Consider the following 113,122-nt stretch of genomic DNA (forward strand, 5'->3'; position numbering starts at 1 on the left):
CCTGGACACCAGTGGTGAGGCCGATATCGGCGCGCTGCTGTATTTCAACTACCCCTCTACCTGGAACCACCTGCTCGGCGACCATGCCTTGAGTTTCCGCGTGCTGCCGATCGGCCCCAACGAGACGCTGGTGACGACCAAATGGCTGGTGCCGGCCTCAGCGGTCGAAGGCGTGGACTATGACCTTGAGCGGCTGACCAAGGTATGGATCGCCACCAATGATCAAGACCGCCAGCTCGTGGAAGGCACACAGGCGGGCGTGAATTCACCGTCCTACGAGCCGGGGCCGTTTTCGGAGGTGGCGGAGAATGGGGTGTGCCAGTTCGATGATTGGTATTGCGCAACCCTGCTCGACCGCCTGCGTGGGCCAATGCCACTAAAATCGGTTGGGTAAGCACGGCAAAGGGCAGCATCGCGGTGCGAGAGGGGGGCGAAAGCCCCCTTCTATCGCCCAGCCAAAAAACCACCGGTAGCGTGCTTTGGCGGCGGAGGGGCCTCCCGGGCGCCACCCCGGTCCGGCGGCCTGGTACCGAAAGCTTTCCAAGCCTGGCCTGCATATGCGTAAATCCGCATATTCAGTTATTCACAGGCTACCCGCCCGCCATGTCGCTTTCTCCTGCCGCTGTCTTCAAATGCCTGGGTGATGAAACCCGCGCACGGATCATGCTGATGCTGTTCGCCGAAGGTGAGCTGTGCGTGTGCGAACTGATCTGGGCGCTCGATGACAACCAGTCCAAGGTATCCCGGCATCTGGCCCAGCTGCGGGCCTGCGGGCTGCTGGAAGATCGCCGCCAGGGCCAGTGGGTCTACTACCGCCTTCACCCCGCGCTTCCCGAATGGATCAAAGGCGTCCTCCAGCTAACGCTTCAGGCCCACCCGGCCTGGGCCGATGACACCCAAGGCCGCCTGGCTTCGATGGAAGGCCGCCCCGTCCGCCAGGCTTCCTGCTGCTGAGATTTGCCAATGCTCACCGCTGCTCTGATCTTCGCTTTCACACTCACGCTGGTCATCTGGCAACCCAAGGGGCTGGGCGTTGGCTGGAGCGCCGCTGCAGGCGCGCTCCTGGCACTGCTCACTGGCGTAGTCAGCCTCGATGATGTTCCAACCGTATGGCACATCGTCTGGAACGCCACGGCTACCTTCATTGCGGTGATCATCATCAGCCTGCTGCTCGATGAGGCCGGCTTCTTTGAATGGGCCGCCTTGCACATGGCGCGCTGGGGCCGAGGCAAAGGCAAACGCCTGTTCGCACTAATGGTGCTGCTGGGCGCGGCGGTGTCGGCACTGTTCGCCAACGATGGCGCGGCGCTGATCCTCACCCCCATCGTGATTGCGATGCTCACGGCCTTGCGCTTTGGCCCCGCCTCCACCCTCGCCTTCGTCATGGCGGCAGGGTTCATCGCCGACACCGCGAGCCTGCCAATGGTGGTGTCCAACCTGGTCAACATCGTGTCTGCCGACTTCGTCGGCGTCGGCTTCGGCGAGTACGCTTCAGTGATGTGGCCGGTGAACCTGATGAGCGTGGCCATTACGCTGCTGATGCTCTGGCTGTTCTACCGCAAGGACATCCCAGCCCAGTACGCCCCCGAGCAGCTGAACGCACCGGATCAGGCCATTCGGGACCGCGCCACCTTCGTCGCCGGCTGGTGGGTGCTCGGCCTTTTGCTGGCCGGCCTGTTCGCACTGGAGCCGCTGGGCATTCCCATCAGCGTGGTGGCGGCCCTGTGTGCGGTTATCCTCCTGGGCATCGCCGGCCGCGGCCAGGTTATCTCGACACGCAAGGTCATCCGGCATGCACCGTGGCAAGTGGTGGTGTTCTCGCTGGGGATGTACCTGGTGATCTACGGGTTGCGAAACGCAGGGCTCACCGATGCTCTGGCCACCGTCTTCAGCCACCTGGCCGGCCAAGGGCTTTGGGCCGCTACGTTGGGCACGGGCGTCTTGGCAGCGGTACTGTCTTCGCTGATGAACAACATGCCCAGCGTGCTGATCGGCGCCCTTTCCATACAGGGCAGCGGGGCCACGGGCCTGGTTCACGACGCGATGGTCTATGCCAACGTGATCGGCTGCGACCTTGGCCCGAAGATCACCCCGATTGGCAGCCTCGCTACGTTGCTATGGCTGCATGTGCTGGCGCAGAAGAACATCCGCATCACCTGGGTTTACTACTTCAAGGTGGGCACGCTTCTCACTGTCCCTATTCTGCTCGTGACCCTGGCCGCCTTGGCCCTGCGGCTGAGCCTTCATGCCTAGGAGCACGCCATGAAAGTGCTATTTATGTGTACCGCCAACAGCTGCCGCAGCGTGCTGTCTGAAGGCTTGTTCAACCACTTGGCCCCCGAGGGAATGACGGCGGTGAGCTCCGGCAGCTTTCCCAGTGGCCGCCTGAACCCTCGCGCGGTCAGTACGCTCGATAGCCTGGGCGTCGAGACGGCCGGGCTGTACAGCAAAGGCTCCGACACCTTTGAGACCAACCCTCCAGACATTGTGATCACCGTGTGCGACAAAGCCGGCAATGAACCGTGCCCGGCGTATTTCGGGCCGGCCGTGAAGAGCCACTGGGGCCTTCGCGACCCCTCGCAGGTGCACGGCAGCGATGAACAGGTACAAGCGGCATTCGACGAAACCGTGCGCCATATCCGCAAGCGTTTCGACGCTTTCTTCGCCCTCGAACACCGCGCACTCAGCCCCCTGGCGCTCAAACAGGCACTAGACCGGATCGGAGCGCTCTGATGGCTGAATTCACCTCGGACACACCCCAGGATTTCCCCAACCTCGACCTGGAACTGTTCGACGTTCCGACCTTGGGCAATCTTAACCAGCCGCCCCCTCCGGCTCACAAGCCGCGCATCCTGCTGCTTTACGGATCGACGCGGGAGCGGTCATTCAGCCGCTTGCTGACTCAGGAGGCGGCCCGCCTGCTGGAGCTGATGGGGGCCGAGACGGCCATCTTCGACCCCTCCGGCCTGCCGCTGCCCGACGATGCACCCGCAGACCACCCGAAAGTGCAGCAACTGCGTGACCTGGTGCTGTGGTCGGAGGGCCAGGTGTGGTGCTCACCCGAACGCCACGGTTCGATGTCGGCGGTGTTCAAAGCCCAGATCGACTGGATACCCCTGGCGCTGGGCGCCGTGCGGCCCTCCCAAGGCAAAACCCTGGCGGTGATGCAGGTGTGCGGTGGCTCGCAGTCGTTCAACACGGTCAACCAGCTACGCGTGCTGGGCCGCTGGATGCGGATGCTCACCATCCCAAACCAGTCATCGGTGCCCAAGGCGTTTCTCGAGTTCGGCGAAGACGGGCGCATGAAGCCGTCGCCTTACTACGACCGGGTGGTCGATGTGATGGAGGAGCTGATGAAGTTCACGCTGCTGGTGCGGGGCCGGGAGGGGTATCTGGTGGATCGCTATTCGGAACGTCGGGAGAGCGCTGAGGCGCTTTCGAGGCGGGTGAGTCAGGGGGAGGTTTAGGAGGGGTTGGTGCCGGAGATAGGAATCGAACCTACGACCTTCGCGTTACGAGTGCGCTGCTCTACCAACTGAGCTACACCGGCTTTCGAGGGGCAGTAAGCTACCACTTCATATGTCTTGCGGCAAGCACATCAAAGGCAACGAGTTTTAGCTGCCACGGCAACTTGTTGGTGCATACAAGTCAAGAACCGTCGTAACGCACGACCAGCTGCTATCGGCTGTACGGGTCAAGATCACGCTTTTGCCCGCCACCTGAGAAGGCCCTCCGGAAATAATACAAGATAAGCTTCCGGTTCCATCTACAGCATTTCCCGAAACAGTAATTTGGCTGCAGTTGGCAGTGGTAGTGGGCATGCCAATGTCCGCTGGATTGCCGATGTCGTTTCCATCATCAAGCTTGAGCTGAAATGGAGATTTCAAAGCTGACACTTCACTGACCGCAGAAACAACCTTTGCGCGTGCGAGATAGCCTAAATAGGCCGGCACCGCCAACGCTGCCAACATACCAACGATAGCGACCACTACCATCAGCTCGATCAATGAAAAGCCGCGTGAGTCATCCATGTTGCTATACCAATAGCGGAAAGGCCTCCCGCAGGAAGCCTTTCTCTAGAGCTAGGGAATCAGCAGCCTTTTGGCTTGTAGTCCGTTCCAATGCTGGTGTTGGTCGAGCAGGCCCACCCAGTGCTAGCGTTGCGGGTAAGCGTAATAACACCGCCGCTAACCGGCGCAGGCGCGTTTTTCAAAGTGCAGATCAACGTTCCAGTCTGACCGGTAGTATAGGTAATATCACAGTTTGCTGTTGGGGTGACACCGCCGATATCGCTGAGTGCAGTTATGGTTGTGCCAGAATTCAGGGCATCTTCGAAGTTTGTTTTAAGCGCGGAGATTTCGGCCAGCCCCGCCGATACTTTCGCACGCGCTTGATATTTAGAATATGCAGGAATTGCAATGGCGGCAAGGATGCCAATGATCGCAACCACAATCATCAATTCAATAAGCGTAAAACCTTTCTGATTCTTCATTTGCTGCTCTCCTGATGAGGAACACTACTGCTGTAAATTCACAGACCCCAAAGCAAGAGCCATGCCAGCGCATGATTTATGTTAGAACGCGCGGGCCTGCCACGAATCCTCAATCACAGGTCACGACCAACCTCCGAACGCTACCAAGAGAGACAATATCTGACGCTTTTTGTCACTTTGGCACCTGGGTTTGGCAGCACAGCAAGGTCTAGGCTATAAGAGGCTAGCAAAGGAGCCCAACCATGAACGATGTCGCCCTGACTGGCCTAGCAAAACAGCTGGTCGTCTCTCAACTGCTTGACGAAAAGACCGCCCAGCAGGCCTTTCAGCAGGCGCAGCGTACCCGCGTTTCGCTTGTCCATTACCTGGTTCATAATGGCTTGGTGAACGGGCGCGTCATGGCTGAAGTGGCGTCTGATCAGTTCGGGGTTGCGTTATTCGATCTAACCAGCCTTGATCGGGCTTCACAGCCGAAGGCCGCGGTTTCAGAGAAGCTCGTCCGACAACATAGAGCGCTTCCTCTCTGGCGTCGTGGCAATAAGTTGTTCGTCGCTCTCGCTGATCCTACAAATCATCAGGCCATTACTGATATCCAGTTCAGCACAGGCCTGAACGCTGACGCAATTCTCGTCGAAGACGACAAGCTGACCGAAGCCATAGAGCGTTATTTCGACCAGAGTGGAACGGGGCTTGAAGATCTGGCGGATGTGGACTTGGACGGTCTGGATGTGGAGGCTGCGAACGAGGACCATGACGCCCCTATCACTCAGGATGCCGACGACGCCCCTGTTGTGCGATTCGTTAATAAAATGCTGCTGGACGCGATACGAGGCGGGTCTTCCGACTTGCACTTCGAGCCTTATGAAAAGGCCTACCGAGTTCGATTTCGTACCGATGGAATGTTAAGAGAAATAGCCCGACCTCCTGTCACCCTCGCCAGCCGTATAGCTGCACGGCTCAAAGTCATGGCCAGCTTAGACATTTCAGAGCGTCGTAAGCCCCAGGATGGGCGCATTAAAATGCGCATTTCCAAAAACAAGGCAATCGACTTTCGAGTCAATACACTCCCTACATTATGGGGAGAAAAGATAGTAATGCGGATTCTAGACCCTTCAAGTGCGCAGATGGGCATCGACGCTCTCGGCTACGAGCCCGTGCAGAAAGAGCTTTACCTCAATGCGTTGAAACAACCTCAGGGGATGATTCTAGTAACGGGCCCCACCGGTTCTGGCAAAACGGTCTCCCTCTACACCGGTTTGAACATCCTAAATACCGTAGACATCAATATCTCAACCGCCGAAGACCCCGTTGAGATCAATATGGAAGGCATCAATCAAGTCAACGTCAATCCGCGGCAAGGCTTGGATTTCGCCTCAGCGCTACGCTCCTTCCTACGCCAGGACCCTGATGTCATCATGGTGGGGGAGATCCGGGACCTGGAAACTGCTGAAATCGCTATCAAGGCCGCCCAAACGGGTCACATGGTGCTGTCAACCCTCCATACCAATAGCGCCGCAGAAACGCTTACCCGATTGCTGAATATGGGGGTGGCCAGCTTCAACATTGCTACTTCAGTTAACCTCATTATTGCGCAACGCCTGGCTCGCAAGCTCTGCACACACTGCAAAAAAGAAATCCAGATACCAGATGAAGCCCTCAGAGACGAAGGTTTCCCTTCTGATATGATCGGGAAATTCAAGGTATATGAAGCCGTAGGGTGCGCACAGTGCAATAGCGGTTATAAAGGTCGCCAAGGCATCTATGAGGTGGTCAAGATAACCTCCGCCTTGCAGCGCTTGATCATGGAGGGCGGAAATGCCATCGACATTTCAGATCAGATGCGCAAAGAGGGCTTTAACGACTTGCGCATGTCCGGCCTGGCTAAGGTCATGCAGGGTGTCACTAGCCTAGAAGAAGTAAACCGCGTGACTAAGGATTAAGCAATGGCTGTCAAAGCGCCCAAACAGATTGTCTTTGCCTGGGACGGCCTGGATCGCAAAGGCACTAAAGTAAACGGGGAAATGAACAGCTCAAGCGTTGCGCTGGTCAAGGCCCAGCTTCGCAAACAAGGCATTTCACCGGGCAAGGTCAAGAAAAAGTCGGCTTCTCTGTTTGGTCAAGGTAAGGCTATCAAGCCGTTGGCGATCGCATTTTTCACCAGGCAAATGGCAACGATGATGAAGGCGGGGGTGCCACTGCTTCAGGCATTCGACATTATTGCCGAGGGCGCTGACAACCCCCGGCTGCGCACCCTGCTTCTCGACTTACGGAACGAAGTCTCTTCCGGGAATACATTTGCGCATGCGCTAAGGCAGCATCCAAAGTACTTTGATGATCTTTACTGTAATCTCGTGGATGCGGGCGAACAAGCCGGGGCACTTGAGACACTTCTGGACCGAGTGGCCACTTACAAGGAAAAAACGGAAGCGCTGAAATCCAAGATAAAAAAAGCGATGACTTACCCGATCGCAGTGCTGATCGTCGCATTTATTGTATCTGGCATCCTGCTCATCAAGGTGGTGCCTCAATTCCAGACCGTTTTTCAAGGCTTCGGCGCTGAACTTCCATCATTTACCCAAGCAGTCATCAGTCTGTCGGAGGTCGTTCAGGCGTGGTGGTACATCATACTACTCGGCTTGATCGGTGCTGGCTTTGCTTTCAACCAAGCCCGAAAGAAGAGCGAAAAATTCCGAGACTTTCTGGATCGCCTGTACCTGAAAATACCTATTGTCGGCGGTATTCTCTACAAGTCTTCCGTAGCCCGTTTCGGCAGAACGTTGTCCACGACATTCGCCGCTGGCGTTCCGCTCGTTGAAGCCCTGGACTCGGTGGCGGGAGCCACAGGAAATGTAGTCTTCCGTCGAGGCGTTCTTCAGGTCAAGCAGGATGTATCCACCGGCACGCCCCTTAATGCCTCGATGAGAGCGGCCACTATCTTTCCTAATCTTGCCATTCAAATGACGGCCATTGGAGAAGAGTCGGGAGCACTAGACAATATGTTGGATAAAGTCGCCAGCTATTACGAGGAAGAAGTGGACAACGCTGTAAGCAACCTTACTACACTCATGGAGCCTTTGATCATGGCCGTACTGGGTGTATTAGTAGGCGGTTTGGTAGTCGCCATGTACCTCCCCATCTTCCAACTCGGTTCCGTCGTCTAACCCATGCCCGCCTTCGACCTACTGGCCAGCTCCCCGCTGGCCCTGACCTTCTGCACCTTCCTCCTCGGCCTGCTCGTCGGCAGTTTCCTCAACGTGGTGGTCCATCGCCTGCCCATCACCCTCGACCGCCAATGGCGTGCCCAGGCGCTGGATTACCTGAAACTCCCCGAGGAGCCCCAGCCTGAGCGGTACAACTTGCTTACCCCCCGCTCCTGCTGCCCAAACTGCCAGCGCCCGATCCGTGCCCACGAGAACATTCCGCTGCTGAGCTACCTACTGCTCAGGGGGCGCTGCGCGGGTTGCCAGGCACGTATCAGCCTGCGTTACCCGCTGGTGGAGCTGGCCAGTGGCGTGCTCAGCGGGTTCATCGCCTGGCACTTTGGTGCCACCTGGCAGCTGCCTGCGATGCTGGTGCTGACGTGGGGGCTGCTGGCGCTGAGCCTGATCGACATCGACCGCCAGTGGCTGCCGGATGTGATTGTGCTGCCGTTGCTATGGCTGGGCCTGATCCTCAACACGCAAGGGGTGTTCGCACCGCTGGCCGATGCGGTATGGGGCGCGGTGTTTGGCTATGGTGCGCTATGGCTGGTGTTTCAGCTGTTCCGCCTGGTCACCGGCAAGGAAGGCATGGGCTATGGCGACTTCAAGCTGCTGGCCATGTTCGGTGCCTGGGGTGGCTGGCAGTTGCTGCCGTTGACGCTGCTGCTGTCGTCGGTGGTCGGCGCGGTGCTCGGGGTGATTCTGCTGCGCGCTCGGGGTGCGAGCACCAGTACGCCGATCCCGTTCGGGCCTTACATTGCACTGGCGGGGTGGATCGCTTTGCTCTGGGGTGATCAAATAACCACCCTGTACCTGCAATTCGCTGGATTTAGATGACCCACACACCCTGGATTCTTGCCCTCACCGGCGGCATCGGCAGCGGCAAGACTGCCGCGGCCGAGCGCTTCATGGCCCATGGCATCGAGGTGGTGGACGCCGACCACGCCTCTCGCTGGGTGGTCGAGCCTGGCCAGCCTGCGCTGACGCAGCTGGTGGCGCATTTCGGCGAGCGCGTGCTCAATGCCGATGGCACCCTGAACCGCGCGGCACTGCGCGAGCTGATCTTTGCCGACCCTGCCGAACGGCAATGGGTCGAAGCGCTGCTTCACCCGTTGATCGGTGCAGCCATCGAAGCACGTTTGGCGCGCGCCACCTCGCCCTATGCGATCTACATGGCGCCCCTGGTGGTCGAAACCGGCAACCGCCGTGGCGCGCGCCGGGTGCTGGTGGTCGATGTGCCAAGCCCATTGCAGGTGCAACGCACGCTGGCCCGTGATCACACCTCCGAGGCGCAGGTGCGGGCCATTCTGCAGGCTCAGGCCAGCCGCGAGCAGCGCTTGGCGTGGGCCGACGACGTGATCGTCAACGATCGAGACCTCGCTTGGCTGCACGCCGAGGTCGACCGCCTGCATTCGTTTTACCTGACTTTACCTGGAGCACCCGCATGAGCCCGACCATCGTTCACTGCCCTACCTGCAACGCCCCCGTCGAATGGGGCCCGGCGTCGGAGCAGCGGCCGTTCTGCTCAGAGCGCTGCAAGCTGATCGACCTGGGCGCCTGGGCATCTGAGGAGCACAAGATCCCGGTGGCTCCCGATGCCGAGGATGAGCTGTTTTCCGAAGAGTTGATGCCCCGCCAGCATTGACGGCTGCCATCACCGCTTCATGGTTCAGCTGCTAGCCTCAAGTGACCGAACTGAGTGAAGTTCCCACGCCGAGGCCGGCCTTATGGACGACACCGACTACCTGCGCCTGCTCACCGACCAGGCTGAACAGGCCAATGCGTTTCTTTCCAATGCACGCAAGTGGGAGCGTGAGCGCTGGGTGTGCCAGCGCCTGCTGCAAGGGCTGAACCTGAGCTATCGCGCTGAGGAATTCATGCCCGCGGGGCAAGAGCCGCCAGACGTGTTGTTTCGAGAAGCGCGCTTTGAAGTGTTCTTCGTGCTCGACCACGGTCGGCGCCTGAACGATGAATGGCGCGAGGAGCTCACCCGGCGGCGCAGCGCGCTGTCGCTTAGCCAGTTGGTGAGGCGCCAGGCCCGGCCCCGGCGCATCCGGGCCAAGGATTTGCTGCAACGCCTTGGGCCGACGCTGCGCAAAAAGGCGGCCAGCTACCATGAGCGGGGGATCGACCTCTCCGAGCTGGACCTGGTCGCCTTTGCCAGCTTGAAGCGGGAGGTGCTGGACCTGAACAGCCACTTTCCGGCGCCAACCGAGTACCTGCGGCAGGGTTGGCGGTCGTTGTCGCTGGTAGGGCCGACGTTTGTGAGGGTGCTGTATGCGCACCCGGATGCACCGGATTTCCTGCGGGCCAATCTGGGGCGCAGCCTGATTTTCGATGTAGGGATCACGCTGTAGCTCAACGTGCCCGGCGTACCGCCCATGGCCCGGCAAGCCGGCGCCCCAGGGCGCGAACCGTAGCCGCCTGTCGCGGCGGATATATTTCTGGGCGGGCAATTGATCCCGGTCAGTGAACCCTGTAGCTTTTCCTGCATCTGAAGCTCCATCGTTTCCGCTCGCGGTCACCTGAAAAGATGCCAACTGTGCCTACCCTCCCCCGCATGCGCCGCGCGATTGCTCGGCCGGGCAGGTTTCGGCCGCGTGCTTCCCGACTTTCTGCCCCCTTGCCCTGCTCGAGCTGCCTGGCGCTCGCGGCAATGGCGGCTGCCCGCTTTCCCAACCTTATGAGATATCTCCATGACACATCGCATCGTGATCGTTGGCGGCGGCGCCGGCGGCCTGGAACTGGCGACCCGCCTGGGCAAGAGCGTCGGTAAACAGGGCAAGGCCAAGGTCACCTTGGTCGACGCGAACCTCACCCACATCTGGAAACCTCTGCTGCACGAGGTGGCCGCCGGCTCGCTGAACTCTTACGCCGACGAGCTGAACTACGTCGCGCAGGCGAAGTGGAACCATTTCGAGTTCCAGCTGGGGCGCATGCGTGCGCTCGACCGTGAGGCCCGCACCATCATTCTGGAGCCCACCTTCGATGAGCAAGGCGCTGAGCTGGTGCCCGAGCGCAGCATTGCCTACGACACACTGGTGATCTCGGTGGGCAGCACCACCAACGATTTCGGCACCCAGGGCGCGGCCGAGCATTGCCTGTTCCTCGATACCCGCAAGCAGGCGGAGCGTTTTCACCAGCAACTGCTCAACGCTTACCTGCGCGCCCACGCCGAGCCCGAAGCCCACGAGGGTGAAATCAACGTGGCAATCGTCGGCGCAGGTGCCACCGGTGTTGAGCTCGCCGCCGAGCTGCACAACGCCGCCCACGAGCTGGCCGCCTACGGCCTGGGCCGAATCAAGCCCGAGAACCTGCGCATCACGGTGATCGAGGCAGGCCCGCGGGTGTTGCCGGCGTTGCCGGAGCGCATCGGCACGCCGGTGCACCGCACGCTGGAAAAACTCGGCGTAACGGTGATGCTCGGCGCGGCGGTGAGCGAGGTGACCGCCGACTACCTCAAGACCCAGGACGGCACGGTCATTCCGGCGGTGATGAAGGTGTGGGCCGCCGGCATTCGCGCGCCGGGCTTCTTGCAGGACATCGCCGGGCTTGAGACCAACCGCATCAACCAACTGGTGGTGCGGCCGACGCTGCAAACTACCCGTGATGACGATATCTTCGCCTTCGGCGACTGCGCCGCCTGCCCGCAACCCGGCACCGACCGTAACGTGCCACCCCGGGCCCAGGCGGCGCACCAGCAGGCCTCGCTGCTGGTCAAAACCCTCAAGGCACGCCTGGCCGGCAGCACCACGGCCCTGCCGGAGTATCGCTACAAGGATTACGGCTCGCTGGTGTCGCTGTCGCGCTTCTCGGCGGTGGGCAACCTGATGGGCAACCTGACCGGTAGCGTGATGCTGGAAGGCTGGCTGGCGCGGATGTTCTATGTGTCGCTGTACCGCATGCACCAGATGGCGCTCTATGGGCCGTTCCGCACGCTGATGGGCATGCTCGGCAGCCGCCTGGGCCGGGGCACCGAGCCACGCCTGAAGCTGCACTGAGCCAAAACCAAGCGCCCGGCCGTGCAATGCGGCCGGCGCCGCTTCCAGAGGTGCGCCGATGATCAACTTTGCGCGCAAAGCCTCGGACAAATCCGCAGAAATCATTATTATCACCGGGTGAACTTCGGTGGCCGCACTCATTGGCGGCTGCCACCAGCATCCGAGGGCGTCATGGGCAACGAAAGCATCAATTGGGACACACTGGGTTTCGACTACATCAAAACCGACCTGCGCTACCTGGCCTACTGGCGTGATGGCGCCTGGCAGCCAGGGGTGCTGACCGAAGACAACCGGCTGCACATCGCCGAAGGCTCCACCGCCCTGCACTACGGCCAGCAATGCTTCGAAGGCCTGAAGGCCTACCGGGCCAAGGACGGTTCGATCAACCTGTTCCGCCCTGACCAGAACGCCCTGCGCATGGCGCGCAGCTGCGGCCGCCTGCTGATGCCCCAGGTGCCCACCGAGATGTTCATCGACGCCTGCAAGCAGGTGGTCAAGGCCAACGAGCGCTTCATCCCACCGTACGGCAAGGGCGGCGCGCTGTACCTGCGCCCCTTCGTGATCGGCGTAGGCGACAACATCGGCGTGCGTACCGCGCCGGAGTTCATCTTCTCGGTGTTCTGCGTGCCGGTCGGCCCTTACTTCAAGGGCGGCATGAAACCGCACAACTTCTCGATCTCCGGCTACGACCGCGCCGCGCCCAACGGCACCGGCGCCGCCAAGGTCGGTGGCAACTACGCTGCCAGCCTGATGCCGGGTGCCGAAGCCAAGCAGGCGCACTTCGCCGACTGCATCTACCTGGACCCAGCCACCCACAGCAAGATCGAAGAAGTCGGCTCAGCCAACTTCTTCGGTATCACGGCCAACAATGAATTCGTCACGCCCAAATCGGCCTCTGTGCTGCCGGGCATCACCCGCCTGTCACTGATGGAGCTGGCGCAGAGCCGCCTGGGCCTTACGGTGATCGAAGATGACGTGCATATCGACAAGCTCGACCGCTTCGTCGAAGCCGGGGCCTGTGGTACTGCGGCGGTGATCTCACCGATCGGCGGCATCCAGCACAACGGCAAGCTGCACGTGTTCTACAGCGAAACCGAAGTCGGCCCGGTTACCCAGAAGCTCTACAAGGAGCTGACCGGCATCCAGTTCGGTGAGGTCGAAGGCCCGGCGGGTTGGGTTGTGAAGGTTTAACCGGCCCCATAAAAAACCGCGCCCAGGCCAAATGCCTGGGCGCGGTTTTTTTACGTCCGGTTCAGCCCATCACTTCGGCGAATGCTTCGATCACCTGGCTCAGGTTGGAAGCGTTCAGGCCCGCGATGCAGATGCGGCCGGTTTCCACCGCATACACGCCGTGGGTGGCCTTGAGCCGGCGGACCTGCTCGGCGCTCAGCCCGGTGTAGGCGAACATGCCCTGCTGATGGGCGAGGAAATCGAAGTCGCGGCCCGGTAGCCGGGCTTTGAGGCCTTCGACCAGCGCGGCGCGCATGGCGGTGATGCGCTCGCGCATCTCGGCCAGCTCGCCTTGCCACTGGGCATTGAGGCGCGCATCGCCCAGCACCTTGGCCACCAGGGTGGCGCCGAACATGGGCGGGCTGGAGTAGTTGCGGCGCACGTTCAACTTCATCTGGCCGAACACGCGGTCAACATCGGCCTTGACGGTGTGCAGGCTCAGTGCCCCCACGCGCTCGCCGTAGAGCGAGAAGGTCTTGGAGAACGAGCTGGACACCAGGAACTGCATACCGCGGCGGGCGCATTCACGCACCAGCCAGGCGTCGTCGTCCAGGCCATCGCCGAAGCCTTGGTAGGCGATATCGAGGAAGGCGATGGCGTCACGGGCCTGCAGCGCGTCGAGCAGTGGCAGCCATTGCTCGCGCGTCGGTTGCACGCCGGTGGGGTTATGGCAGCACGGGTGCAGCAGCACGATGGCCTTGGCCGGCAGGGCCTGGAAGGCCGCCAGTGCGCCTTCGAAATCGAAGCGGCGGGTTTGTGGGTGGAAGTAGGGGTAACGTTTGACCTCGAAACCTGCGCCCTGGAAGATGCCCAAGTGGTTGTCCCAGGTGGGGTCGGACACCCACACGGCCGAGTCGGGCCAGGCACTCTTGAGCAGGTCGGCGCCCACCTTCAGCGCGCCTGAGCCGCCGACGGTCTGAATAACGGCTACGCCGTGGGTCGGCAGCACGCTGCCCGCGAACAGCAGCTCGGCCACGACCTTGCGATAGGCCGCCGAACCTTCCTGCGGCAAATAGGTGCGTGGGGTGTGCTCGGCCACCAGTGCGTCTTCGGCCTCACGCACTGAAGGCAGCAGCGGAATCAGCCCGGCTTCGTCGTAATAGATGCCCACGCCCAGGTTGACCTTGTTCGGCCGCGGGTCTTCGGCGAACTCCCCCATCAACCCAAGAATCGGGTCGCCGGCATACAGGGGCAAATGTTCGAACATACACACCTCTTGTAATCGATAAACGAGGCCACCCGGCCTTGGCCGGTGATTACCCCACAGGGCCTGCACAGCGTCAAGCGGCGCAGATATAGGCCTTGCCCGCCCATTGACAGGCCGGCTCCGGCATCTCAGTATCGGCAGCACAAGTCGTACGACAACCTACAAAAGCAGCCGAGACCTCTATGCCACATCCCTCTTTCGACCGCATCCTGCTGACCGGCGCTGCTGGCGGCCTGGGCAAGATCCTTCGTGAACGCCTCAAGCCGTTCACCCGCGTGTTGCGTTTGTCAGACATCGCGCCCATGGAAGCCGCCAGCGGCCCCGCCGAAGAACTGCACCCCTGTGACCTGGCCGACAAACAGGCGGTGGATGAGCTGGTCGCCGGCTGCGACGCCATCGTGCACTTCGGCGGTGTATCGACCGAGCACAGTTTCGAAACCGTCCTGGGGCCGAACATCTGCGGCACCTACCACCTGTACGAAGCCGCCCGCCGGCACGGCGTGAAGCGGGTGATCTTCGCCAGCTCCAACCATGTGATCGGCTTTCACAAGCAAAGTGAAACCCTCGACGCCGCAAGCCCCCGCCGCCCCGACAGCTACTACGGGCTGTCGAAGTCTTTTGGCGAAGATTTGGCGACGTTCTATTTCGACCGCTACGGCATCGAGACCTTGAGCATCCGCATCGGCTCCTCGTTCCCGGAGCCGCAGAACGTGCGCATGCTCAGCACCTGGCTGAGCTACGACGACCTCACGCAACTGGTCGAGCGCGGCCTGCACTGCGAAGCCATCGGCCATACCGTCGTCTATGGCGCCTCGGCCAATGCCAACACCTGGTGGGACAACCGCCTGGCAGCACACTTGGGCTACCAGCCCAAAGACAGCTCCGAACCCTTCCGCGCACAGGTCATGGCGCACCCGCAACCGGCGGCCGATGACCCGCTGCGGGTTTACCAAGGTGGTGCGTTCGTCGTGGCAGGGCCTTTCGAAGGGTAGCCAGCACGCTAACTATTTCATATCATTGCTGCACTTCAGGCACGTCCAGTGCCGCACAATATTCCAATCCCAACGCCCTCCCCGGCCCGCGAACGATGCTCGCGGGCTGCGGAGGGCGTTTGGGCTGCGAAGAAGGAGTGGTATGAATTTCACTGCAGTACGTCAAAACACCCTTGCCGGGCTCACCTCGTCATTCGCACTAGTGCCCGAATGCATCGCCTTCGCGCTGGTGGCTCAGGTCAACCCGCTGATGGGCCTGTACGGGGCCTTCATCATCTGCACGCTCACGGCGCTGTTCGGCGGCCGCCCGGGCATGATCTCCGGCGCTGCGGGTTCCATGGCCGTGGTGATCGTGGCGCTGGTGGTGCAGCACGGGGTGGAATACCTGCTGGCCACCACCGTGCTCAGCGGCGTGCTGATGCTGCTGTTCGGTGCATTGCGCCTGGGCAAGCTGGTGCGCATGGTGCCGCACCCGGTCATGCTCGGCTTCGTCAACGGCCTGGCGATCATCATTGCGCTAGCGCAGCTGGAGCACTTTCGCAGCGGCGAGCACTGGCTAGGCGGCACCGCGCTGCTGACCATGCTGGCCTTGGTCGTGCTGACCATGGCGGTGGTATGGCTACTGCCGCGGCTCACCCGGGCCGTGCCACCGGCGCTGGTGGCGATCGTGGGCGTGGGCGTGCTGACCCAGCTGCTGCACTTGCCGACCAAGACGCTCGGCGACATGGCGCACATCGCTGGCGGCCTGCCCAGCTTCCACCTGCCCCAGATACCCTGGACCCTCGAGACCCTGCGCATCATCCTGCCTTACGCAGTGCTCATGGCGTTGGTGGGCCTGCTGGAAACCCTGCTGACCTTCAACCTCACCGACGAAATCACCGAAACCCGCGGCCAACCCAACCGCGAATGCCTGGCCCTGGGCGCTGCGAACATGGCCAGCGGCCTGTTCGGCGCCATGGGCGGTTGCGCGATGATCGGCCAGACGGTGATCAACCTCAGCTCCGGAGGCCGTAGCCGGCTTTCAGGCATTACCAGCGGCGTAATGATCCTGCTGTTCGTGCTGTTCCTTTCGCCACTGATCGAGCGCATACCGCTGGCCGCGCTGGTGGGGGTGATGTTCGTGGTGGCTCAGCAAACCTTTGCCTGGGGCTCGCTCCGGGTGCTGGGCAAGGTGCCGCGTAACGATGCGCTGGTGATCGTGGCAGTCACGGTGATCACGGTGTTCACTGACCTGGCCACGGCCGTGCTGTGCGGGATCGTGATCGCGGCGCTGAACTTCGCCTGGCAACACGCCCGCGACATTCATGCTGAAAGCCATGACGATGCCAACGGCGCGCGCCTGTACACGCCCCGGGGCACCTTGTTCTTCGCATCCACCACGCAGTTCCAGGCACTGTTCGACCCGCCCAGCGACCCGCAGCGGGTGGTAATCGACTGCGCCCACCTGCGCCTGGCCGACCATTCGGCAATCGCCGCGCTGGAAGCCTTGCTGGGGCGCTACGCCAAAGCGGGCAAGGATGTGCAGCTCACCCACCTGTCGCAACGCTGCCGCGATTTGCTACACCGCGCCGGGGTGGCGATCTGAAACGTTTATAGCGAAATATTCCGAGGCGGCCCCCTTCTCAAATGGCCGCCTTTGTCTAAGATAGCCGGACCTTCAACCCCCTACCCTCCGGCTTTTCGCCACTATGTCTGAACCGAACCCATGCCTCACCTGCGGCGCCTGCTGCGGGTATTTTCGTGTGTCCTTCTATTGGGGCGAGTGCGCCTCGGCCGGGGGCCTGGTGCCCGACGAGCTGACGACGCAGATCAGCCCAACCATGGTCGCCATGTGCGGCACCGACACCAAGCCAGCGCGTTGCACATCGCTGCTGGGCGAGATCGGCAAACAGGTCAGTTGCAGTATCTACGCCCAGCGCTCCAGCACCTGCCGCGAGTTCGAAGCGGCGTGGCACGAGGGCGTCCCCAACGAGGCCTGTAACCGCGCACGCGCCACCCATGGCTTGCCGCCGTTGTTTCCGGCGGATGCGAGCGGGTTGATCAGCAGCAGCACCGCTGCCGAGCCGGTGCTGCTGGCCACGCTTGCCGAGCCGGTGGCGTTGATACCCCTGGTGCAGGAGCCGGACCCCTTCGAACCGCCGCAACAACCGTGAGCCGCCCCGGTGGCCTCAGAATCTGCCGGTGTCGCTACCCTGGCAGATTCGGTCGCCACAGTGCGATTGCCCCGCCACGCGCCTGCTAGCCTGACCCTCGCCTGCCATTCCTATAACGAAAACCGAGGGCACCCTATGAAAGCGATGAAACTCACCGCCTGCGCCGCCTTGATGCTGGCCAGCAGTGGACTGTGGGCAGCAGAACCGGCCGAGTGCAGCAATGTGCGCATGGGTTCGGTCAACTGGACCGATGTGATCGCCACCAGCGCCATGACGCAGGTGGTGCTCCAGAGCCTGGGCTATGAGGTCAAACAAACGACGGCTTCCCAGCAGATCATTCTGGGCAGCATGGCAGACAACAAGCTCGACACCTTCCTGGGGTACTGGCAGCCGACCATGCAATCGGTGGCCAAGCCTTACCTGGACAAAAAACAGATCGAGGTCTACAGCCCGGCAGCCCTGGGCGACGCGCAGTCCACCTTCGCGGTGCCGCGCTATGCCTACGATGCAGGCCTGAAAACCTTCGCCGACATCGCCAAGTTCAAAGACAAGCTCGGCGGCAAGCTTTATGTGATCGAGCCGGGCAGTGGTGCCAACCGCATCACTGGGGAAATGATCGCCCAGGACCGCTTCGGGCTCAAAGGCTTCCAACTGGTGGAATCCAGCGAGGCGGGCATGCTCACGGCGGTCAAGCGTGCCGTGTCGCGCAAGGAGTGGGTGGTGTTCTTCGGCTGGAAGCCGCACCCGATGAACCTGCAGATCGACATGGCCTACCTCACCGGCAGCCAGGATGCCTTCGGCCCCAACGAAGGCGCCGCTACCGTGTCGGTGATGACCGCAGCCGGCTACGACCAACGTTGCCCGAACGTAGGCAAGCTGTTGCATAACCTGAGTTTCAGCTCGGACCAGGTCAGTGCGGTGATGGCGCCGATTCTTGAACGCACGGCACCGGAGCAGGCAGCCAAGGCCTGGCTCAAGGCGAACCCCACCGCGCTGGAGCCCTGGCTCAAAGGCGTGACCACCCGAGACGGCAAAGACGCCTTGCCGGCCGTGCAGGCGGCGCTCAAATAGGTGGCGCTCAGCGCACGCATGCAGGCGCTGGTGGACAAAACGCTCGCCTTCGCCTGCCCAGCGGGCACCAGCCTCGCCGAGCAGCGTGCAGCCTATGCGCGCATGGCCGCTGCGTTCACGCCACCGCCGCCTGCCGGCTTGGAGCAACGTTCGGTGCGCCTTGCCAGTGGCCTCGCCCTGCGCTGCTATCGCCCCCTCGCCGCCGAGCCGGCGGCGGGGTGGCCGGGGCTGCTGTACCTGCACGGTGGCGGCTGGATGGTCGGCGGCCTGGATTCGCATGATTTCATCTGCCGCCCACTGGCGCTGGCACTTCAGGCCCAGGTCGTGGCGGTGGACTACCGGCTCGCCCCTGAGGCGCCCTACCCTGCTGCGCTGGAAGATACCCTGGAGGCCTGGCACTGGCTCACTCAGGCGCAAGGTTTCGACCCGTCCCGGCTGGCGGTGGGCGGTGACAGTGCCGGTGGCAACCTGGCCGCAGCGCTGTGCTTGGCACTTCGTGGCAGGCCTGGGCCGCAGCCGCGTTCCCAGGCGCTGATCTATCCGTTGCTGGGGCCCGGGGGCGATGGCTCATGGCTGTCGCACGCCCATGCGCCGTTGTTGAGCGCAGATGACGTGCTGCAGTGCCTGGCGGCGTACTTGCCTACCCAGGCGCACCGAACATCACCGCTGGCGCTGCCTTTACTGGCCCCGAGCCTGGAGGGCCTGCCCCCGGCGTGGGTTGCCGTGGCCGAGCACGACCCGTTGCACGATGACGGCGTGCGCTATACGCAGCGCACCGGAGGCATTCTGGTCGAAGGGCCGGGCATGCTCCATGGTGCACTCCGGGCGCTGGATGACCCGTGCATCAAACGGTGGAGGGAGGCAATGGTGAAGCATGTATTGACGCACTGGGCTTAAGCCTTCGAACGCCAGAAACAAAAAGGCCCCGCATTAGCGGGGCCTCTTCGTTATATGGTGGGTCGTGTAGGATTCGAACCTACGACCAATTGGTTAAAAGCCAACTGCTCTACCAACTGAGCTAACGACCCAAAAATGGTCGGGGTGAGGGGATTCGAACTCCTGACATCCTGCTCCCAAAGCAGGCGCGCTACCGGACTGCGCTACACCCCGAATTGGCTCCGCGACCTGGACTCGAACCAGGGACCCAATGATTAACAGTCATTTGCTCTACCGACTGAGCTATCGCGGAACGACTTACTCGGTACTACTTCAAAGCTTGTTGGTACAAAGCGATGAACCCTTCGATCCGTTTACGCTGTTGCGTTCGCATCGTTGAGGCGCGCCATTCTACACCTTCAAGCTTTGCTGTCAACACCTCGTTTTCATTTAACTGGCTGTTTTGCCAATTCTTTTCGACGAAGCTGCGAGCCTGGAAAAGGCCCCGCCGTGACAGCGGGGCGCATTCTAAAACTGCTTCGCGAAAAATGCAAAACTTTTAATTACTTCCTTGCGCGAACGCCAGTTCGTCGCCCGAAACACTCGCCCGCACCGTATCGCCCGGGTGGAAACTGCCGTTGAGGATCAACTGCGCCAGCGGGTTTTCGATCCAACGCTGGATTGCCCGCTTCAGCGGCCGCGCACCGTAGACCGGGTCGTAACCCACGGCAATCAGCTTGTCCAAGGCCTCGTCCGAAAGCTCCAGCTTCAGATCGCGTTCGGCCAGCCGGCTGCGCAGGCGGCTGAGCTGGATCTGGGTAATGCCTGCGATCTGCTCGCGGCCGAGCGGGTCGAAGATCACCACTTCGTCGATCCGGTTGACGAACTCAGGGCGGAAATGGGTACCTACCGCGTCCATCACGGCAGCCCGTTGCGCCTCGCGATCGCCCGCCAGCTCTTGAATGCGAGCCGAGCCGAGGTTGGAGGTCATCACCACCACTGCGTTGCGGAAGTCCACCGTTCGGCCATGGCTGTCGGTCAGCCGGCCGTCTTCGAGCACCTGCAGCAGAATGTTGAAGACATCCGAGTGAGCCTTCTCTACCTCATCGAGCAATACCACCGAATAGGGCTTGCGACGCACGGCCTCGGTCAGATAACCGCCTTCTTCATAGCCCACATAGCCAGGGGGCGCACCGATCAGCCGGGCCACCGAATGTTTCTCCATGAATTCGGACATGTCGATCCGCACCATGGCCTCTTCGGTGTCGAACAGAAACTCCGCCAGCGCCTTGCACAGCTCTGTCTTGCCCACGCCGGTAGGGCCGAGGAACATGAACGAGCCGCTGGGGCGGTTCGGGTCGGAAAGCCCCGCACGGGAGCGGCGCACCGCATTGGCCACAGCCACCACTGCCTCGTCTTGCCCGATCACGCGCTGGTGCAGCAGGCTCTCCATCTTCAGAAGCTTCTCACGTTCCCCTTCGAGCATCTTGCTCACGGGGATACCTGTCCACTTCGAGACTACCTCGGCGATCTCTTCCTCGGTCACCTTGCTGCGCAGCAACTGGTTTTCGCTGTTGCCATGCTGGTCGACCATCTGCAGGCTGCGCTCCAGGTCCGGGATCACCCCATACTGCAGCTCAGCCATGCGGCTCAGGTCACCCTTGCGCCGTGCAGCCTCCAGCTCCTGGCGCGACTGCTCGATCTTCTGCTGGATCTGTGCCGAACCCTGCACCTCGGCTTTCTCGGAGGTCCAGATTTCTTCCAGGTCGGCATACTCACGCTCAAGCCGGGCGATTTCTTCCTTCAGTTTTTCCAGCCGCTTCAGGGCGGCTTCGTCCTGCTCTTTCTTCAGCGCCTGGGACTCGACCTTCAGCTGAATCAGGCGCCGCTCCAGGCGGTCCAGCACTTCCGGCTTGGAATCGATCTCCATGCGGATACGGCTGGCTGCCTCGTCGATCAGGTCGATGGCCTTGTCGGGCAGCTGGCGGTCGGTGATGTAACGGTGGCTGAGCTTGGCGGCAGCGATGATGGCGCCATCGGTGATCGCCACCTTGTGGTGCACCTCGTAGCGCTCTTTCAAACCCCGCAGAATGGCGATGGTGTCTTCTTCGCTCGGCTCGTCGACCAGCACTTTCTGGAAACGCCGCTCCAGCGCCGCGTCTTTCTCGATATACTGGCGGTATTCATTGAGCGTGGTGGCCCCCACGCAGTGCAGCTCGCCGCGGGCCAGTGCAGGCTTGAGCATGTTGCCCGCGTCCATCGACCCCTCACCCTTGCCGGCGCCGACCATGGTGTGCAGCTCATCGATGAACAGGATCACCTGGCCGTCCTGCTTGGCAAGGTCATTGAGCACACCCTTGAGGCGCTCTTCGAACTCACCACGGAACTTGGCACCGGCGATCAGCGCGCCCATGTCCAGCGACAGCAGCCGCTTGCCACGCAGGCCATCGGGCACTTCGCCGTTGATAATGCGCTGCGCCAGGCCTTCGGCAATGGCGGTTTTACCCACACCGGGCTCACCAATCAGCACCGGGTTATTCTTGGTACGGCGTTGCAGCACCTGGATGGTGCGGCGAATTTCGTCGTCGCGGCCGATGACAGGGTCAAGCTTGCCGTCTTCGGCACGCTTGGTCAGGTCGACGGTGTACTTTTCCAGTGACTTGCGCGACTCCTCGACATTGGCGTCGTTGACGGCCTCGCCGCCGCGCAGGTTATTGATAGCGTTTTCCAGCGCCTTGCGGGTCACGCCCTGGCTGAGCAGCAGCTTGCCGGCCTTGGTGTTCTCATCGAGGGCGGCAAGCAGCATCAGCTCGCTGGAGATGAACTGGTCACCCTTCTGCTGGGCCAGGCGGTCGGCCTGGTTAAGCAGCCGCGCCATGTCCTGGGACATATTCACGTCGCCGGTGGGGTTCTGGATTTTCGGCAAGCGGTCGAGCTCTTCGGTAAGCGCCTTGCGCAAGGCGGTCACGTCGAAGCCCACCTGCATCAGCAGGGGTTTGATCGAGCCGCCCTGCTGGTCGATCATCGCCTGGATCAAATGCACAGGCTCAATGGCCGGGTGATCGTGGCCAACAGCCAGTGACTGGGCGTCGGAGAGCGCCATTTGCAACTTGCTGGTTAAACGGTCTATTCGCATGGAGAGATACCTTCCTGAAGAAAGGCAGGCCGGAGCGCGAACCCCTGAAAGATGAAGAGACAACCTGCCCGAGATAACCGGTTAGATAGGGCCGATTGTGGGAGATTCAAGCGGGCACGCGTTGACTTGGCGCAGCGTTCAGCTTTCGAACCACACCAGCGAAGCGAAGCGCCCGGTGGGGTTGGCCCTGCGATAGGAGAAAAACCGTTCGTCTTCGACGGTGCAGAACCCGCCGCCGTACACGGCGGTGACCCCGACCGATGCCAGGCGGATGCGCGCCAGGGCGTAGATGTCGGCAATGAACTTGCCGGGCGCCTGGCCAGCGATGAACGCCGTGGCCGCCTCAGGGTGCGACCCGACGAATGCCTCGCGAACCTCGGCCCCCACCTCGAACTGGCGCGGCCCGATGGCAGGGCCCAGCCATGCCAGCACCTCGCCGGGCGGCACGGCCAGGTGGGTGACGGTGGCTTCCAGAACACCGGCAGCCAACCCGCGCCAGCCGGCGTGGGCGGCAGCCACACGGGTGCCGGCCCGGTCGCAGAACAGCGCAGGCAGGCAATCGGCAGTCATGACCGTGCAGGCAATGCCGGGCGTGGCCGACCAGCTGGCATCGGCCTCGTCGACCTGGCCAGGGTTGGCGTGGGCAACAGCAGTGCCATGCACCTGGCGCAGCCAGGCGGGCTGAATATCGAACTGGCGGGTCAGTGCCAGGCGGTTGCTGGCGACGGCCTCAGGCGCGTCGCCCACGTGGTCACCCAGATTGAGGCCTGCATAGGGGCCGATGCTCACGCCCCCCTGCCGGGTAGTGACGCAGGCCTGCACATTGGCCGGCGCTGGCCATTGAGGCCGGATCAACCCGGGTAGCGTCATCAGCCGACGAACTCCGCGCGGTCCTGGCGCAGGAGCTGCAGCAGCCAGACGATATCGTCGGGGATCGGCGCTTCCCACCCCATACGCTCGCCGGTGTGCGGGTGGTCGAGCTCCAGAAAGCGTGCATGCAGCGCCTGGCGCGGGAAAGTCTTGAGGGCGTCGACCAGCGACGGGCTCGCTGCCGGCGGAATGCGGAAGCGGCCGCCGTAGACGGGGTCGCCCACCAGCGGGAAATTCACATGGGCCATGTGCACGCGGATCTGGTGCGTTCGGCCGGTTTCGAGTTTCACCCGCACATGAGTGTGCGAGCGGTAGCGTTCCAGCACCCGGTAATGGCTGACCGCGGGCTTGCCGTTGTCCATCACGCCCATGCGCTGGCGCTGGGTGCCATGGCGCCCGATCGGGGCGTTGATCTTGCCGCCGGCGGTAACCACCCCCACCACCACGCACTCATAGATGCGGCTCACCGAGCGCGCCTGGAGCTGTGCCACCAGGTTGGTCTGGGCTTGCAGGGTCTTGGCGACCACCATCAGGCCGGTGGTGTCTTTATCGAGCCGGTGCACGATGCCGGCACGCGGCACGTTGATGATGTCCGGTACGTGATGCAGCAGTGCATTGAGCAAGGTGCCGTCGGCGTGGCCCGCTGCGGGGTGCACCACCAGCCCGGTGGGCTTGTTGATGACCAGGATGTGCTCGTCTTCATAGACGATATCGAGCTCGATGGCCTGTGCCACCCACTCGCCCTGGGCCTCCTGCTCTGCCTCCAGCGCCAGCACGGCGCCGCCGTGCACGACGTCCCGGGGGCGCAGCACGGCGCCGTCGACGGTCAGGCGGCCGTCCTTGATCCAACCGGCCAGGCGCGAGCGGCTGAACTCGGAAAACAGCTGGGCGGCGACCTGGTCGAGGCGCTGGCCACCCAGGTCGGAGGTGACTTCGGCGCGTAACTGGATGGTTTCGGACATGCTTGGGCTACAAGTAAAGAACAAGGCGGGCGGCAAGCCTTTGGATCGGCTGCGCGCTTGTGGTTAAATACGGCGACTTTTGCCCCGGGGAGTTCCACGGGGGTGCTCATCATATCAGGACGGTCGCTCTCAAGACAGGGACCGTTGGGGGACGCAAGCCGCTATGCAAGCAAGACACCTGCTGCTGATCGCCATCATCGGCCTGACCGCCGCCTGTTCGTCTAAAAAGGAAGTGGTCGACGAAAACCTGAGCGAAGTGGAACTGTACCAGCAGGCGCAGAAAGACCTCGACAACAGCGACTACAACGCCGCCACTGCCAAGTTGAAGGCGCTGGACTCGCGTTATCCGTTCGGCCGTTTCGCCGACCAGGCCCAGCTCGAGCTGATCTACGCCAACTACAAGAACTCCGAGCCCGAGGCAGCCAAGGCTGCAGCAGAGCGGTTCATCCGCCTGCACCCGCAGCACCCCAACGTCGACTACGCCTACTACCTCAAGGGCCTGACCAGCTTCGACCAGGATCGCGGCATCGTCGCTCGCTTCCTGCCGCTGGACATGACCCGCCGCGACCCGGGCGCTGCGCGTGATTCCTACAATGAATTCGCCCAGCTCACCAGCCGCTACCCCAACAGCCGCTACGCCCCCGACGCCAAGCAACGCATGATCTACCTGCGTAACCTGCTGGCGGCCTACGAGATACACGTAGCCGACTACTACATCACCCGCCAGGCGTGGGTAGCCGCAGCCAACCGCGGCCGCTACGTGGTGGAGAACTACCAGGGCACGCCGTCTGTCGGCGATGGCCTGGCGGTGATGACCGAATCGTACGAGCACATGCACCTGGACGACCTGGCCGCCACCAGCCTGGAAACCCTCAAGCAGAACTACCCGAACCACCCGAGCCTGAAGAACGGCAAGTTCGTGCCGCAACGGGCCGAAGACGACAACCGCAGCTGGCTGTCCAAGGCCACCCTGGGCCTGATCGAAGGCAAGGCGCCCTCCCCGCCCACCTCGACCCGTGCCCAGGAAGACCTGATGCGCAAATACCAGGAAGACAAGGACGCCATGCCCAAGGAGCTGTTCCCCAAATCCCAGGGTGGCACGGCCGAAGACGTTGGCGAGCCGGTAGACCAGCCCAAGAAGCGCTCCTGGCTCAGCTACATGACCTTCGGCCTGTTCGGCTGATGCAACAAGCCCCGGCCTGCCGGGGCTTTTTCATGCGGGATACTCGACAAGCATCATGATACGCATCCTCTTCTGGGCCGCCCTGATCTACGCAGCCTTCTGGCTCTGGCGGCGCTACAAGCTTGCCGGCCAGCGCAAGCCGGCTGCCGGCAGAAAAAACCACACCCTGACCATGGTCCGTTGCGCCCACTGCGGAGTGCACTTGCCGGATGATCGCGCGCTCAAGCGCGGCGAGCACTGGTTCTGCAGCCCAGCGCACATGGAGCAAGGGCCGGCTGGCAGTGCCCGATAACGTCAATGCCACCCAGGCGCAGCGCATGCTGCGCCTTTACCATGTGTACCGGCTGATCATCGGCCTGTCGCTGGTGCTGCTGATTTCCAGCGAATTCGACAGCCGGCTCATGGAGCTGGCCAACGTTGCGCTGTTTCGCGCCGGCAGCTGGGTTTACCTGGGCCTGAACCTGCTTGCCGTGTTACTGCTGCGCCACGCTCGCCACCCGGTGCGGGCCTTCACCTTGGCAGCGGCCGACGTCATCATGCTCGCCGGCCTGTTCTATGCCGGGGGCGGCATTCCCAGCGGCATCGGCAACCTGCTGATCGCCTCGGTGGCCATGGGCAACCTGTTGCTGCGCAGCCGCGCCGGCCTGCTGATCGCAGCCATGGCGTCGATCGGCATCATCTACATCACCTTCTACCTCAACTACGCCCACGGCGTAGCACCCAACGACTACCTGCAAGCTGGCTCACTGGGCGTATTGTGCTTCGCTGTGGCCCTGATGGTGCAGGGGCTCACCCGCCTGCTGCGCACCAGCGAGAACCTGGCCGAGCAACGAGCCAGCGACGTCACTAGCCTCGAAGCGCTCAATGCATTGATCCTGCAGCGCATGCGCACCGGCATCATCGTGCTCGATGCCGAGAACCGCGTGCAGTTGGCCAACCAGGGAGCACTGGCCCTGCTCGGCAGGCCAAACCTTGTCGGCCAACTGATGGCGGGGCATTCAGCCGAGCTGATCGAGCGGCTGCTGCAATGGCGCGTGAACCCTGCCTTGCGAGTCAAGAGCTTGCGCCTGAAGGACGGCGGCCCCTCCGTGCAGCCCAACTTCGTGGCCCTGCGCCACGGCGAGCGCCAGCAAACCCTGGTGTTTCTGGAAGACCTCTCGCAGGTCGCGCAGCAGGCGCAGCAACTCAAGCTGGCAGCCCTGGGCCGCCTCACGGCCAGCATCGCCCATGAAATCCGTAACCCGCTGGGTGCCATCAGCCATGCGGGCCAGCTACTGCAGGAGTCCAGCGAGCTGGAGCACGCCGATCAGCGTCTGGTGCAGATCATCCTCGACCACTCCAAGCGCATGAACTTGCTGATCGAAAACGTGCTGCAGCTCTCTCGCCGGCGCCAGGCCGAGCCCGAACTGCTCGACCTCAACGCCTGGCTGGAGCGCTTCAGCCATGATTTCCGCGCCACCGCTCGGGACGGCCAACAACTTCATACCCGCATCGGCCTGGGAAATCTCCAGACCCGAATGGACCCCAACCACCTGACACAGGTGGTCACCAACCTGGTGGAAAACGGCCTGCGCTACAGCGGCCAGCTGCACCCGGTCGCACAGGTGTGGCTGCAGCTGTACGTGGAACCTGGCAGCGGCCTTGCCGTGCTGGAAGTGCTGGACGACGGCCCAGGCTTTGCGCCAGACAAGCTGCAGCACATCTTCGAGCCCTTCTTCACCACCGAAACCAAAGGCACGGGCCTTGGCCTATACATCTCCCGCGAGCTGTGCGAAAGCAACCAGGCCCACCTAGACTACAGGCCACGCGAACAGGGCGGCAGCTGCCTGCGCATCACCTTCGCCCACGCCAACAAACAAGGTTGAGCCATGAGTGCACGGCAGAAAATCCTGATCGTCGATGATGAGCCAGACATCCGCGAACTGCTCGAGATCACCCTCGGCCGCCTCAAGCTCGATACCCGCAGCGCTCGCAATGTCAGGGAAGCCCGCGACTGGCTGAGCCGCGAGGCTTTCGACCTGTGCCTGACCGACATGCGCCTGCCTGACGGCACGGGCCTGGAGCTGGTGCAGCACATTCAGCAACGCCATGCCCAGCTGCCCGTGGCCATGATCACCGCCTTCGGCAGCATGGACACGGCCATCCAGGCGCTCAAGGCAGGCGCTTTCGACTTTTTGACCAAACCGGTCGACCTTACCCGCCTGCGCGAGCTGGTAGCCAGCGCGCTGCGGCTGAGCCAACCGGCGGCAGCGGCCGTTGCCGCCGAGGCCAGCAGCGCTGGCCGGCTGCTGGGCCAGTCGGCGCCCATGCAGGCCCTGCGCAAGCAAATTGGCCGGCTAGCCCGTAGCCAAGCGCCGGTGTACATCAGCGGTGAGTCGGGCAGTGGCAAAGAGCTGGTCGCCCGCCTCATCCACGAACAAGGCCCGCGCGCCGATAAAAGCTTCGTGCCGGTCAACTGTGGGGCGATCCCCAGTGAGTTGATGGAAAGCGAATTCTTTGGCCACAAGAAGGGCAGCTTCAGTGGCGCCGTCGAAGACAAGCCAGGCCTGTTCCAGGCCGCCCATGGGGGCACGCTGTTCCTCGACGAGGTCGCCGACCTGCCGCTGCCGATGCAAGTCAAGCTGTTGCGCGCAATCCAGGAAAAGGCCGTTCGCAGCGTCGGCGGCCAGGCCGAAGTGGTGATCGACACCCGCATCCTGTGCGCCACCCACAAGAACCTGGCAGCGGAAGTCGCGGCTGGCACCTTTCGCCAAGACCTGTACTACCGGCTCAACGTGATCGAATTGCAGGTGCCTGCACTGCGCGAACGCCGCGAAGACATTCCGTTGATCACCGCGCAAGTGCTGGAAAAACTCGCCGAGGGCAGCGGCCTGCCACCGGTCACGCTATCGACGGCCGCCGCCGAAGCGCTCAAGAACTACCGTTTTCCCGGCAACGTGCGAGAGCTGGAGAACATGCTCGAACGTGCCTACACCTTGTGTGAAAACGATGTGATCGACGTCGCCGACCTGCGCTTCAATCAAGCCGCACCTCAGGCGGCGGGCGGTGAAGGCGAGCCGAGCCTTGCGCAGGTGGGCGACCTTGAGGATTACCTGGAAGGGATCGAACGCAAACTGATCCTTCAGGCCCTGGAAGAAACCCGCTGGAACCGCACCGCCGCGGCCCAGCGCCTGAACATGTCGTTTCGCTCGATGCGCTATCGGCTCAAGAAGCTGGGGCTGGACTGAGCCTCGACCCTGGTGCGTAGGGGGCCGGGTCGATGATGGGGGCCTGCCCATCGATCAGGTTCGCCAGCAGCCGGCAGGAGGCCGGCGCCAGGACCAGCCCGTTGCGGAAGTGGCCGCAGTTCAGCCACAAGCCGGGGTGGCTGCTGACCGCGCCGATGAACGGAACGCCCTCAGGCGACCCCGGCCGTAGCCCAGCCCAATGCCCCACTCGCTCGGCGCCGGCCAGCCCCGGCAACAGCGCTACAGCCGAGGCTTCAAGGCTTTCAAGCGCCTCGGCAGTCGGCGTCTTGTCGAACCCTGCATATTCCAGCGTGCTGCCCACCAGAATGTGCCCATCACGCCGCGGAATCGCATAGCGCCCTTTGGCCAGCACCATGCGCGGCAGGAAGTCGCTGGCGCTTTTGTACAGAATCATCTGCCCTTTCACCGGCTCCACCGGCAGCGCCAGGCCAAGTGTGGCCAGCAGCTCACCACTCCAGGCGCCAGCGGTCAGCACCACACGATCTGCACGCAGCGCCCCCTCGGCCGTGTGCACCCCCACTACCTGCTCGCCTTCGAGCAGGAAGCCCTCGGCGCCACAGTGTTCGCGCAGTGTGACGTTCGGGCGCCGGGCCAGGGCTGCCTTGAGCGATTTGACCAGGCGCGGGTTGCGCACGTTGGCCACGTCCGCCATGTAGATGGCCCGCTGAAAGCCTGCACCCAGGCACGGCACCTGGCGGTAAGTTGCCTCGATGCTCACGGCACTGAGCGGCCGGCGCTCACGCCGGGCCCACGCCAGCGCCTCGGCATCGTCGTCGAGGTCGAGCCAATACAGGCCGGTGACGTGCACCTCTGGGTCAAGCCCGGTCTCGAGAAACAGCCGGTCGGCCAACTGCGGGTAAAAATCCTGGGACCAGTGCGCCAAGGCGGTGACCGCCTGGCTGTAGCGCCAAGGGTAGAGTGGCGAGACGATACCGCCCCCTGCCCAGGAGGACTCAAGGCCCGCGCCCTGGCGGTCGATGACGGTGACCTGGCCTCCCGATTCGGCCAGGTTCAGGGCGCTCAGCAGGCCGATGGCGCCTGCGCCGACGATCAGCGTGTGCATCGGTCAGCGGCCCCAGCAGGTGGCGGGTGATGTGCCGCTGGCGATATCGATGTTGCTGCGAGCACCGGTGTTCTCGAGTTTGAAGGTGCCGCACACATCGCCCGCCATCAGCGTTCCAGGCCGAGGGGCAGCGGTCAGCGTCCAGGCACTGGCATTGTTTACGGTAAAAGTGAAGCTGTAGTAGGTGTTGGCAGCCAGGGGGGCGAAGTCAGTGTATTTACCGCCGTTACGGGTGTAGTAGCGCTCGGCTGCCTGGGCCATTTCACCCATCTGCTCCACCACCGCCGCGCGCTGGGTGCGCTTCACGTAGTTGGTGTACGAGGGGTAGGCGATTGCCGCGAGAATGCCGATGATGGCCACAACCACCATCATCTCGATCAGGGTGAAACCACGCTGCCTGGAATCCATTAACTGCTCCATCTATTGGATCTGTCGCCACATGATACGCCGGCTTGCGCCCGGTAGGCTGCCCGGGGATCCGCTGCAACTATCACCGGTACAGGTGCCGGTGCCATTGAGCTTGCGCGTTACCAATGCACCGCTGGAGGTGTTGGCCTGCAGCACATCAGTACCGGTGCTGTCGCCGAACAGCACCGCCACGCCGCCTGCATAACCCGTAGCTATCACCAGCCCGCTGTTGGGCGTGGTGGTGCCGCTGATCATGGAGTTCACGAACATCTGCCCGGTGAACGCCTGCAACAGCACGATTCGCCCGAAACCCTGGGCCGAACAAGGGTCTGAAGTGTCGACCCCAGCCGTGGTGAAAATGATGCGCCCGCGTGAGTAACTCGCCTGGAAGATCACGCGCTCGCCCACCAGCGTGTTGTTGTAGCTCAGCGGCATGTACCAGCCCTTCTTGCTGGTGTAGTCGACCGGGTTCTGGCTGGTGGTCATGTAGGTATCACCGCCGGAGCTGTAAGTGCCGGTGATCGACTGCGCGGTGAGGTCGGACACTGTGTAGTTGGCCGTGCTCGAATCGGTGTCGCGCACGGCGTAAAAGGCCTGCACGGCGGTGGTGGTCTTATCGGTGGTTTCCATGAACTTGCCGGTGCCCACGAACACGTTGTAGCCCCCGGCCGGGTTGGCCACCACCAACGGCTGCGCGGTGATCGGTTGGTTGGCGCCGCCGCTGGCCGTGAGCAAGGGGTTGCCCGAAAACGCCACGCCCCAGCTGGCGGAGGCGCTGCTGGTCAGGTCGAATTTCCACAAGCGCCCCTTGAGGTCACCGGCATAGGCGTACTGCACCACGTCCGATGCATTCACGCGCAGGGCGACCGACGACAGGCCGTTGTCCGTTTCAGCGGTATTGATGGTGATCTTGCGAATCAGCGCCCCGGTCGACAGGTTGACCACGTAGAGCGCCGCGTTGCCCGATGTACTGCCATAGCCGTTGGCGATGAAGGCCGCCCACGTACCATCGGCCAACCGGGCCACCTGCGGTTTGGCGTAGGCATAACCGAGGTCGCTGAAGCCTGCGGTACTGCTGTTGATCTCCCACAGCGCAGAAGGCGTATTGCTGCCGTTGCTGTACAGCCGGATCGCGTAGTAGCCCTTGCCCCCCGCGCCGGTGCCACCTAGCGCGACGGTGTTCCATGCCCCGTTTATCTGGGCATCGAAGATGCTGACCTGCCCGTCGTTCTGGAAGCGGTGTGCCGCGCCATTGGCATAGCCGGTATCGGCCACGTTGACCAGGCCATTGAGCGCGGTCGAGGGCATGTAGGCATAGCGGCGGGCGCCGCTGGACGCCGTGAGCACGTTGGTGAAGCCCAGGTTGTCGTTGAACACGATGCTCGGGGTCATGTTCGTGGCCTTGCTGGTCACGAACGTTGAATAGCTGGTGTCACCGGCGGTGTCGGAGGCGTTGATGTCAGTGGGCGATGCGTAGGCCACCGGCGAGTTGATGATGTCGCCGATCAGCACGGTGCGCGTGCGCAGGCCGGCCTTGTTGGTGCCTTTGGTCCATTCCACCAGGTCATTGCCGGTGGTGCCCAGGGGCAACCCCACACTCATTGCGGTTTGCTGAAGGGGCGACAAATTGGCGAAGTTGAAGGTCACCGGCGCGTTGGTGGCGGTGTTCCATGACTGGTAAAGGCTGGTGGAGGTACCCACCGCCACGGTGCTGTCGGTGCTCCAGGTGGGGGTGCCGCTGTTGAGGGTGCCGTCGCTGTTGAAGCTGAACGCCTTGATGGTGCCCCGCCAGTCGAGCGGGTTGTAGGTGGCTTGGTAGTAGAAGGAGCTGGAGGTGAGCGAAGAACTGTTGGCGCTACCGGTGGCACCCGAGCCGGATTGGGCACTGATGGCATTGAGGGCGGCTGTCAGCGCCGTGGTCAGGGAGTTCGCGTCGCTGGCCTGATAATAGGTGCCGTGGCCATAGTTGGCCGCATCCGAGAGCATCTGGTTGGCCGCCGTGAAGCCCACGGTGTAGGTCAGCATGTTCTGCTGGGTGAAGTCCGTGGCGTCCCAGTTCTTGCCCGCAAGGTCGCTGCCGTTGGCAGCGGTGCGCATGTCGATGTCATAGGCGAACTTGGCTACGTCATCGAGGTAGAGCGTATCGCCCTCCCCGTCGCCATTGAGGTTGTCGCCATCGTTGTTGACGTTATCCCAGTTAGGCAGCGTGTTGCCGGAGGTATAGGCAGGGTCGGAAGACGGAAAGGTACGGTCGTAGGTTGGCAAGCCGTCAGTGATCACCACCCCGAAGTTTTTCTGGCAACGATATTGGATCGGGCTGGTGTAGGTAGCCGGGGTGCTGTTGTAGTACGGCGACAGCCCGCGCATGTAGCGGGTGATTTCGTAGTAGGTTTCTGCCAGCGGTGTATTGGCAGAGGCGGTCAGCCCCCCGATCGAGCTCAAGAGGTTGTTGTAGTTGGTATTGGCCTGCGCCTGTGTGGTAGTGGTGGTGGCCTGCAGGTCTGCGATCACCTGGGCGATCTTGCCGCCTGGGCCCGGGTTGCCCGTCACCGGCGGGTTGAACGTGGCAAGCCCGATACGCAGCGCGCGGTTGGCGGTCACCAGTTGCGACGCTACGGTGCGCGCAACGTTGATGCGATAGTCGTTGGGAATGGAGCCGTCGGTGTAATCCTTGGAGGTCGAGCTGCCCATCAGGCCGATCAGGTACGAGAGGTAGTTGGCCGAGTAGCGAGTGTTGCCACCGCCGACCGGGTCGGGCAGCTTCAGGCAATAGCGCGTGTTGTTGCGATACAGGCCGGTGTAACCCAGCAGGCAGCCGCCCCGGTTCAGATTGCCTACCAGTATGTTCTCGCTGTCCATGTCGAGGCCGGAGATCGTGTTGCAGTCGTAGTAATACACACAGGCATAAACTGCGGGGCGCGTGACGCTCTGGTCGAAGGCTGTGGAGCGGATGAGGTTGTTCATGCTGCCGGAGTTATCCACCAGCATCATCAGGTTCGGCGGCACGGCTGCGGCGCTCAGCAGCGGTGACGGCGACGGCGTGAAGGCAGCCCAGGCCGGGGTGCTCAGGTAGAGGCCCAGCACCAGCCCGTACAGCCAGGCGAGCCAACCGTGCCGCGCTTTAGGGCTTCTTGGCATAAATACTCTCCAGCACCGTGCGTACGGCCGTGTTGTTCGGGTTCATGCCTATCGCCGTGATGCGATAGAGCATCACCGAGGAGCCCTCGGCTGCATCGAAATTGACCGGCGCGGTACCGGTGATACCCAGGTATTGAATGGCGTACAGCCCGTCAGCCACGGTGCCCTGCCAGAGCACGCCACCGGCGTTGCCGGGGCCCACGACGGCGGCAGTATCGGGTGGTTTACAGGCCGCAGCGCTGGCGCAGACTGCCGGGTTGGAGGTGCCCTTGAAAATAGCGAACTCCCCCACGCGCAGCGCCGATTCGGCCAGTTGCAAGGTGGTGTTGCGGGTGGCCACGCTGCCGGCCATCTTCTCCTGCAAGGTGGCGTTCTGCATGGAAGAAATGCCGATCAGCGTGAGCAACAGAAGAAATACCAGTGCAACCACCAGAACCGCGCCGCGCTGGCTGGCGGTATGGGACGGGCAATGGGAAAAAGTACGGGCCATGGTCATAGCATCCGATTGCGCAGCGCTGCCGTCACGCTGAAGCGTTGGTCGGCTACGCCTGCGGCGACATTAGCGGTGGCAACAGGGTCGGTGACGGTGAAGCTGATGCGTACGCTACGAATGCGCCCGGCCTGCACAGGCGTCACGCTGTTGGCATAGCTGGAAACCGCCACGTCGCTGTCGTCAGCGGTGCTGGACAGGCCAAACGAAAGCGCGAACGCCGAAACGTTGCTCACCAGAACCTGCTGCGCAGCTCCGGTACCGGTGTAGATCGCCTGGTTGGCAACCTTGTAGGTATACACGGTTTGGCGGATGGGGAACGTTGATTGCGCCGTGGTCACAGCCCCTTGGGGAGGATTGCCGGTGTACACCGTCGCGCCTGAGCGGCAATCGGAGACCACGGTCCAAGCAGGCGTACCGCCACCGGCGGTGCCTACATCGGCAGTGTTGAGGGTAAGCACCGTGCCGTTTGCATCGGTGGTCGAGGTGATCCACGCATCGTTGTTGAGCAGGGTCGAAAAGCTCTGGTTGGTGCTCAGGTCGCTGGTACTGTTGGGCGCCACCACCACACAGCCGTACATGCCAACCATGCGAATTTCCTGGCTCAGCCGGCTGAGCAGGTACCGGGCGTCTTCCTGCATGGCGGCCGAGCTGTTCTGTGCGCTGTAGGTGGCGCGCGCCGAGAGGAAGATATTGGTGACGCCCAGGGTGATGATCAGGCCCAACGCCAGGGATACCATCAGTTCGATCAGGCTGAGGCCGCGCTGGTAATGGCTCATGGGGTGACCACCGTGTCCATCGCCACGCGGCTGACCAGCTTGAAGGTCTGCAGGTTGGCCTCGCCAGTGACACCGTTGGACGTGTTCACCGCGCTGGCAGCGCGGGTATCGTCCCAGCTCACGGTGATGGTGTACACATAGCCATTCTTGGCGATGCTTGCATCGGCCGTAGCACCGAGCTGGCCCTTGAGCGCGGTGGAAAAATCGAACAGGTCTTGGGTCAATGGTGTGGCGCTACCTGCCGTGGGGGCCGCCGCCAGGTTGGCCAAGGTGTAGTTCGAACCCGGGTTGGCCCGGATGCGGTCCATCATGTCGTAGGCGATGTAGCTGGCCTTGGTGCGCAGGGTCGAGCTGTCGGTGAACTTCAAGGCGTTGAGCTGGATGGCGGCCGCGCCCAAAAGGCCGATGGCCATGATCAACAGCGCAACCATCACTTCGATCAGGCTCGAGCCTCGCTGATGGCGCATCATGGGCACGTGGTTCCATTGTTGAGGATCATGCGGCCGTTGGAACACACCACGATATTGCGGGTGATGGTGCCGTTGGTGTAGGTAAATACCAAAGCGTTCGATGGCGAAATCATTGACCCCAGGTTATTGAACTCGACCAAAGTCTCTGCGCCCGAGGCGGTCATCGTCGAGTTCGAAGCCATGGCTGGAACGACGCGCAGAGGCGGGTTCGCATTGGAGGCAAGGAACACATTCAGTATCCCGGCCCACGTTCCGGTGCTGTTGTTATCGGGTGCCACCCTGACATTCACCCCCCGATTGATCGCCTCGAGCCGCGCGTAGTTGAGCGCTCGATAGAAATCACTGGTTTCAGTGTCGGCACGCCCACGCGCCATCATCGTGATGAAGGACGGCACGGCAATGGCTGCCACGATCGCCAGCACTGCGACGGTGACGATCAATTCCACCAGCGTAAAACCCTTTAAACGTTGATGCATTGCCACTTCTCCTCGACGCGCCGACTATACCCTCGCCCCGGCAACGACCTGCTGCGGCACAGGATATACGGTTATTTTTGAAGGACCAGCGCACGGAAGCGCTGCTTTTGGAAAATTCGTTTCAGGGAGGAAACCGCCATGGAAGGCCCACGCCAGAGTGGCTGGACGCTGGTCGAGCTGTTGGGAACCTGTGCCGTTGTAATAATACTGGCGGTGCTGAGCCTTCATACCCTACCGCTGCTGGTCGAGCATCAGCAGCGCATCACGCTAGCAGAAGATCTCGCGCAGTCTCTCAAGAGCGCCCGGCTCGAAGCGATACTGCGCAGCCAACGGGTCGTGCTCAAGCCACTTGAAGGGGGATGGAGTGCCGGTTGGCAGGTGCTCATGCCAGGCGAACAGCAAAGCCCGCCGCTAAGAGAAGCGCTCGGCATTCCCAGCGTGCGGGTGGTACCTACCCGCAACGTTCAAGAACAGGTGGCCTTCGACTACCTAGGCCGCCCGGCGCTGGAGAACAACGGCGCGCTGGCCGCCTCATTCCACTTCTGCGATGCCCGCAACCCCGAGCGCCACCGCCGTGTGATCATCGCCCGCACCGGCCGTGTACGCATCAGTACCGCGCCGCCAGCCACCGTGCTGTGCCAGGGGCCGCTCAGCTGACCTGCTTGACCCGCAGTTCCTTGGGCATCGAGAAGGTGATGTTCTCCGGCCGCCCCGCCAGCTCGTCTGCGCCGACGGCGCCCCACGCGTGCAGTTGCTCGATCACACCGCGCACCAGCACCTCGGGGGCCGAAGCACCCGCCGTGATGCCAATACGCTCGACGCCTTCGAACCACTCGCGCTTGAGGTCTTCGGCGCCGTCGATCAGGTACGCCGGGGTGCTCATGCGTTCGGCCAGCTCACGCAGGCGGTTTGAGTTGGAGCTGTTGGGGCTGCCTACGACCAGCACCACATCGCACTCGTCGGCCAGTTGCTTGACCGCGTCCTGGCGGTTCTGAGTGGCGTAGCAGATGTCGTCCTTGCGCGGGCCGCCGATATGGGGGAAGCGAGCACGCAGGGCATCGATCACCCGGCTGGTGTCGTCCATCGACAGCGTGGTCTGGGTCACGAAGGCGAGGTTTTCGGGGTTGCGCACCTGCAGGCGGGCGACGTCTTGTTCGTCCTCGACCAAATAGATGGCGCCACCACTGGCGGTGTCGTACTGGCCCATGGTGCCCTCCACCTCCGGGTGCCCTTCGTGGCCGATGAGGATCGTTTCGCGGCCGTCGCGGCTGTAGCGGGCCACTTCGATGTGCACCTTGGTCACCAGCGGGCAGGTTGCATCGAAGACTTTCAGGCCGCGCCCTGCCGCCTCCTGGCGAACGGCCTGGGACACGCCATGGGCGCTGAAGATGACGATCACGTCGTCAGGCACCTGGTCGAGCTCTTCGACGAAGATCGCCCCGCGCGAGCGCAGGTCTTCGACTACGAACTTGTTGTGCACCACTTCATGGCGCACATAGATGGGCGGGCCGAACACCTCCAGGGCGCGGTTGACGATCTCGATGGCGCGATCGACACCGGCACAGAAGCCGCGGGGGTTGGCGAGTTTGATCTGCATAAAGGCTCCCGGCACAAGGCCAGCGGCCAGGGCTCAGAGCGCCCTGACCTCGATGATGTCGACTTCGAAAGTCAGTGTCTTGCCGGCCAGCGGATGGTTGAAGTCTACGGTCACCTGGGCGGCGTCGAAGGCTTTGACAATGCCAGGCAGCTCGGTGTTGGCCGCGTCGTTGAAGATCACCAGCAAACCGTCCGAAAGCTCCATGCCCTCGAACTGCGAACGTGGCATCACCTGAACGTTCTGCGGGTTGGGCTGGCCGAAGGCGTTCTCCGGCGCAATGGTGAGCGAGCGCTTGTCACCGGCCTTGAAGCCGAACAGCGCGGCCTCGAAACCCGGCAGCAGGTTGCCATCGCCCACCTTGAACACCGCCGGCGCCTTGTCGAAGGTGCTGTCGACGGTATTGCCGTCTTCAAGGTGAAGGGCGAAGTGCAGGGTCACTTCGGTGTTCTGGCCGATGCGTACGTCAGTCATGGGCCTTGTCTCCGGCGGGCTTCTTGGATTTGAGCATGTCCAGCGCGAGCATGATCGCGCCCACGGTGATAGCGCTGTCGGCCACATTGAAGGCCGGGAAGCGCCAGGTGTCTTTCCAGTGCACCAGGATGAAGTCGATGACGTGGCCCAGCACCATGCGGTCATACAGGTTCCCCAGCGCACCACCAAGCACCAGCGCCAGCGCGATGGCCAGCCATGTGTCGCCCTTGCCCAGGCGTTTGAGCCATACCACCAGGATCACGCTGACCACCACGGCGATCAGCGCGAACAGCCAGCGCTGCCAGCCGGAATGGTCGGCCAGGAAGCTGAACGCCGCGCCGGTGTTGTAGGCCAGCGTCCAGCTGAACAGGTCAGGGATCACCACGATCTGTTCGTACAGGCCCAGGTGGCCTTCGAACCAGGCCTTGCTGAACTGGTCGATCACCACCACCAGGACGCTCAGCCACAGCCAGGCCAGGCGCCCGAAACGTGCCTTCAGGTCAGGCATAGTGGCGCACCTCGCCGGAGCCTGCGATGTTGTCGGCGCAGCGGCCGCAGATTTCCGGATGCTCGGGGTTCACGCCTACGTCGTCGCGGAAGTGCCAGCAGCGGCCGCACTTGGTGCCCGCGCTCTTGACTACCTTGAGCTTCAGGCCTGGCACGTCGGTGGCCACAGCGTCGGCCGGGGCCTGGGCGAACGGTGCCAGGCTCGCCTTGGAGGTGATCAGCACGAAGCGCAGTTCGTCGCCCAGCTTGGCCAGGTCGCCGCCCAGGGCCTGGTCGGTGAACAGCGTCACCTGCGCCTGAAGGTTGCCGCCAATGGCCTTGGCCGACCGCTGGTTTTCCAGCTCCTTGTTCACCGCGCCCTTGACCGCCATCACGCTGGCCCAGTAGGCACGACCCATCTCGGTGCCCTCTGGCAGCTCGGCCAGGCCTTCGTACCAGGTGTTGAGCATCACCGATTCGTTACGCTCGCCCGGCAGGTACTGCCACACTTCGTCGGCGGTGAACGCCAGGATCGGCGCGATCCAGCGCACCAGGGCCTCGGCGATGTGATAGAGCGCAGTCTGGCAGGAGCGCCGCGCCACGCTGTTCTCGGCGGTGGTGTATTGGCGGTCCTTGATGATATCGAGGTAGAACCCGCCCAGCTCCTGCACGCAGAAGTTGTGCACCTTGGAGTAGACATTCCAGAAACGGTAGTCACGGTAGCTCTCTTCGAGCTCCCGCTGCAGCAGCAGGGCGCGGTCTACCGCCCAGCGATCCAGGGCGATCATCTGCTCGGCTGGCAGCAGGTGCTGGGCAGGGTCGAAGCCCTTGAGGTTGGATAGCAGGAAGCGCGCGGTGTTACGGATGCGCCGGTAGGCATCGGCACTGCGCTGCAGGATCTGCTCGGACACCGCCATTTCGCCGGAGTAGTCGGTCGAGGCGATCCACAGGCGCAGGATATCGGCTCCCAGCGTATCGTTGACCTTCTGCGGGGCGATCACATTGCCCAGCGACTTGGACATCTTGCGGCCGTTCTCGTCCACGGTGAAACCGTGCGTCAGCAGCTCGCGATACGGCGCGTGGCCGTCGATGGCGCAACCGGTGAGCAACGAGGAGTGGAACCAGCCGCGGTGCTGGTCGGAGCCTTCAAGGTACAGGTCGGCACGCGGGCCTTCGCTGTGGCCCAGCGGGTGTGAGCCGCGCAGTACGTGCCAGTGGGTGGTGCCGGAGTCGAACCACACGTCCAGGGTGTCGCTGATCTTCTCGTAGTCGGCGGCTTCGTCGCCCAGCAGCTCGGCGGCGTCGAGCTTGAACCAGGCTTCGATGCCTTCCTGCTCGACGCGCAGGGCCACCTGTTCCATCAGCTCGACGGTGCGCGGGTGCAGCTCGCCGGTCTGTTTGTGCAGGAAGAACGGGATTGGGACGCCCCAGTTGCGCTGGCGCGAGATGCACCAGTCAGGCCGGCCGGCGATCATGTCGCGCAGGCGCGCCTTGCCCCAGTCGGGAACGAATTCGGTCTGCTCGATCGCTGCCAGGGAGCGCTCGCGCAGCGTTGCGCCCTCGACCGGCTCGCGGTCCATGCCCACGAACCACTGGGCAGTGGCCCGGTAGATCAGCGGGGTCTTGTGGCGCCAGCAGTGCATGTAGCTGTGCTGGATGTTTTCGGTGTGCATCAACGCATCGACTTCACGGAGCTTGTCGACGATGGCCGCGCCGGCTTTCCAGATGAACTGGCCGCCGAAGAACTCAAGGCTGTCGACATACACCCCGTTGCTCTGCACCGGGGTGAGGATGTCGTCGTTGCTCATGCCGTAGCGCTTGCAGCTGAGGAAGTCTTCCTCGCCGTAGGCGGGGGCCGAGTGCACCACGCCGGTGCCCGCGCCCAGCTCAACGTAGTCGGCCAGGTACATCGGCGACAGGCGGTCGTAGAAAGGGTGGCGGAAGTTCAGCAGCTCCAGCTTGGCGCCCACCGTAGTGGCCACGACCTGGCCTTCACGGCCATAGCGCTTGAGGCAGCTTTCAACCAGCTCTTCGGCCAGCACCAGCAGGCGGTCGCCCACATCCACCAAGGCATAGGTGAACTCGGGGTTCACGTTCAGCGCCTGGTTGGCAGGGATGGTCCAGGGGGTGGTGGTCCAGATCACGACACTGGCAGGCTTGGCCAGGCTCGGGAGGCCAAAGGCCTGGGCCAGTGCAGCAGGGTCGGCCGCAGGGAACGCCACGTCGAGGGTAACGGACTTTTTGTCGGCGTACTCGACCTCGGCTTCGGCCAGCGCCGAGCCGCACTCGAAGCACCAGTTCACCGGTTTCAGGCCCTTGAACACGAAGCCTGCACGAACCATCTCGCCGAGCGCACGGATTTCACCGGCTTCGTTGGCGAAGTTCATGGTTTTGTAGGGGTTTGCCCAGTCGCCCAGTACCCCGAGCCGGATGAAACCGGCTTTTTGCTCTTCGATCTGCTCGCTGGCGTAGGCGCGGCACAGCTCGCGGGTCTTGTCGGCGGGCAGGCCCTTGCCGTGGGTCACTTCGACCTTGTGCTCGATCGGCAGGCCGTGGCAGTCCCAGCCGGGTACATAAGGCGCATCGAAGCCCGACAGGGTCTTGGAGCGCACGATCATGTCCTTGAGGATCTTGTTGACCGCATGGCCCAGGTGAATGCTGCCGTTGGCGTAGGGCGGGCCGTCGTGCAGAACGAAGGTGGGCCGGCCTTTGCCAATCTCGCGCAGCTTCTGGTACAGGCCAATGCTGTCCCAGCGTGCCAGGGTCTGCGGCTCGCGCTGGGGCAGGCCGGCTTTCATCGGGAAGTCGGTGTCCGGAAGATTAAGCGTGGCTTTGTAGTCGGTCATTTCAGGCTCTTCGTGGTGGCGGGTTGCCCCTGCCAATGGGCTTGCCAGTAGGCTCTTGCGGCGGCGACGTCGGCACCGATCGCGGCCTTGAGCGCCTCCAGGGAGGCGAAACGCTGCTCGTCGCGCAGCTTGTGGTGAAACACCACGGTAATACGGCGGCCGTAGAGGTCGCCGGTGTAGTCCAGCAGATGAATCTCAAGGTGCGGGCGGCCATCGCCGGCAACGGTCGGGCGCACACCAATGTTGGCAACACCTGCCCGGGCTTGGCCATCGATCTCGGCGCTGACCAGGTACACCCCGGCCAGGGCCGCGCGACGGCGCTTGAGTTGCACATTGGCAGTGGGCCAGCCCAGCTGGCGGGCGAGCTTCTGGCCATGCAGCACGCGGCCGGTAATGCTGAAGGGCCGCCCCAGCAGGCGTTCGGCCGAGGCGAAGTCGCCTTGAGCCAGTGCAGCCCTTATCTGGGTAGAGCTCACGCGCGTGCCGGCAGACTCTACGGTATGCGCAGCTTCCACGGTAAAACCCAGGCGAGCGCCGGCTTCGACCAGGAAGGCGAAGTCGCCGAGGCGATCGCACCCGAAGCGAAAGTCGTCGCCAACCTCCAGATGCCTGACGCCCAGGCCCTGTACCAGGACGGTATCGACGAACGCTTCGGCACTGAGTTGGCGAAAACGTTGGTTGAACGCCAGGCACACGACCTGATCCACACCCTCGGCCTGTAGCAGCTCGACCTTGTCTCGCAGACGCGCCAGCCGTGGCGGGGCCTGGTCGGGGGTGAAGTACTCACGTGGCTGCGGCTCGAAAAGGATCACGCAGGTAGGCAGGCCCAGCTCGGCGCCGCGCTCGCGCAAACGCGCCAGGATGGCCTGGTGGCCGCGGTGAACGCCGTCGAAATTGCCAATGGTGGCGACGCAGCCCCGGTGCCGGGGGCGCAGGTTGTGAAGGCCTCGAACCAGCTGCATAACGCGCTTCTTGCTCATAAAGTGGGCGATTATAACCACAGCCGGGCACAAGCGACAGGCAAGAGACGCCTGCCCGGCGCCGGCCAGATGAAACCGTCAGTGCAGGCCGCGCCGAGAGAAATGGCGCAAACGGAAGCCCAGCAACGCCAGCACGCCGAAATACACCACCACGCCGGCGCCAATCAGCAGGCCCAGACGGGTGAAGCGCTCGTACATCACCCCGTCGCTCCAGGCCGGCATCACCTGCATCAGCCCCCACAACACCGCCGCCATGGCCAGCACCGCCAGCGCCAGCCGGGCGAGGAACCAGGGCCAGCCGGCCTGGGGCTGGAACAACGCCTGCCGGCGCAGTTGCCAAAACAGCATTGCCGCATTGAGCGTGGCGCCGCCGCTGATCGCCAATGCCAACCCGGCATGCTTGAGTGAGCCGATAAAGGCCAGGTTGAGCAACTGGGTGACGACCAGCGTGAACATCGCGATCTTCACGGGAGTGCGAATATTTTGCTGGGCATAAAAGCCAGGTGCCAGCACCTTGATCATGATGATGCCGAGCAGCCCTACGGAATAGGCAACCAGCGCCTGCTGAGTCATGGCTGCATCATGGGCATCGAACTTGCCGTACTGAAACAGCGAAACGGTGAGTGGCTCTGCCAGCAGCGCCAGCGCCACCGAACACGGCAGCACCAGCAGAAAGCACAACCGCAGACCCCAGTCGAGGATGCGGGAATACTCGTGGCGATCCTTGTTGGCATAGGTCTTGGCCAAGGTAGGCAGCAGGATCGTCCCCAGCGCCACGCCCAGCACCCCGGAAGGCAGCTCCATCAGCCGGTCGGCGTAATACATCCATGACACCGAGCCTGCCACCAGGAACGAAGCGAAGATGGTGTTGATGATCAGCGAGACCTGGCTCACAGACACCCCCAGAATCGCCGGCAGCATCTTGCTCATCACCCGCCGCGCACCGCTGTGGCGCCAGTCGATGCGCGGCAGCACCAGCATGCCGATCTTTTTCAGGTGCGGCAGTTGGTAGAGGATCTGCAGCAACCCACCGGCCAGCACCCCCCAGGCCAGCACCATCACGGGCGGGTCGAAATAAGGCGTGAGAAACAGCGCGAAGACGATCTGGCTGACGTTGAGCAGCGTGGGCGTGAATGCCGGTACCGAGAAACGGTTCCAGGTGTTGAGCACCGCCCCCGCCAGGGACGAGAGCGAGATCAGCAATATATAGGGGAAGGTCACCCGCAACAGGGCACTGGTAAGCTCGAATTTCTCCGGCGTATCGGCAAACCCAGGGGCGGTCAGCCAGATCACCCAGGGTGCGGCGATTACGCCCAGCACGGTGACCACGGCCAGGGCCAGAGTGAGCAGGCCCGCCACATAGGCCACGAAGGTGCGGGCGGCCTCCTCGCCTTGCTGGTTCTTGTATTCGGCCAAGATCGGCACAAAAGCCTGGGAGAACGCACCCTCGGCGAAGATGCGGCGCAACAGGTTGGGCAGCTTGAAGGCGATGAAGAAGGCATCGGTAGCCATGCCGGCACCGAAGATACGCGCGATCAGCGTATCGCGTACAAAACCCAGCACCCGCGAGATCATGGTGATGGAGCTGACCGCAGCGAGGGACTTGAGCAGATTCATGGATAGCCGGCGCGCAGGGACGAAAGGCGCAGAGTGTACCCGCCCCTGCCGCGAAAAAAAGCCTGATCGCACGTGAACGACCATTCAGCGGAACTGCCGCATCACCCTTGACATCCGAGCCGAGCATCGGCATGATTCGCGGCCTTATTTGTCTGCTTAACCCCAAGTCTTTCCAAGGAGCTCGACGGTGGCCAACTCACCTTCTGCCAAAAAACGCGCAAAACAGGCTGAGAAGCGTCGCAGCCACAACGCCAGCCTGCGGTCCATGGTTCGTACCTACATCAAGAATGTAGTCAAGGCCATTGCTACCAAAGACGCCGACAAAGCCCAGACCGCCTACACCCTGGCTGTGCCTGTCATCGACCGTATGGCCGATAAAGGCATCATCCACAAGAACAAGGCTGCTCGCCACAAGAGCCGCCTGAACGCACACGTCAAGGCTCTGAAAGCTGCCTGATCTGCGTTCCGTTCGAAAAAACCGGCCTTGAGCCGGTTTTTTCATGCCTGCAATTTCAAGGCGCGGGCGGGGTACTCCACGGCAGGATCGGTATGGCCGTGACCGCGTTCTGCGGGCTACCTTCGATCATCCGGTCGCTGTACACCAGGTACACGAGCGTGTTGCGCTTCTGGTCGAAGAACCGCACCACCTGCATCGTCTTGAAGACCAGCGAGGTGCGCTCCTTGAACACCACTTCGCCATCCTGCAACGGCTTGGCAAACCGAATGGGGCCCACTTGCCGGCAAGCGATGGACGCCTCGGCGCGATCTTCAGCCAGGCCCAGGCCGCCCTTGACGCCGCCGGTCTTGGCACGCGACAGGTAGCAAGTCACACCCTCGACCTTGGGATCGTCGAATGCCTCGACCACGATCTTGTCATTGGGCCCGAGGAACTTGAACACCGTGGACACTTCGCCCACCTGCTCGGCGCGCGCCAGGCCCGGCAGTAGCACCAGCGCCGCCAGGCACACCCTCATCGCGCGGCTCATCACACCAGCACCAGGTTGTCGCGGTGAACCAGTTCAGGCTCTGCCATGTAACCCAAGGCACCTTCGATGGCATCGGAGGGCAAGCCGATGATCTTTTGCGCCTCTACGGCACTGTAGTTGCTTAAGCCACGCGCCACTTCGCGACCATCCGGCGCGCGGCAAACCACCATCTCGCCGCGCCGAAACGCCCCTTCGACGGCTTTCACGCCAACGGGCAGCAAACTTTTGTTCCCATCGCGCAGCGCCTGCACGGCGCCGTTGTCGAGCGTCAGCGCACCGCGGGTTTGCAGGTGCCCGGCCAGCCACTGCTTGCGAGCCGCGACCATGCCGCGCTCCGGCGTGAGCAACGTACCCAATGGCTCACCCGCCTTCAGGCGATCGAGCACCCGCTCGATACGCCCCCCCACAATGAGGGTATGCGCACCGGACCGCGCCGCCAGGCGGGCGGCGCGCAGCTTGGTCTGCATGCCACCGCGGCCCAGCGCACCACCGGTGCCACCGGCCACGGCGTCCAGCGCAGGGTCATCGGCGCGGGCTTCGCTGATCAGCTGGGCATCGGGATTGTTGCGCGGGTCGGCGTCGAACATGCCATCGCGATCGGTGAGGATGACCAGCAAATCCGCCTCGACCAGGTTGGCCACCAGGGCGGCCAACGTATCGTTGTCACCAAAGCGAATCTCGTCGGTGACCACAGTGTCGTTCTCGTTGATCACAGGGATCACACCCAAGCCCACCAATGCACGCAGGGTACTGCGCGCATTGAGGTAGCGCTTACGGTCGGACAGGTCGTCATGGGTGAGCAGCACCTGCGCAGTGTGGCGCCCATGCTTGCCGAAGCTGGATTCCCAGGCTTGCACCAGGCCCATCTGGCCGATGGCAGCTGCCGCCTGCAGCTCGTGCATGGCACTGGGGCGGCTCGACCAGCCCAACCGGCTCATGCCGGCCGCCACAGCACCGGAAGACACCAGCACCAGCTCGATGCCCGCCTCGTGCAGAGCGATCATCTGCTCGACCCAGACAGCCATGGCCTCGCGATCCAGCCCCTTGCCATCGCCCGTCAACAGCGCGCTGCCGATCTTCACGACCCAACGCTGCGCCCCTGTCACCTTGCTCCGCATCATCTTCAACCCGATCAAATCCAATAGGGAAACAAAACGCCGCACATACGAAAACGCCGCTTGCCCAGCAGTGCAGGCAAGCGGCGTTAAGTGTACTGCAATGCGTCAATCGCGGACGTAAATGATTTCCGGGCCGTCCTCGTCGTCCTCTTCATCCCAGTCGTCGTCATCGCCGATGTCGTGAACGCTCTTCACGCCGCTGCGGCGCAGTGCACGGGCATCATCCAGCGCCTGAAGCTGGGCGCGGGCCTCATCTTCGATCTGCTGGTCGAGCTCGGCGATCTGCTCGGCGAATACCGGGTCGTTGGCCAGGCGGTCGGCGCGCTGCTCGAGGTAGTCGAGGATGTCGTAGCTGAGCTGGCGAGTGCCTTCCTTGGTGAGGGCCGACACTACATACACCGGACCTTCCCACTGCAAGCGCTCGACCACAGCCTTGACCTGCTCCTCATGCTCCTCTTCGAGCAACTGGTCACACTTGTTCAGAACCAGCCAACGATCACGATCGGCCAGCGCCGGGCTGAACTTGACCAGCTCGTTGACGATGACCTCGGCGGCATCGGCCGGGCTGCTGCCATCGAGCGGCGCCATGTCGACCAGATGCAGCAACAGGCGCGTACGCGCCAGGTGCTTGAGGAAGCGAATCCCAAGGCCCGCACCGTCGGAGGCGCCTTCGATCAGGCCGGGGATGTCGGCGATCACAAAGCTCTTCCAGCGATCAACGCTAACCACACCCAGGTTAGGCACGAGCGTGGTGAATGGATAGTCCGCCACTTTAGGCTTGGCCGCCGATACCGAGCGGATGAAGGTACTCTTGCCGGCATTGGGCAGCCCCAGCAGGCCGACATCTGCCAGCACCTTGAGCTCAAGCTTCAGGTCGCGCTGGTCGCCCGGCTTGCCGGGGGTCGTCTGGCGTGGCGCACGGTTGGTGCTGGACTTGAAACGGGTATTGCCCAGGCCGTGCCAGCCGCCCTGAGCCACCATGATGCGCTGCCCGGCCTTGACCAGGTCGCCGATCACTTCCTGGGTACCGGCATCGATGATGGTGGTGCCCACCGGCACGCGCAGCTCCAGATCTTCGCCCTTGGCGCCGGTGCAGTCGGTGCTGCCGCCGTTCTGGCCACGCTGGGCCTCGAAGTGGCGGGTGTAGCGGTAGTCGACCAGAGTGTTGAGGTTTTCGTCGGCCACCAGGTACACCGAACCGCCATCACCGCCGTCACCCCCGTTGGGGCCACCGTTCTCGATGAACTTCTCACGCCGGAAGCTCATGCAACCATTACCACCATCACCCGCCTTGACGCGGATGGATACTTCATCAACAAACTTCATGATTCACGCCTCTCGCCTCATGGCGAGCGTTGAACGAACAGAATTTAAGGCTCTTGCAAAAATGAGCGTAGCGCCACATGCCCCGACCGCCCATGCCGACCTTTGCAAGAGGCTCAGCACAAACAAAAAAGCCCTGTCGCAGGACAGGGCTTTTCCAGCGAACGCGCGATCAGGCCGCGACGACGCTCACATAGCGACGATTGAATTCGCCTTTGACTTCGAACTTGACCACGCCTTCGACTTTAGCGAAGAGGGTGTGGTCTTTGCCGATGCCAACACCGTAGCCGGCGTGGAACTGAGTGCCACGCTGACGAACGATGATGTTGCCAGCCTTGATGGCCTGGCCGCCGTAGATTTTAACGCCAAGGCGTTTACTTTCTGAGTCGCGGCCGTTACGGGTACTACCACCAGCTTTTTTGTGTGCCATGAGTTCAATACTCCTGTTGGGGCTTCAGGCGAATATCAGGCCTGAATACCGGTGATTTTGATCTCGGTGAACCACTGGCGGTGGCCCATACGCTTCATGTGGTGCTTGCGGCGACGGAATTTGATGATGCGGATTTTGTCGTGACGACCTTGCGAAACGACTTCAGCTACCACCTTGGCACCAGCGACGACAGGCGCGCCGATGTTCACGTCGTCACCATTGGCGACCAGCAGAACGCGATCGAAAGTCACGGATTCGCCAGTGGCGATCTCCAGCTTCTCGACCTTCAGGTATTCACCTTCGGCGACTTTGTATTGCTTGCCACCGGTAACGATTACAGCGTACATGGATATTTCTCCGATAATCCTGCTCACCCAGCGCTTTATAGAAGGTATGGTGGCTGGCATGGCTGCAGCGGGCTGGAAACCCTGGCTGCAATTGCGTAAGGCAGGTGATGCCCAGGAAGTTCAGGGTGCGCGATTGTACGCAACCAAAGGATGCCGTGCAAGGGCATGGCCGGCAAGACGACGGAACGCACATGCCCCGCCCTGGGGCGCGGCCCGCGCCACGCGGGGCCTTGCCTTGACAGCCCCCCAACGCGGCACCTAGCATGCCGCGCAACCTTATTGGAGCCTGAGTCGCTGATGCAACCCCAAGCTTTTTACCGTGTGGTGGCGGGCGATTTTATCGCCGTCGATGAAATCATCAAGCAGCAGCTCACTTCGCGCGTACCGCTGGTCTCTAAAATCGGCGATTACATCACCTCCGCCGGCGGCAAGCGTCTGCGCCCGTTGCTGGTGCTGCTCAGCGGCAAGGCGCTGGGCTATGCCGAGCCAGACCTGCGCCTGCTGGCAGCGACCATTGAGTTCCTGCACACCGCCACGCTACTGCACGACGACGTGGTCGACATGTCCGGCATGCGCCGCGGGCGCTCCACCGCCAATGCCATGTGGGGCAATGCCCCCAGCGTGCTGGTGGGCGACTTCCTTTATTCACGTTCCTTCGAAATGATGGTGCAGCTCGGCTCGATGCCGGTCATGCAGATTCTCTCCCACGCCACGCGAGTGATCGCCGAGGGCGAGGTACTGCAACTGACCAAGGTGCGCGACGCCAGCACTACCGAAGAAACCTACATGGAAGTGATTCGCGGCAAAACCGCGATGCTGTTCGAAGCGTCCACCCACAGCGCCGCAGCGTTGGCCAACGCTCCCCAGGCCCAGCGCGAGGCGTTGCAGCAGTTCGGCGATCACCTGGGCGTGGCTTTCCAGCTGGTCGATGACCTGCTCGACTACAAAGGCAATGCCGAGGAGCTGGGCAAGAACGTCGGTGATGACCTGGCCGAAGGCAAACCGACCTTGCCCCTGATCTACACCCTGCGTGCCGGCACGCCTGAGCAGGCCGCGCTGGTGCGCCAGGCCATCCAGAAAGGCGGCATCGACGAGCTCGAGCGTATCCGCGAGGCGGTAGACGCCTCGGGCGCATTGGCCTATACCGCCCGCCTGGCTCAGGAATACGCTGCCAAGGCCGTGGCATGCCTGGAGTTGCTCCCGGCCAGCGAGTATCGCGACGCATTGGTGGAGCTCACCGAGTTCGCCGTCGCCCGCACCCACTGATCCACCTAGTGCCCCTGCGCCACGGCCCGGTTCACCCCGGCCGTGGCGCTTTCTTTTCCCTTTCGAGGCCATGCCATGAGCACCTTGCCCCCCTGCCCCCAGTGCAACAGTGAATACACCTACGAAGACGGCACCCAGCTGGTGTGCCCGGAATGCGCCCATGAGTGGCAGGCGGGCGCCGCCCCAGCCGAGGACGACAGCGCTCAGGTGCGCGATTCGGTGGGCAATGTCCTGCAGGACGGCGACACCATCACCGTGATCAAGGACCTGAAGGTCAAAGGCACTTCCCTGGTGGTGAAGGTCGGCACCAAGGTCAAGAACATCCGCCTGTGCGATGGCGACCATGACATCGATTGCAAGATCGACGGCATTGGCGCGATGAAGTTGAAATCGGAGTTTGTCCGCAAGGCCTGACCGACGTCACTTGCATTCTTGAAAATAGGAATTATTCTCATTGAAAGCTAACTTTCAAGGAGAATGCCATGACCTACCTCATCGATGCCTGGCTCGACCGCCCGCAGCCTTACCTACGGATACTCCATCGGGAAACCGGCGAGGTGTGCGCTGTGCTGGAGGCGGAGGCGCTGGAAGAGTTGCAGGACCAGGGCGATCTGGATTTCGCCGGGCTGCACTCCAGTGAGCCGCTGGTGCTCAAGGAGCTGGTGAGGAACCTGTTTCTGTTCTGCTATGCCCGAGCCTTGCGCCCGGGCATGGCGTTGCACTGAATGCTACCCAGCGCTTGGCGAGGCAAACCGCGCATGCTCAAGGCCACGTGTGGCTCTGGAGCATGCGCAGCCGTTTTACAGAACTTCCAGCAGCTCGACGTCGAACACCAGCGCGCTGTGCGGCGGGATGCTGCCAACGCCCTGCGCGCCGTAGGCCAGCTCGCTCGGCACGTACAGGCGCCACTTGCTGCCGGCGTTCATCAGTTGCAGCGCTTCGGTCCAGCCAGCGATCACGCCACCCACTGGAAATTCGGCAGGCTCACCACGCTGGTAGGAGCTGTCGAACACCGAACCGTCGATCAGAGTGCCGTGGTAGTGGGTGCGTACAGTGCTTTCACGGGTCGGCTGGGCGCCTGCACCGCTGTTGATCACTTCGTACTGAAGCCCCGACGCCAGCGTGGTCACGCCTTCGCGCTTGCCGTTCTCGGCCAGGAACGCGCGGCCTGCTTCGGCCGCGGCGGCTGCCTTGGCTTCGGCCTCGGCCTGCATCACTTCACGGATCTTGCGGTAGCTCTCGTTCAACGCCTGGGCGTCGACACGGCTGGCCTGGCCATTGAAGGCATCGGACAGGCCAGCGATGATCGCTTCCAGGCTGGCGCCCGGCGGCGGATTATCACGGATCTGGTCGCCCAGCTGGCGGCCGATCCCGTAGCTTACGCGGGCTTCGTCGGTGGACAGGTTGACTTCGGACATGCAGCAGCTCCGTCATGGGGCCGCAACGGGCGGCCCGGCAAAAAGGGTTGGGCAGCCTACCACATCAGTGCTTGGTGAGCTTATCCAGCAGCCCCATGGCGCAAGCGGAAACCACGAACGTCATGTGGATGATCACGTACCACATCAAGCGCTCGGAAGGGATATTGCCCGCGTCCATGAACATGCGCAGCAGGTGGATCGACGAAATCGCCACGATCGAGGCGGCGACTTTCATCTTCAACGAGCTGGAGTCCATCTTGCCCAGCCAACTGAGCTTTTCGGACCCCTCGTCGATGTCCAGCTGGGAGACGAAGTTTTCGTAACCGGAGATCATCACCATCACCAGCAGCCCCCCGACCAACGCCATGTCGATCAACGACAGCAGCACCAGAATCAGGTCGGCCTCGGCGAGGTCGAACACATGCGGAAGCACATGCAGCACCTCCTGGAAAAACTTAAGGCCCAGTGCCAGCAGGCCGAGAGAAAGGCCCAGGTAGATAGGTGCCAGTAGCCAGCGTGAGGCGTACATGACCTTTTCGAGCAAGCGTTCCATAGTGCGGTGAACCAGCGGCCGTAGAAAGGCCGCCAGTATACCGGGAGAGCAGGCTCAAAGCAGGCTGCGGCCGAGTGTCACTCCGGCTGGTAAAGCGACTCGCCCAGGTGGCGGCCACGCTCGGCGTTGATTTTGCGCAGCTCGCCGTGCAGGTGAAGGTTCCAGATCTGTGGGTCTTCGTCGACCTGGTAGCCATGCAGCGTCAGGCTGTCGACAATTGCCCCCAGCACAGACTCGGCCACCTTCGGCCCACGAAAAGGGCCTTGGGCCTTGACCGCCGATGGTTGTTCGCCGGCCATCCCGGCGGCGAACAACAGCGTCCAGATCCCTTGCTCACCGGCTACCGGCCGGATCATGCATTCAATACGGGTTTGCAGCCCCAGGCATTTGCGGGACAGGCTCAAAGCGTGTTCCATGCGCTTGCTCCCTCACGGCGTTGGCCAATGGTCTATTGAGCATAGAAGACCACGCCGGTTCCGTCCCGCCCGCCGATCACTGGCAAGGCTTGACCTCCGCCAGCGCTTCGACGTGATGCTCCTTCTCCGCTTCCTTGAGTTCCTCTTCGCTCACCACCTCGGCGATGGCGCGCAAACGCTCCACCACGCGGGCATTCACACTGCCCTCAGGGAACTGGCCGTCGTCGTCTGGAGTGCCAGCATCCTGCCCTACCAGCAGGCTTAGTGCCTCGTCGGCCTGGCTGACCGCATACACATGGAAACGCCCTTCGCTCACGGCCCTGACCACCCGCTCATCCAGCATCAGGGTGGCCACGTTCGCTTTCGGAATGATCGCCCCTTGCTCGCCGGTCAGCCCCCGGGCTTCGCACAACCTGAAGAAGCCTTCGATCTTTTCGTTCACGCCGCCCACTGCCTGCACTTCGCCAAACTGGTTGATCGACCCGGTGATCGCGAAGCACTGCTTGAGCGGGGTTTTCGACAACGCCGAAATCAACGTGCACGCCTCGCCCAGCGAGGCACTGTCGCCATCGACGTAGCCATAGGACTGCTCCAGCGCGATGCTGGCCGAAATTGCCAGGGGAAACTCCTGGGCATAGCGGCTGCCCAGGTAGCCGGTGAGAATCATCACACCCTTGGAGTGGATCGGCTGGCCCAGGTTGACCTCACGCTCGATGTCGACGATGCCGCTGCCGCCAGGGTAAACGGTGGCGGAAATGCGTGCCGGTACACCGAAGGCCGAGTCGCCCACTTCCAGCACTGTCAGCCCATTGCACTTGCCCACCGCGGCGCCGTCGGTATCGATCAGCACGATCCCGGCCAGCATGTCGTCGAGGATACGCGCAGACACCCGACCGGTACGCGTGGCCTTGGCCTTGAGGGCACGCTCGATGTGGCCGGCATCGGTGCGCTCGTCACCGGCGACCTGGCGAATGAAGTCTGCCTCGCTCACCAGCTGGAACAAATCGCCGATACGGGCCGACAGCCGCCCCTGGTGCTCGGCCAAGCGCGCGCTGTAGGTCGCCAGGCGCGCCACGGCGTCTGCGCTCAAAGGCGCCATGCCTTCCTCCGAGGTGCGGGTCTTGAGCAATTGGGCGAACTGTTCGAGGCTGTCATCACCCATAGGGATGTCTTCGTCGAAGTCCACCAGCACCCGGAACATCTCCTGGAAGTCCGAATCATGGTCTTGCAGCGCGTAGTAAATCTGCCGGGAGCCGACGATCACCACCTTGACCTGCAAAGGGATCATCTGCGGTGCGAGCGTAACGGTGGCCAGGCGGCCGTATTCGCCCACGGGCGATTCCATCTTGAGCTTGCGCGATTGCAACGCTCGCTTGAGCGCCTCCCACACGAACGGCTCGCTGAGGAGTTTTTCCGCCTCCAGGATCAGAAAGCCCCCGTTGGCCTGGTGCAACGCACCCGGGCGCAGCTGCCGATAGGAGGTATAGAGCGCACCCTGGTCGGTGCTGTACTCGATGCGCCCGAACAAGTTGTCGTAGGTGGGGTGAGGCTCGAACACTACCGGTGCACCGGCACCTGCCGAATGGCCGGCGACCATACTGGGTGCGTATTGCTCCTCGAGCATCTTGCGCGCCACTGCGTCGTTCTTCGGCTCATCGACGAACTGCTCGACCACCGTGCGCAACAGGTTGACCTGCATCGCTTGCAGATAGGCGCAGACGCCAGCGTTCTCGGCGTATTTTTCCGATAACGGCGCCAGCAAAGGCTGCAGGGCCAGCGTAATGGTCTCTTCGTTGAGCTGGCGCAACTGGTTGCTCGACTCGCGCTTCCACTGCGGCAGGCTGGCCAGCTCTTCATTCAGGCGCTCTTCAAGCCCGGAAATATCTTCGTGGAAGCGCTCGCGTTCGGCGTCGGGCAGCTGTGAGAACTCTGCTTCATCCAACGCCTTGCCTTCGAGCATCGGGGTGAAGGCGATGTTGCTGCTGTCGCGATACAGCGCCACGTTCTTTTCCAGCGCGGCACGCTCGATCACGTCCAGCGCGCGGTCATAGCGCTGGTTGAAAGCGCGGTCGATGGCGCTTTTCTTCTGCTGGAACGACGGATGCTCGAACACCGCCGGGAAGGTGGCCAGCAGGTTGTCGATCAAGCCATTGATGTCGGCCACCAGCTCACCGGCGCTGCCTGGCGGCAGTTCCAGTGCCTTGGGGTTGCGCGGCTCGTCGAAGTGGTTCACATAGAGCCAATCGCAGGGGGTTTGCAGGCGCTTGGCTTCGGTTTTCAGGTACCGCTTGGCAAACGAAAAGCGGCCAGTGCCCGGCTCACCCATCACGAAGACGTTATAGCCAGGGCGGGGCATGGCCACGCCGAATTGCAGGGCCTCGACCGCGCGCTCCTGGCCCAGCACCCCTCGAAACGGTTCGAGATCATCGGTGCTGGCGAAGTGAAACTGCTCGGCGGTAAAAGGCCGCGCGAGCGCTTCGGGAGACAGGCGCAAACGGGTGGCGACAGAGTCAGGCATCGGGTGTCCTTGTTCGTGCGAGGCAGATGGCGGCATTCTGGCGCCCTCCCCCGGTGCCACGCAAGGCATGTTCAGAGCGCACCGCACGGTTTGAGGCGTGGTAGTTTTTTATTTTTTTCCGTACGCGATGGAGCGGAACCGCTCAATATGAGCCAGACTCCAAAGCGCGTGGCCGCTCCTGCAGTCGGCCCAGCCAATGGATCACACAACGACGAGAACAACGCTATGAAACGGATTCTGCTCGGTACTCTGCTCACCGCCGCCTCGCTCAACGCCATGGCCCAGGCCCCAGGTGGCCCGGACTGCGGTTGGGGCAACATGTTGTTCGAAGGCCAGCGTGGCACCCCCGCCCACTTCCTGGCTTCCACCACCAACGGCACCTCGGGTAACGCCACCTTCGGCATGACCAGCGGCACCAACGGCTGCAGCACCAACGGTGCGCTCACCTATGGCGGCAAGTCGTGGATCGCCATGAATGGCATGATGAACGAACTCTCCGAGGACATGGCCAAGGGCCAAGGCGAAGCGCTCACCACCTACGCGGTGGTCATGGGTGTCAAGCCTGAAGACCGTGCCTACTTCGAGTCCGTGACCCACAGCCACTTCAGCCAGATCTTCAGCAGCGCCGACGTGACTGCCGAAGACGTGCACAACAACACCCTGAGTGTCATGAAGGGCGATGCTCGCCTGGCCAAGTACGCCGAACAGGCCTGACCCTCACCCGCCCTGCCCCTCGCGGGCAGGGCTCGATCCGCTGGAACCCCCTGAATGCGCAAATGCCTGGCTTGGCTGGCACTGTTGCTGTGCGCCCCGCTCCACGCCGCAACCACCCCCGACATCGAACGCCTGGCTCAGGCGCCCTACTGGCTATCGCTGGGTCATTACACCCCTGCAAAAGGCGGCGGCTGGCGCAGCTATGTCGATGACGAATCGTTCTTTCTGGCACCTGATGGCGCCCACCATCCAGACGCTGAGCTCAAAGCCACCCTTGCAGCGCTCTATGCGCCGGCAACCTCCGCCGACCGCCACGCACAGTGCCGTTATCCCGCGCGCACCCGCTGGCTGAAAGCCCAGCTTTCGCTCACCGACCTGCCCCAGGTGAAGTGCGCGGAGTTCGACCAGTGGTTCCAGGCCATCGCACCGGCCAGCACGGTTCTGGTCTTTCCCGCTGCCTACCTGAACAGCCCCTCTTCGATGTTCGGCCATACGCTGCTGCGCATCGACCAGGCCGACACCCGCGCCAACCAGACCGCGCTGCTGAGCTACGCGATCAACTTCGGTGCCTATGTGGCACCTGGCGACAACAGCATCCTTTACGCCTGGAAGGGCCTGGCCGGCGGCTACCCGGGCTTGTTCTCACTGGTGCCTTACCAGCAGAAGCTTGCCGAATACAACAGCCTGGAAAACCGCGACCTGTGGGAGTACCACCTCAACCTCACCGCCGAGGAAACGTCGCGGATGGTGGAGCACGTCTGGGAGCTGCGCCAGGTCCGCTTCGATTATTACTTCTTCGACGAAAACTGCTCGTACCGCTTGCTCGAGCTGTTGCAGGTCGCCCGCCCCGGGCTGGAGCTGACCTCGCAATTTCCGCTGACCGCGATCCCTACCGATACGGTAAAAGCCGTCAAGCGCGCCGGCCTGATCGCCTCGACCGACTACCGCCCCTCGCGCGAGCGAGAACTGCTGAGCCGGGCCGAACCGCTGACGTCCGAAGAGAACCAGTGGGCGCTGCGCCTTTCCGAAAACACCACGCTGCTGCAATCGCCTAAGTTCAGGGCGTTGCCCGCTGACCGCCGGGCCTTGATCGAAGACACGGCCTACCGCCTGGAACGCTACCGCGCCACTGGGCAGGCGCGTGACCCGAACCGCGCGCAGCGCAGTTTCGAGCTGTTGCGGGCCATGAACGAGCAGCCGCCGCCACCTCTGGAGCTAACCCGCCCTGGCCTGCCTGAAGAGGGGCACCCCTCGCGTACCTGGAGCGCGGGGGTGGGCAGCCGCGATGGCCAGGCGTTCGGTGAGTACGGGCTGCGCATGGCCTATCACGACCTGGCAGACAACAGCTACGGCTTCCCATTGGGTGCGCAGATCGAAATCCTGGGCCTAAAACTGCGCCAGTACGAAGGCAATCACTGGCAGCTGCAGCGCCTGGACCTCGCCAATATCCGTTCACTAACGCCGCGCACCGCGCTGTTGCAGCCGCTTTCGTGGCAAGTGGGCGGTGGGCTGGAGCGAGTGCCTGGCCGCCACGGGGACCAGGCCCTGGCTACGCACCTGAGCGGCGGCGCAGGCGGCACCTGGGCGCTGGCAGACCAGGCGCTGTTCTACGCCATGGGTACGGCACGGGTGGAGCACAACAATGATTTTGCCGCCTTTGCAGTGCCTGCTGCCGGTTTTGACAGCGGCATCCTGTGGCGCAACGGGCTCGGCAACCTGACACTAGAGGCCAAGGGCGACTACTTTACCAATGGCGAAGTGCGCAGGCGCCTGAGCATCGGGCAACAGTGGGAACTGACGAGCGACCTGGGCCTGCGGCTGACCGCAGGGCGGGACTTCACCCATTTGGGGGGTGCCCGTAACGAGGCGATGCTTGAACTGCGCTGGTACCACTACTGAGCCTTCGCACGGCGTTGACGAAAAACCCACCGGGGAGGGTCTAAGCTTTACCTGACCCGGGCAATTCGCTCGTGGCTCCGTGAGGTATCGGACGATGAAGCGGTATGGGTGTGCACTGGCGCTCATGGCAGCGCTTGCAGGCTGCCAAAGTGCGCATGATCAGATGGTTCAGCAAGGCTACCCGCCTGCGTTTGCTGATGGCTATCACGACGGTTGCAGCAGCGGCCGCGCAGCCGCTGCATCCTTCGGTGGTGCCTATGTCAAGAATGTACCCCGCTACACCAGCGACAAGCTCTATGGCGGCGGTTGGGACGATGGTTTTCGGCAATGCCAGGCCCAGGCGGTCAGCCGGGACCAGCAGGAAGTGCAGAACCGGGTGCTCAACGATCGCGACCGTGAGTGGGAGCAGGAAAAAACCCGCATGCTCTATCGCGCCTATCACGGCAACTGAGCGTAGCTTCAGGTTTTCGGAAACCCCGCTGCTCGGCGAAGGCCTAATGCTTCAAGGAAGGAGAGATCATGAGCCGTGCATTTGTGAATGAAGACCAAGCCGCTGCTCAGGCCAGCACGCCGGTGCAGCGTCACATCAGTGACCAACCCAACTACGTGACCGAGAGCGGCCAGGCACAGTTACATGCGCGCGTGGCGGAGCTCAACGCCCTGCGCAGTGAGCAGCTGGCACTGGGGGAACGGGGTGACAGGCAGGCAATGGCCGACTTGGAGCGCGACCTGGGCTACTTCCAGCAACGCTTGGCCAGTGCACGAGTGGTGCCACCGGTCACCGCGACCGACAAGGTGCAGATTGGTAGCTGGGTCACGTTCGCCGATGAAAACGACGACCACACCCAGGTTTGCCTGGTGGGTGAGGATCAGGCCGACGTCGCGGTGGGGCTGATCAATTGGGCGTCGCCGCTGGGCAAGGCGCTGCTGGGCGCGCGTGAGGGCGATGAGGTGAAGTGGTCACGGCCGGCAGGCGATGCGCTGATCGAGATCGTGCGGATAAGCGCGACCCCCGCGCCGTAAGCGCCTGCCCACTCAGGCACCACCCCCGAAATCTGCCCCCGCCGCAGTACGGCAGGGGCATTCGATGGCGCGAAGCAGGCTTGCCGGGCATGGCAAGCCTTGGGCTCAGGCCAGGCTCTTGTAACGAACGCGCTTGGGCTGGGCAGCGGCATCACCCAGGCGTTTCTTGCGGTCGGCTTCGTACTCGGTGTAGTTGCCTTCGAAGAACACCACTTGCGAGTTGTCTTCGTACGCCAGGATGTGCGTCGCCACCCGGTCAAGGAACCACCGGTCGTGGGAGATCACTACCGCGGCGCCAGGGAAGTCCAGCAATGCTTCTTCCAGAGACCGCAGCGTCTCGACGTCGAGGTCGTTGGAAGGCTCATCGAGCAACAGCACGTTGCCGCCCTCTTTGAGGGTCAGCGCCATGTGCAGGCGGCCTCGCTCACCACCGGACAAGTCCTTGACAAACTTCTGCTGGTCGCCGCCTTTGAAGTTGAAGCGGCCCACATAGGTGCGCGACGGGATTTCATAGCTGCCGATGCGAATCACATCGGAGCCACCGGAGACCTGCTCGAACACTGTCTTGCTGCCGTCGAGGTCTTCACGGCTTTGGTCGACGCACGCCAGTTGCACTGTGTCGCCGATCTCGATGCTGCCCGAATCGGGTTGCTCCTTGCCCATGAGCATGCGGAACAAGGTGGATTTACCGGCGCCATTACCGCCGATCACGCCGACAATGGCACCTTTGGGAATGGAAAATGACAGGTCATCGATCAACACGCGATCACCGTAGCCCTTGGTGACGTTCTTGAATTCGATGACCTTGTCACCCAGGCGGGGGCCGGCGGGAATGTAGATCTCGTTGGTTTCGGCGCGCTTCTGGAATTCTTGCGACTGCATTTCTTCGAAACGGGCCAGGCGCGCCTTGGACTTGGCCTGGCGAGCCTTGGCGCCCTTGCGAACCCACTCCAGCTCTTCCTTCATGGCTTTTTCGTGGGCCGATTGCTGCTTGCTCTCCTGAGCCAGGCGCTCGGACTTGGTTTCGAGCCAGCCGGAGTAGTTGCCTTCGTAAGGGATGCCCGCACCGCGGTCGAGTTCGAGAATCCAGCCGGCAACGTTGTCGAGGAAGTAACGGTCGTGGGTGATGGCCACCACGGTACCGGGGAAGTTGTGCAGGAACTGCTCAAGCCAGGCGACCGAGTCGGCATCCAGGTGGTTGGTCGGCTCGTCGAGCAGCAGCATGTCGGGCGCCGACAGCAGCAGGCGGCACAACGCCACGCGGCGCTTTTCGCCACCGGACAGGTGCTCGACCTTGGCGTCCCATGCCGGCAGGCGCAGGGCGTCAGCGGCTACTTCCAGCTGGCGCTCCAGGTTGTGGCCGTCGCTGGCCTGCAGGATCGCCTCCAGCTTGGCCTGCTCGGCGGCCAGCTTGTCGAAATCGGCATCGGGCTCGGCGTAGGCAGCGTAGACCTCGTCGAGGCGAGCCTGGGCATCCTTGACCACCGAAACAGCTTCTTCGACCACTTCGCGAACGGTCTTGGACGGGTCAAGTTGTGGCTCTTGAGGCAGATAACCTACATTGAGATCCGGCATCGGGCGGGCCTCGCCGTCGAACTCTTTGTCGACCCCGGCCATGATCCGCAGCAATGTGGATTTACCCGCCCCGTTCAAGCCCAGCACGCCGATCTTGGCGCCGGGGAAGAAGGACAGCGAGATGTTCTTGAGGATTTCACGTTTCGGCGGAACGACCTTGCTCAGCCGATGCATGGTGTAGACGTATTGGGCCATGGAAAACCTGACTTGGGTGACGATGACAATGGTCAACGATAACTGGACGCAAGCGAGCGCTTGCCAAGGCCGTCAAAGCTACCGGAATGCGACGCCGTGGGCAAACGGCCGACAAACAGGGCTGGCACTTTGCCACGGCAAGCCTCATGCTATTTCGTCGCTCGCCAAGGACCCGGTACACGACTATTTCACGTCTCGTTTCCCGTCATCCGCACGGTTCCAGCGCAGGTATACCCGTTGAGCACTTTGCCCAAGCCCACATTGCGCCATCAGGCTGCCAAGCCCGCACGCCACTGGTCGGGTTCGCTGCGTGCCTCCTTGGCATTGCTCGTTCTGATGCTGACCGGGCTGCTGTTCTGGCAACTGCTGGATCAGTACTTTCGCAGTGAGCAGGCCGAGCACGACCGTGCCGTCGAGTTTGCCACCTCCCAGGCCGACCACCTGGGCATGAGCATGGCACTGCTGGCCCAGACCGCGCTCAATCAATTGGCCAACGCCGACGACCCGGTCGGTGCGGTAAACCGCCCGGCTCTGCTTGAACGACTCCGTGAAACGTCGCCAGCGCTGATGGGCGTGGCATGGATCGATGCCGAAGGCGCCCCACGAGGTGCGACCCCCTTGGCCAGCGATACCTTGAACGATCTGCTGGTGCGCGCTGGTGCCAGCACTTACTACTACGCCCAAGGGCCTGACAGCAAAAGCCTGGTACTGCTGCTCGAAGAACCTTCGGCCTCAGTGCGCGGGCATTGGCTGTTGACGTTCAGCCAGGCGGTGTTCAATCAATTGGCCCAGGACATTCAGCAAGCACACGGCCGCGCGTGGCTGCTGGAAAACAGTGCAACGGGGCAAGTGGTGTATCGCAGCGGCCCGCCCGGCGGCACGCAACCGGTCAGTGACGAGGAGCGGCGCCAGAGCGTGCTCGTTGCACCAATGGCTGGCAGCGATTGGGCAATGCGCGGCCTGTTCGACGCAGAGGGGGCGCGTGTTGCGCTGTTCAAGGGCCTGGCCGGCAAATTGCTGCTCGGCGCGCTTTGCGCGATTTTGCCTGCTTTGGTACTGCGCGACATCCGCCGCCGTCAACGCGCCTTGCACGAAGGCAAACGCCGCTATCACGATATTTTCGAGGGGGCTGGCGTGGGCCTTTGCGTGCTGGACCTCGCCGCCCTGCGCGCCGCATTGCACAGCCAAGGGATCGACAGCCCTGAACAACTGGCACGGTGGCTTCTGCAAAAGCCTGAGCATCGGCCGGCCCTTCTAGGCGCCATGCGCATCTGCGAAGCCAATCACCTGGCCCTCGAGCTGCTCGCGGTGGCAGATGCCGCCCAGTTGCACGAGCGGCTGTTCGGCGCCGGCGAAGGTACAACCCCGCTGGTCACTTCATTGCTGGACCTGGCACTGGGGCAACCGTATACCCCTGAAGTGGACCTGCTGACCCGCGACGCCCAAGGTAATACCCAGCACCTGTGGTTCGCGTTGCGCCCCAGCGCCGAAGCTGAAGCAGACGAAGTGGTGCTGAGCCTGGACGATATCACCCAGCGCAAACAGGCCGAGATGTCGCTCGCCGAACGCGAAGCGTTCTGGGCCGAAGTGATCCGAACCGTTCCTGACCACCTCTACGTGGCCGATGTGCGTAATCGTTCGTTGCTCTACAGCAACGAGCACCTGGGCTTGTCGTTGGGCTACAGTGAAAGCGAGCTGGAGCACATGGGGCCCAGTTACTGGGAGAACCTGCTGCATCCGGATGACCTGCCGCGGGCCATGTCCCTGCGTCAACATCAGCGCGACACAGGCTACAGCGCTGCACTGCACACCCAATTGCGGTTTCGTCACAAGGAAGGGGGCTGGCGGCGTTTCGAGATTCGTGAGCAGACCCTCAGCACCGATGACAGTGGCCGGGTGGCCCGAATCATCGGCGTGGCCAAGGACATCTCCGAACAGGTCGAGGCCAGCCAGTCGCTGCTGGAGAGCGAGCGGCGCTACCGCTTGCTGGCCGAAAGCATCAGTGATGTGATCTTTTCCACAGACAGCCAGCTGGCGCTCAATTACGTCAGCCCTTCGGTAGTGGCAGTGCTGGGCTACGAAGTCGATACGGTCTTCGAGCATGGATGGCAGTCGATCATCGCCAACCCCGCGCAACTTCAGAAGCTGCAGACACTGCTGGAGCGTGTCGCCAGCGCCTTGGGCAACCCCCCGGCGCTGGCCGAGCTGCGCCAGCAGGTCAAGACCGAGTTTTTCCTGTTCGACTGCCTGCGTGCAGACGGCCGCAAGATCCCTATCGAACTGCGCCTGGTGCTGATCTGGGACGAGAAGGACAATTTCGAAGGCATCCTTGGCGTGGGCCGCGACGTGAGCCAGCAGCGCCGGGCCGAAAAAGACCTGCGCATGGCGGCCACCGTGTTCGAACATTCGACCTCGGCGATCATCATCACTGACCCGGCCGGCTATATCGTGCAAACCAACGAGGCTTTCTCGCGGGTGACCGGCTACTCGGCCGACCAGGTGCTCGACCAACTGCCCAACCTGCTGACCGTGCCAGACCAGCAGCAAGCGCATTTGCAGTATGTGGTTCGCCAGCTCGGTGAGCGCGGCAGCTGGGAAGGTGAAATCTGGCTCAAGCGGCGCAATGGCGAACGGTACCCGGCCTGGGTGGGTATCACGGCCGTGTTCGACGATGAAGGCGACCTGGCCAGCTACGTCTGCTTTTTCAGCGATATCAGCGAGCGCAAGGCCAGCGAGCAGCGTATCCATCGCCTGGCCTACTACGACGCCCTCACCCACCTGCCCAACCGCACGTTGTTCCAGGACCGCCTGCACAATGCCTTGCAACAGGCCGAGCGGCAGAAGACCTGGGTGGTGCTGATGTTCCTGGACCTGGACCGCTTCAAGCCGATCAACGATTCGCTCGGCCATGCCGCAGGCGATCGCATGCTCAAGGACATGGCCTCCCGGCTGCTGGCCTGCGTAGACGATGACGACACTGTGGCACGCATGGGCGGTGACGAATTCACGCTCCTTCTGCAACCGCGCGCCAGCCGGGAACAGGCGCTCAACCGCGCGGTGCATGTGGCCGAGCAGATTCTGGGGAGCCTGGTGCGGCCCTTCGTGCTGGAAGGGCGAGAGTTTTTCGTGACCGCCAGTATCGGCATTGCTCTGAGCCCGCAAGACGGTAATGAGCTCTCGCAGCTCATGAAGAACGCCGACACGGCGATGTATCACGCCAAGGAGCGCGGCAAGAACAACTTCCAGTTCTACCAGGCCGACATGAACGCTTCGGCGCTGGAGCGCCTGGAGCTGGAGAGCGACCTGCGCCACGCCTTGGAGCAGCGGGAGTTCGTGCTGTATTACCAGCCCCAATTCAGTGGCGACGGGCGCCGCCTGACCGGCGCCGAGGCCCTGCTGCGCTGGAACCACCCACGGCGCGGCCTGGTGCCGCCGGGCGACTTCATTCCGGTGCTCGAAGAGCTTGGCCTGGTCGTGGATGTGGGCGAATGGGTGCTGCACGAAGCCTGTCGCCAGCTCAAGGCCTGGCACCAGGCGCGGGTGAGGGTGCCGAAGGTCTCGGTGAACATCTCGGCACGGCAGTTCGCCGACGGCCACCTGGGCAAGCGCATAGCCAGCATTCTGCAAGAAACCGAGCTGCCCCCTGCGTGCCTTGAGCTGGAGCTGACCGAAAGCATCCTGATGCGGGAGGTCAACGAGGCCATGCAGATCCTGGCAAGCCTCAAGCAGCTGGGGCTGTCGATTGCGGTAGACGACTTTGGCACCGGCTATTCGTCGCTGAACTACCTCAAGCAGTTCCCGATCGACGTGTTGAAGATCGACCGCACCTTCGTCGACGGCCTGCCCGATGGGGAGCAGGATGCACAGATCGCAAGGGCGATCATCGCCATGGCCCACAGTCTGAACCTGGCAGTAATCGCCGAAGGGGTCGAAACCCACGACCAGCTGGGCTTCCTGCGCGAGCATGGGTGCGACGAAGTGCAAGGGTATCTGTTCGGGCGCCCGATGCCGGCCAATCGCTTCGCCGGGCAGTTCAGCAACGATGCGTTGTTTATGCTGGAGTGAGTGAGCGGCGATCAGGGCCGGCATGACCGCTGCTCATGTGCCAGAACAAGGTGAATCGGTTAGAATGCGCGCCTTATTACCACTGCCGATCCCCGAGGACCGCCCATGTTCAGCCGTGATTTGACCCTTGCCAAGTTTGACGCCGACCTGTTCGCCGCCATGGAACAGGAAGCTCGCCGCCAGGAAGAGCACATCGAGCTGATCGCCTCGGAGAACTACACCAGCCCCGCGGTGATGGAAGCCCAAGGCTCAGCGCTGACCAACAAGTACGCCGAGGGTTACCCAGGCAAGCGCTACTACGGGGGTTGCGAGTACGTAGACGTCGTCGAGCAGTTGGCCATCGACCGCGCCAAGGAACTGTTCGGCGCTGACTACGCCAACGTTCAGCCACATGCTGGCTCCCAGGCCAACGCCGCCGTTTACCTGGCGCTGCTGCAGGCGGGCGACACCATCCTGGGCATGAGCCTGGCCCACGGCGGCCACCTGACCCACGGTGCGTCGGTGTCTTCCTCAGGCAAACTCTACAATGCCGTGCAGTACGGCATCGACGGCAACGGCTTGATCGACTACGACGAGGTCGAGCGCCTGGCGGTCGAGCATAAGCCAAAAATGATCGTTGCCGGTTTCTCGGCCTATTCGCAAAAGCTCGATTTCGCCCGCTTCCGCGCCATCGCCGACAAGGTAGGTGCCTACCTGTTCGTCGACATGGCTCACGTGGCTGGCCTGGTCGCTGCAGGCGTGTACCCCAACCCGATTCCGTTTGCCGACGTGGTCACCACCACCACCCACAAGACCCTGCGCGGCCCGCGTGGCGGCCTGATCCTGGCGAAGAAGAACGAAGAGATCGAGAAGAAGCTCAACTCGGCCGTGTTCCCAGGTGCCCAGGGTGGCCCGCTGGAGCACGTGATCGCAGCCAAGGCCGTATGCTTCAAGGAAGCGCTGCAGCCTGAGTTCAAGCAGTATCAGCAGCAAGTGGTCAAGAACGCCCAAGCCATGGCCGAAGTGTTCATCCAGCGCGGTTTTGACGTGGTATCTGGCGGTACCGAGAACCATCTGTTCCTGCTGTCACTGATCAGCAAGGACATTTCCGGTAAAGATGCTGACGCCGCCTTGGGCCGCGCCCACATCACCGTGAACAAGAACTCGGTGCCCAACGACCCGCGCTCCCCGTTCGTCACCTCCGGCCTGCGCTTCGGCACCCCGGCAGTCACCACCCGTGGCTTCAAGGAAACCGAATGCCGCGAGCTGGCCGGCTGGATTTGCGACATCCTCGAAGACCTGAACAACGAAGCGGTGATCGACGCCGTTCGCAGCAAGGTCGCTGATATCTGCAAAAAGCTGCCGGTCTACGGCAACTAAGCACCTCGCAATCGCACACCAAAGCCCGGCCTCGCGCCGGGCTTTGCATACGGGGCGCCTGCCTCGGATGCCCTTCCCGCTTAGCCTGCGTGCAACCCTGCCCTAGCCTCCCCGTCGCGATTTCGCATTCTTCAGACGGAGCCGGCACATGCAAAACGATATATCACTTTCCTTCACCGCCACGTTGCATCTGGATCAACACCCCGTGTGCATTCTGAGTGAGCACACCACGGGCCCTATGACGATCATCCACCCCTATACTCTGCAGCTCGTAGAGTTGGCCAAAGCTCTGGGCATACTCATCGGCCCAGACCACGCTTGGCAAGAGGATCGCGCGGTCGGCCTGATCGATTTTCACCTTGCCTCCGAGCCCGTTGCCACCACGTTCTACTTCAGACATGTGCAAGGCCTGTATCGGCTTTACGTCCGCAATGGCGAGCACCATGGCCAAGGCATCTATCGCCCCGGCAACCTGCCTCAGGCACAGGCGGTCGTGGGGCAAGACCCTAGCCTGTGGGCAGTTCTACGCGCTGGCGAAGGCGGCACCCCGTGCACGCTCGCCGAGTTGGATGCCAACAGCCAGATTCATCTTGAGAAAAGCAGCAGCGGGAGCACGTTGGCCATGCTGGGCATCGGGATCGGTATAGGCGGCTTTCTTCAAGCCACCAAAACCGACCCTGCGGCCACGTTGACCCTGAATATCATCGAGCGTGAAGTCGACTGGCTGGGTTAAAGCTGCTCGAAAGCGATACGTATCTGCTCTTCGGGCAGTTCATCCCCGATGAACACAATCACGCTTTCCCGCGCCTGGCCCTCTTCCCAAGCGCGGTCCCAATCGAAGCCATAAAGCTTGAGCACGCCCTGGAACACCAGGCGCCGATCTTCCCCCTGAATATTCAATACACCCTTGTAGCGCAGCAATTGCCGGCCGTGGTCTTCCAGCAGTTGATTCATGAAGTCGCTAAGGCGGTCGATATCCAGCGGCGCCCCTCGGCGCAACACCAGGCTGCGGATTCGATCATGGCTCACGCCTTTGGCCACAGGCTTGAACGTCAAGCCTGAGCCGACATCGGCATTGAGATTGAAACCGCGAATGTCGAGCAGCTCCGGAAGGTCGATTTCGCCGTGCTCGACCACGCGGATGGGCGCGCGCGGGTTGATGCGCCCCAGCCGTGCGCTCAAGGCCGCGAAGGTTTCAGGGCTGACCAAGTCGGTTTTGCTCACCAGCAAGCGGTCGGCGAACCCTACCTGGGCCTGGGCGATCGTCTGTTTCAGGTGCTCCTCGGCATGAGCGGCGTCTACCAACGTGACGACCCCATCGAGCAGGTAGCGCTCGCGGATGTCCTCATCGGTGAAGAAAGTCTGCGTCACGGGCGCGGGGTCTGCCAGCCCTGTGCATTCGATGACCAGCCGCTCGAAATGGATGGCCCCGCTGTCCAGGCGCTGTAGTAGAAAACGCAGGCCTTTTGTGAGGTCGGAGTTGACGCTGCAGCAGACACAGCCGTTGGCCAGGGTCAGCACCTGCACCGCATCGTCCCCGAGCAATTCGGTATCGATGCCGGTTTCGGCGAATTCGTTTTCGATAACAGCCAGCTTCAGGCCATGCTCGGCCTTGAGCAGGTAGCGCAACAAGGTGGTTTTACCCGCACCGAGAAAGCCGCTGAGAATGGTGACAGGGATCGGGTTCACGAAACCTCCAGGCATGAAAACGCTGCGGCCAGCATCCACTGGCCGCAGCGAAGGTGAACGAACGTCAGCAGCAGCGCGGCGAGCCCTTACCTCCACCGTAGCGTGCTTCCTGGCGTTCCCGGAAGAACGCCTCGTAGCTCATCACCGGCTGGTCAGGGTGCTTTGTGCTCATGTGCTCCACGTAGTTGTCGTAGTCAGGCATGCCCACCATCAGCCGAGCCGCCTGGCCGAGGTACTTGCCCAGCTTGCCCAGGTCATTGAACATGCGCCGCGCCCCTCATTGTTGGCCCCCTAGCGCCTGGAACGGCGCTTCTTTGTCAGTGCGTTCCTTGCGGCCCAGCGCCTTGTAGCCGGTGCGCAGGGCGAAAATCAGCACGCTGAACACCACCACCAGGAACAGCACCGTCAGCGTGGCATTGGTGTAGGCGTTGACCATCACCTGATGCATCTGCTCGGCGCTCTTGGCCGGCGCCAGCACCTGGCCGGCGGCCAGCGCATCGCTGTATTTGCGGGCCAAGGCCAGGAAGCCCACGGCTGGGCTCGGGTCGAGCAGCTTGATCAGGCCCGCAGCGGTGGTGCAGATCAGCAGCCACAGAGCAGGCAGCAGCGTCACCCACACGTAGCGCTCGCGCTTCATCTTGATCAACACGACAGTGCCAAGCATCAGGGCAATGCCGGCCAGCATCTGATTGGAGATACCGAACAGCGGCCACAAGGTGTTGATGCCCCCCAGCGGATCGACCACACCCTGATACAGCAGGTAACCCCACAAGGCCACGCACCCTGCGGTACCCACCATGTTCGCGCCCCAGGATTCGGTGCGCTTGAGCGACGGAACGAAGGTGCCGAGCAGGTCTTGCAGCATGAAGCGACCGGCGCGTGTACCCGCGTCTACAGCGGTCAGGATGAACAGGGCTTCGAACAAGATCGCGAAGTGGTACCAGAAAGCCATGGTGTTCTGGCCAGGCAGCACCTGATGAAGGATTTGAGCGATGCCCACCGCCAGCGTGGGCGCACCGCCGGCGCGCGCCAGGATGGTGTGCTCACCGATATCGTTAGCCACCGCCTGCAGTGCATCCGGGGTGATGGTAAAGCCCCAGCTGCTCACCGCTGCGGCCACCGATGTGACATCGGTACCCACCACGGCAGCAGGGCTGTTCATCGCAAAGTAAACGCCCGGCTCGATCACCGAAGCTGCCACCATCGCCATGATCGCCACAAATGACTCCATCAGCATGCCGCCGTAGCCGATGTAGCGGGCGTTGACTTCGTTGTCCAGCAGCTTGGGCGTAGTGCCCGAGGAAATCAGCGCGTGGAAGCCCGACACCGCGCCGCAGGCGATGGTGATGAACAGGAACGGGAACAGCGTGCCCTTCCATACCGGGCCGGTGCCGTCGGTGAACTGGGTCAGGGCCGGCATCTTCAGCTCTGGCATGGTGATCAGGATGCCGATCGCCAGGGCGATGATGGTGCCGATCTTGAGGAAGGTAGAGAGGTAGTCACGCGGGGCGAGGATCAGCCACACCGGCAGCACGGCGGCCACAAAGCCGTAGCCGATCAGCATCCAGGTGATCTGCACGCCAGTGAAAGTGAAGGCTTTGGCCCAGGTGGGGTCGGCCGCCACCTGGCCACCCAGGTAGATTGACAGCAGCAACAGCACCACGCCGATCAACGAGATTTCACCGATACGGCCGGGGCGGATGTAGCGCATGTAGACGCCCATGAACACCGCGATCGGGATGGTCGCCATGACCGTGAACACACCCCATGGGCTTTCGGCCAAGGCTTTGACCACGATCAGCGCCAGCACCGCAAGGATGATGATCATGATCAGGAAGCACCCGAACAGCGCAATGGTGCCCGGGATCTGGCCCATTTCCTCGCGCACCATGTCGCCGAGCGAGCGGCCGTTGCGGCGCGTAGAAAGGAACAGCACCACGAAGTCTTGCACGGCGCCGGCAAACACAACCCCGGCGATCAACCACAAGGTACCGGGCAGGTAGCCCATCTGAGCCGCCAGTACAGGGCCGACCAATGGCCCGGCACCGGCGATGGCCGCGAAATGGTGGCCGAACAGAATATGTTTATTGGTGGGCACATAGTCGAGCCCGTCGTTGTTGACCACCGCTGGCGTCGCTCGGCGAGGGTCGAGTTGCATCACCTTGTTGGCGATGAACAGGCTGTAGTAACGGTACGCGACCAGGTACAGCGCGACCGCCGCGACCACGATCCACAAGGCATTGATTGATTCACCCCGGCGCAAAGCGACCACGCCAAGGGCACAGGCTCCTATCACCGCCAGCGCGAGCCATGGTAAATGGCGGGCTGGGCTTGCTGTGTTCTTCATAGTTATTTTTATCCGGCAGAGGGGTTTTCGAGGACCACGCCGTGAGTCTAGCCAGACTCGAAGGAAATCTCATCCCCACGTTGGTCTAGAGCGGCTCGTGCCGGTTGCCGCGCCTGCCCTACAACTGGGCTATAGTCAGCCAACGCCAAGGAGTGTTTCAAATGAGCCAAGAACGCCGTCGTTTCACCCGCATCGGTTTCGACAAGCCCACCCTGATCGCACAGGGCGGTGCCACCTGGCCTGTGCAGTTGCTGGACATTTCACTGAAGGGGCTGCTGGTGCAGCGGCCGGACGACTGGGCTGGCGACGCCAGCCAGCCGTTCGGTGCGCAAATCGACCTGGGCAACCAGGCGATGGTGAAGATGGAGGTGACCCTCGCTCACGATGAAGGCGAGCATTTGGGGTTCCAGTGCGCGCAGATCGATATCGAGTCGGCCACCCATTTGCGCAGGCTGGTGGAGCTCAACTTGGGCGACCCTGCGGAGCTTGAGCGTGAGCTGGGAGCGTTGGTGGCCCCTGCCCCTTAATCCAAGGCTGGTAGCCCCCACTGCTCTGGCTCGAACGCCAGCAGGCTTTCGAGCCTACCATCGGCGTGAGTGTACTTCTCCGGGTCCATCGCCGAATCCGGAACCGCCAGTGCATACATACCGGCCGCTTTGGCCGCCGTCACGCCAAAGGGCGAATCCTCGAACACCAGGCAATCGGCCGGCGCCACTCCCAGGCGCCGGGCGGCGGTGAGGAAGATATCCGGCGCCGGCTTGGCGGCGGTCACTTCCGGGTCGTCGGCGGTGACGATGGTGTCGAACAACGCGAACCATTCCTTGTGCTGCGCCGTTTTGAGTTCGAAATAGCCGCTCGAGGAGCTGGTACCGACCGCGACCGGAATACCGTGGGCCTTCAGGTGCCGCACCAGCGCCTCGGCCCCCGGCATGCCCAGCGCGGCGGGGAAACGCTCGACCATCAGCGGTTTGCGCACCTCCAGGAACTCGTCCACCGAGATCGGCAGGCCGAGGTTTTCCACCACGTAGGTGGCCAGGTCACGTGAGCCACGGCCGATGATGTGCTGCTTGTGCTCCCAACCGAAGGTCTTGCCATATCGCCCGGCGATGATCTGCGTGACTTCGGTGTAGATGCCCTCGGTGTCGAGCAGCAGGCCGTCCATGTCGAAGATCACGGCTTTGATGAGAGGGCGTTGGTTCATGGTCGCTCCTGGCGTTGGCAAAAGAGGGTCAGGTTATTCGAACAGGGCATCGAGCGCCTGTTCCAAGCGCGTGACCGCCACGATCTCCAGGCCAGGGGGCGCCTCCTTCGGGGCGTTGGCCTGGGGCACGATGGCACGCTTGAAACCATGCTTGGCGGCTTCCTTCAGGCGCTCCTGGCCGCTGGGCACCGGGCGCACTTCACCCGACAACCCCACTTCGCCGAACACCAACAGCCCATGGGGCAGTGGCCGATTGCGCAGGCTGGACATCACCGCCGCCATCAGCGCCAGGTCCGACGCGGTCTCCAGCACCTTCACCCCGCCCACCACGTTGAGAAACACATCCTGATCGTGGGTGGGAATACCGCCGTGGCGATGCAGCACCGCCAGCAGCATGGCGAGGCGGTTCTGGTCCAGGCCCAGGGTCACCCGGCGAGGGTTGGCCAGGTGGCTGTCATCCACCAGCGCCTGCACCTCGACCAGCATCGGGCGCGTGCCTTCCCAGGTGGCCATCACCACGCTGCCGGCGATTTCCTCCTGCGCCCGGCTGAGGAAGATCGCCGAAGGGTTGGAGACCTCCTTCAAGCCGCGGTCGGTCATGCCGAACACCCCCAGCTCATTGACCGCGCCGAAACGGTTCTTGACCGCACGCAGCAGGCGCAGGCGGCCGTCGGACTCGCCCTCGAAATACAGCACCGTATCGACCATGTGCTCCAGCACCCGCGGGCCTGCCAGCGAGCCTTCCTTGGTGACGTGCCCCACCAGAAAAATCGCCGTGCCGGTCTGTTTAGCGAAGCGCACCAGCAGCGCCGTGCTCTCGCGCACCTGCGCCACCCCACCGGGGGCTGACTGCAACTGTTCGGTGAAGATGGTCTGGATCGAGTCGATCACCATCACCTTGGGTTTTTCGTGGCGTGCGGTGGCGATGATCTGCTCGATGGAGGTTTCGGTCATTACCTTGAGCTTGTCTTGCGGCAACGCCAGGCGGCGGGCGCGCATGGCCACCTGCTGCTGGGATTCCTCGCCGGTCACGTACAGCGCCGGCATTCGCGCGGCCAGGGCGCAGAGGGTCTGCAACAGGATGGTAGATTTACCGATGCCGGGGTCGCCACCGATCAGCACCACCGACCCATCCACCAGGCCGCCGCCAAGTACGCGATCAAGCTCGGCCGACGCGGTGCTGAAACGGGGGATCTCTTCGATGCTAACTTCGGCCAGGGTCTTGAGCTGTGCCTGGTCGCCCGCCCAGCCGGCGCGCCCGGTAGCGGCAGTGGGCGTATTTTCCACCAAGGTTTCGACCAGGGTGTTCCAGGCGCCGCACTCACCGCACTGCCCTGCCCACTTGGGAAAGGTCGCGCCGCACTCGGTGCAGCCGTACATGCGCTTGGCCTTGGCCATGCCCGCCTCCGTTTTTTTCGCAAAAGGGCACCATGATAACCCGCTAACCGGTCAAACACGGCGGTTGATCGAAGCAAACTATTGCGGCCAAGCCCTGTCACTTCAAGAGGCGCAGGGTATTAGCCTGTGGATTACACTGCGTGCACACTAAATTTTGTTACTGGGGGTAAAAGCATGAGCTTTCTTCAAGAGTTCAAGGCCTTCGCGGTCAAAGGCAACGTGGTCGACCTGGCCGTGGGTATCATCATCGGCGCGGCCTTCGGCAAGATCGTGTCCTCGTTCGTCGGCGACATCATCATGCCGCCGCTGGGGCTGCTGATCGGCGGCATCAACTTCACCGACCTTGCCATCACCCTGCGGCCAGCCGAGGGCACCGCACCGGCGGTGGTGCTGGCCTACGGCAAGTTCATCCAGACCATCGTCGACTTCATCATCGTCGCGTTCGCGATCTTCGTGGGCGTTAAGGCGATCAACAAGCTCAAACGCGAAGAGGCCAAGGCGCCTACGTTGCCACCGGCGCCGAGCAAGGAGGAAGTGTTGTTGACGGATATTCGGGATATTTTGAAGGCGCAGGCGAGTAAAGTACCGCCCAGCCTGTAAAGCCAACCCGGCAGGCGGGTGCCCGATCATTGATCCCGGTGCCCGGCTGACAGGGAGTTGCGTTTGCGTAGTCAGGAAGTGCCGCGCAAACGCATCCCATCCGCCCTCTTAACTTTCCATATCCTGATGGATAACAACAGGGCTGCAGCCAACAGCACGGCGCTTTGCGCATTGACATACACTGCGAGGTCAGGAGCGTCTGGCTCAAATACGTAGAAGCATGGCAGCAGAATCAAGAACATCATTGTATTGACTGATAGTTGAGGCCCCTGCGTGTCGTTTAGCGCACGCAAGTGTGCGAATGCTAGGGTCAGAAACCCGCCGCAGGAAAGATAGCCATAGCCTCTCGAACGTACCGCACCGCGAATTAGTTCAGCAGCTCGACCAATATCACCACGGTGCCTTAGCGCTCTACTTAAGGGGTCAACCGGTCTTCGATCACCGGGCTGATGCTTTTTTGGGTTACCCAGGCGATCGGCAGGCACAGGTCCAGGTAGGGGGCGTGGGGTCGCCAAAGGCCATCCCGTGGCCCGCATTGGCACTCATCGCGGGGCTACCAGGTTAGCGCTGCCAGGTTTGAAGAAGCGCAGTAGCCGTACGCTACGCCCTAAGATCAAGCCATTGATCAAGCCGGCGGCTAGGGAGGAGGAGGCGACGGCGAACAGCGCATCGGCCTGTTCTGGATGCACTGCGGCTTCATAACCGCTGTAGTAACGCCAGGCGAAAAAGGCCCAATAGACGATCAGCACTTTAACGGTGCCGGCAATGATTAACCGCTCACCGTCGTGTTCGGCTGTGCGATAGGTGTACAGGTACTGCGCTATCCCGCCCCCGGCCAGCAGTGCCGTGGCATAGATCAATAGCGGCAAGGCAACGCCCTGGGAAAACTTCAACGACGTTAAAGAGAGAGCGATGAAGATTGCCGGCGTCAGTATCAGTGAGCGTTTGGTTTCCTCATTTTTGAAGCAGGCAAGGATCCCGTAGTAGGTCACTATGAAGAACACCGCATACACCCACAGCGGTGTGGCACGAAGGATATCCAGCATAAAAGGCCCTGGGCTAAGTGAAAGGAGTTGGCAACCGGGCGGATCAGTTCGGCGCCAGCACTGAATTAAGCGCATCCATTAGCCGGCCCGGCTTGCCGCGGGTGTTATGGCGCGGCCCTTCCAAGTGGCTTGCGGGTGGTTGGCGGTGACATTCACCAAAACCGCTACGCAGTCTTTGCCGTCCTCGGCGGTCGACAACGTGCCTGAGGGTGGTTTGAAGTACAACGTTCTTCAGGGACGCTCCGCTTGAGGGAAGGTCAAAATCATAAAATCAGTCGAAATTTTCAGAATTCCCGAGCCCTCGGATTTTTTGCGATCAGATCTTTCCCAGCCTGCGAATTTTCTTGAGAGGGCTTGTGGTCGATCGCCGACAGCTTGTCCAAAGGAATCCCTCGAACGTTTTGGGTTTTCGCTGATATCACAACAGTGACGGAACACAGGTTAATCGCAAGCGATTCCAGCCGGCCATAACATTTAAAAAGAAGGGAATTTTCCCAACCAGGTCATGATAGACATCGCTCCTGAACGCTCAGGCTTTATAAAAAACCTTGTAGCTTGTTGGGGGGGGGGCTACGGATAAAGAAGACCAAGCACAGGATCAAAACATTGGCTTTCTGAGTCTTTGTTGGTTGTAAGTATTCTCGTACTTAGCCTACGCCGATCTATACAGTGTCATATCGCTAAGCGGTGGTCGAAGCACTCATTCACATGGACAAAAAAACTTACAGGCCGAAAGATACTGCCCCCATGATCTACCCATTACGCCAAGCCAAGCGCAGGCCCAGGTCCAGGTCCAGGCCCAGGCCCAGGCCCGCGCAGATCCTGCAAGCACTGCTTGATCCGCGGCTGGGTTCAGTTACCAGTAGTTCTCCACCGCCACCTGCCCAGGCCGGCGGCTCAGGGCCAGTTGCATGTCACGGGCTTTGAGCAGGGCGCGGGTGTCTTCGATCATCTGCGGATTGCCGCAGATCATTACCCGCGAATGTTCGGGGCTCAGCGCAACGCCAGCGGCCGCTTCGAGGCCGCCGTTTTCGATGAGCGTGGTGATGCGCCCCTCCAGCGCGCCGGGGTATTGCTCACGGCTCACACAGGGGATGAACTGCAACTTGCCGGCGTATTCGGTCAGGTAGTCGCGCTGCTCCAGGCCTTCGATCAGCTCGCGATAGGCCAGCTCCTTGCCCTCACGGGCGCTGTACACCAACAGCAGCCGGTCGAAACGCTCCCATGCTTCGAAGTCCTGCAGGATCGACAGGAAGGGCGCGATGCCGGTGCCGGTAGCCAGCATCCACAGATCGCGGCCATCGCCGAAGCGATCGAGCGTCAGGAAGCCGAACGCCTGGCGGTCGATGAGCAGCTCGTCCCCGGGCTTGAGCCGTGACAGTTCGCTGGTGAACTCCCCGCCGGGTACCACGATGGAGAAGAATTCGAGAAATTCATCATGCGGCGAAGACACCATCGAATAAGCCCGCCACACCACACTGCCGTCCGCCTTGGTGACGCCCAGCCGCGCGAACTGCCCGGCACGGAAGCGAAAACCCTGGTCACGGGTGGTGCGCAGGGTGAACAGGCTGGGGGTCAGCGTTTGTACGTCGAGCAGAGTTTGCCGGGTGAATTTCTCGTCGCTCATGGGGCCTCCGGGAACAATGCCCTTAGTGTGGCGCAATCGGCCGTCGACAAACACCGGCGCTTTGTAGTGGCATCGGGCAAAACCTCGTAAAATCCGCCTTCGCCCGTTCTGAGCCTGCCTTGATGCCCGTGTTCTCCAGCACCTTCGCCTCCCTCGACCTGATCCGCCACCCCGAGATGGCCGATGAGCCGCTGTTCGCGTTCGACGCAGCCGACGAGTACCTGCTCGCCCACTTGGCCGAGCAGAACCTGCCGCCTACCGCGCGGGTGCTGGTGCTCAACGACGGCTTCGGGGCGCTGGGTGCCAGCCTCATGGGGCATTTCGACGTGGTCAGCAGTGGCGATTCGCACCTAGCCGCCATCGCCTTGGGCAAGAACCTCATCCGTAACGGCCGGCCCTTCGACAGCCTACCGCTGCTGCCTGCCAGCGCACCCTTCGAGGGCTTGTTCGATCATGTCGTGATCAAGGTCCCCAAGGCCCTGGCACTGCTGGAGGAGCAGCTCATTCGCCTGCAAGCCCACCTCAAGCCCGGGGCACTGGTGGTCGCCGGTGGCATGATCAAACACCTGCCCCGGTCTGCGGGCCAGTTGCTCGAAGATCTGATCGGGCCGATGCAGGCCTCGCTGGCAGTCAAGAAGGCGCGCCTGCTGGCGTCGCGCTACGTGCCTCAGGCGCAGCAAGCCTCGCCCTACCCAACGCGCTACCGGCTGGACCAACCTGCCCTTGAGTTGATCAACCACGCCAACGTCTTCTGCCGCGAAGGGCTGGACATCGGCACCCGCGCGCTGCTGCCACACCTGCCACGCAATCTCGGCGATGCCCAGGTCGCCGACCTTGGCTGCGGTAACGGGGTGCTGGCGATCGCTACCGCGCTGGCGAACCCCGAAGCGCAGTTCACGCTAGTAGATGAGTCGTACATGGCGGTGCAGTCAGCCCAGGAAAACTGGCAGGCGGCATTGGGCGACCGCCCCGCCACCTTCCGCGCCGCCGATGGCCTGGCCGGGCAGCCCGCTGCGTCGCTGGATATCGTGCTGTGCAACCCGCCATTCCACCAACAGCAAGTGGTGGGTGATTTTCTGGCCTGGCGGATGTTCCAGCAGGCACGCGAAGCGTTGGTGCCCGGTGGCGGCCTGTTGATCGTGGGCAACCGGCACTTGGGTTATCACGCCAAATTGGCGCGGCTGTTCCGGGGCGTAGAACAGGTGGCCGCCAACCCCAAATTCGTAGTGCTGCTGGCCTACAAATGAGCCAGGCACTCACTGTACCCGGCACTCCACCGGGGCGGCCTTTACGGTAAAGCGCACATACGAAACCCCATCCTGCACGTAGATGCGATACCACGGTCTCACCAGCAGCGGTTCGCCGAGCGCAGGTACGCTGTAGCGGTAGCGCAGGCGTACCGTACCGAAGCCCCAGGGTGTGAGCTGCTCGGGCAGCATCAGGTAGTGGTTGCCGAAGATGTAGTCCATGGCAGGCCAGGCCTGGGCTACGCAGTTGGGGGTGAACAAGGGGCCATTGCCGTCGCGCAGGATGACGATCTCGCGGCTGGCTTGCACCGCAGGTTGGGCCAGCAGGTCCATGCCCAGTACTGTTCGCGTGAATTGCTCCAGGCTCTGTTTGTCGTGCATGACCTGGCCATAGGCATAAGCGAACGCCAGGCAGCACCATAGAGAAGGCAGTAATAGCAGCACCAGCGCCCTGTGCAGCGTTACCCAGCCCACATACGCCAGCCATGCCAGGCCAACCAGCCAGGGCGAGGCCCCCATCAGGGCACGTGCACCCAGGGCGTTGTAGGGGTCGTTGACAAAAAACAGTAGCCCGCCCACGGACAGGAACGCACCCAGCACAGCCAGTGTGCAGAGCGCCACGAACAATACGCGTTGGGGGCGCTTCCAGCCCCTGCGCAAAATGATCGCCAAGCCCAGTAAAGCACCGAGAACGACGAGCGCGAAGGCTACGGCGGCCACCGGATTAAGAAACAAGCCCAGCCGCTGGGCTATGAGTTGGGCCCGCAGTTCCCAATCGGCGAACGAGCCCAGCACCAACCCTCCGCGATCACGGGTCAATGTCTGGTATCCGGTCAGCGCATAGGCGATGCAACCTGCCGCCACTGTGAAAAGATGGCGCAACGCCAAGGCCCATAACCTTGCCGCCACAGGCTGGCGCAGGGCCCGAACCAGCAGATCCACGCATGCAAGCCCCAGAAAAACGTTCAAGGTCAGTTGGTTCGTGCTCAGGCTCGCGGCCACCAGCACACAAGGAACGCCCCACTGCAAGAGGCGAGAACTGTGCCGCCAGGCCACCGCTTGCGCCATCAGCGCGATCCCGACGCTGACGGTGAAGCAGTCGTAATGGTACGAAAGCACCTGAAGGTAGAAGGGGTTGTACCAGAGCGGCAATAGAGTGGCGCATTGCATGGGCGTCGGGTTACCGAACCAGCGCCTGGCCAAGGTACACATGGCCCAGGCCATCGCCAGCATCCCCCCGAACAGCGTCAGGGGAAACACCTCGGGCGCAGCAGTGGTCATGCTCAGCCCGTGCATGAGCCAATCGCCGAAGGCGCGCCCTTCTTCGCGCCACCACGTCAGAGCGAGTAAGCCTCGCGCGTTGTCGTCGATGTACGCATAGTTATTCATCAACAGCGGAATGCTGTGTAACATCATCGCGGCGCCGAAGAACAGCCAAACCTGCCCTGGCCTCAACCGCTGGCGTGTCAGCCAGAACAACCATGCCCCATTCATGCCTCCTCCTCCCTAGGCGCCGCCCCGTCCGCCCGGCGGGGGGCGATGTGATCGATGATGTAGCGCGGCCGCGATTGAGTCTCGGTATAGATGCGCCCGATGTATTCACCCAGCACCCCGATGCCAATCAATTGCACCCCACCCAGAAACAGCAGCGCTGCCATAAGGGAGGGGTAACCAGCAACAGGGTCGCCCCAGATCAGTGTCTTGAGCACGATCCAGCCCCCGAAGATCAATGCCGAGCACGCAATTGCCAGGCCGATGTAGCTCCACACCCGCAACGGCAGGGTGGAAAAAGACGTAATGCCCTCCAGTGCAAGGTTCCAGAGTTTCCAGCCATTGAACTTGGAGATGCCGGCAGCCCGGGCCAGCCGCGTGTATTCGACAATGGCCTGGTGCCCCCCTACCCACTGCATGAGGCCTTTCATGTACAGGTTGCGCTCGGGCATCGCCTTGATCTGCTCGACGGTCTTGCGCGAAAGCAGGCGGAAATCACCAACATCCCCTTCGAACCGGTTTTTGCTTAGCCTGTTAAGTACACGGTAGAAGCCCCGGGCAGTCACACGCTTGAACCAGCCGTCTGCCTGGCGGTCGGCCCGCTTGGCCAACACGACATCAGCCCCTTCAAGCCAACGCTCGACCAATCGCGGCACCAGCTCGACAGGGTCTTGCAGATCCACATCAATCGGGATAACGGCATCGCCCCGGCAATGATCCAGCCCTGCCAGCAACGCTGGCTCCTTGCCAAAGTTGCGGCTCAAGCTGATCAGCACCACGCGCTGATCGGCTGCCACCAGTGCTTGTATCGCTGCCGCGCTGTCGTCGACGCTGCCGTCATCGACGAACACCAGTTCCAGGTCGAAAGCCTGGTTCTGCGACATTGCCACGGCTGCCTCATAGAACAGTGGGATGGCATCACGCTCGTTGTAGACCGGCACAATCAGCGAGATCAGCATGCGTTGCCCCTGGCTCTGAAGATCACGAAGCGGGAAAACCCATACCCCAGGCACAGGCTCAACAAGCTGAACACCACTAAGGTAATCAGCGGCGCCCATTGAGCACCTTGCGCCAGATAGCCAGTGCCCCAGGCCAGCCCACCCATGAACCCCACGAACAGCAGATAGCCCCGACGGGAGCGCGGCGCATCGAAGGTGTAAATCGAATTGGCCAGATAGCTGAAAGTCGCGGCAAACAGAAATGCCACGGTATTGGCCAAGGCTTGGCCCGCCTGAGCCAGGTAGACCAGCGCGAAGAAGGCACTTGCATGCAACAGGGTGTTGGCTACACCCACGCAGGCATAGCGCAGAAAGGAGGAATCTAGAGCCATCGAAGCCTCACAGGGCGAAGGACTCAGGCAAGCCTAAGCGTTCACACCTGCGGGCATAACTATTAGATCTATTGGGTTCCAGCCTGCAATGGCACTCAGTGGGTTCGCATCCCCGCGGCTGCCATCAGCAGGCGGATCAGGCCAGCCACCAATGCCAGGCTCACCACACTGCCTAGCCAGATGAGCGCCAGCCAGCCCAGGCGCTGCCACAAAGGCTTTTTCGCTCGCTCAGGCATTACCTTCACCTCAGTGGTAGCCATCTTCGGCGCTCACCTTGCCGCGGAACACGTAATAGCTCCAGAAGGTGTAGCCGAGGATGAACGGCAGGATGAACAGCGTACCCACCAGCATGAAGCCCTGGCTCTGGGGCGGCGAGGCGGCATCCCAGATGGTGACCGAAGGCGGAATGATGTGCGGCCACAGGCTGATGCCCAGGCCGCTGTAACCCAGGAAGATCAGCGCCAGCGTGAGCAGGAACGGTGAATAGTGCGCGCCGCGCCCCACACTCACCCAGAGCCCGGCCACCGTTGCCAGCACCAGCAGCGGCACCGGCAGGAACCAGAACAGGTTCGGCAGGGTGAACCAGCGCTGGGCGATGTCACCATGGGCGAGGGGTGTCCACAGGCTGACGATGCCGATCACCGCCAGCAGCACCAGTAGCAGCGGCCGAGTTACCTGATGCATGCGCGCCTGCAACGGGCCGGCGGTTTTCATGATCAGCCAGGTGCTGCCAAGCAGGGCATAAGCCACGATCAAGCCCAGGCCACAGAACAGCGAGAACGGCGTCAGCCAGCCCAGCGCAGGGCCTGCGTAATGCCGCTCGACCACCGGAATCCCATCGATGAACGCCCCCAGCGCTACGCCCTGGAAGAAGGTGGCGGCCAGCGAACCGCCGATGAACGCCTTGTCCCAGATGTGGCGCTTGTTGGCCCGGGCCTTGAAGCGAAATTCGAAGGCCACGCCCCGGAAAATCAGCCCCAGCAGCATGAAAATCAGCGGTAGGTACAGCGCAGAGAGCACCACCGAGTAGGCCAGTGGGAAGGCACCGAACAGCGCCGCCCCGCCCAACACCAGCCAGGTTTCGTTGCCGTCCCAGACCGGGGCGACGGTGTTCATCATTACATCGCGGTCGGCTTCGGCCTTGACCAAGGGAAAAAGAATCCCGATCCCCAAGTCGAAACCGTCCATCACTACATACATCATCACCCCGAAGATGATGATCACCGCCCAGATCAGCGAAAGATCGACGCCCATGGCTCAGGCCTCCTTGTGTTCGTGGCTGGCGGAAATCGGCCGGGCCGGTGTGCGGGCCTGGCCCGGGCCACCGCTGTGCTGGGCATCGCCTTCGTGAGGTTTGGGCCCTTTGCGCACCAGGCGCATCATGTAGCCGAAACCCACACCGAACAGCGAGAAGTACACCAGCACGAACAGCGCAAGGGTGATGCTCATCTGCACAGCGTCATGGTTGGAAGATGCGTCAGCGGTGCGCATCAACCCGTACACCACCCAGGGCTGGCGGCCGATCTCGGTAGTGAACCAGCCGGCAAGAATGGCGATCAGCCCCGCCGGGCCCATCCACAGGGCTACGCGCAAAAACGGCTTGCAGGTATAGAGCGTCCCGCGCCAGCGTAGCCAGGCACTGGCCACCCCCACCGCGATCATCAGCAGGCCCAGGCCCACCATTACCCGGAACGACCAGAACACGATGGTCGAATTAGGCCTGTCCTCGGGCGGGAACGATTTGAGCGCCGGGATCTGCCGGTCAAGGCTGTGGGTGAGGATGAGGCTGCCCAGATACGGCACCTCCAGCGCAAAGCGGGTCTTTTCGGCTTTCATGTCCGGCCAGCCGAACAGGATTAGCGGGCTGGGCTCACCCGGCACGTTGTCCCAATGCCCCTCGATCGCAGCAATCTTCGCCGGTTGATGCTCTAGGGTGTTCAGGCCATGCATGTCGCCCACGAAGGCCTGCACTGGGGCCACCAGCAGCGCCATCCACATCGCCATCGAGAACATCTTGCGCACCGGCGCGTTGTCGCGGCCGCGCAGCAGGTGCCAGGCCGCCGAGGCGCCGACGAAGAAGGCTGTTGCGACGAACGCAGCAATGGCCATGTGCATCAGGCGGTAAGGGAACGAGGGGTTGAACACCACGGCAAACCAATCGACCGGGATGACTCGCCCGTCGACGATCTGGTAGCCCTGCGGGGTCTGCATCCAACTGTTGGAGGAAAGAATCCAGAAGGTCGAGATCAAGGTGCCGATGGCCACCATGACCGTAGCGAAGAAGTGCAGCCCCCGCCCGACCCGGTTCCAGCCGAACAGCATCACGCCCAGAAAGCCGGCTTCCAGGAAGAACGCAGTGAGCACTTCGTAGGTCAGCAGCGGGCCGGTGACGGCACCGGCGAAGTCGGAGAAACCGCCCCAGTTGGTCCCGAACTCATAGGCCATGACCAGGCCGGAGACAACGCCCATGCCGAAATTGACCGCGAAGATCTTCGACCAGAAGTGGTAGAGATCGCGGTAGACCTGTTCGTTGGTCTTCAGCCACAGCCCTTCGAGCACCGCCAGGAAGCTGGCAAGGCCGATGGTGACGGCAGGGAAGAGAATGTGAAACGACACGGTGAAGGCAAATTGCATTCGGGCGAGATCTAACGCCTCTAAACCGAACATGGGCGGCTCCTCTCAGACAGGGGCATTGATCGAGGTCAATGCGTTGACAAAGAGTAGACCTAACAAGTGCACAGGTTTATGTGGTGGAACGACGCGCGGCACATTGCCTCACGGCCTTTACAAAATGAAAAATTCGTTAGCCAAGTAACTTCCTGAAACAAACAAGTGATAGGCTCGCAGCACCCCATCGCACCTACACGGCTGTCATCGCGCCCATGGCTTCGCCTACCCTCCTGCGGCATCACCGCCCGTTCCTGGCTTTCTGGCTGGCCAGAGTTTGCACCGCCAGCGCTTTTCAAATGCTCACTGTGGCCATTGGCTGGCACTTGTACCAGCTCACCAGCAATGTGCTCGACCTCGGGCTGGTAGGGCTGGTCGAGTTCGCGCCGCGTGTGCTGTTCATGCTGCATACCGGGCACGTGGCAGACCGCTATGACCGGCGCCGTGTGGCCGCGATCTGCCAGCTCCTGCAGGGGCTGGTGGCGCTGACATTGGTACTGTGCAGCCTGAACGACAGCGTGACGCGCAACCTGATCTTTCTCATGGCCTTCTGCCTGGGTAGCGCCCGGGCATTCGAGATGCCTACGACTCAGGCCCTGCTGCCCAACATCGTGCCGGCGGGGCTGTTCCCGCGCGCGGTGGCGGCCTCGGCATCGGCCATGCAGGCAGCCACCATCGTCGCCCCGGCCTTGGGCGGCTTTCTATATGCGCTTGGCAGCATGTGGGTCTATGCGCCGTCGGCGGTGCTTTACCTGCTTGCCATCGGGCTGGTTTCGAGCCTGCCGGCGCGGGAAGGCCTGAACAAGGCGGGCAAGGCCACGCTGGATTCGCTGCTGGCCGGTATTCGCTTTATCCGTAGCCGGCCCGACATTCTCGGCGCCATTTCGCTGGACCTGTTCGCTGTGTTGCTGGGCGGCGCCACCGCGCTCTTGCCGGTGTTCGCCCGTGACATTCTGCTCACCGGCCCCTGGGGGCTGGGCATGCTGCGTTCGGCACCGGCAGTGGGCGCCCTGCTGATGTCGTTCTGGCTGTCTCGCTTTCCCATCGAGCGCAACGTCGGGCGGATCATGTTCGCAGGGGTCGGGGTATTCGGGGTGGCGACCATCGCCTTCGGGCTGTCGACCTCGTTCTGGTTCTCGTTGGCGGTGCTCGCCGTGCTGGGTGCGGCAGACATGATCAGCATGGTCATTCGCGGCGCCTTCGTTCAGCTTGAAACCCCTGACGAGATGCGCGGAAGGGTCAGTGCAGTCAACGGGCTGTTCATCGGCGCCTCGAACCAGCTGGGGGAGTTCGAGTCCGGTGCCACCGCGCACTGGTTCGGCACCGTGCCAGCGGTGGTGCTGGGCGGGGTCGGCACCCTGGTGGTGTGCGGCACCTGGATCAAGCTGTTCCCCAGCCTCGCCCAGCGCGATCACATGCACCGGCCCGCGCCAGGTCAATAGCGCAGCGCGCAGGCTGGGTTAGGCTTGAGCCGTTACCCACCGCAAGGACGGCCCCATGAAACTTGCCCTGTTCAGCGCTCAGCCATACGACGTGCGCAGCTTCGAACACGCCCTGGCAGGCGAATATGCCCGGGATGACCTGAGCGTCACCTACCTGCCTGCCGCCCTGGACCACGATACCGTGGCCCTTGCCGAAGGCTTCGACGCGGTGTGCGCCTTCGTCAACGATACCCTTGACGCGAGCGTGCTCGATGCACTCAAGGCCCACGGCGTACGTGCCGTGCTGCTGCGCTGCGCCGGCTTCAACCAGCTCGACCTGGAGCACGCTCAGCGCCTGGGCCTGTTCGTGGCGCGCGTACCGGCCTATTCACCGGAAGCAGTGGCTGAGCACACCCTGGCACTGATCATGGGGCTGAACCGGCGCATCCACCGCGCTTACAACCGCGTGCGCGAAGGCAACTTCATGCTTGAAGGGCTGCAGGGCTTCAACCTGCACGGCAAGGCGGTAGGTGTGGTCGGCACCGGCCAGATCGGCCTTGCCGTAGCGCGCATCCTCAATGGCTTTGGTTGCAAGGTGCTGGGCTACGACCCTTTCCCGACCGATGCCTTCGATACCCTGGGCAGCTACGTGCCGCTGCCGGCCTTGCTGGAGCAGGCCGACGTGGTCACGCTGCACTGCCCGCTCAGCACCAGCACCCGCCACCTGATCGGCGCGTCGGCGCTGGCGGCGATGAAGCCGGGGGCAATGTTGGTCAACACCTCGCGCGGTGCACTGATCGATACCCAGGCGGTGATCGACGCCCTGAAAGCGCGCCATCTGGGGGCGCTGGCCATCGATGTGTACGAGCAGGAAAGCCAGCTGTTCTTTCAGGATTTGTCCAGCGATCGGATCGAAGACGAGGTGTTCCTGCGGCTGATGAGCTTCCCCAATGTGCTGATCACGGGGCATCAGGGGTTCTTCACGGTCGAGGCGCTGGCGCAGATCGCCGAGACCACGTTGGGGAATTTGCGGTGTTTTGCTCAAGGGGTGGCTTGCCCCAATGCGCTGACGGCTTGATTTGCTTCCAAAGAGCAGCGTCGCACGGTAAGCCGCCCGCCCACGGGCCGAATAGGGCACTGGGCTTGAAGCTTTAAGCTCAGTGGCCCGATCGCCGCCCCGGTTTTTTCTTCCAGCCGGCGGCTCGCCGCTTCTACCTTTTGCTATCATGCGCGGCTTTTTCGCCCCCTGGCACAGGCTGTGCTTTGCTTGCCGGCGAAACCTCACCACCCTCCGGAGAACGGGCATGCTCGAAAGGCTGTTCAAACTCAAGGCGCACGGCACCGATGTGCGCACCGAAATCCTTGCCGGGCTGACCACCTTTCTGGCCATGGCCTACATCCTGTTCGTCAACCCCAGCATCCTGGGCAGCACGGGCATGGACAAAGGCGCCCTGTTCGTCGCTACCTGCCTGGCCGCGGCCATCGGCTCGGCCGTGATGGGCCTGATCGCCAACTACCCCATCGCCCTCGCCCCGGGCATGGGCCTGAACGCTTTCTTCACCTATACCGTGGTGCTGCACATGGGCCACAGCTGGCAGGTGGCGCTGGGGGCGGTGTTTATCTCGGCGGTGTGCTTTTTCCTGCTGTCGGTGCTGCGTATCCGCGAATGGATCGTCAACAGCATCCCGCTGCCCCTGCGCTCGGCGATTGCCGCCGGCATTGGCTTGTTCCTGGCCCTGATCGCCCTGCAGAACGCCGGTATCGTGGTCGACAACCCTGCCACCCTGGTCGGCCTGGGTGACCTCAAGCAGCCGGGCGCTGTGCTGGCAGCGCTGGGCTTCATCCTGATCGTCGGCCTGGAAGCCCTACGAGTGCGGGGCGCCGTGCTGATCGGCATCCTGGCAATCACCGTGGTGTCGATCCTGCTGGGCTACAGCCGCTTCAAGGGCATAACGGCCATGCCGCCGTCGTTGGCACCCACCTTTCTGCAGCTCGACATCAAGGGCGCGCTGGACATCGGCCTGGTGAGCGTGATTTTCGCCTTCCTGTTCGTCGACCTGTTCGACAACTCCGGCACCCTGATCGGCGTGGCCAAGCGCGCGGGGCTGATGGGCAAGGACGGCCATATGCCGAACATGGGCCGGGCTTTGATTGCTGACTCCACCGCCGCCATGGCCGGCTCGCTGCTGGGCACTTCGACCACGACCAGCTACATCGAATCGGCCGCAGGCGTAAGCGCAGGCGGGCGCACCGGGCTCACCGCCTGCGTGGTGGCGGTGCTGTTCCTGCTGGCGCTGTTCTTCTCGCCGCTTGCCGATAGTGTGCCCGCCTACGCCACCGCCCCGGCGCTGCTGTTCGTGGCCGTGCTGATGATATCCGGCCTGGCCGAAATCAACTGGGACGACATCACCGAGGCGGCCCCGGTGGCCGCTACGGCGCTGGCCATGCCCTTTACCTATTCGATCGCCAATGGCATCGCTTTCGGGTTCATCGCCTGGACAGGCATGAAATTGGCCAGCGGCAAGGGCCGGGAGCTGAACCCGGCGCTGGTGATTCTGTCAGTGCTGTTCGTGATCAAGCTGGGATGGTTCAACGCATGAGTGGCACTGCTTTCAGCCCGGCCGACTATCAAGCGCAGCTCGGCGAGAAGGCCGAGCGCCTGCGCGAGCTGCTGGCACCGTTTGGTGCGCCGCCGGCGCAGGTGTTCGATTCGCCCCGTGAGCACTACCGCCTGCGCGCCGAATTTCGCCTGTGGCGCGAAGATGAGCAACGCCACTACGCCATGTTCGCCCCCGGCGAGAAACACACGCCGATCCTGATCGAGCGATTTCCCATCGCCAGCGAAGCGATCAACGCTTTGATGCCACGGCTGAAAGCGGCCTGGCAGGCTGACCCGGCACTGGGCTTTAAGCTATTTCAGGTGGAGTTCCTGACCACTCTGGCCGGCGACGCGATGATCACCCTGTGCTACCACCGGCCCCTGGACGAAGCGTGGGAGCAGGCGGCGCGGCCGCTGGCCGAGCAGCTGGGTGTGAGCCTGATCGGCCGCTCCAAGGGCAAACGCCTGGTCGTAGGCCGCGACTACGCCAACGAAACCCTGCACGTCGCCGGCCGCGCGTTTCATTATCGCCAGCCCGAGGGCGCGTTCACCCAGCCCAACGGGCAGGTGTGCCAGAAGATGCTCGCCTGGGCGTACGAAGCGCTCGGCGAGCGCGACGACGACCTGCTGGAGCTTTACTGCGGCAACGGCAACTTCACCCTGCCGCTGGCGACCCGGGTGCGGCGGGTGTTGGCCACCGAGATCAGCAAGACGAGCGTGAACGCCGCCTTGCACAACCTTGCGGCCAACGAGGTGGAAAACGTGCGCCTGGTGCGCCTATCGGCAGAGGAGCTGACCCAGGCGCTGAACGAGGTACGCCCCTTCCGCCGCCTTGAAGGTATCGACCTGAAAAGCTACGACTTCGGCACGATCTTCGTCGACCCGCCGCGTGCCGGGATGGACCCGGACACCTGCGAGCTGGCGCGCCGCTTCGAGCGCATCCTGTACATCTCTTGCAACCCGGAAACTTTGGCGGCCAACATCGCTCAATTGCACGACACCCACCGCATCGAGCGCTGCGCGCTGTTCGACCAGTTCCCCTACACCCACCACATGGAAGCTGGGGTGATGCTGGTACGGCGCTGACGTTTTTTTCACATTGCGCTGACTCTTCCCCGACCTCTCCCACCGCATGCTCCCGCCGGTTTTTACCCACTGGCCAGGAGCATGCCCATGCTGGCAACCGCGTTCATCACCCGCCGCCGCGTTCCGCTGCTCCTGGTCGTCGCCCTGTCTCTGGCAGCCGTAGCCGGTGCAAGCCTGGCCGGGCATCGCCATTCCCATGCCCACGCCGCCTCGCCATTGGCCGTTTCGGGCCCGGCACACCAGACCGAATGGGCACGCTCGGTCGACCCGTCCATCAACCTGTTCCAGATGAGCCCGGTGCTCTATCGCAGTGGTTTGCCCAGCGATGACCGTGATTCGCAGCTCAAGGCGCTGGGTGTGCGCACCGTGATCAGCTTCATCAAGGACGACGACCACGCGTGGGTAAAAGACCCGAGCATTCGCCTGTATAGCCAACCAATGCACGCCGATCGCGTCAGCGACGACGAAATCCTGCAAGCCTTGCGAACGGTGCGTGCCGCTCAGGCCCAAGGCCCGGTACTGATCCACTGCAAACACGGCAATAACCGCACCGGCATCGTCGCGGCCATGTACCGCATCACCTTCGAGGGCTGGAGCCGGGAGGCGGCGCTGGCTGAAATGCAGAACAATGGCTTCGGCACCGAGGACGACATGACCGAAGCGGTCGACTATCTCCAGCGTGCCGACATCGACGCCATTCGTGTCGCCCTGGCCAATGGCTCGCCCTGTGCCCACGGGATGTCATGGTGCGGGGTCAAGGAACAGCTGGGCATGCTCTGAATTGCCGAAGGCGGCAGGCGATGCGATACTGCCGCCACTGTGAACCATTCTCAAATAAACTCATCGAACCCGCCTCGCCTGCTGTTGGTCGAAGACGACCCGACGCTGTGCGCGGCCATGGGCGAACACCTGCATCAGCGCCAGTTCAGCCTCCGGCAGTGCCGTGACGGCTCGCAAGCGCTGGCCATCGCGTTGAGCGAGCCCTTCGACCTGATCCTGCTGGACATCCTGCTGCCCGGGCTGAACGGCCTGGCGCTGCTCCGCCAACTGCGCACAGGCTGCAATGTGCCGGTGATGCTGATGTCGGCACTCGGTGCCGAGCAGGATCGCATCACAGGCTTCACCCAGGGCGCCGACGATTACTTGCCCAAGCCCTTCAGCCTCGCCGAGCTGGACGCCCGCATCGATGCGCTGCTGCGCCGCGCGGCGTTGTACCGGGCCGCCGCGCCAGTGTCCTGCCTGAACCTGGTGTTCGACGAGCACCGGCATGAGGTCAGCTATCAGGGCCGCTGCGCCGGCCTGACCCACTCCGAATACCGCTTGCTGTGCGTGTTGCGCGACCACCTGGGCACAGCACTGAGCAAACCGTTTCTCTATCAGCAGGTGCTGCACCGCGCCTATACTCGCCTCGACCGCGGGCTGGACGTGCATGTCTGCAACCTGCGGCGCAAGCTTGGCCAGATCGGCCGGGCCGACCTCCAGTTGCTGGCTATACGTAACCAGGGCTACCAGCTCACTCTCAAGGCCTGCTGAATGAAAACCCGCCACTCGCTGCTGTGGAAGCTCGCTCTGCTGCAGGTCGGCTTCTGCCTCCTACTGGCCTGGCTGCTCTACAGCTGGGGGCTGGAGGTTGAGCGCAGCACCTATTTCCTTTCATCGAGCGAGCGCCAGTACCTGGCCGACTACGCCGCCGAGGCCGAAGACACCTGGGAACACCAGGGCGCACCGGGGCTGGAGCGCTGGCGCCAGGCGCTGCAGGCGCGTGAGCACACCTGGGCTGCCGTGCTCGGCCCTCGCCTGCAAAGCCTTACCGCGAACCCGTTGAGTGATGACGAGATCGCCCACTTGACCTTCATGCGCAAACTCGACTGGCCCATGAGCAAACGCCTGAAGGACGAACTGCCCTTTGTCAGCATCGACTTTCCGCGCCACCCCGAAGACGGCCGCCTGGTATTGCAACTGCCGGAACGGCTGCTGCCCAGAGGGGTGACCATGACCACCTACGCGCTGACCCACGGGCTGGTGCCAGCGCTGCTGGCGCTAGGGCTGGGCCTGCTGCTCTACAGGCTGCTGGTGGCGCCACTGGCCGACCTGCGCGAACGCGCCAATGCGCTGCGCGCCGACAACCTCGACAGCCCCGCCTACAGCCACCTGGCACAACGCCGGGACGAACTGGGCGAGCTGGCCCAGGCCTTCGAACACATGGCCACGCGAGTACGCCAGGGCCTGACGCAACAGCGCCAGCTGCTGCGCACACTCAGCCACGAGATCCGCACCCCGCTGGCACGCCTGCGCATTGCCGGCGACAGCCCAATAGGCGAAGTAGCCTTGCGTGAGCGCCTGGGCCATGAGGTCGACAACATGCAACGGCTGGTAGACGACTCGTTGAGCCTGGCCTGGCTCGATACCGAACGCCCACAGTTGGCGGCCGAGCCGGTGATAGTGGCTTCAGTGTGGGAAGCACTGGTGGCTGATGCCTGCTTCGAACTCGGTTGGGCCGCACAACGCCTACCTTGCGAGCTGGATGAGCACTGCGTGGTGCGGGTGCATCTGGACAGCTTTGCCCAGGCGCTGGAAAACCTGCTTCGTAATGCCATGCGCCACTCCCCTGAAGGCGGCGTGGTGCGCCTGGCCGGCGCCCGCGAAGGTGATGCCTGGCACCTGACGGTGACCGATCAGGGCCCAGGCGTAGCGGAGCACGACCTGGAGCGGATCTTCGAGCCTTATCTTCGGCTCGATGGCACCGAAGGCCAGGGCTTTGGGCTGGGCCTGAGCATCGCCCGCAAAGCGATCGCGCTGCAGGGCGGCCAACTGTGGGCCAGCCGGGCCGAACCTGGGCTGCGCATGCACTTGAGGGTTCCGGCGCAGTGTTAAGAAAGTTAATGCGCTTTACTCTCAAATAGCATTCAATATCATTCGTGATCGCTTCAGGCCTGCCCTTTGCTGGCCTGCCGTTTTCGGAGATCACCATGCCCCCTCGCCTGCCCCTGCCCACCCTGCTCGCGGTGTTGACCAGTGCGTCGCTTGCCCATGCCGAGCAGGTGCCCGCTTCCGCCGAACCCATTGAGCTGGAAGCCCAGAACATCGTCGCCACGGCCAAGGAAGAGACCAAGCAGGCCCCGGGCGTATCGGTGATCACCGCCCAGGACATCAAGAAACGCCCCCCGGCCAACGATATCTCCGAACTGATCCGCACCATGCCGGGGGTTAACCTCACCGGTAACTCCTCCAGCGGCCAGCGCGGCAACAACCGGCAGATCGACATCCGCGGCATGGGCCCGGAAAACACACTGATCCTGATTGACGGCAAGCCGGTGAGCAGCCGCAGCTCGGTACGCTACGGTTGGCGCGGCGAGCGAGACAGCCGAGGCGACACCAATTGGGTGCCGGCCGACATGATCGATCGCATCGAAGTGATCCGCGGCCCAGCTGCAGCGCGCTACGGAAACGGCGCTGCCGGCGGGGTGGTGAACATCATCACCAAGCAGCCCACCCAGGAAACCCACGGCTCGGCCACGGTGTACACCGCCTTCCCACAACACAAGGACGAAGGTGCCACCCGGCGCATGGACTTCGGCCTTTCCGGTGCGCTGAGCGACACCCTCACCTATCGCCTGTACGGGAACGTCGCCAAGACCGACGCCGATGACGCCGACATCAACAGCGGCCACGAGTCCGCCCGTTACGGCAACCAGGTCGGCACCTTGCCGGCCGGGCGTGAGGGGGTGCGCAACAAGGATGTGAACGGCCTGCTCGCCTGGCAACTGACACCCGAGCAAACGCTGGAGCTTGAGGCCGGCTTCAGCCGCCAGGGCAACATCTATACCGGCGACACCCAGAACACCAACAGCAATGCCAACGTGAAAAGCCTGCTGGGGCACGAGACCAATATCCTTTACCGCAACACCTGGGCACTGACCCACCGGGGCGAATGGGATTTCGGCGACAGCCTGGCCTACGTGCAGTACGAGAAAACCCGTAACCAGCGCATCAACGAGGGGCTGGCGGGAGGCACCGAGGGCATCTTCAGCAACACCAACTTCTACACCAGTGAGCTGCGCAGCCTGACCGCCCACGGCGAGGTCAGCCTTCCGCTGCACTGGGGCGCAGACCAGAACCTGACCCTTGGCACCGAATGGGTGGAGCAGAAGCTAGATGACCCCTTGGCCAATACCCAGAGCACCACTGCCGGTGGTGCGGTCAGCGGGCTTTCGTCCACCGGGCGCAGTGGCTCAAGCGAAGCGCGCATCGCCTCGGTGTTCGCCGAAGACAACATCGAATTGCGCCCCGGCACCATGCTCACCCCGGCACTGCGGCTGGACCACCACAGCGTCGTGGGTGACAACTGGAGCCCCGGCCTGAATTTGTCTCAGGCGCTTACCGACACCCTGACGCTCAAGGCGGGCATCGCCCGGGCGTACAAAGCGCCGAACCTGTACCAGCTCAACCCCAACTACCTGCTCTACTCCAACGGCCAGGGCTGCTATGGCCAGACCACCTCCTGTTACCTGCAGGGCAATGCCGACCTGGAGGCCGAAACCTCGGTGAACAAGGAGCTGGGTATCGAGTACAAGCACGACGACCTGGTGGCGGGCCTCACCTATTTCCGCAACGACTACAAGAACAAGATCGAATCGGGCATGGCACCGGTTGGCACGGCCACCGGTGGCACCGGCAGCAACGCCAATGCCTCGGTGTTTCAGTGGGAGAACGTGCCCAAGGCGCTGGTAGAGGGCCTTGAGGGCACCTTCAACATGGACCTGGCACCTGACCTGAAGTGGAGCAACAACTTCACCTACATGTTGCGCTCCGAAAACAAGCAAACCGGCGATGTGCTGTCGGTCACGCCCAAGTACACGCTCAATTCCATGCTCGACTGGCAGGCCACCGAGCAGCTCTCGCTGCAACTGGACGTTGCCTACTACGGCAAACAAAAGCCCAAGAAATACGACTACCACGGCAACCCGGTCACCGGCACTGCGCGCCAGCAGCTGGCCCCTTACGCGATCGTCGGCACGAGCGGCACCTACCAGCTGACGAAAAACCTCAGCTTGACCGCCGGCATCGACAACCTGCTGGACAAGCGCCATTGGCGCGAAGGCAACGCCCAAGGGGTGAACAACATCGACGGCGCAGGCGCGGCCACCTACAACGAGTCGGGGCGCACCTTCTACACCAGCGTGAGCGCCTCGTTCTGATGCGTGCCCTGGCTCATTGGCTGATGGCGGCCGGGCTCGCGCTCGGCAGCCTGGCGCAGGCCGCGCCACAGGACGTACCCATGGATACCCGCTTGCTCCAGCGCACCGACCTGGCCTACCGCTTCGAGACGTTCACGCTCGATTCGGCTGACGGGCAGCGGCACTATCAAGTGTGGGTAGGCTTGCCGCGCCGGCCGGCACCTGCGCAAGGCTACCCGGTGCTGTACATGCTCGACGGCAATGCAGCGCTGGAAGCGCTGGACCCTCCCCTGCTAGCGCAACTCGACCAGGGCCAGGCGCCCGTGCTGGTGGCTGTAGGCTATGCAGGGCAGCGGCGCATCGACCGCAGCGCCAGAACCTACGACTACACGCCGCAGCGCGTTACCGGCGAACAGCGCGACCCGATGACCGGTGAGCCCAGCGGCGGCGCGCAGCTGTTCCTGAAGCTGCTTGTGGGCCCGGTGGCTACCAAGGTCGAGGCGCTGGCGCCGATCGACCCGCAGCGCACCGCCCTGTGGGGGCACTCCTATGGCGGCTTGTTTACCTTGGGGGTGCTGCTCGACCAGCCTTCGGCCTTCACCACCTACATCGCCGCCAGCCCCTCGCTGTGGTGGGCCCCTGGCTGGGCCACCCGGCACAGCCAGGGGCTGCCCGCCCGGCTCGCAGCACCGCGCCGGCTGTGGCTGATGCAGGGCGAGGCAGAGCCCGCCCGGCCTCGGCCCAACCTGCCGCCGGCACAGGAAACGGCTGCCGCCCTCGCCCAGGCGCTGGCCCCAGTACCCGGGCTTTCAGTGCGCTACCAGGGCTTCCCCGGCCTGGGCCACGGCCCAATGCTGGCCGCTTCGCTGCGCCAGGCGCTGCAATGGCTAAATGAAGAAGGCGAAATGTAACAGTCGAGGCTATCCTTTTTTACAAATTTTTGACCATGAGGTCACTAGCGTTCGGCCGTCCCCGATGGCCCCGCTATTTGCTAAGGAAAGGTCCAGCAATGCGTTTGCGTCAGCGTCTCCCCGCCTTGAGCCCTAACCGGCTGGTCATGCTATTTGCGGCCTTGCTGGTCGCTTTCTACAACGTCGAAGCCTGGGGCGCGCTGGTGCAGCTGATCCAGCTCACAGGCGTGAAACGCATACTCTTCGAGGTGTCGTTCGCGGTGCTGCTCTGGTCGGCGTTCTGCCTGCTGCTGCTGCCGTTTTCCTTCCGCCCGCTGCTGCGGCCTGTGATCAGCCTGGTGGCGATCACCGCTGCACTGGCCGCCTACTTCATGAACGACTACGGCATCTCCATCGACCGGGTGATGATGCAGAACGTGATGGAGACCGACGCCGGGGAAGTGGGCGCCCTGATCAGCGCCAAGATGGCCGCCTATGTGCTGTTGCTGGGGGTGCTGCCGGCGGCGCTGGCCTGGTACTGGCCGGTGCGCTACCGGCCGGTGCTTCACGGCCTGCTGACCAAGCTGGCGCTGGCCTTCAGCGCCAGCGTGCTGCTGGTGCTGTCGGTGGTGAGTTTCTATTCCACCTATGCGCCGGTCTTCCGTGAGCCCGACAAGCTCACCCACTTCATCAACCCCACCAATTACCTCTACGCCACGGCGCGCACAGCCAGCGAAAAGCTCGTGCTCGAACGCAAAACAGTGGTGCAGCCCATCGCGGCAGATGCCACCCGCGCAGCGACCGGGCAGCGCAAGAAGTTGATGATCTTCGTGGTGGGCGAAACCGCGCGTGCCGACCACTTCGGCCTCAACGGCTACCCGCGCCCGACCACGCCCGAGCTGGCGAAGCTGGACATCCTCAACTTCACCCAAGTGCACTCGTGCGGCACCTCTACCGCTGTGTCGGTGCCTTGCATGTTCTCGATGTTCCCACGCAAGGAGTACAGCGACAAAAAGGGCAAAAGCTTCGAGAGCCTGCTCGATGTACTGCAGCGCACGGGCATGAAAGTGCTGTGGCTTGAGAACAACAGCGATTGCAAAGGCGTGTGCCTACGCGTCCCGCACCAGGACATCCCGAAAACCCAGCCCAGCCCCTTCTGCGACGGCAAACGTTGCCTGGACGAGTCATTGCTGGTGGGCCTGCAGCCCTATATCGACCGCCTCGACGAGGATACCTTGATCGTGCTGCACTCCGATGGCAGCCACGGGCCGGAATACTACGACCGCTACCCGGCTGATCAGGAAGTATTCAAGCCGGTGTGCCATACCAACCAGCTCGGCAGCTGCACGCCGCAAGAGCTGCAGAACGTCTACGACAACACCATCCACTACACCGACCACTTCCTGGCCCAGGTGATCGGCCTGCTCAAGCAGAACCAGCAACGCTTCGACACCAGCCTTTGGTATGTCTCCGACCATGGCGAGTCGCTGGGCGAGAACGGCGTCTACCTGCATGCCGCCCCCTATGCCATCGCCCCCGAAGCCCAGACCCACGTGCCTATGGTGCTGTGGTTCGGCCAGGGCACGCTGGCCGACGCCGGGCTGGACCGCGGGTGCCTGGAAGGCCGGCAGAACCAGGCCGGGCTCAGCCACGACTACGTCTTCCACTCGCTACTGGGTTGGTTCAACGTCAGCACCAGCCTGTACCAGGCGCCGCTGGATCTGTTTGCGGGGTGCAAGCGCTGAGGTGGTGAGGGCAGGTTACACTTAGGCGGCCCCCCTCTGGACCGCAAGGACTGCCCGTGACCCCTCCGCTTTCCCAGCACCGCGCACGCCGGATGGCCCTGTTGGTCGCTGCCGCGTTCTTCATGGAAAACCTCGACGCCACGGTGATCGTGACGGCCTTGCCCGATATGGCGGCCAGCTTCGGGGTGAACGCCGTTGACCTGAACGTGGGCATCACCGCCTATGTGCTGACACTGGCGGTATTCATCCCGGCCAGTGGCTGGGTGGCTGAGCGCTGGGGGTACCGGCGTGTCTTCCTGCTTGCCCTGGCAACCTTCACGCTGGCGTCGCTGCTGTGTGGCCTGTCACAAACGCTTTGGCAATTCGTGCTGGCGCGCGTGCTGCAGGGGCTGGGCGGCGCCATGATGGTGCCGGTAGGGCGCCTGGCGGTGCTGCGTAGCACCGAGAAAAAGGACCTGCTCACCGCCATTGCCTTCATCACCTGGCCAGGGTTGGTGGCACCGGTGCTCGGCCCTCCGCTGGGGGGGCTGATCACCTCTGGTGCTTCCTGGCATTGGATTTTCTGGCTGAACCTGCCCCTGGGGGCGATCGCCTTGTTACTGACCCTGCGCTTGATGCCTGCCGGTGCCGTGCACGAGTTGCCTCGGCGTTTCGACTGGCGGGGCTTCGTACTCTGCGCTGGCGGCTGTGCTGCGCTGCTGCACGGCCTTGACGAGGTTGGCCGAATGCCTGGCTCGCCGGTTGCCTGGGCCCTGCTCGGTGCCAGCGTGCTGATGATGGCCGCGTTGGCCTGGCACAGCCGGCGGCATCCTGCCCCGCTGTTGCGGTTGGAGGCGATCAAGGTGCCGACCTATCGCGTCACCTTCAACGGCGGCTCGCTGTTTCGCGCCATGGTAAGCGCCCACCCCTTCCTGCTGCCGTTGATGTTTCAACTGGGCTTTGGCCTGAACCCGGTCACGTCCGGGTTGCTGGTGCTGTGCTTGTTCGCGGGCAACATCGGCATGAAGCCGATGACCAACGCCGTGCTGCGCCGCTGGGGCTTTCGCACCACCCTGCTGGGGAGCAGCTCGGTGCTGGCACTGGCGACCTTCGCCTGTGCGCTGGTCACACCGGCAACGCCATTATGGCTGCTGGCACCTTTGTTGGTGATTTCTGGCATGGCGCGCTCGATGGGCTTCACCGCTTACAGCAGCCTGGCCTTCGTGGACATGCCCGCACCGCTGATGAGCTCGGCCAATACCCTGTTCAGCATGGCCCAACAGCTGGCGTTCGGGCTGGGCGTCGCTCTTGCGGTGATCTTCCTGCGCGGTGCGCAAACCGCGCTCGGTGCCAACGATACCGACCTGGCCAGCTATCACCTAGCCTTCACCCTGCTGGGCCTGGCCACAGTGTTGTCGATGGCCGATCTTCTGCGGCTGCCCAAGGATGCCGGCGCGCAGGTGTCTGGGCATGGGCTTGCGCGGCAGTGACCGATTGCCGCCCACTTTCGCAGCCCTTGCTCGGCCAGCGACACAAAAGCCGTTGACCTGTGTAACTGCCTGGTTCATTTTGAAAACCACGCAGGGGCCACAAATCCCGGCGATCGCCAAGAACAACAATCAAAGCCCTCGACACGAGTGAACTGCATGTCGCGTAAAACCATCCTGGCCGGCCTGATCGGCGCCGGTATCCAGCAGTCCAAAACCCCGGCCATGCACGAGGCCGAAGGGGCCAGCCAAGGCCTGGGTTATGTCTATCGGCTGATCGACCTGGACGTGCTCAAGCTGGGCAACGAACACCTCGAAGAGCTGCTGGTTGCGGCACAACGCACCGGTTTCACTGGCTTGAACATCACGTTTCCGGCCAAGCAGGCCATCATTGCGCTACTCGATGAGCTGTCGCCCGAGGCACGGGGCATTGGCGCGGTGAATACGGTGGTGCTCAAGGACGGCAAGCGGGTGGGCCATAACACCGACTGCCTGGGCTTTGCCGAGGGCTTTCGCCGCGGGCTGGAAGGGGCCGCTCGGGAGCGGGTGGTGCAGATGGGAGCCGGCGGCGCCGGGTCGGCGGTGGCTCACGCGCTGTTGCTCGAGGGCGTGAAGCAACTGACCGTATTCGACGTGGAGCCACAAAGGGCGCAGGCATTGGTCGACAACCTCAACGCCCATTTCCCCGGCGCGCCAGCCAGTGTGGGCAGCGACCTCGCCTCGGCCGTAGGCCAGGCCCAGGGGATCGTCAACACCACGCCCATGGGCATGGCCAAGTTGCCCGGCACGCCGGTGCCCGCTGAACTGCTGCGCCCGGAGTTGTGGGTGGCGGAAATCGTTTACTTCCCACTGGAAACTCAGCTGTTGCGTGACGCCCGCGCATTGGGCTGCCGCACGCTCGACGGCGGCACCATGGCGGTGTTCCAGGCAGTCAAGGCATTCGAGCTGTTCAGTGATTTGCCGGCCGACGCGCAGCGGATGACTGAGCACTTCAAGCGCATGATCTAGGCAGCGCCTGCCCTGGAATTCGCGCTGCACCCAAGGGCCGCGGGCGCCGCCGCGGCCCGCGCCACCCCTACCCTTTGCGTACGAACCGCAGCAGGGTATCGACGAACATTTCCCGGTGATGCGCCTTGAGCACCGGGTCGTCGAAATCCACGGCGAACAGCGCGCCGAAGGTGTGCCGGTTGGAGACCCGGTAGAAGCAGAAGGCGCTGATCATCATGTGCACGTCGATGGCCTTGAGCCCTTCCCGGAACTCCCCCAGCGCCTCGCCCCGGCGCAGGATCTCGTCCAGCGCATTGAGCACGGTGGTGTTCATCGACTGGATGGCCTTGGATTGTTTCACGTACTGGCCGCAATTAATGTTCTCGTTGCAGACGATGCGCACGAAATCCACATTGCGATCATGGTGGTCGAACGTGAACTCCACCAACCGGCGAATCCCCTCTTCCGGCGGCAGCTCGGCCAAGTGCATGTTGCTTTCGGTATTGCGGATATCGCCGTAGAGCTTCTCGAGCACCTCGATGTACAGCTGCTCCTTGCTGTTGAAGTAGTAATAGATCATGCGCTTGCTGGTTTGCGTACGCTCAGCGATGGCGTCTACCCGTGCACCGGCCAGGCCTTGCGAGACGAACTCGGCGATGGCGGCCTGGAGGATGTTTTCGCGGGTTTTTTCGGGGTTGTTCTTGCGGCTCCTGCGCGCCGGGAGGGCGGCGGGAGCTTCGTCTGTTGTTGTCATTGAGGGCTCACGGCCGGAAGGTCCAGCGCCGATTATGATCCGGCGCAGGCCCGGAATGAAAGGCCGCCAGTCAGAGCCTGGCCTTGTGGCCAGCCCCGCTGCGCGCCTTGGCCATCGCTGCCAGGCGCACCGCCACGTTGGCTGCGCCGTAGCCGGCGTAGCCTCCTTTGCGTTGCAGCACTTCGAAGAAGAAACGGTTTTCGAACGGCTCGGTGTACACGTGGAACAGCTCGCCACCATTGGCATCGCGGTCGTACAGCACGTTGTAGTAGGCCAGCTCGCTCAGGAACTCATCATCGAAATCGAACCGCGCGGCGAGGTCGTCGTAGTAGTTCAGCGGGATGTCGAGCAGCGGCAGGCCCGCTTCCTTGGCGTGGTTGACGGTGGCGAAGATGTCCTCACAGTCGAACGCGATGTGGTGCACGCCTGAACCGCGGTAGGTGCTCAAAGCGTGGGAGATGGCCGTGCCGCGGTTTTCCGAGATGTTCAGCGGCAGCCGCACACTGCTGCAACGGCTGCGGATAGCGCGGCTCTTCACCAGGCCGTAGGGGTCGGGCAGTACCACTTCGTCGTCGGCCTTGAAGTCGAGGATGCTCTTGTAGAACAGCACCCAGTTGTCCAGCGCATCCGGCGGCAGGGCCATGGCCATGTGATCGATGCGCCCCAGCGGGCCGGGGGTGGCCGGCGCAGGCTTGAGGGTGAAGTCGGTCTCGTAGATGGTGCGGCCTTGGGCATCGGCGTCTACCAGGTAGATCAGGCTGCCATCGGGCGCACGCACGGCAGCCAGCTCACGCTCGTTGGGACCGACCAGGCCACGATAAGGCTGGGCCTTGTAGGCCACCGCCCGCTCCAGTGCCTTGGCGCTGTCTTGCACGCGCACGGCGGTGGCGCACAATGAGGGGCCGTGGGCCTCGAAAAAATTGTGGGCGAACGAATAAGGCTCTGAGTTGAGAATCAGGTTGATGTCGTTCTGCCGCAGCAGCGTCACGTTCTTGGAGCGGTGCCGGCCTGCTTCGGCAAAGCCGAGCTGGCCAAGCCAGTGGCCGAGCTTGGCACCGGTGGCTTCGTCCACGGCGAACTCCAGGAACTCCACACCGCCATAGGGGGCGGCGGCCGGTGGAGCGAAGAGAATCTCTGGCTTGGGCGCTGCGCCCGCCAGGCGCTCACGGGTTTTTTCCTCCAGATACAGCAGCGAGCGTAAGCCGTCGGCTGCGTTGGCCCGAGGAGGCGCTGCGCGGAAACCGTCATTGAAGATTTCCAGCGACAACGGGCCGCTGTAGCCGGTTTGCAGAATCGGCGCCAGAAAGCCCGGCAAGTCGAAGTCACCCTGGCCGGGGAAATTACGGAAGTGGCGGCTCCACTCCAGCACGTCCATCGCCAGGATCGGCGCATCGGCCATCTGCACGAAGAAGATCTTGTCGCCAGGGATCTGAGCGATGCCTGCCGGGTCATCCTTGAGCGAAAGGGTATGAAAGCTGTCGAGAATAACGCCCAATGCCGGGTGGTCGGCCTGGCGCACGATGTTCCAGACCTGGCTGTAGCGGTTCACGTGCCGCCCCCAGGCGAGCGCTTCGTAACCGATGCGCAGGCCACGAGCCCCTGCGCGCTCGGCCAGCAGGCGCATGTCATCGACCAGAATGCGCTCATCGCCTGTCGAGTCCGGAGCGACAGTGCTGCACACCAGCACCAGGTCGGTGCCCAACTCCTGCATCAGGTCGAACTTGCGTTCGGCGCGGTCGATATTGCGTTGCAAGCGCTCGCGCGGCATCCCTTCGAAATCGCGAAAAGGCTGGAACAACGTGATCGCGATGCCCAGGTCGGCGCACATCTGGCGGATTTCCCGCGGGCTGCCGTCGTAATAGAGCAGGTCGTTTTCGAAGATCTCGACACCGTCGAAGCCTGCGGCGGCCACCGCCTCGAGTTTTTCCGGAAGGGTGCCGCTAAGCGATACCGTGGCGATGGAACGATGCATGACTGGCTCCAGAAGGCAGCGGGCAGGCCGTAAACATAGCCTGTCGAGCGCCTGGTCTACGCGTTTTTGTGAGGGTTCTTATACCGTATATGGCAGAGTTTCTCGCGTACTGCCTGGTTACTTTTCGTTCGATTATCGAACAGCATTTATGTTCCCGCCGTGAGGCCAGCGCGGGCTCGCTTCTGCGACCTGCGCTGCAGCCATGCCGCAGCGATACCCGACAGGCAGATGATGCAGATCCCCGCGATGGCACTGGGCGGTGGTGTGTGGCTGAAGATCAAAACGCCGTAAATGCCAGCGAACACGATCTGGCAATAGCCGAACGGCGCCAGCAACGCAGGCGCCGCGTGGCGAAAGGCCTGGGTCAGCAGCAGGTGCGCCCCCATGCCGCAACCCCCGAGCACTAGCATGAACAAGCCGTGCGTCAGGGTTGGCCACTGCCAGAAGTACGGCACGATCACGCTCATGATCACGGTGTTGAAAATGCCGGCGAAGAAGTTACTGGTGGTCGGGCTGTCGGTTCGAGCGACGATACGCGTCAGCAGTTGGTAGGCGCAAAAGCACAACGCCGAGCCGAACGGAAACAGGATTGCGGGCGTGAACAGCTCGCCCCCAGGATGCACGATGACCATCACCCCACTGAACCCCACCAGCACCGCCAGCCATTGGCCGGTGCTGACCCGCTCCTTGAGCAGCGGCACCGAAAGCGCCGTGACCATCAATGGCGAAAGGAAGTTGACCGCCGTGGCCTCGGCCAGCGGGATGTACTGCAGGCCCGAAATGAACAGCAGGCTGGTGCCCAACAGGCACAGGGCCCGCGCCACCTGAAGCAGGGGCCTGCGCGTCCGCAGGATGCGCAGGCCTGACTGCGGCAGGAAAATCCCCATCATCAGGAGCGTATGCACCAAGTAGCGCACCCAGATCACCAGCATGACCGGGTAGAAACCCGACAGGTATTTCGAAAGCACGTCGTGGCTGGCAAACAACAGCGTGGCCACCACCATCAGCAGCATGCCTCGAAGAGGCTGTTGCGCGGCGTTGAGCGAGGTGTCGGGGGAAGTCATCGGCGAGAGGCGTTCCAGTACGTGACAGGTTGCAACTATTTAGAACAATGTTCCGAAGCGCGCGCAAGCACTTCAGCCAAACCACTCCGATACCAGCACCACGTCGGAGATTTCACTCGCCGCTGCCAGCAGGGCCGGGGCCAAAGCTTCGAGCTTCTCGTCCGGCAGGCGCGCGCCAGGCCCGGCGATGCTCAGCACCCCCACGGCCCCACCGTGCTGCGGGTGCAATACCGCGCAGGCGATTGCCGCGGTACCGATGGCCGAGCTATCGCGTACTTGAGCGTAGCCGCGCTGGCGGGCAAGGCCCAGCCTTTCGAGCAGCTGTGCATTGTGCTTCGGTGCGCCGGGCCCCATCGCCTCGGGTGGCAGGGGCCCTTGGCCTTCTACCAGCGCAAGCGCCTGTGCGTCGCTGAGGGTGGCAAGCCAGGCATGGCCGGATGCCGTAGGGAACAAAGGCGCGTCGCGGCCCATGTCAGGGTCGTATCTGAGCCCGGCGCCGGCGCCCTGGGCCTTGGCGATCCAGGTCAGGCGCTGCTGGCAGATCACGCCAAGGCGCACCAGCTCACCACTGCTCTGCGCCAGCCGGTCGAGGATTGGCTGCACGACATCCGCCCCACTACCCGCCAAATGCCGAAAACCCATGGCCACCAGCCGGGTGGTGAGCAAGTAGCGAGCGTTTTCCGCGTTCTGCCGCACGTAGCCCAGCCGGGAGAGCTCGGCAAGCATGCGGTGCGCAGCACTTTTGGGTACCTGAGCTTCGTCAGCCAGGCTTTGCAGGTTCAGCCCTCGGGGGGCCTGGGCAAGCAGTTCGATCAGGTGAATAGCGCGTTCAATCTGGCTTCCGGCCATTGGGCATCTCGTCAGGAAGGGAATCGGCGTGCGGCGAACAAGGCCGCGAAGCGCCTGAAGGGGAAAGGCGATGCGGTATAGAGTATGGAACATGGTTCCGATTTTCCACACCAACGGCCTTTCCCACCGGCGCCTGCCCTGCCGAACGGCCTCAGAAGTCGAAGAACACCGTTTCGCCCTCGCCTTGAATGCGGATGTCGAAACGATAAGCGGTTTTGCCATCCACTTCGCAGCGCTTGGCTACGAGCGTTTCGCGGCGCTGGGGTTGCTCGATCAGGTTGAGGATCGGGCATTGGGCGTTGGCCTGGGCTTCGTCATCGAAGTACAGCCGCGTTTGCAGGTGAATGTTGATGCCACGGGCAAAGAGGCTGACATTGATGTGCGGCGCCATCGGCACGCCCGCACGGGTGTGCACCACCCCCGGCTTGATGGTATGCAGCGCCCACTCCCCGGCGTCGAAAGTGGTGGCGGTGCGGCCAAAGCTGTTGAAGGGCTTTTCCAGGTCGAACGCCATGTCGTAGCGGCCCGAGGCATCGGCCTGCCAGAACTCCAGGAATGAGTCGCGCACCAAGTGGCCGTTGCCGTCATAGACGTTGCCCAGCAACAGGATGTGCTCGCCCGGGGCGCCAGGCTTGGCCATCTGGTTCCAGATTTCCTGATCACGGGGCGCGTTGCCGGCTGCGGCCAGGGCCAGGCCGATGTGCACGTAAGGGCCGGCCGTCTGCGAAGGGGTTTCGTTGAGCAATTCGATAGGCATGGCGCGGCTCCTCAGCGGTTTTCGAAGTGGGTCTGGCGCTGGCCGCGCAGCACGATATCAAAACGGTAGGCCAGGCAATCCATCGGGTTGGCGCTGGCCATGTCGAGCCGGGCGATCAGGCTCTGCACCGCTTCGGGGTTGGCGATGGACTTCACGATCGGGCACATCGGGATCAGCGGGTCGCCTTCGAAATACAGTTGGGTAATCAAGCGGGTCGAGATCGACGGGCCGCTGATGGAAAAGTGGATATGCGCCGGGCGCCAGTCATTGGGGCCGTTGCGCCAGGGGTATGGGCCCGGCTTGATGGTGCGGAACTGGTAGTTGCCGTCAGCATCGGTCAGGGTGCGGCCGACGCCCCCGAAATTCGGGTCCAGGGGCGCAAGGTAACGATCATTCTTGTGGCGATAGCGCCCACCGGCATTGGCTTGCCACATTTCGACCAGGGTATGCGGCACCGGGCGACCGTATTGGTCCAACACCCGGCCAGCCACGATGATGCGCTCGCCCACCGGCAGGCCACCGTTGTTGAAATTGAGCAGCAGGTCGTTGTCGTGCTCGCCGAATTTCAAGTGGGAAAAATTCGGCCCGGTGCTCTCGCTGGCCGTTTGCGGAATGCTCACCAGCGCTTGGCGCGGGGAGCGGGCCACCGACGTTTTGTAATCGGGGGTGAAGGCTTTGGGGTGCCAGTTACGGTCACGGATGACGAAGCGGCTCTGATCCTGATCAGACACGTCGAGCTCCTGTTGTTCGAGTTATGGGGCACGCGCTCACGGGGCGCATGCCGGCCAGTGTCGAACAACCGGCACCGTTTAAATACTGAAAAGAAGAAGGCCATTCATAACCAATGGGTTATGAATGGCCCCGCTGGCTCAAACCGCCGGCAGCTGCTCCATGGGCCAGCGCGCCTGCACGTGAATGCCCAGGCCTTCCTTTTGCCCCGCCAGCAGGCGCTGGCAGCCTGCGTACGCGATCATCGCACCGTTATCGGTGCAAAAGCGTGGGCGGGCATAGAACACTCCACCCTTGAGCGCGGCGGTCATGTGCTCCAGCTCTGTGCGCAAGGCCTTGTTGGCGCTTACGCCGCCGGCAATCACCAGGTGCCTGAGGCCGGTTTGCTTCAAGGCGCGCTTGCACTTGATCGCCAGCGTCTCGACCACCGCCTGCTGGAAGGCGCGGGCCACGTCGCAGCGGGTTTGCTCGCCGTCGTCCCCCGCTGCCTGGCAGGCCTGCCAGGTATTGAGGGTAAAGGTTTTCAGCCCGCTGAAGCTGAAATCCAGGCCCGGGCGGTCGGTCATTGGCCGCGGGAACGTGAAGCGGCCTGGTGCGCCCTGTTCGGCCAGCCGCGCAATTTCAGGGCCGCCGGGGTACGGCAGGCCCATGAGCTTGGCAGTTTTGTCGAAAGCTTCGCCTGCGGCGTCATCCAGGCTTTCGCCCAGCAACTGGTACTGGCCGATACCGTCTACCCGGACCAACTGGGTGTGCCCACCGGAGACCAGCAGCGCAACGAACGGGAAGGCCGGGGGGTGCTCTTCGAGCATCGGAGCCAGCAGATGGCCCTCCATGTGGTGCACACCAAGGGCCGGGATGTTCCAGGCGAACGCCAGCGCTTGCGCACAAGAGGCACCGACCAGCAGCGCACCGACCAGGCCGGGCCCGGCGGTGTAGGCAATGGCGTCGATGTCGGTGGAGGCGCAGCCGGCGTCGGCCAGCACCTGGCGGATCAACGGCAGCATGCGCTTGACGTGATCGCGGGAAGCCAGCTCTGGCACCACGCCGCCGTAGACACGGTGCTGGTCGATCTGGCTGAATAGCGCATCTGCCAGCAGGCCACGCTCGCTGCAATAGAGCGCTACGCCGGTTTCGTCGCAGGATGTTTCCAGTCCCAGTACTAACATGGCTTCTGATTTCGGGCCTTGGGCATATAAAGAAGGCGCGCATGATAGTCGCCGCCTGCCATGCCGACCAGCGGTTTTCGATCAGAGGCTTTGCAAACCCCTTGCTCAAGGGGTACTATTCGCAACCCTTAAAAACTGACGTATCCAGAGCGAGTTCCGCCATGGGGTACGTTGCCCCGGTAATGAATGAAGGTAGCTCTGGATGCCAGCCGTCAAAGTTAAAGAGAATGAACCCTTCGACGTAGCTCTGCGTCGTTTCAAGCGCTCCTGCGAAAAAGCCGGCGTACTGGCCGAAGTTCGTAGCCGCGAGTTCTACGAGAAGCCTACCGCCGAGCGTAAGCGCAAGGCTGCTGCCGCTGTGAAGCGTCACGCCAAGAAAGTCCAGCGCGAACAGCGCCGCGCCGTACGCCTGTACTGATACAGCCGCACGCTGCAAGCTTCTGCCTGGCCCGGCCCTCAAAAGCCGGGCTTTTGGCAGTTGTGCTTTAGAAACGTGGCAATCGGTTGCCAAGCGCTTGCGTTTCCCTCCAGTTTTCCCCGCTTCGCCCGATACGCTGCTCATTGAAGGGCTTCACGAGACCCACTGGCGCCAACGCCTGAAGGAACCCGTATGGCCGGGCTGATCCCACAGAGCTTTATCGACGACCTGCTCAACCGCACCGACATTGTCGATGTCGTCAGCTCGCGCGTGCAGCTCAAGAAGACCGGCAAGAACTACTCGGCCTGTTGCCCCTTCCACAAGGAGAAAACCCCCTCCTTCACCGTCAGCCCCGACAAGCAGTTCTACTATTGCTTTGGCTGCGGCGCAGGCGGCAACGCCTTGGGGTTCGTCATGGACCACGACAACCTGGACTTCCCCCAGGCCGTCGAGGAAATGGCAAAGGCCCTGGGCATGGAAGTGCCGCGCGAAGAAGGCCGGCGCAGCAACAAACCGCGCCAGCCTACCGACTCGCCGCTGTACCCGTTGCTGGAGGCCGCTGCCGAATTCTACCGCCAGGCCCTGAAGCACCACCCGCAGCGCCGCGCCGCAGTGGATTACCTCAAGGGCCGCGGGCTCTCCGGCGAGGTGGCGCGCGACTTCGGCCTGGGCCTGGCACCGCCGGGCTGGGACAACCTGCTCAAGCATTTGGGCGCCGATACCCTTCAGCAGAAGGTGATGATCGACGCCGGCTTGCTGATCGAAAACGCCGACACCGGCAAGCGCTACGACCGCTTCCGCGACCGGGTGATGTTCCCCATCCGCGACAGCCGTGGCCGGGTCATCGCCTTCGGCGGCCGGGTACTGGGCGACGATAAGCCCAAGTACCTGAACTCACCGGAAACCCCGGTGTTTCACAAAGGCCAGGAGCTCTATGGGCTGTACGAGGCGCGCAAGCACAACCGCAACCTCGACGAAGTGATCGTGGTCGAAGGTTACATGGACGTCATCGCCCTCGCCCAGCAGGGGTTGCGCAATGCCGTGGCCACGCTCGGCACAGCCACCAGCGAGGAGCACCTCAAGCGGTTGTTCCGCCTGGTGCCCAGCGTGCTGTTTTGCTTCGATGGCGACCAGGCCGGCCGCAACGCTGCCTGGCGCGCGCTCGAATCCACGTTGTCGAGCCTGCAGGACGGGCGCAAGGCGCGCTTTTTGTTTCTGCCCGAAGGCGAAGACCCTGACTCGCTGGTGCGGGCCGAAGGCACCGACGCCTTCCGCGCGCGCATCCATCAGCATGCGCAGCCGCTGGCAGACTACTTCTTCCAGCAACTGACCGAAGAAGCCGACCCACGCTCGCTCGAGGGCAAGGCGCACATGGTCACCCTGGCGGCGCCGTTGATCGACCGCATTCCCGGCGCCAACCTCAAGGCCCTGATGCGGGCACGCCTGGCGGAGATTACCGGGCTGTCGGGCGAGGCACTGAGCCAATTGGCCCAGCAGGCACCTGCCGCGCCCCCTTCAGCGCCGGCCTCTGGTTCGGCGCCGGAATACGACATCGGCGGTATCGATTTCGAAGGCCACGGGGGCGACTACGCCCCGGCCTATGCCGACTACGCAGCCGACGCCCCCCAGCAAAACTGGGCACCGCGCCAGGGCGGCGAACGTAAGAACTGGAAGAAAGACGGCGCGGGCAAGCCCTGGCAAAAGGGTAAAAACCGCAATGATTTCGCCCCACGTGCCCCGCGGCCGCCGGTGAGCGTCGAAGCTCCTGTGCTCACTGCATTGCGCAGTTTGCTGCACCATCCGCAACTGGCCGGCAAGGTCGACGACGCCAGCCATTTCGCCGATGAAAACCAGGTTTACTCGCAGTTGCTGGTGGCGTTGCTGGAGGCACTCCAGAAAAATCCTAAGCTACGCTCTCTACAATTGATCGCGCGTTGGCATGGTACCGATCAGGGCCGTTTGCTGACCGCCCTGGCGGAAAAGGAGTGGTTGATCGATGCCGACAACCTTGAACAACAGTTTTTCGACACCATAACCAGCTTGTCGGCGCGCCAGCGTGAGCGCGCTCTGGAGCTGCTGCTCAACAAGGCCCGGCAGGGCCAATCGCTTAGCGCAGAGGAAAAAGACCAGCTGCGCGATCTTTTCAACAGCAAGGCGAACGCACAAACCCCGACCTCAACTGGCGTGTGAGGTCATAGCTGCGGTATAATCCTCGGCTTGTTTTTTGCCCGCCAAGACCTTAAGTGGATAGGGTGTTATGTCCGGAAAAGCGCAACAGCAATCTCGTATCAAAGAGTTGATCACCCGCGGTCGTGAGCAGGGCTACCTGACTTACGCGGAGGTCAACGACCACCTGCCAGAGGATATTTCAGATCCGGAGCAGGTGGAAGACATCATCCGCATGATCAACGACATGGGGATCAACGTATTCGAGAGTGCCCCGGATGCGGACGCTCTGTTGCTGGCCGAAGCCGATACGGACGAAGCCGCCGCCGAGGAGGCTGCTGCCGCCCTGGCTGCGGTCGAAACCGACATCGGCCGCACCACCGACCCAGTGCGCATGTACATGCGTGAAATGGGCACCGTGGAGCTGCTGACCCGCGAAGGCGAAATCGAAATCGCCAAGCGCATCGAGGAAGGCATTCGCGAGGTGATGAGCGCGATCGCCCATTTCCCCGGTACCGTCGACCACATCCTGAGCGAATACGACCGCGTGACTACCGAAGGTGGCCGCCTGTCCGACGTGCTCAGCGGCTACATCGATCCCGATGACGCCATCGCCGAGCCGTCCGAGCCGCCCGCCCCCGCCGACCAAAAGGCCGCCCCCGCTGCCGAGAAGGACGACGAGGAAGAAGAGGAAAGCGACGACGAAGAGGAAGAAACCGAGAGCGGCCCCGACCCGGAAGTCGCCCGCCAGCGTTTCGGCGCGGTTTCCGACCAGCTGCAGGTGACCCAAAAGGCCCTGAAGAAGCACGGCCGCAGCAGCAAGGAGGGCGCAGCCGAGCTGCTGGCCCTGGCCGAGCTGTTCATGCCGATCAAGCTGGTGCCAAAGCAGTACGAAGGGCTCGTTGAAATGGTGCGCGGTGCCCTGGACCGCGTTCGCGGCCAGGAACGCGCCATCATGCAGCTGTGCGTGCGTGACGCTCGCATGCCCCGTGCCGACTTCCTGCGGTTCTTCCCCGGCAACGAAGTCGACACCGCCTGGGCAGAAGGCTTGGCCTCCGGCAAGAGCAAGTACGCCGAAGCCATCGGCCGCCTGCAAGCGGATATCCAGCGCTGCCAGGAAAAACTCCTCGCCCTGCAGAACGAAACCGGCCTGACCGTCGCCGAGATCAAGGACGTCAACCGCCGGATGTCCATCGGCGAAGCCAAGGCACGCCGCGCCAAGAAGGAAATGGTCGAGGCGAACCTGCGCCTGGTGATCTCGATCGCCAAGAAGTACACCAACCGCGGCCTGCAATTCCTCGACCTGATCCAGGAAGGCAACATCGGCCTGATGAAGGCAGTGGACAAGTTCGAATACCGCCGCGGCTACAAGTTCTCGACCTACGCCACCTGGTGGATTCGCCAGGCGATCACCCGTTCGATCGCCGACCAGGCGCGCACCATCCGTATCCCGGTGCACATGATCGAGACGATCAACAAGCTCAACCGTATCTCCCGGCAGATGCTCCAGGAGATGGGCCGCGAACCCACTCCGGAAGAGCTGGGCGAGCGCATGGAAATGCCTGAGGACAAAATCCGCAAGGTGTTGAAGATCGCCAAAGAGCCGATCTCGATGGAAACCCCCATCGGCGACGACGAAGACTCCCATCTGGGCGACTTCATCGAAGACTCCACCATGCAGTCGCCGATCGACGTGGCTACGGTCGAAAGCCTCAAGGAAGCCACCCGCGAAGTGCTCTCAGGCCTCACCGCCCGCGAAGCCAAGGTATTGCGGATGCGCTTCGGCATCGACATGAACACTGACCACACCCTCGAGGAAGTGGGCAAGCAGTTCGACGTGACCCGCGAGCGGATCCGCCAGATCGAAGCCAAGGCACTGCGCAAGCTGCGCCACCCAACCCGTAGCGAACACCTGCGTTCGTTCCTGGATGAGTGATAGCCGGCCTTGAAGCACCCATCCCCGCCCCTGAGTGATCAGCGGCGGGGATTTTTTTGGGCGCGGGTTGGGAGGTAGCCAAAGCCCCAGCCACTCTTCAGGCTCGGCAATCCAGAAGCTACGGCGTGAAAATATCTGCACGTCTTTATTTCTGAATGGTTTTTCGGATGGTGCAGGGCGTGGGAGCTGGTTATAATCAGCGGCCTGTCAGGGCCTATAGCTCAGTTGGTTAGAGCAGAGGACTCATAATCCTTTGGTCCACGGTTCGAGTCCGTGTGGGCCCACCAGACATTCGAGAAGCCGCGCGATTGCGCGGCTTTTGGCTTTTTGGGGTTTGTGGCAGCCGGATCAGTCCTATGGTCCGAAGGTACAAATAGGTACAGTGCGGCTCCGCTTGCACGCTTTTGACCAAATGCATCGCACCGTCTGCGGCATCCGAGGGCACACAAAAAGCAAAGGGCTCGTAGCGAACGACCAAAAGGTCGCAAATCGTCTACGTCGCTCTAGCTTTTCGGCCCGCCCAGGGCCTGGTCGTCCATCACCGCGCTGATGGCGATGTGCTCGATGCGCGAGAAGCGTCGCATCCGCGACAGCGCCACTAGCCGCCAGCACGACTGCGAAGTTCGCGCCCTACATCAGGCCGGCGATGCGGGCGCAGCCGCCCACATGCACGGCCAACTTCGGCGCCAGCTCGGTGAGCTGAGTGGCGACGCTGGTGTACGGGATACGGTGGCGCATCGCGTACTTCGCCGGATGTGTCGACAGATCATTGGTCAGCAGGGCAATCCTGCTGATCTGCAGATCGGGCGGCAGGTTCAGATCACCCCATGGCTGCGATACCCCAGCGCCTCTCTCAAGCGTCGTCGAGGATTCTCCGTAAGGTCATCGTCGCTCAGGCCAGCAAACGGTCGATCAACGCCTGCTCGTAATCGTTGAGAGGCTGATCCTCGTAGAGCTTGTCGGAGGCCGCGACCAGCGCCTGGCCCTCGACCTGACGCCCACTTTCGCCATATACATGCCCAAGGTTCTCCAGCGATTGCAGGTTGCCGTGCAGGGAGAAGGAGATCAGGTACCAGCGCTCGGCCGCCTCGAGCTCGCCCAGGCGGTGACAGGCCACAGCCAGGTTGTGCTGGGCGTAGACGTGGTCGGATTCCAGGGCCTGCAACAACGCTTGCTTGGCCTGCTGATAGTCTTCGAGCTGCAAGCACAGAAGGCCAAGATTATTGTAGCCGTCGACATTGCCCAACTCGGCCGCGCGCCGGTAAGCCTGCTCAGCCTGCGGATAGCGCTCGGCATGCAGATGGACGTCACCGAGCAGGTTCAGCGCCTCCGGATGATCGTGGCGCACGGCGTTGCTGAGGTGCTCGACGGCGGCATCGTGATCGCCATCCTGGTAGGCCATGCTGCCAAGGTAGAAGTGGCTGCGGGGACAATCGTACCCGGCGGCTTTCTGGAAGTATTGGCGGGCGGTGTCGTGATCACCCTCCTGGAAGGCCAGGCTGCCGAGGTTGTAGTGGCTGCCCGGATAATCGTGCTCGGCAGCTCTCTGGAAGTGTCGGCGGGCGGCATCGTGATTACCGTCCTGGTAGGCCATGATGCCGAGGTTGTAGTGGCTGCCGGGATAGTCACGATCGGCGGCCATCTGGAAGTGTCGATGGGCATCGGCGCGATCGTCACGTGCCAGGCTCACCGCGCCAACGCCATTCATCCAGCGCGGGTCGGCGGGACACGCTTTGGCAAGGGTCTGGAAGCACTCCTGCGCGGCGTCCAGATCCTGCTCACGAAAGGCCGCCCAGGCCTGGTCATTGAGCGCAGTCGCCTGCTCGGCACTAAGCGTTTTTTTATTCATGAACCACATGGTGTTTCCTGCCTGGCGAGGGCAGGCCATTCTAAAGGCGTGTATAAAAGCCAACAAGGCAATGCCTCTGCTGGGTAGGTTCGAACCGTACTAGCCACACGCAGGTTGCAGCAGCACGACGCACTGGCGCGCGCCCTGAGCATCACTGCTGTGCGCAAATCTCGCGGCTGACTTTGGCCTTCCTATCCCGGAGCACAGGTGCATATACGTAGACCCTACCCTGCTGCGCTACAACCCATAAGCACAAACGGATCTTGGCGCCGGTGACTGCTTTGCTTTAGCCTACATCGCCGATGCTACCGACCTACTTTATTCACAAGCGCTGAAGGTACCTCCATCGCTGCGAAAGCCGTTTTCATCTTTGATTATTGGGTAGGCAAAGCTGACCGACAGCTCGGTCAGTTCGGGCCGGGCCGGGCCGGGCCAACCTACTGGTGCGTGGACAAGACCAGCAACTGCAATCAGTGGCTGATGAAGTTTGCCAGAGCCCCGCGAGAGGGTGTCATCGAATTGAGCAACGTCCTTATACCGATATCGGCGCCCGCCGAATCTGCGTCTAGCCTTCACCACAAGGCTGTGCAGTTGGCTAAACGCAGCATTCAAGAGCACAGGGGATGCAGATGGTGGATTATCAGGGCACAGGCAAGATTGCGGACTTTGCTGTTCGATATGCCTGACCCAGACGCTTGGCCCAGCATCAGACTAGATAACCGATTTCATGCCAAACACAGAGCTAGGCCTGCACCTCACTATCCCACGATGAATCTCCCCGCCCTCCACCACCAACTCTACCAACGCATCCGCACCGCCATCGAGACCGGCACGCTCGAGCCTGGCGAGCGCCTGCCCTCGGTTCGCGCATTGGCCAAGGAAATGGGCGTGGCGCGCGGTACGGTCGACCAGGCCTGGGCGCTGTTGACTGGCGAGGGCTACCTGCTGGCCCGGGGCGCGGCCGGCACGGTGGTGAACCCGAACCTGCAGTTACACAGCACCACCCGTGCCGCCCCTACCCCGTTGCCGGCGCAAGGCGCACAGTTCCCTGACACCCTCTGGCGCCCTGGCACGCTGATGCCCTTCCAGATGGGGGTGCCGGCGCTGGATGTATTTCCGCGTAAGTTGTGGGCGCGCCTGGGGGCGCGCTACGTTCGCGGGATGGGCATCGAGGCGCTGGATTACCCGCCGCCCCATGGGCTGCCGGGGCTGCGCGCGGCTATCGCCGCGTACCTGCAGGTGGCGCGCGGCTTGAGTTGCGAGGCGGGCCAGGTGTTCATCACCAGCGGCTGGCGGCACAGCCTGGCACTGGTAGCACACGCTTTGCTGCAGCAGGGCGATGCGGCCTGGGTGGAAAGCCCCGGCTACCCGCCCACTCGCCAGTTGCTGCGCGAAGCAGGGTTTACCCCGGTGCCGGTCGCAGTGGATGAGCACGGTTTGAACGTCGAGCAAGGCGTGGCCCAGGCGGCTCATGCGCGCCTGGCGGTGGTGACCCCGGCCAACCAAAGCCCGCTGTCGGTGAGCCTTGCCCTGCCCCGGCGCCAGGCGTTGTTGGCCTGGGCAAGCCAAGCGGGCAGTTGGGTGCTGGAGGATGACTACGACGGCGAGTTCCGCTACTGCAGCCGGCCTTTGCCCGCCTTGGCGAGCCTGGATACCCAGGGCCGGGTGCTGTATTCAGGCACCTTCAGCAAGGTGCTGTTTCCTGGCCTGCGAGTCGCCTACTTGATGGTGCCTGCAAGCGAAGTGGAACGCTTCGAGCGCGTGAGCCGGTGCTTTTTCGCGGGCGCAGTGCCGGCGATGGTGCAGGCGCAGGTTCAAACATTCATGGCCGAGGGGCATTTCGCCCGGCACATCGCGCGCATGCGCAAGCTTTACGCCCAGCGCCGAACCGCCACTGCCGAGGCGCTGGCACAGGGGCTGGGTACCGGGCAGCGGGCGGCGCCAGCGCCAGGGGGCATGCATCTTCTGCTCGAGCTCGCCCCTCATCTGGACGACCGCCGAATAGCGCAGCAGCTGCTCGAGCAAGGCATGGCCGTGCAACCGTTGTCTGCGTGGTACGCCGGGGTGCCCGCTGCACCGGGGCTGTTGATTGGCTTCACGCACTGCAGCGACCCGGCCGACGCCGTGCGCCTGGGCCAGGCCATTCGGCGGCTCACGGGGTATTAACTCAAACCGGCTTTATCCAACCCGTAAAGCTCGTCGCAGCTCCCGGGCACCGGGGTGAAGGCCACGCCCAGGCGATTCCAGCCGTTGATGGCGATGATCAGGTAGGTCAGCTCCGCCACTTCTTTTTCGGAAAACTGCTCCCGCACCTGGGCGTAATCCGCCTCGCTGACACCATTGGGGGGCAATTGCGTGAGTACCTCGGTCCAGGCCAAAGCTGCTCGTTCACGGGCCGAGAACAGCGGCGACTCGTACCAAATCGCCACATGGTGCAGACGCAGCTCGCGCTCCTGGTGTAGCCGCGCTTCTTTCACGTGCATGTCTACGCAGAACGCGCAGCCGTTGAGTTGGGATGCTCGCAGCATCACCAGGTGCTTGAGCGGCGCGAGCCAGGGCGTCTTGCGCGTGAGCTCCAGGGTGAAATCCAGGTATTTAGCGCTGGCTTCGGCAGCGAGCTGGGTGTAATCGAGGCGTTGGGTCATGGGGGCTACCTGTGCTGTGAAATAACTGCAGGCAGCTTAGGGAGCCTTGGCCTAGCCACATAGAGCCAAGAATTGCGTTTTCACCTAGGCCATGACCCGATCAACGAGATCATTCGGCCAGTGCGCGAGCGGCGCAAACAGCCCGCTACCCTTCGC

103 protein-coding genes, 5 tRNA genes and 1 pseudogene (1 of these 109 running past the window's edge) are annotated in these 113,122 nt (G+C 62.8%); 54 read left to right on the plus strand and 55 right to left on the minus strand.

From position 1 onward, the window contains the following. From F474_RS17895 to arsH, 5 genes are all read left to right on the plus strand, one after another. Nucleotides 1-394, plus strand: the end of a protein-coding gene (locus F474_RS17895) for an aromatic ring-hydroxylating dioxygenase subunit alpha (RefSeq protein ID WP_097087431.1). Its footprint begins 842 nt before the window's first position; the window shows 394 of its 1,236 coding nt (coding positions 843-1,236); its start codon lies beyond the left edge, outside the window; its stop codon occupies nt 392-394. Between the two features lie 209 nt (nt 395-603). Continuing rightward, nucleotides 604-954: a metalloregulator ArsR/SmtB family transcription factor gene (locus F474_RS17900; RefSeq protein ID WP_097087429.1), complete on the plus strand. Its 351-nt coding sequence runs from the start codon at nt 604-606 to the stop codon at nt 952-954. Nucleotides 955-963: 9 nt separating this feature from the next. Next, nucleotides 964-2,253: an arsenic transporter gene (locus F474_RS17905; protein WP_097087427.1), complete on the plus strand. Its 1,290-nt coding sequence runs from the start codon at nt 964-966 to the stop codon at nt 2,251-2,253. A gap of 9 nt (nt 2,254-2,262) precedes the next feature. Next, nucleotides 2,263-2,733 (plus strand): arsenate reductase ArsC, encoded by a 471-nt coding sequence (locus tag F474_RS17910; RefSeq protein ID WP_097087425.1) that lies wholly within the window; start codon nt 2,263-2,265, stop codon nt 2,731-2,733. Beyond that, nucleotides 2,733-3,467 carry an arsenical resistance protein ArsH gene (arsH, locus tag F474_RS17915; protein WP_097087423.1) on the plus strand — a complete coding sequence of 245 codons (735 nt, stop codon included), beginning with the start codon at nt 2,733-2,735 and terminating at the stop codon, nt 3,465-3,467. The genes F474_RS17910 and arsH overlap by 1 nt, the downstream gene beginning before the upstream one ends. 7 nt (nt 3,468-3,474) lie before the next feature. Here the strand turns inward: arsH and F474_RS17920 are convergent. From F474_RS17920 to F474_RS17930, 3 genes are all read right to left on the minus strand, one after another. After that, nucleotides 3,475-3,550 (minus strand) — tRNA-Thr (locus F474_RS17920). Between the two features lie 64 nt (nt 3,551-3,614). Further along, entirely contained in the window at nt 3,615-4,031 is a 417-nt protein-coding gene (locus tag F474_RS17925) for a pilin (protein ID WP_097087421.1), read from the minus strand. Nucleotides 4,032-4,090: 59 nt separating this feature from the next. Next, nucleotides 4,091-4,492: a pilin gene (locus F474_RS17930; RefSeq protein WP_097087420.1), complete on the minus strand. Its 402-nt coding sequence runs from the start codon at nt 4,490-4,492 to the stop codon at nt 4,091-4,093. Between the two features lie 242 nt (nt 4,493-4,734). Between F474_RS17930 and pilB the strand changes: the two genes are divergently transcribed. The 8 genes from pilB (at nt 4,735) to F474_RS17970 (ending at nt 12,884) form a co-directional block, all read left to right on the plus strand. Next, nucleotides 4,735-6,432 carry a type IV-A pilus assembly ATPase PilB gene (gene pilB, locus F474_RS17935; RefSeq protein WP_097087418.1) on the plus strand — a complete coding sequence of 566 codons (1,698 nt, stop codon included), beginning with the start codon at nt 4,735-4,737 and terminating at the stop codon, nt 6,430-6,432. 3 nt (nt 6,433-6,435) lie between these two features. Further along, nucleotides 6,436-7,653 carry a type II secretion system F family protein gene (locus F474_RS17940; RefSeq protein WP_097087415.1) on the plus strand — a complete coding sequence of 406 codons (1,218 nt, stop codon included), beginning with the start codon at nt 6,436-6,438 and terminating at the stop codon, nt 7,651-7,653. Nucleotides 7,654-7,656: 3 nt separating this feature from the next. Then, nucleotides 7,657-8,529, plus strand: a complete 873-nt coding sequence (locus F474_RS17945; protein WP_097087412.1) for an A24 family peptidase — start codon at nt 7,657-7,659, stop codon at nt 8,527-8,529. After that, complete coding sequence (gene coaE / locus F474_RS17950; RefSeq protein ID WP_097087410.1) at nt 8,526-9,140, plus strand: dephospho-CoA kinase; 615 nt, start codon at nt 8,526-8,528, stop codon at nt 9,138-9,140. Before F474_RS17945 ends, coaE begins: the two co-directional genes overlap by 4 nt. Continuing rightward, nucleotides 9,137-9,337, plus strand: coding sequence for a DNA gyrase inhibitor YacG (gene yacG / locus F474_RS17955; protein WP_097087408.1), 201 nt, complete (start codon nt 9,137-9,139; stop codon nt 9,335-9,337). Before coaE ends, yacG begins: the two co-directional genes overlap by 4 nt. An 82-nt stretch (nt 9,338-9,419) precedes the next feature. Beyond that, entirely contained in the window at nt 9,420-10,049 is a 630-nt protein-coding gene (locus F474_RS17960) for a DUF1780 domain-containing protein (RefSeq protein WP_097087406.1), read from the plus strand. Nucleotides 10,050-10,388: 339 nt separating this feature from the next. Then, the gene (locus tag F474_RS17965) at nt 10,389-11,693 is read left to right on the plus strand and encodes an NAD(P)/FAD-dependent oxidoreductase (protein WP_097087404.1); all 1,305 of its coding nucleotides are present in this window, start codon (nt 10,389-10,391) and stop codon (nt 11,691-11,693) included. Between the two features lie 171 nt (nt 11,694-11,864). Then, nucleotides 11,865-12,884, plus strand: coding sequence for a branched-chain amino acid aminotransferase (locus F474_RS17970; protein ID WP_097087402.1), 1,020 nt, complete (start codon nt 11,865-11,867; stop codon nt 12,882-12,884). A 61-nt stretch (nt 12,885-12,945) separates the two neighbouring features. Here F474_RS17970 and F474_RS17975 read toward each other — a convergent pair whose 3' ends face one another. After that, nucleotides 12,946-14,130 (minus strand): amino acid aminotransferase, encoded by a 1,185-nt coding sequence (locus F474_RS17975; protein WP_097087400.1) that lies wholly within the window; start codon nt 14,128-14,130, stop codon nt 12,946-12,948. A gap of 182 nt (nt 14,131-14,312) precedes the next feature. Between F474_RS17975 and F474_RS17980 the strand changes: the two genes are divergently transcribed. From F474_RS17980 to F474_RS18000, 5 genes and pseudogenes are all read left to right on the plus strand, one after another. Then, nucleotides 14,313-15,122, plus strand: coding sequence for an NAD(P)-dependent oxidoreductase (locus tag F474_RS17980; protein ID WP_097087398.1), 810 nt, complete (start codon nt 14,313-14,315; stop codon nt 15,120-15,122). Nucleotides 15,123-15,264: 142 nt separating this feature from the next. Beyond that, nucleotides 15,265-16,707 carry a SulP family inorganic anion transporter gene (locus F474_RS17985; RefSeq protein WP_097087396.1) on the plus strand — a complete coding sequence of 481 codons (1,443 nt, stop codon included), beginning with the start codon at nt 15,265-15,267 and terminating at the stop codon, nt 16,705-16,707. Between the two features lie 103 nt (nt 16,708-16,810). Continuing rightward, nucleotides 16,811-17,143 (plus strand): annotated as a pseudogene (locus F474_RS17990) (YkgJ family cysteine cluster protein); the annotation flags it as partial. 267 nt (nt 17,144-17,410) lie between these two features. Continuing rightward, nucleotides 17,411-18,346 (plus strand): choline ABC transporter substrate-binding protein, encoded by a 936-nt coding sequence (gene choX, locus F474_RS17995; protein ID WP_097087392.1) that lies wholly within the window; start codon nt 17,411-17,413, stop codon nt 18,344-18,346. Continuing rightward, nucleotides 18,347-19,243 (plus strand): alpha/beta hydrolase, encoded by an 897-nt coding sequence (locus tag F474_RS18000; RefSeq protein ID WP_097087391.1) that lies wholly within the window; start codon nt 18,347-18,349, stop codon nt 19,241-19,243. Nucleotides 19,244-19,298: 55 nt separating this feature from the next. Here F474_RS18000 and F474_RS18005 read toward each other — a convergent pair. The 6 genes from F474_RS18005 to rluD all read right to left on the minus strand — a co-directional run bounded on the left by F474_RS18005 (nt 19,299) and on the right by rluD (nt 24,190). Further along, nucleotides 19,299-19,374, minus strand: a tRNA-Lys gene (locus tag F474_RS18005). Nucleotides 19,375-19,379: 5 nt separating this feature from the next. Next, nucleotides 19,380-19,456: transfer RNA gene (locus F474_RS18010), tRNA-Pro, on the minus strand. Between the two features lie 3 nt (nt 19,457-19,459). Further along, nucleotides 19,460-19,535, minus strand: a tRNA-Asn gene (locus F474_RS18015). A gap of 246 nt (nt 19,536-19,781) precedes the next feature. Next, nucleotides 19,782-22,358: an ATP-dependent chaperone ClpB gene (clpB, locus tag F474_RS18020; RefSeq protein ID WP_097087389.1), complete on the minus strand. Its 2,577-nt coding sequence runs from the start codon at nt 22,356-22,358 to the stop codon at nt 19,782-19,784. 138 nt (nt 22,359-22,496) lie between these two features. Further along, the gene (gene pgeF / locus F474_RS18025) at nt 22,497-23,228 is read right to left on the minus strand and encodes a peptidoglycan editing factor PgeF (RefSeq protein WP_097087387.1); all 732 of its coding nucleotides are present in this window, start codon (nt 23,226-23,228) and stop codon (nt 22,497-22,499) included. Then, the gene (gene rluD / locus F474_RS18030) at nt 23,228-24,190 is read right to left on the minus strand and encodes a 23S rRNA pseudouridine(1911/1915/1917) synthase RluD (protein WP_097087385.1); all 963 of its coding nucleotides are present in this window, start codon (nt 24,188-24,190) and stop codon (nt 23,228-23,230) included. The genes pgeF and rluD overlap by 1 nt, the downstream gene beginning before the upstream one ends. A 163-nt stretch (nt 24,191-24,353) precedes the next feature. On the opposite strand from rluD, the gene F474_RS18035 reads away from it, so the two are divergent. The 4 genes from F474_RS18035 to F474_RS18050 are packed head-to-tail and all read left to right on the plus strand — an operon-like array spanning nt 24,354 to nt 28,600. Beyond that, nucleotides 24,354-25,373 carry an outer membrane protein assembly factor BamD gene (locus F474_RS18035; protein WP_097087383.1) on the plus strand — a complete coding sequence of 340 codons (1,020 nt, stop codon included), beginning with the start codon at nt 24,354-24,356 and terminating at the stop codon, nt 25,371-25,373. A gap of 55 nt (nt 25,374-25,428) precedes the next feature. Continuing rightward, nucleotides 25,429-25,665, plus strand: coding sequence for a PP0621 family protein (locus tag F474_RS18040; protein WP_097087381.1), 237 nt, complete (start codon nt 25,429-25,431; stop codon nt 25,663-25,665). 25 nt (nt 25,666-25,690) lie between these two features. Then, nucleotides 25,691-27,238: a PAS domain-containing sensor histidine kinase gene (locus F474_RS18045; protein WP_256577816.1), complete on the plus strand. Its 1,548-nt coding sequence runs from the start codon at nt 25,691-25,693 to the stop codon at nt 27,236-27,238. A gap of 3 nt (nt 27,239-27,241) precedes the next feature. Continuing rightward, complete coding sequence (locus F474_RS18050; RefSeq protein WP_097087377.1) at nt 27,242-28,600, plus strand: sigma-54 dependent transcriptional regulator; 1,359 nt, start codon at nt 27,242-27,244, stop codon at nt 28,598-28,600. Here F474_RS18050 and thiO read toward each other — a convergent pair. The 7 genes from thiO to F474_RS18085 are packed head-to-tail and all read right to left on the minus strand — an operon-like array spanning nt 28,578 to nt 35,445. Further along, the gene (gene thiO, locus F474_RS18055; RefSeq protein WP_097087375.1) at nt 28,578-29,684 is read right to left on the minus strand and encodes a glycine oxidase ThiO; all 1,107 of its coding nucleotides are present in this window, start codon (nt 29,682-29,684) and stop codon (nt 28,578-28,580) included. The genes F474_RS18050 and thiO overlap by 23 nt on opposite strands. Nucleotides 29,685-29,687: 3 nt before the next feature. Continuing rightward, the gene (locus tag F474_RS18060; protein ID WP_097087373.1) at nt 29,688-30,092 is read right to left on the minus strand and encodes a type IV pilin protein; all 405 of its coding nucleotides are present in this window, start codon (nt 30,090-30,092) and stop codon (nt 29,688-29,690) included. A 12-nt stretch (nt 30,093-30,104) separates the two neighbouring features. After that, complete coding sequence (locus F474_RS18065) at nt 30,105-33,230, minus strand: pilus assembly protein (protein ID WP_097087371.1); 3,126 nt, start codon at nt 33,228-33,230, stop codon at nt 30,105-30,107. After that, entirely contained in the window at nt 33,214-33,726 is a 513-nt protein-coding gene (locus F474_RS18070) for a PilX N-terminal domain-containing pilus assembly protein (RefSeq protein WP_097087369.1), read from the minus strand. The genes F474_RS18065 and F474_RS18070 overlap by 17 nt, the downstream gene beginning before the upstream one ends. After that, a complete protein-coding gene (locus F474_RS18075; protein WP_097087367.1) occupies nt 33,723-34,499 on the minus strand; it encodes a PilW family protein in 777 nt (258 codons plus the stop codon). The genes F474_RS18070 and F474_RS18075 overlap by 4 nt, the downstream gene beginning before the upstream one ends. Continuing rightward, nucleotides 34,496-34,969: a type IV pilus modification protein PilV gene (pilV, locus tag F474_RS18080; protein ID WP_097087365.1), complete on the minus strand. Its 474-nt coding sequence runs from the start codon at nt 34,967-34,969 to the stop codon at nt 34,496-34,498. Before pilV ends, F474_RS18075 begins: the two co-directional genes overlap by 4 nt. After that, the gene (locus F474_RS18085) at nt 34,966-35,445 is read right to left on the minus strand and encodes a GspH/FimT family pseudopilin (protein WP_097087363.1); all 480 of its coding nucleotides are present in this window, start codon (nt 35,443-35,445) and stop codon (nt 34,966-34,968) included. Before F474_RS18085 ends, pilV begins: the two co-directional genes overlap by 4 nt. Nucleotides 35,446-35,583: 138 nt before the next feature. Here F474_RS18085 and F474_RS18090 point away from each other — a divergent pair, with 138 nt between their 5' ends. Then, entirely contained in the window at nt 35,584-36,102 is a 519-nt protein-coding gene (locus F474_RS18090; protein ID WP_097087361.1) for a GspH/FimT family pseudopilin, read from the plus strand. Here the strand turns inward: F474_RS18090 and ispH are convergent. The 6 genes from ispH to murJ form a co-directional block, all read right to left on the minus strand. Further along, a complete protein-coding gene (gene ispH / locus F474_RS18095; RefSeq protein ID WP_097087360.1) occupies nt 36,095-37,042 on the minus strand; it encodes a 4-hydroxy-3-methylbut-2-enyl diphosphate reductase in 948 nt (315 codons plus the stop codon). The genes F474_RS18090 and ispH overlap by 8 nt on opposite strands. 33 nt (nt 37,043-37,075) lie before the next feature. Continuing rightward, nucleotides 37,076-37,513, minus strand: coding sequence for an FKBP-type peptidyl-prolyl cis-trans isomerase (gene fkpB, locus F474_RS18100; RefSeq protein WP_097087358.1), 438 nt, complete (start codon nt 37,511-37,513; stop codon nt 37,076-37,078). Further along, entirely contained in the window at nt 37,506-38,021 is a 516-nt protein-coding gene (gene lspA / locus F474_RS18105; protein WP_097087356.1) for a signal peptidase II, read from the minus strand. The genes fkpB and lspA overlap by 8 nt, the downstream gene beginning before the upstream one ends. Continuing rightward, complete coding sequence (ileS, locus tag F474_RS18110; RefSeq protein ID WP_097087354.1) at nt 38,014-40,845, minus strand: isoleucine--tRNA ligase; 2,832 nt, start codon at nt 40,843-40,845, stop codon at nt 38,014-38,016. Before ileS ends, lspA begins: the two co-directional genes overlap by 8 nt. Beyond that, entirely contained in the window at nt 40,842-41,807 is a 966-nt protein-coding gene (gene ribF / locus F474_RS18115; protein WP_165830340.1) for a bifunctional riboflavin kinase/FAD synthetase, read from the minus strand. The genes ileS and ribF overlap by 4 nt, the downstream gene beginning before the upstream one ends. Before the next feature lie 96 nt (nt 41,808-41,903). Next, nucleotides 41,904-43,442, minus strand: a complete 1,539-nt coding sequence (gene murJ / locus F474_RS18120) for a murein biosynthesis integral membrane protein MurJ (protein ID WP_097087350.1) — start codon at nt 43,440-43,442, stop codon at nt 41,904-41,906. A gap of 187 nt (nt 43,443-43,629) precedes the next feature. On the opposite strand from murJ, the gene rpsT reads away from it, so the two are divergent. Continuing rightward, nucleotides 43,630-43,899: a 30S ribosomal protein S20 gene (gene rpsT / locus F474_RS18125; RefSeq protein ID WP_097087348.1), complete on the plus strand. Its 270-nt coding sequence runs from the start codon at nt 43,630-43,632 to the stop codon at nt 43,897-43,899. A gap of 55 nt (nt 43,900-43,954) precedes the next feature. Here rpsT and F474_RS18130 read toward each other — a convergent pair whose 3' ends face one another. The 5 genes from F474_RS18130 to rplU form a co-directional block, all read right to left on the minus strand. Beyond that, nucleotides 43,955-44,416, minus strand: coding sequence for a CreA family protein (locus F474_RS18130; protein ID WP_097087689.1), 462 nt, complete (start codon nt 44,414-44,416; stop codon nt 43,955-43,957). Nucleotides 44,417-44,427: 11 nt separating this feature from the next. Then, on the minus strand, nt 44,428-45,546 hold the full coding sequence (gene proB / locus F474_RS18135; protein WP_097087687.1) for a glutamate 5-kinase: 1,119 nt from the start codon (nt 45,544-45,546) through the stop codon (nt 44,428-44,430). Nucleotides 45,547-45,651: 105 nt separating this feature from the next. Next, nucleotides 45,652-46,872 (minus strand): Obg family GTPase CgtA, encoded by a 1,221-nt coding sequence (cgtA, locus tag F474_RS18140; RefSeq protein WP_097087346.1) that lies wholly within the window; start codon nt 46,870-46,872, stop codon nt 45,652-45,654. 169 nt (nt 46,873-47,041) lie between these two features. After that, complete coding sequence (gene rpmA, locus F474_RS18145) at nt 47,042-47,299, minus strand: 50S ribosomal protein L27 (RefSeq protein ID WP_097087344.1); 258 nt, start codon at nt 47,297-47,299, stop codon at nt 47,042-47,044. Nucleotides 47,300-47,334: 35 nt separating this feature from the next. Continuing rightward, entirely contained in the window at nt 47,335-47,646 is a 312-nt protein-coding gene (gene rplU / locus F474_RS18150) for a 50S ribosomal protein L21 (protein WP_097087342.1), read from the minus strand. 297 nt (nt 47,647-47,943) lie between these two features. Here rplU and F474_RS18155 point away from each other — a divergent pair, with 297 nt between their 5' ends. The 3 genes from F474_RS18155 to F474_RS18165 all read left to right on the plus strand — a co-directional run bounded on the left by F474_RS18155 (nt 47,944) and on the right by F474_RS18165 (nt 49,637). Beyond that, nucleotides 47,944-48,912 carry a polyprenyl synthetase family protein gene (locus F474_RS18155; RefSeq protein ID WP_097087340.1) on the plus strand — a complete coding sequence of 323 codons (969 nt, stop codon included), beginning with the start codon at nt 47,944-47,946 and terminating at the stop codon, nt 48,910-48,912. Between the two features lie 75 nt (nt 48,913-48,987). Then, nucleotides 48,988-49,326 (plus strand): zinc ribbon domain-containing protein YjdM, encoded by a 339-nt coding sequence (locus F474_RS18160; RefSeq protein WP_097087338.1) that lies wholly within the window; start codon nt 48,988-48,990, stop codon nt 49,324-49,326. A 68-nt stretch (nt 49,327-49,394) separates the two neighbouring features. Next, nucleotides 49,395-49,637: a hypothetical protein gene (locus tag F474_RS18165; RefSeq protein ID WP_097087336.1), complete on the plus strand. Its 243-nt coding sequence runs from the start codon at nt 49,395-49,397 to the stop codon at nt 49,635-49,637. A gap of 75 nt (nt 49,638-49,712) precedes the next feature. On the opposite strand, the gene F474_RS18170 is transcribed toward F474_RS18165, so the two are convergent. From F474_RS18170 to F474_RS18185, 4 genes are all read right to left on the minus strand, one after another. After that, nucleotides 49,713-50,330 carry an FKBP-type peptidyl-prolyl cis-trans isomerase gene (locus F474_RS18170; protein WP_097087334.1) on the minus strand — a complete coding sequence of 206 codons (618 nt, stop codon included), beginning with the start codon at nt 50,328-50,330 and terminating at the stop codon, nt 49,713-49,715. 64 nt (nt 50,331-50,394) lie between these two features. Continuing rightward, nucleotides 50,395-50,883 (minus strand): TIGR00645 family protein, encoded by a 489-nt coding sequence (locus tag F474_RS18175; RefSeq protein WP_097087332.1) that lies wholly within the window; start codon nt 50,881-50,883, stop codon nt 50,395-50,397. A 77-nt stretch (nt 50,884-50,960) separates the two neighbouring features. Next, nucleotides 50,961-51,299, minus strand: coding sequence for a hypothetical protein (locus tag F474_RS18180; protein ID WP_097087330.1), 339 nt, complete (start codon nt 51,297-51,299; stop codon nt 50,961-50,963). 76 nt (nt 51,300-51,375) lie between these two features. After that, nucleotides 51,376-53,817 (minus strand): Lon protease family protein, encoded by a 2,442-nt coding sequence (locus F474_RS18185; protein ID WP_097087328.1) that lies wholly within the window; start codon nt 53,815-53,817, stop codon nt 51,376-51,378. 225 nt (nt 53,818-54,042) lie between these two features. Here F474_RS18185 and F474_RS18190 point away from each other — a divergent pair, with 225 nt between their 5' ends. From F474_RS18190 to F474_RS18205, 4 genes are all read left to right on the plus strand, one after another. Beyond that, entirely contained in the window at nt 54,043-54,531 is a 489-nt protein-coding gene (locus F474_RS18190) for a DUF3015 domain-containing protein (protein WP_097087326.1), read from the plus strand. Between the two features lie 54 nt (nt 54,532-54,585). After that, on the plus strand, nt 54,586-56,430 hold the full coding sequence (locus F474_RS18195; RefSeq protein ID WP_097087324.1) for a DUF4105 domain-containing protein: 1,845 nt from the start codon (nt 54,586-54,588) through the stop codon (nt 56,428-56,430). Between the two features lie 94 nt (nt 56,431-56,524). Then, nucleotides 56,525-56,881 carry a hypothetical protein gene (locus F474_RS18200; RefSeq protein ID WP_097087322.1) on the plus strand — a complete coding sequence of 119 codons (357 nt, stop codon included), beginning with the start codon at nt 56,525-56,527 and terminating at the stop codon, nt 56,879-56,881. Between the two features lie 68 nt (nt 56,882-56,949). Then, the gene (locus tag F474_RS18205) at nt 56,950-57,453 is read left to right on the plus strand and encodes a GreA/GreB family elongation factor (RefSeq protein WP_097087320.1); all 504 of its coding nucleotides are present in this window, start codon (nt 56,950-56,952) and stop codon (nt 57,451-57,453) included. Nucleotides 57,454-57,558: 105 nt separating this feature from the next. On the opposite strand, the gene ettA is transcribed toward F474_RS18205, so the two are convergent. Beyond that, nucleotides 57,559-59,223 (minus strand): energy-dependent translational throttle protein EttA, encoded by a 1,665-nt coding sequence (ettA, locus tag F474_RS18210; RefSeq protein WP_097087318.1) that lies wholly within the window; start codon nt 59,221-59,223, stop codon nt 57,559-57,561. A 336-nt stretch (nt 59,224-59,559) separates the two neighbouring features. Between ettA and F474_RS18215 the strand changes: the two genes are divergently transcribed. The 3 genes from F474_RS18215 (at nt 59,560) to F474_RS18225 (ending at nt 65,380) form a co-directional block, all read left to right on the plus strand. Then, on the plus strand, nt 59,560-63,288 hold the full coding sequence (locus F474_RS18215) for an EAL domain-containing protein (protein ID WP_097087685.1): 3,729 nt from the start codon (nt 59,560-59,562) through the stop codon (nt 63,286-63,288). Between the two features lie 105 nt (nt 63,289-63,393). Beyond that, nucleotides 63,394-64,647, plus strand: coding sequence for a serine hydroxymethyltransferase (glyA, locus tag F474_RS18220; RefSeq protein WP_097087316.1), 1,254 nt, complete (start codon nt 63,394-63,396; stop codon nt 64,645-64,647). 148 nt (nt 64,648-64,795) lie between these two features. Continuing rightward, nucleotides 64,796-65,380 (plus strand): hypothetical protein, encoded by a 585-nt coding sequence (locus F474_RS18225; protein ID WP_097087314.1) that lies wholly within the window; start codon nt 64,796-64,798, stop codon nt 65,378-65,380. Here the strand turns inward: F474_RS18225 and yjiA are convergent. Genes yjiA through F474_RS18240 form a run of 3 tightly spaced genes read right to left on the minus strand, consistent with a single transcriptional unit; the run spans nt 65,377 to nt 68,683 of the window. Continuing rightward, on the minus strand, nt 65,377-66,351 hold the full coding sequence (gene yjiA / locus F474_RS18230) for a GTPase (protein WP_097087683.1): 975 nt from the start codon (nt 66,349-66,351) through the stop codon (nt 65,377-65,379). The two genes, F474_RS18225 and yjiA, sit on opposite strands and share 4 nt — an antisense overlap. 49 nt (nt 66,352-66,400) lie before the next feature. Then, a complete protein-coding gene (locus tag F474_RS18235) occupies nt 66,401-66,601 on the minus strand; it encodes a YbdD/YjiX family protein (RefSeq protein WP_097087313.1) in 201 nt (66 codons plus the stop codon). A gap of 12 nt (nt 66,602-66,613) precedes the next feature. After that, on the minus strand, nt 66,614-68,683 hold the full coding sequence (locus F474_RS18240) for a carbon starvation CstA family protein (RefSeq protein WP_097087311.1): 2,070 nt from the start codon (nt 68,681-68,683) through the stop codon (nt 66,614-66,616). 161 nt (nt 68,684-68,844) lie between these two features. Here F474_RS18240 and F474_RS18245 point away from each other — a divergent pair, with 161 nt between their 5' ends. Further along, nucleotides 68,845-69,210, plus strand: coding sequence for a PilZ domain-containing protein (locus tag F474_RS18245; protein WP_097087309.1), 366 nt, complete (start codon nt 68,845-68,847; stop codon nt 69,208-69,210). Here F474_RS18245 and F474_RS18250 read toward each other — a convergent pair. Both F474_RS18250 and radA read right to left on the minus strand, forming a co-directional pair. After that, on the minus strand, nt 69,207-69,884 hold the full coding sequence (locus tag F474_RS18250) for an HAD-IA family hydrolase (protein ID WP_097087307.1): 678 nt from the start codon (nt 69,882-69,884) through the stop codon (nt 69,207-69,209). The two genes, F474_RS18245 and F474_RS18250, sit on opposite strands and share 4 nt — an antisense overlap. A gap of 33 nt (nt 69,885-69,917) precedes the next feature. After that, nucleotides 69,918-71,282: a DNA repair protein RadA gene (gene radA / locus F474_RS18255; RefSeq protein WP_097087305.1), complete on the minus strand. Its 1,365-nt coding sequence runs from the start codon at nt 71,280-71,282 to the stop codon at nt 69,918-69,920. A 174-nt stretch (nt 71,283-71,456) separates the two neighbouring features. Here radA and mscL point away from each other — a divergent pair, with 174 nt between their 5' ends. Next, nucleotides 71,457-71,882, plus strand: a complete 426-nt coding sequence (gene mscL, locus F474_RS18260; protein ID WP_097087303.1) for a large-conductance mechanosensitive channel protein MscL — start codon at nt 71,457-71,459, stop codon at nt 71,880-71,882. A 542-nt stretch (nt 71,883-72,424) separates the two neighbouring features. Here the strand turns inward: mscL and F474_RS18265 are convergent. After that, nucleotides 72,425-72,928 (minus strand): hypothetical protein, encoded by a 504-nt coding sequence (locus F474_RS18265; protein WP_097087300.1) that lies wholly within the window; start codon nt 72,926-72,928, stop codon nt 72,425-72,427. 856 nt (nt 72,929-73,784) lie between these two features. Continuing rightward, nucleotides 73,785-74,555, minus strand: coding sequence for a ferredoxin--NADP reductase (locus F474_RS18270; protein WP_097087298.1), 771 nt, complete (start codon nt 74,553-74,555; stop codon nt 73,785-73,787). A 122-nt stretch (nt 74,556-74,677) separates the two neighbouring features. Between F474_RS18270 and F474_RS18275 the strand changes: the two genes are divergently transcribed. Beyond that, nucleotides 74,678-75,802 (plus strand): methyltransferase, encoded by a 1,125-nt coding sequence (locus F474_RS18275; protein WP_097087297.1) that lies wholly within the window; start codon nt 74,678-74,680, stop codon nt 75,800-75,802. A gap of 9 nt (nt 75,803-75,811) precedes the next feature. Here the strand turns inward: F474_RS18275 and F474_RS18280 are convergent, their stop codons facing one another. The 6 genes from F474_RS18280 to F474_RS18305 all read right to left on the minus strand — a co-directional run bounded on the left by F474_RS18280 (nt 75,812) and on the right by F474_RS18305 (nt 81,290). Continuing rightward, the gene (locus F474_RS18280) at nt 75,812-77,296 is read right to left on the minus strand and encodes a glucosyltransferase domain-containing protein (RefSeq protein WP_097087295.1); all 1,485 of its coding nucleotides are present in this window, start codon (nt 77,294-77,296) and stop codon (nt 75,812-75,814) included. Continuing rightward, nucleotides 77,293-78,252, minus strand: a complete 960-nt coding sequence (locus F474_RS18285; RefSeq protein WP_097087293.1) for a glycosyltransferase family 2 protein — start codon at nt 78,250-78,252, stop codon at nt 77,293-77,295. The genes F474_RS18280 and F474_RS18285 overlap by 4 nt, the downstream gene beginning before the upstream one ends. Continuing rightward, complete coding sequence (locus tag F474_RS18290) at nt 78,246-78,623, minus strand: GtrA family protein (protein ID WP_097087291.1); 378 nt, start codon at nt 78,621-78,623, stop codon at nt 78,246-78,248. Before F474_RS18290 ends, F474_RS18285 begins: the two co-directional genes overlap by 7 nt. Before the next feature lie 95 nt (nt 78,624-78,718). Continuing rightward, nucleotides 78,719-78,883, minus strand: a complete 165-nt coding sequence (locus tag F474_RS18295) for a DUF2474 domain-containing protein (RefSeq protein ID WP_097087289.1) — start codon at nt 78,881-78,883, stop codon at nt 78,719-78,721. Beyond that, nucleotides 78,870-79,877, minus strand: coding sequence for a cytochrome d ubiquinol oxidase subunit II (cydB, locus tag F474_RS18300; RefSeq protein ID WP_097087287.1), 1,008 nt, complete (start codon nt 79,875-79,877; stop codon nt 78,870-78,872). Before cydB ends, F474_RS18295 begins: the two co-directional genes overlap by 14 nt. Nucleotides 79,878-79,880: 3 nt before the next feature. Continuing rightward, a complete protein-coding gene (locus tag F474_RS18305; RefSeq protein WP_097087285.1) occupies nt 79,881-81,290 on the minus strand; it encodes a cytochrome ubiquinol oxidase subunit I in 1,410 nt (469 codons plus the stop codon). A 215-nt stretch (nt 81,291-81,505) separates the two neighbouring features. On the opposite strand from F474_RS18305, the gene F474_RS18310 reads away from it, so the two are divergent. From F474_RS18310 to F474_RS18365, 12 genes are all read left to right on the plus strand, one after another. Then, nucleotides 81,506-82,732, plus strand: coding sequence for an MFS transporter (locus F474_RS18310; protein ID WP_097087283.1), 1,227 nt, complete (start codon nt 81,506-81,508; stop codon nt 82,730-82,732). Nucleotides 82,733-82,787: 55 nt separating this feature from the next. Further along, nucleotides 82,788-83,789 carry a 2-hydroxyacid dehydrogenase gene (locus tag F474_RS18315; protein WP_097087280.1) on the plus strand — a complete coding sequence of 334 codons (1,002 nt, stop codon included), beginning with the start codon at nt 82,788-82,790 and terminating at the stop codon, nt 83,787-83,789. A gap of 226 nt (nt 83,790-84,015) precedes the next feature. Further along, on the plus strand, nt 84,016-85,311 hold the full coding sequence (locus tag F474_RS18320; RefSeq protein WP_097087277.1) for an NCS2 family permease: 1,296 nt from the start codon (nt 84,016-84,018) through the stop codon (nt 85,309-85,311). Next, nucleotides 85,308-86,396, plus strand: a complete 1,089-nt coding sequence (gene trmA, locus F474_RS18325) for a tRNA (uridine(54)-C5)-methyltransferase TrmA (protein WP_097087275.1) — start codon at nt 85,308-85,310, stop codon at nt 86,394-86,396. The genes F474_RS18320 and trmA overlap by 4 nt, the downstream gene beginning before the upstream one ends. Before the next feature lie 87 nt (nt 86,397-86,483). Beyond that, nucleotides 86,484-87,176 (plus strand): dual specificity protein phosphatase family protein, encoded by a 693-nt coding sequence (locus F474_RS18330; RefSeq protein WP_165830341.1) that lies wholly within the window; start codon nt 86,484-86,486, stop codon nt 87,174-87,176. Between the two features lie 39 nt (nt 87,177-87,215). Beyond that, a complete protein-coding gene (locus F474_RS18335) occupies nt 87,216-87,929 on the plus strand; it encodes a response regulator transcription factor (RefSeq protein WP_097087270.1) in 714 nt (237 codons plus the stop codon). Beyond that, nucleotides 87,930-89,270: a sensor histidine kinase gene (locus F474_RS18340; protein ID WP_097087267.1), complete on the plus strand. Its 1,341-nt coding sequence runs from the start codon at nt 87,930-87,932 to the stop codon at nt 89,268-89,270. A 95-nt stretch (nt 89,271-89,365) separates the two neighbouring features. Beyond that, the gene (locus F474_RS18345) at nt 89,366-91,594 is read left to right on the plus strand and encodes a TonB-dependent siderophore receptor (RefSeq protein WP_097087681.1); all 2,229 of its coding nucleotides are present in this window, start codon (nt 89,366-89,368) and stop codon (nt 91,592-91,594) included. Further along, entirely contained in the window at nt 91,594-92,484 is an 891-nt protein-coding gene (locus F474_RS18350) for an alpha/beta hydrolase (RefSeq protein ID WP_097087265.1), read from the plus strand. The genes F474_RS18345 and F474_RS18350 overlap by 1 nt, the downstream gene beginning before the upstream one ends. Before the next feature lie 98 nt (nt 92,485-92,582). Beyond that, complete coding sequence (locus F474_RS18355) at nt 92,583-94,208, plus strand: phosphoethanolamine transferase (protein ID WP_097087261.1); 1,626 nt, start codon at nt 92,583-92,585, stop codon at nt 94,206-94,208. Between the two features lie 92 nt (nt 94,209-94,300). Next, a complete protein-coding gene (locus tag F474_RS18360; protein WP_097087256.1) occupies nt 94,301-95,677 on the plus strand; it encodes an MFS transporter in 1,377 nt (458 codons plus the stop codon). A gap of 156 nt (nt 95,678-95,833) precedes the next feature. Continuing rightward, a complete protein-coding gene (locus F474_RS18365; protein ID WP_097087255.1) occupies nt 95,834-96,682 on the plus strand; it encodes a shikimate dehydrogenase in 849 nt (282 codons plus the stop codon). 67 nt (nt 96,683-96,749) lie between these two features. Here F474_RS18365 and F474_RS18370 read toward each other — a convergent pair whose 3' ends face one another. From F474_RS18370 to tsaD, 7 genes are all read right to left on the minus strand, one after another. Continuing rightward, nucleotides 96,750-97,415, minus strand: a complete 666-nt coding sequence (locus F474_RS18370; protein WP_097087253.1) for a TetR/AcrR family transcriptional regulator — start codon at nt 97,413-97,415, stop codon at nt 96,750-96,752. Nucleotides 97,416-97,485: 70 nt separating this feature from the next. Continuing rightward, nucleotides 97,486-99,387, minus strand: a complete 1,902-nt coding sequence (gene quiC, locus F474_RS18375) for a 3-dehydroshikimate dehydratase QuiC (RefSeq protein ID WP_097087251.1) — start codon at nt 99,385-99,387, stop codon at nt 97,486-97,488. 146 nt (nt 99,388-99,533) lie between these two features. Beyond that, a complete protein-coding gene (locus tag F474_RS18380; RefSeq protein WP_097087249.1) occupies nt 99,534-100,451 on the minus strand; it encodes a DMT family transporter in 918 nt (305 codons plus the stop codon). Nucleotides 100,452-100,523: 72 nt separating this feature from the next. Continuing rightward, the gene (locus F474_RS18385) at nt 100,524-101,300 is read right to left on the minus strand and encodes an IclR family transcriptional regulator (RefSeq protein ID WP_097087247.1); all 777 of its coding nucleotides are present in this window, start codon (nt 101,298-101,300) and stop codon (nt 100,524-100,526) included. Nucleotides 101,301-101,451: 151 nt separating this feature from the next. Beyond that, nucleotides 101,452-102,057 (minus strand): protocatechuate 3,4-dioxygenase subunit alpha, encoded by a 606-nt coding sequence (pcaG, locus tag F474_RS18390; RefSeq protein ID WP_097087244.1) that lies wholly within the window; start codon nt 102,055-102,057, stop codon nt 101,452-101,454. A gap of 11 nt (nt 102,058-102,068) precedes the next feature. After that, nucleotides 102,069-102,788 carry a protocatechuate 3,4-dioxygenase subunit beta gene (gene pcaH, locus F474_RS18395; protein ID WP_097087241.1) on the minus strand — a complete coding sequence of 240 codons (720 nt, stop codon included), beginning with the start codon at nt 102,786-102,788 and terminating at the stop codon, nt 102,069-102,071. A gap of 138 nt (nt 102,789-102,926) precedes the next feature. Continuing rightward, on the minus strand, nt 102,927-103,952 hold the full coding sequence (gene tsaD, locus F474_RS18400; protein ID WP_097087239.1) for a tRNA (adenosine(37)-N6)-threonylcarbamoyltransferase complex transferase subunit TsaD: 1,026 nt from the start codon (nt 103,950-103,952) through the stop codon (nt 102,927-102,929). Between the two features lie 202 nt (nt 103,953-104,154). On the opposite strand from tsaD, the gene rpsU reads away from it, so the two are divergent. From rpsU to F474_RS18420, 4 genes are all read left to right on the plus strand, one after another. Further along, nucleotides 104,155-104,370 carry a 30S ribosomal protein S21 gene (gene rpsU, locus F474_RS18405; protein ID WP_003255575.1) on the plus strand — a complete coding sequence of 72 codons (216 nt, stop codon included), beginning with the start codon at nt 104,155-104,157 and terminating at the stop codon, nt 104,368-104,370. A 192-nt stretch (nt 104,371-104,562) separates the two neighbouring features. Further along, a complete protein-coding gene (gene dnaG / locus F474_RS18410; protein ID WP_097087237.1) occupies nt 104,563-106,560 on the plus strand; it encodes a DNA primase in 1,998 nt (665 codons plus the stop codon). A gap of 67 nt (nt 106,561-106,627) precedes the next feature. Beyond that, entirely contained in the window at nt 106,628-108,472 is a 1,845-nt protein-coding gene (rpoD, locus tag F474_RS18415) for an RNA polymerase sigma factor RpoD (protein WP_097087235.1), read from the plus strand. Between the two features lie 210 nt (nt 108,473-108,682). After that, nucleotides 108,683-108,759 (plus strand) — tRNA-Ile (locus tag F474_RS18420). Nucleotides 108,760-109,364: 605 nt separating this feature from the next. Here the strand turns inward: F474_RS18420 and F474_RS18425 are convergent. Then, a complete protein-coding gene (locus F474_RS18425) occupies nt 109,365-110,321 on the minus strand; it encodes a tetratricopeptide repeat protein (protein WP_256582811.1) in 957 nt (318 codons plus the stop codon). 768 nt (nt 110,322-111,089) lie between these two features. Between F474_RS18425 and F474_RS18435 the strand changes: the two genes are divergently transcribed. Next, nucleotides 111,090-112,487 (plus strand): PLP-dependent aminotransferase family protein, encoded by a 1,398-nt coding sequence (locus F474_RS18435; RefSeq protein WP_097087229.1) that lies wholly within the window; start codon nt 111,090-111,092, stop codon nt 112,485-112,487. Here the strand turns inward: F474_RS18435 and F474_RS18440 are convergent. Continuing rightward, entirely contained in the window at nt 112,484-112,966 is a 483-nt protein-coding gene (locus F474_RS18440) for a carboxymuconolactone decarboxylase family protein (RefSeq protein ID WP_097087226.1), read from the minus strand. The genes F474_RS18435 and F474_RS18440 overlap by 4 nt on opposite strands. Between the last annotated feature and the right edge of the window lie 156 nt (nt 112,967-113,122).

The sequence above is a fragment of the Pseudomonas sp. URIL14HWK12:I12 genome, assembly GCF_003097135.1.
GTDB lineage: Bacteria > Pseudomonadota > Gammaproteobacteria > Pseudomonadales > Pseudomonadaceae > Aquipseudomonas.

What these genes read in the sequence shown, in the direction of transcription:
- F474_RS17900 (WP_097087429.1), top strand. Translation starts at nt 604, where the DNA reads ATGTCGCTTTCTCCTGCCGCTGTCTTCAAATGCCTGGGTGATGAAACC.
- F474_RS17905 (WP_097087427.1), top strand. Translation starts at nt 964, where the DNA reads ATGCTCACCGCTGCTCTGATCTTCGCTTTCACACTCACGCTGGTCATC.
- F474_RS17910 (WP_097087425.1), top strand. Translation starts at nt 2,263, where the DNA reads ATGAAAGTGCTATTTATGTGTACCGCCAACAGCTGCCGCAGCGTGCTG.
- arsH (WP_097087423.1), top strand. Translation starts at nt 2,733, where the DNA reads ATGGCTGAATTCACCTCGGACACACCCCAGGATTTCCCCAACCTCGAC.
- F474_RS17925 (WP_097087421.1), bottom strand. Translation starts at nt 4,031, where the DNA reads ATGGATGACTCACGCGGCTTTTCATTGATCGAGCTGATGGTAGTGGTC.
- F474_RS17930 (WP_097087420.1), bottom strand. Translation starts at nt 4,492, where the DNA reads ATGAAGAATCAGAAAGGTTTTACGCTTATTGAATTGATGATTGTGGTT.
- pilB (WP_097087418.1), top strand. Translation starts at nt 4,735, where the DNA reads ATGAACGATGTCGCCCTGACTGGCCTAGCAAAACAGCTGGTCGTCTCT.
- F474_RS17940 (WP_097087415.1), top strand. Translation starts at nt 6,436, where the DNA reads ATGGCTGTCAAAGCGCCCAAACAGATTGTCTTTGCCTGGGACGGCCTG.
- F474_RS17945 (WP_097087412.1), top strand. Translation starts at nt 7,657, where the DNA reads ATGCCCGCCTTCGACCTACTGGCCAGCTCCCCGCTGGCCCTGACCTTC.
- coaE (WP_097087410.1), top strand. Translation starts at nt 8,526, where the DNA reads ATGACCCACACACCCTGGATTCTTGCCCTCACCGGCGGCATCGGCAGC.
- yacG (WP_097087408.1), top strand. Translation starts at nt 9,137, where the DNA reads ATGAGCCCGACCATCGTTCACTGCCCTACCTGCAACGCCCCCGTCGAA.
- F474_RS17960 (WP_097087406.1), top strand. Translation starts at nt 9,420, where the DNA reads ATGGACGACACCGACTACCTGCGCCTGCTCACCGACCAGGCTGAACAG.
- F474_RS17965 (WP_097087404.1), top strand. Translation starts at nt 10,389, where the DNA reads ATGACACATCGCATCGTGATCGTTGGCGGCGGCGCCGGCGGCCTGGAA.
- F474_RS17970 (WP_097087402.1), top strand. Translation starts at nt 11,865, where the DNA reads ATGGGCAACGAAAGCATCAATTGGGACACACTGGGTTTCGACTACATC.
- F474_RS17975 (WP_097087400.1), bottom strand. Translation starts at nt 14,130, where the DNA reads ATGTTCGAACATTTGCCCCTGTATGCCGGCGACCCGATTCTTGGGTTG.
- F474_RS17980 (WP_097087398.1), top strand. Translation starts at nt 14,313, where the DNA reads ATGCCACATCCCTCTTTCGACCGCATCCTGCTGACCGGCGCTGCTGGC.
- F474_RS17985 (WP_097087396.1), top strand. Translation starts at nt 15,265, where the DNA reads ATGAATTTCACTGCAGTACGTCAAAACACCCTTGCCGGGCTCACCTCG.
- choX (WP_097087392.1), top strand. Translation starts at nt 17,411, where the DNA reads ATGAAAGCGATGAAACTCACCGCCTGCGCCGCCTTGATGCTGGCCAGC.
- clpB (WP_097087389.1), bottom strand. Translation starts at nt 22,358, where the DNA reads ATGCGAATAGACCGTTTAACCAGCAAGTTGCAAATGGCGCTCTCCGAC.
- pgeF (WP_097087387.1), bottom strand. Translation starts at nt 23,228, where the DNA reads ATGACGCTACCCGGGTTGATCCGGCCTCAATGGCCAGCGCCGGCCAAT.
- rluD (WP_097087385.1), bottom strand. Translation starts at nt 24,190, where the DNA reads ATGTCCGAAACCATCCAGTTACGCGCCGAAGTCACCTCCGACCTGGGT.
- F474_RS18035 (WP_097087383.1), top strand. Translation starts at nt 24,354, where the DNA reads ATGCAAGCAAGACACCTGCTGCTGATCGCCATCATCGGCCTGACCGCC.
- F474_RS18040 (WP_097087381.1), top strand. Translation starts at nt 25,429, where the DNA reads ATGATACGCATCCTCTTCTGGGCCGCCCTGATCTACGCAGCCTTCTGG.
- F474_RS18045 (WP_256577816.1), top strand. Translation starts at nt 25,691, where the DNA reads ATGCTGCGCCTTTACCATGTGTACCGGCTGATCATCGGCCTGTCGCTG.
- F474_RS18050 (WP_097087377.1), top strand. Translation starts at nt 27,242, where the DNA reads ATGAGTGCACGGCAGAAAATCCTGATCGTCGATGATGAGCCAGACATC.
- thiO (WP_097087375.1), bottom strand. Translation starts at nt 29,684, where the DNA reads ATGCACACGCTGATCGTCGGCGCAGGCGCCATCGGCCTGCTGAGCGCC.
- F474_RS18060 (WP_097087373.1), bottom strand. Translation starts at nt 30,092, where the DNA reads ATGGATTCCAGGCAGCGTGGTTTCACCCTGATCGAGATGATGGTGGTT.
- F474_RS18065 (WP_097087371.1), bottom strand. Translation starts at nt 33,230, where the DNA reads ATGCCAAGAAGCCCTAAAGCGCGGCACGGTTGGCTCGCCTGGCTGTAC.
- F474_RS18070 (WP_097087369.1), bottom strand. Translation starts at nt 33,726, where the DNA reads ATGACCATGGCCCGTACTTTTTCCCATTGCCCGTCCCATACCGCCAGC.
- F474_RS18075 (WP_097087367.1), bottom strand. Translation starts at nt 34,499, where the DNA reads ATGAGCCATTACCAGCGCGGCCTCAGCCTGATCGAACTGATGGTATCC.
- pilV (WP_097087365.1), bottom strand. Translation starts at nt 34,969, where the DNA reads ATGATGCGCCATCAGCGAGGCTCGAGCCTGATCGAAGTGATGGTTGCG.
- F474_RS18085 (WP_097087363.1), bottom strand. Translation starts at nt 35,445, where the DNA reads ATGCATCAACGTTTAAAGGGTTTTACGCTGGTGGAATTGATCGTCACC.
- F474_RS18090 (WP_097087361.1), top strand. Translation starts at nt 35,584, where the DNA reads ATGGAAGGCCCACGCCAGAGTGGCTGGACGCTGGTCGAGCTGTTGGGA.
- ispH (WP_097087360.1), bottom strand. Translation starts at nt 37,042, where the DNA reads ATGCAGATCAAACTCGCCAACCCCCGCGGCTTCTGTGCCGGTGTCGAT.
- fkpB (WP_097087358.1), bottom strand. Translation starts at nt 37,513, where the DNA reads ATGACTGACGTACGCATCGGCCAGAACACCGAAGTGACCCTGCACTTC.
- lspA (WP_097087356.1), bottom strand. Translation starts at nt 38,021, where the DNA reads ATGCCTGACCTGAAGGCACGTTTCGGGCGCCTGGCCTGGCTGTGGCTG.
- ileS (WP_097087354.1), bottom strand. Translation starts at nt 40,845, where the DNA reads ATGACCGACTACAAAGCCACGCTTAATCTTCCGGACACCGACTTCCCG.
- ribF (WP_165830340.1), bottom strand. Translation starts at nt 41,807, where the DNA reads ATGCAGCTGGTTCGAGGCCTTCACAACCTGCGCCCCCGGCACCGGGGC.
- murJ (WP_097087350.1), bottom strand. Translation starts at nt 43,442, where the DNA reads ATGAATCTGCTCAAGTCCCTCGCTGCGGTCAGCTCCATCACCATGATC.
- F474_RS18130 (WP_097087689.1), bottom strand. Translation starts at nt 44,416, where the DNA reads ATGAGGGTGTGCCTGGCGGCGCTGGTGCTACTGCCGGGCCTGGCGCGC.
- proB (WP_097087687.1), bottom strand. Translation starts at nt 45,546, where the DNA reads ATGCGGAGCAAGGTGACAGGGGCGCAGCGTTGGGTCGTGAAGATCGGC.
- cgtA (WP_097087346.1), bottom strand. Translation starts at nt 46,872, where the DNA reads ATGAAGTTTGTTGATGAAGTATCCATCCGCGTCAAGGCGGGTGATGGT.
- rpmA (WP_097087344.1), bottom strand. Translation starts at nt 47,299, where the DNA reads ATGGCACACAAAAAAGCTGGTGGTAGTACCCGTAACGGCCGCGACTCA.
- rplU (WP_097087342.1), bottom strand. Translation starts at nt 47,646, where the DNA reads ATGTACGCTGTAATCGTTACCGGTGGCAAGCAATACAAAGTCGCCGAA.
- F474_RS18155 (WP_097087340.1), top strand. Translation starts at nt 47,944, where the DNA reads ATGCAACCCCAAGCTTTTTACCGTGTGGTGGCGGGCGATTTTATCGCC.
- F474_RS18160 (WP_097087338.1), top strand. Translation starts at nt 48,988, where the DNA reads ATGAGCACCTTGCCCCCCTGCCCCCAGTGCAACAGTGAATACACCTAC.
- F474_RS18165 (WP_097087336.1), top strand. Translation starts at nt 49,395, where the DNA reads ATGACCTACCTCATCGATGCCTGGCTCGACCGCCCGCAGCCTTACCTA.
- F474_RS18170 (WP_097087334.1), bottom strand. Translation starts at nt 50,330, where the DNA reads ATGTCCGAAGTCAACCTGTCCACCGACGAAGCCCGCGTAAGCTACGGG.
- F474_RS18175 (WP_097087332.1), bottom strand. Translation starts at nt 50,883, where the DNA reads ATGGAACGCTTGCTCGAAAAGGTCATGTACGCCTCACGCTGGCTACTG.
- F474_RS18180 (WP_097087330.1), bottom strand. Translation starts at nt 51,299, where the DNA reads ATGGAACACGCTTTGAGCCTGTCCCGCAAATGCCTGGGGCTGCAAACC.
- F474_RS18185 (WP_097087328.1), bottom strand. Translation starts at nt 53,817, where the DNA reads ATGCCTGACTCTGTCGCCACCCGTTTGCGCCTGTCTCCCGAAGCGCTC.
- F474_RS18190 (WP_097087326.1), top strand. Translation starts at nt 54,043, where the DNA reads ATGAAACGGATTCTGCTCGGTACTCTGCTCACCGCCGCCTCGCTCAAC.
- F474_RS18195 (WP_097087324.1), top strand. Translation starts at nt 54,586, where the DNA reads ATGCGCAAATGCCTGGCTTGGCTGGCACTGTTGCTGTGCGCCCCGCTC.
- F474_RS18200 (WP_097087322.1), top strand. Translation starts at nt 56,525, where the DNA reads ATGAAGCGGTATGGGTGTGCACTGGCGCTCATGGCAGCGCTTGCAGGC.
- F474_RS18205 (WP_097087320.1), top strand. Translation starts at nt 56,950, where the DNA reads ATGAGCCGTGCATTTGTGAATGAAGACCAAGCCGCTGCTCAGGCCAGC.
- ettA (WP_097087318.1), bottom strand. Translation starts at nt 59,223, where the DNA reads ATGGCCCAATACGTCTACACCATGCATCGGCTGAGCAAGGTCGTTCCG.
- F474_RS18215 (WP_097087685.1), top strand. Translation starts at nt 59,560, where the DNA reads ATGCTGACCGGGCTGCTGTTCTGGCAACTGCTGGATCAGTACTTTCGC.
- glyA (WP_097087316.1), top strand. Translation starts at nt 63,394, where the DNA reads ATGTTCAGCCGTGATTTGACCCTTGCCAAGTTTGACGCCGACCTGTTC.
- F474_RS18225 (WP_097087314.1), top strand. Translation starts at nt 64,796, where the DNA reads ATGCAAAACGATATATCACTTTCCTTCACCGCCACGTTGCATCTGGAT.
- yjiA (WP_097087683.1), bottom strand. Translation starts at nt 66,351, where the DNA reads ATGCCTGGAGGTTTCGTGAACCCGATCCCTGTCACCATTCTCAGCGGC.
- F474_RS18235 (WP_097087313.1), bottom strand. Translation starts at nt 66,601, where the DNA reads ATGTTCAATGACCTGGGCAAGCTGGGCAAGTACCTCGGCCAGGCGGCT.
- F474_RS18240 (WP_097087311.1), bottom strand. Translation starts at nt 68,683, where the DNA reads ATGAAGAACACAGCAAGCCCAGCCCGCCATTTACCATGGCTCGCGCTG.
- F474_RS18245 (WP_097087309.1), top strand. Translation starts at nt 68,845, where the DNA reads ATGAGCCAAGAACGCCGTCGTTTCACCCGCATCGGTTTCGACAAGCCC.
- F474_RS18250 (WP_097087307.1), bottom strand. Translation starts at nt 69,884, where the DNA reads ATGAACCAACGCCCTCTCATCAAAGCCGTGATCTTCGACATGGACGGC.
- radA (WP_097087305.1), bottom strand. Translation starts at nt 71,282, where the DNA reads ATGGCCAAGGCCAAGCGCATGTACGGCTGCACCGAGTGCGGCGCGACC.
- mscL (WP_097087303.1), top strand. Translation starts at nt 71,457, where the DNA reads ATGAGCTTTCTTCAAGAGTTCAAGGCCTTCGCGGTCAAAGGCAACGTG.
- F474_RS18265 (WP_097087300.1), bottom strand. Translation starts at nt 72,928, where the DNA reads ATGCTGGATATCCTTCGTGCCACACCGCTGTGGGTGTATGCGGTGTTC.
- F474_RS18270 (WP_097087298.1), bottom strand. Translation starts at nt 74,555, where the DNA reads ATGAGCGACGAGAAATTCACCCGGCAAACTCTGCTCGACGTACAAACG.
- F474_RS18275 (WP_097087297.1), top strand. Translation starts at nt 74,678, where the DNA reads ATGCCCGTGTTCTCCAGCACCTTCGCCTCCCTCGACCTGATCCGCCAC.
- F474_RS18280 (WP_097087295.1), bottom strand. Translation starts at nt 77,296, where the DNA reads ATGAATGGGGCATGGTTGTTCTGGCTGACACGCCAGCGGTTGAGGCCA.
- F474_RS18285 (WP_097087293.1), bottom strand. Translation starts at nt 78,252, where the DNA reads ATGCTGATCTCGCTGATTGTGCCGGTCTACAACGAGCGTGATGCCATC.
- F474_RS18290 (WP_097087291.1), bottom strand. Translation starts at nt 78,623, where the DNA reads ATGGCTCTAGATTCCTCCTTTCTGCGCTATGCCTGCGTGGGTGTAGCC.
- F474_RS18295 (WP_097087289.1), bottom strand. Translation starts at nt 78,883, where the DNA reads ATGGCTACCACTGAGGTGAAGGTAATGCCTGAGCGAGCGAAAAAGCCT.
- cydB (WP_097087287.1), bottom strand. Translation starts at nt 79,877, where the DNA reads ATGGGCGTCGATCTTTCGCTGATCTGGGCGGTGATCATCATCTTCGGG.
- F474_RS18305 (WP_097087285.1), bottom strand. Translation starts at nt 81,290, where the DNA reads ATGTTCGGTTTAGAGGCGTTAGATCTCGCCCGAATGCAATTTGCCTTC.
- F474_RS18310 (WP_097087283.1), top strand. Translation starts at nt 81,506, where the DNA reads ATGGCTTCGCCTACCCTCCTGCGGCATCACCGCCCGTTCCTGGCTTTC.
- F474_RS18315 (WP_097087280.1), top strand. Translation starts at nt 82,788, where the DNA reads ATGAAACTTGCCCTGTTCAGCGCTCAGCCATACGACGTGCGCAGCTTC.
- F474_RS18320 (WP_097087277.1), top strand. Translation starts at nt 84,016, where the DNA reads ATGCTCGAAAGGCTGTTCAAACTCAAGGCGCACGGCACCGATGTGCGC.
- trmA (WP_097087275.1), top strand. Translation starts at nt 85,308, where the DNA reads ATGAGTGGCACTGCTTTCAGCCCGGCCGACTATCAAGCGCAGCTCGGC.
- F474_RS18330 (WP_165830341.1), top strand. Translation starts at nt 86,484, where the DNA reads ATGCTGGCAACCGCGTTCATCACCCGCCGCCGCGTTCCGCTGCTCCTG.
- F474_RS18340 (WP_097087267.1), top strand. Translation starts at nt 87,930, where the DNA reads ATGAAAACCCGCCACTCGCTGCTGTGGAAGCTCGCTCTGCTGCAGGTC.
- F474_RS18345 (WP_097087681.1), top strand. Translation starts at nt 89,366, where the DNA reads ATGCCCCCTCGCCTGCCCCTGCCCACCCTGCTCGCGGTGTTGACCAGT.
- F474_RS18350 (WP_097087265.1), top strand. Translation starts at nt 91,594, where the DNA reads ATGCGTGCCCTGGCTCATTGGCTGATGGCGGCCGGGCTCGCGCTCGGC.
- F474_RS18355 (WP_097087261.1), top strand. Translation starts at nt 92,583, where the DNA reads ATGCGTTTGCGTCAGCGTCTCCCCGCCTTGAGCCCTAACCGGCTGGTC.
- F474_RS18360 (WP_097087256.1), top strand. Translation starts at nt 94,301, where the DNA reads ATGGCCCTGTTGGTCGCTGCCGCGTTCTTCATGGAAAACCTCGACGCC.
- F474_RS18365 (WP_097087255.1), top strand. Translation starts at nt 95,834, where the DNA reads ATGTCGCGTAAAACCATCCTGGCCGGCCTGATCGGCGCCGGTATCCAG.
- F474_RS18370 (WP_097087253.1), bottom strand. Translation starts at nt 97,415, where the DNA reads ATGACAACAACAGACGAAGCTCCCGCCGCCCTCCCGGCGCGCAGGAGC.
- quiC (WP_097087251.1), bottom strand. Translation starts at nt 99,387, where the DNA reads ATGCATCGTTCCATCGCCACGGTATCGCTTAGCGGCACCCTTCCGGAA.
- F474_RS18380 (WP_097087249.1), bottom strand. Translation starts at nt 100,451, where the DNA reads ATGACTTCCCCCGACACCTCGCTCAACGCCGCGCAACAGCCTCTTCGA.
- F474_RS18385 (WP_097087247.1), bottom strand. Translation starts at nt 101,300, where the DNA reads ATGGCCGGAAGCCAGATTGAACGCGCTATTCACCTGATCGAACTGCTT.
- pcaG (WP_097087244.1), bottom strand. Translation starts at nt 102,057, where the DNA reads ATGCCTATCGAATTGCTCAACGAAACCCCTTCGCAGACGGCCGGCCCT.
- tsaD (WP_097087239.1), bottom strand. Translation starts at nt 103,952, where the DNA reads ATGTTAGTACTGGGACTGGAAACATCCTGCGACGAAACCGGCGTAGCG.
- rpsU (WP_003255575.1), top strand. Translation starts at nt 104,155, where the DNA reads ATGCCAGCCGTCAAAGTTAAAGAGAATGAACCCTTCGACGTAGCTCTG.
- dnaG (WP_097087237.1), top strand. Translation starts at nt 104,563, where the DNA reads ATGGCCGGGCTGATCCCACAGAGCTTTATCGACGACCTGCTCAACCGC.
- rpoD (WP_097087235.1), top strand. Translation starts at nt 106,628, where the DNA reads ATGTCCGGAAAAGCGCAACAGCAATCTCGTATCAAAGAGTTGATCACC.
- F474_RS18425 (WP_256582811.1), bottom strand. Translation starts at nt 110,321, where the DNA reads ATGAATAAAAAAACGCTTAGTGCCGAGCAGGCGACTGCGCTCAATGAC.
- F474_RS18435 (WP_097087229.1), top strand. Translation starts at nt 111,090, where the DNA reads ATGAATCTCCCCGCCCTCCACCACCAACTCTACCAACGCATCCGCACC.
- F474_RS18440 (WP_097087226.1), bottom strand. Translation starts at nt 112,966, where the DNA reads ATGACCCAACGCCTCGATTACACCCAGCTCGCTGCCGAAGCCAGCGCT.